Source organism: Arthrobacter flavus (genome assembly GCF_039526005.1).
Lineage (GTDB): Bacteria > Actinomycetota > Actinomycetes > Actinomycetales > Micrococcaceae > Arthrobacter_D > Arthrobacter_D flavus.
Genome location: NZ_BAAAIJ010000059.1, coordinates 197,113 through 311,099 on the forward strand (window position 1 = coordinate 197,113; position 113,987 = coordinate 311,099).

The following is a 113,987-nucleotide window of genomic DNA, read 5'->3' on the forward strand; positions in this document are numbered from 1 at the left end:
CGGCGTTCTAGGGACCGCTGGCGGTGGGGGTGTATCCAGTGGTGCTGGTGGGGTGGATTTGGCGGCAGTGCTGGGGGTGCACCCGGTGGTGTTCGTGACCGTACCCGTGATGACCCTGCTCGGCGGCGACGCACCAGCAGACCTCGCCGGGTACGGGCCGATCGACCCGGACACCGCCCGGAACCTCGCCGCCCACGCCAAAGGATTCACCCGGATCCTCACCCACCCCGAGACCGGTGCTGTCCTGAGCGTCGGCCGGGACCGGTATACGGTCCCGGAAAGTCTCCGACGGACCATACTCGTCAGAGATAAAACGTGCCGACACCCCGGCTGCAACCGGCCAGCCCCGGCCTGCGACCTCGACCACACCATCCCCTGGCACCAGGGCGGGACCACCAGCTACGACAACCTCGCAGCACTCTGCCGCAAACACCACAAACTCAAAACCGACGGCTACTGGCACTACCAACAACCCGAACCCGGCACCCTCACCGCCACCTCACTCACCGGCAAAACCTACACCACCAACCCCGACCCACCACCCTTCTAAAAAGAGCGACCACCCGCCCCGGAGGGCAGAGGTAGGACACGAATTAGTCAGGAGTCAGGAGTCAGGAGTCAGGGCAGGGCGGACGAAGCGCGCCAGCAGGACCCAACCCGGGGTCGGCAACGATTTACCTAGCCCGGAAGAACTACCTGCCCCTTGCTAAGGATGGTCAGCCCGGACTCCGTCACGGTGTACCCGCGGCTCAGGTCCAGTTCGCGGTCAACCCCGATCCTTGCACCGGCCGGCACTCTGACGTTCTTGTCGATGATCGCCCGCCGGACAATAGCTCCCGGACCGATGGACACCTTGTCCATCAGGACCGATCCCGACACAGATGCACCTTCGTCAACAAACACATCGGTGGCAAGGATGGACCCCTGCACCTGGCCGCCGGAGACCACCGAACCGTTCGAGACGATCGAGTCGTGGGCCACACCGGAGCCGCCCGACGCGCTGCGGACAAACTTGGCCGGGGGAGAGACACTTTGCCGCGTGTAGATCGGCCATTCCAGGTTGTACAGATTGAACAGTGGCAGCGGAGAGATCAGGTCCATGTTGGCGTCGTAGTACGAGTCGAGCGTTCCGACGTCGCGCCAGTACTGACGGTCCCTGTCCATGGAGCCGGCAATGTCGTTGGAGGTGAAGTCATAGACTGCTGCGTCCCCTCGTTCGACGAAATACGGAATGATGTCGCCACCCATGTCGTGCTTGGTGTTCAGCCGGGCAGCATCTTCTTCGAGTGCCGCGACCAGAGCATCAGCAGTGAACACATAGTTACCCATTGATGCCAGAAAGCTATTCGGGTCGTCGGGCAACCCGGGTGTGCTTTCCGGCTTCTCGACGAACCCGGAAATCCGGCCTGAGCCGTCGGTCTGGATGACGCCGAACTGGTCAACCAGATTCATTGGCTGCCGGACCGCCGCGACACTGGCCGACGCACCGCTGGCAATGTGAGCAGCAACCATCTGCTCGAAGTCCATCCGGTAAACGTGGTCGGCCCCGATTACCACCACAATGTCAGGGTTGGCATCGTGGATCAGGTTGAGGGATTGGTAGATGGCGTTGGCACTGCCCAGAAACCAGCTTTTCCCCCGCCGTTGCTGCGCCGGGACTGACGCCACATACTGCTGCAGCTGGGTCGACATGCGCCAAGTCTCGGAAATGTGGCGGTCCAGGCTGTGGGACTTGTACTGGGTAAGCACCACAATTTCCAGGTACCCCGAGTTGACGAGGTTCGAGAGAGCGAAATCGATCAGCCGGTAGATGCCACCAAACGGCACTGCAGGCTTCGCACGATCGGCCGTGAGCGGCATGAGTCGTTTTCCTTCGCCCCCGGCTAGGACGATCGCCAGTACTTTTTTCAATGCCACGAATGGCCCCCTGCCCTACTGTTGCTCTTCATTGAGTTATTACCTCTTGAGTGAATCACACTAGATGAGATGGCCGCGCTGCACTACGTTTGGAAACGTGCGTATAGACATTGTGACAAAAGAGTTCCCACCCGAGATCTACGGCGGCGCCGGAGTGCACGTTGCTGAGCTGAGCCGAGTGCTGGCCAGCCAAGTTGATTTGCGGGTTCATTGCTTCGGCGCGGAGCGGAGCCCCGATTATCACGGAGCGACCGTGAGCACCTATCGGCCCCCGGCCGAGTTGAACCGTTCGAACGCAGCGGTGCAGACCTTCGGCACCGACCTGGCCATGCTGGACGGGCTGGCGGGCGCGGATGTGGTGCACTCCCACACCTGGTACGCGAACATGGCGGGGCATCTAGCGTCCCTCCTGTACGGAGTGCCGCATGTCCTCAGTGCCCACAGCCTAGAGCCGCTGCGCCCGTGGAAGGCTGAACAGCTCGGCGGCGGCTACGCGCTGTCGTCGTGGGCCGAACGGACCTCCTATGAGGCCGCCGCAGCGGTCATCGCCGTCTCGCATGGGATGCGCGCGGATATCCTGCGCAGCTACCCCGATGTTGACCCCGACAAGGTGCAGGTCGTGCACAACGGCATCGACGTGAGCCTCTGGGAACGGGATGCCAACCACGACGCCGTCCGGAGACTCGGCATCGACCCAGACCGACCCAGCGTGGTGTTCGTGGGACGGAACACGCGTCAGAAAGGCGTTCCCTACCTCCTCCGTGCAGCAGCGCTGCTGGAGCCCGGTGTGCAGCTGGTGCTCTGCCTCGGTGCCGCCGACACTCCCGAGCTGGCAGCAGAAACCGCCCAGTTGATTGCCGAATTGGAAGCCAAGCGCGGATCGGTGGTGCTGATCGAACGCATGTTGCCCCGGAACGAGCTCATCCAGGTTCTGAGCACAGCCACCGTCTTCGCCTGCCCCTCTATCTACGAGCCCCTCGGCATCGTGAACCTTGAGGCGATGGCGTGCGGCGCGGCAGTCGTAGCCAGCGCCACCGGAGGCATCCCGGAGGTGGTCGACGACGGCGTGACCGGCACCCTGGTCCCGCTGGACCAGGTGACCGACGGTACAGGTATTCCCTTGGATCCGGAACGGTTCGTCGCCGACTTTGCGGCCGCCGTCAACGCCCTGGTTGCAGACCCGGACCGGGCCCGCCGGATGGGTGGGGCGGGCCGCCGTCGTGCAGAAGAGCATTTCTCCTGGGACTCGATCGCTGAGTCCACCCTGGAGGTCTACCGTTCAGTGATCCACCGGACCTGAGCACACCGGCAACCCAATAGTTCCAGACACCGTCCAGTGTAGGGCGGCGTACCACCATCAATCACGGAGGACTCATCAGTGACCGAACACCCCAGCCCAGTGTCACCGGACTCACCCGATTCGCCGGACTCACCGGACTCACCCGATTCGCCGGACTCGGCAGCTTCGGCGCCGTCGCCCGATGAGGCGAATGTTCCCCAGTTGAATGAGACGGAGGTCGACGAGGCAGTGATGGATGAGTCTGCGGAGAACCCAGCGCTCGACGAAGGGCGGGTCACCACCCCCGTCGATGAAGAGAACGAGGATGACGACCCGCGTCAGGTGTAGGCGCGTCCTTAGCGCTTTGCTTTAGCCTTCGCTGTGCGGGCCAGCACCGTTTTCTCGTCGATGGGGAACGTTCCGCTGGCCCGCTGCTGCCGCGCATAGGCCATCGCCTCGTCCTGGCGTTCCTTCTCCGCGCCGGTGGCAATCGCTGACCGCAGATGTTCAGGGCCGTATCCAAAGGCGTCAACAAGATCGACGGCGTGGGGCCGGATCTTCGCAAGGAGCCGGTTGATGTACGGCGAGAGCGTCCGGGCCCGCTGGGTGGAAAGCCGTCCGTTCATCAGATACCAGGCGAGGTTGCGCTCAATCAGGCACAGCCCAAACAGGTCCCGCACCCAGGTGAGCACCTGTTTGGTTCCCGCGTCATCGACCTGGTGAACTGCAGCGGTGAACGCCTCCCACTGCAGCAGTTCCGCGTGTGCCTTGGCCGTCTCGATCAGTTCGTGCTGATGTTCATTGAACTTCTCAGCGGCGGCCTCCTGTGACAGCTTCCGGACCCCGCGTAGCTCGCCGGCCAGTTCAGCGACCATGGCCTCGACCCGGTCGGATAGCAACTCGTGCTGGGTGTGCTCATCCCGGAGCGCAATTGCGGATTTCCGCTCGGATCCGCCGTCGACGACGGTCTGCACTACGCGCCGCAGCCCCGAACGGTGCAGGGTCTTCTCAGCACGCTGCGTGACCACGTAGCGTGCGAGCACGCCGAAGTCGACGCCGCTGAACTCCTTGGCGTAGTCCGCGAGGAGCCGCTTGGCCACCAGCTGAAGCAGAACGTTGTTGTCCCCCTCAAACGTGGCGTAGACATCCATGTCCGCTCGCAGGGAGGTAAACCTGTTCTCGGTCAGGAACCCTGCCCCACCACAGGCCTCGCGGCATTCCTGCAGCGTGTCGAGGGCATGCCAGGTCGACAACGGCTTGAGGGCGGCTGCGAGGGTTTCGAGATCCTGACGATCTTCGTCAGTGTCGTGGGCGCCGGAGAAGACGTCGTCGAACTTCGCCAGCAGTTCCTCATGGGCGAATGACGCCGCATAGGTGGCGGCAATCAGGGGGAGAAGCCTGCGCTGGTGCTGCTGGTAGTCGAGGAGCACCTCTTCCTTGAGGTCCGACCCCGCGTTGAACTGCCGCCGCTCCACTGAATACTGCACAGCGGTCTTCAGCGCCAGCTTGGTGACAGCCACCGCCGCTCCGTCCAGTGAGACGCGGCCCTGCACCAGCGTGCCGAGCATGGTGAAGAAGCGACGCCCCGGGGAGGCAATCGGCGAGGTGTACACGCCTTCACTGTCGACGTTGCCGTAGCGGTTGAGGAGGTTGGTGCGGGGGATCCGCACCTTGGTGAAGTGGAGCCGACCGTTGTCGATGCCGTTGAGTCCGCCCTTCAGCCCGTCGTCTTCGCCACCGATTCCCGGCCTGAAGTTCCCATCAGCATCGCGCAGCTCAACGTAGAACCCGTGAACCCCATGGTTCACCCCGCCCGTGATGAGTTGTGCAAACAGGACTGCGGCCCGGCCGTCGATCGCTGCGTTGCCGATGTAGTCCTTCCAGGCCGCCCTGAACGGGGTGTGAAGCTCGAATTCGTCAGTTTCAGGCTGGTAAACCGCGGTGGTGGCGATACTGGCCACATCTGACCCGTGTCCGGTTTCGGTCATCGCGAAACAACCCGGGATGTCCATGTTCATGATGCCCGGAATCCACGCCCGGTGATGGTCCTCCGTGCCCAAGTGAAGCACCGCGCTGCCGAAGAGGCCCCACTGCACCCCCGCCTTGATCTGCAACGATGGGTCAGCGACAACCAGCTCCTCGAAGCCCGCAATATTGGCTCCGTGATCGTCTTCACCGCCAAGTTCAGCAGGAAACGCCCGGTGCACAGCCTTGTTCTCCACCAGGTAGTGCAGTTGATCAAAGCAGCGGCTCCGCTGGTCTGCGTGGGACTGCCCCTCGATTCGGTGGACTTCCGGGCGACCCGCCAGCTCGCGCGCAACCCGGCGGGTGGCTGCCCACCGGCCCAGCAGCAACTCGCCCAGCGCTTCGACGTCGACGACGGCGCGGTCGTCGTCGTGGATGGCCGCGGTGGCGGGAACTTTGAGCTCGGATCGCGTGGCTGTCTGTGTCATGGGGTGTCCTCCAGAACTGAAATGGTGCTAGTGGGTGTTGGAACGTGGTTGGCGATGCCCTCGAAGAGCCAGGTGGTGAGTTGCTCGCTGAGCTCGGCCTCGGTGGGCTTGGTGGGGCCGTCGGGAGTGGCGAGCCACAACTCGCCAGCAGCACGGACCATGCCGATCGCTGCCTGCGGCCAGAGAGTCAGCGCCGGGCCGCCGAACTGCCTGGCCCGTGGGTCAGACGAGAGGAACGGTTTCATCGGGCTGGCGAGCATGGTCGTGACCGCCTCGAAGAAGTGACTCAGCAACTCGGACGTCTGGGGGTCAGCAGGATTGGTGAGAGCGTCCGCGGCGCCCAGGCGGGTGACAAAGGCATACACATTCGGTGACGTCTGGGCCATCTGCAGGTACGCCGACACCATCGCGTGGAGCCCCTCGCGCGGTGAGGCCGCCTGCCGTGCCGCATCGAGCACCTTGTCCTGCATCTGGGCGATAACCACCTCGCCCATGGCCTGCTGCAGTCCGGCCTTATCACCGAAATAGCGGTAGTACACGGATTTGGACGTGCCAGCGGCCGTAGCGATGTCTTCCATGGATGCGCTGTAGCCGAGCGAATGCACTGCGCGACGGGCGGTTTTCACCAGTGCACGACGCCGTTTGTCCCGGTGGGCCTGCCATCGACTCGAGCGACCATCGCCGGCTGCCGCGGCGGGACGTGCTGCTGGTCTTGGCGCGAGGGCCTGCTTGTTCACGATACTCAGCGTATCAGGTACGCTGAGTATCGGTAACTCACCGTTTTGGCGAAGGAGAATCACAGCATGGTCGACCAGTCATCAGGGCAGCGCAGCACGCAGCCCTCCACCTCCGTCCGTAACGCGGTCGTCATTGGCGGGAACCGGATCCCCTTCGCGCGTTCCGGCGGGCCCTACGCGTATTCCTCCAACAAGGACATGCTGACCGCCGCACTTGACGGCCTCGTGGCACGGTTCGGCCTGCAGGGGGAGCGGATCGGTGAAGTTGCCGCCGGAGCCGTCCTGAAGCACTCGCGCGACTTCAACCTCACCCGAGAAGCAGTACTGGGCTCAGCCCTGGCCGCCGACACCCCCGCCTACGATGTGCAGCAAGCCTGCGCCACCGGGCTTGAGACCGTCATCGGCCTGGCCAACAAAATCAAGCTCGGGCAGATCGAATCAGGCATTGCTGGCGGTGTTGACTCAGCCTCCGATGCGCCGATTGCCGTCAGCGAAGGGCTACGTCGTGTCCTCCTTGATCTGTCCCGCGCGAAGACCACCCCTCAGAAGCTCTCAGTCCTCAGCCGCCTCCGGCCCCGGGACCTCGCACCCAATGCCCCGACGACCGGCGAGCCGCGCACCGGCCTGTCCATGGGCGAGCATCAGGCCATCACCACCGCCAAGTGGGAGATCACCCGCGAGGCACAGGACCAGTTGGCGCTGAACAGCCACCACAACCTCGCCGCAGCCTACGACCGGGGATTCTTTTCCGACCTGGTCACCCCGTACCGCGGCGTCACCCGTGACGCCAATCTCCGGGCCGATACCTCGCTGGAGAAACTGGCCAAGCTGAAGCCTGTCTTCGGAAAGGGCGCAGCCGGGGCCACGATGACGGCTGGCAACTCCACCCCTTTGACCGACGGTGCGGCGACGGTCCTGCTCGGGTCCGAAGAGTTCGCCCGCCAGCACAACCTGCCCATGCTCGCCAACGTGGTGGACGCCGAGGCTGCAGCAGTGGACTTCGTGCACGGCGCCGAAGGCCTCCTCATGGCACCGGTTTACGCGATGCCCCGGATGTTGCGGCGTAACGGGCTGACCTTCGATGATTTTGACTTCTTCGAAATCCACGAAGCTTTCGCCGGCACAGTGCTCAGTTCCCTCGCAGCATGGGAGAACGAAGACTTCTGCCGGAACACGCTCGGACTCGACGGCGCCCTCGGCACCGTCGACCGCAGCAAACTCAACGTCAATGGCTCATCGCTGGCTGCGGGCCATCCCTTCGCCGCGACCGGTGGCCGGATCGTTGCGTCGCTCGCCAAGGCACTGGCCGAGAAGGGATCGGGTAGGGGACTGATCTCCGTGTGCGCCGCGGGCGGCATGGGCGTCGTCGCCATTCTGGAGGCACGCGAACAGTGACTGACAACTATCTGAACCTGGTCAACTCCGGTCCTGCCGGAAAGCTTGCGAAGAAACTGGGGCTGCCACGCCCGGCGGTGCTCCGTCGGCACCATCAGGGCGCAGCCCTGGTCCCCGGCCCGCTGCTGGTGCTCGGAGCTGGAGCTGGGGCGGATTCGCTCGCCTGCGAATTGCTCGGATGGAACCTGGATGTCCGCCGTCATGCCCGGCCCGGTGAGAAGCTCGGCGCCGTCGTTGTCGTGCTGGAAAACGTCACGGCACCCGGTGACCTCGGTGCCCCCATCCTGGAACTCGGTCAGGCGGTGCGCCAGCTTGCGCGTGGCGGCCGGATCGTCACGGTCTCCCGCCCGGTGCAGGAAACCACCGACCCCGCCGAGGCGGCAGCCCGGCAGGGAATCGACGGGATTGTCAGGTCGGTCGGCCGGGAACTGCGTGCCGGTGCCACCGCAAACGGCATTCTGCTCCGCGACGGTGCTCCAGTGCAGGCCGCCAGCGGTGCCCTCAGGTTCCTGTTGTCCGGTAAAAGCGCCTTCGTGAGTGGGCAGTTCATCACCGTCCACACCAGCGGACAGGACAGCAGGCAGGACGAGGAACGCCCGCTGACCGGCCAGACCGCCGTCGTGACCGGTGCTGCCCGCGGGATCGGCGCCGAAATCGCTGCGGTGCTGAGTCGCGACGGGGCGCGGGTGGTCGTCGTGGACGTGCCGGCTGCAGGAGAGCAGCTCGCCACAGTGGCCAACCGGATTGGCGGGACCGCCCTGCAACTGGACATCACCACTGCTGACGCTGGGGCGAGGATACTCGAGCATGTGCAGCAACGGTACGGTTCGCTGGACCTGCTGGTGCACAACGCGGGAATCACCCGCGACAAGCTGCTCGCGAATATGGACGCCGCCCGGTGGGACTCGGTACTGGCAGTGAATCTTGAGTCGCAGTTGCGCGTCAACGAAGCGTTGCTTGCCTCCGAGGTGTTTGCTGCAACCGGCCGGATTGTCTGCCTCGCTTCCACCAGCGGCATCGCAGGCAACCGTGGTCAGTCCAACTACGCTGCATCCAAGGCCGGCGTGATCGGCATGGTACGCAGCACCGGCGTGGTTCTGGACGGCACCGATCGCACGATCAACGCCGTCGCGCCCGGATTTATCGAAACCGAGATGACAGCCAAGATGCCCTTCGCCACCCGTGAAGTGGCGCGTCGCCTGAGCAGCCTGCAGCAGGGCGGACTGCCCATCGATGTGGCTGAGACCATTGCCTTTCTCGCGTCGCCGGGCGCTGCTGGCGTCAACGGACAGGTGCTCCGCGTGTGTGGACAGTCCCTGGTGGGCGCGTGAGTGAGCTGGTCCTGGACTCGCTTCCGGGACTGCCGTCGCTGTACCGCAGCGCCTTGATCAGCAGTGTTCCACTGCCGTGGGTCCGCGGGCGGTCGGCCACGACCTCAGGCATCCCAGAATTGCCAACCGTGCACCATAGCGTGGCGGGGGTTCAGGCGTCGGTTGCCGACCTGACCAGGTTCCAGCACCTCATCGGGGCGCCTGCCCACGACCTGCTGCCTTCTGGGTTCGTCCACACCATTGCGTTCCCGGTGGCCATGAGCGTCATGGCACGGACGGATTTCCCGCTGCCGCTGCTCGGAATGATCCACCTCCGAAATTCGGTTGAGCACCGGAGGGCGATTCACTTCAGTGAGAAACTCGACGTTTCCGCCTGGGCTGAGGACCTGCGCCCCCACCCATCCGGCGCCCAGGTGGATCTGGTCACGGAGGTGACCGTGGCAAACGAAGCCGTATGGACCGGCCGCTCCACCTATCTGGCGAAAGGGTCGCGGCTGGCGGGGCCAGCTGTCGCACCCAAAGAGGAGCGGACCACCTTCATCCCACCCCAGCTCACCACGCTGTGGGACCTCCCGGGGAGCACCGGGCGCAGCTATGCGGCGGTGTCGGGGGATTACAACCCGATCCACCTCAACGCCTTGGCGGCCAAGGCACTCGGGATGAAGCGGACGATCGCTCACGGCATGTATCTCGCGTCGCGCATGGTTCAGGAGAGTAAACCGGCCGGGGTGGAATCCTTCGCCTGGAGCATCGACTTCCGGTCACCGGTGCTGCTGCCCGCCCGGGTAGCTCTGGCCATCTCGACGCATCGGGAAGCCGGTCTCTGGCGAGGAACCGAGATCGCGGCCTGGAATCCCCGTCGCGCACGCGAGCACTTTACGGGTACTCTCGCCCCGCTGGCCCTGACGGACTAGCCGAGCAGGTCCCGCCCTGCGGCACCGGCTGCCTTCCCGCCCACAGGCGGGAGGGCAGCTGGCGTTGGGCGTCTGTCGTTCGGGCCTAAACTGTGATGATGAGCGAGAATGTACCCCTGCTTACCCGTGCCCGCACCCTCGATGCTGCGGACCCCCTGTCCAGTTACCGGTCCAGGTTCGAAGGTCATGACGATCCCGACATTGTTGCCTATCTGGACGGCAACTCCTTGGGACGGCCGCTGACCGACACGCTGGGTCGGCTTGAGTCGTTTGTCCGCGAGCAGTGGGCCGGCCGGCTGATCCGGGGCTGGGATGAAGGCTGGCTGGACCTGCCGGAGCAGGTTGGTGACCTGATCGGACGGGTGGCGCTCGGCGCCGCGGCAGGCCAGTGTACGGTCGCCGATTCGACCAGTGTGTTGCTGTACAAGCTTGCCCGCGCGGCGGTTGCCGCACGGCCAGAACGCACCGAGATCGTCATTGACCGGGACAATTTTCCGACTGACCGTTTCATCATGGAGGGCATCGCCGCCGAGCGTGGACTCCAGCTGCGCTGGGTGGAACTCCAGTACGACGGCGGGGCCACCGCCGCCGACGTCGCGGCAGCCGTGGGCCCACAAACAGCGTTGGTGGTGCTCAGCCACGTGGCGTACCGCTCGGGGCATCTGGCCGACGTCCCCGCCATCACCGAGGTGGTGCACGACGCCGGCGCACTGGTCCTGTGGGATCTGAGCCACTCAGTGGGCTCGGTGCCCGCCGAGCTCGACCAATGGAATGTGGACTACGCGACGGGGTGCAGCTACAAGTACCTCAACGGCGGTCCCGGCGCTCCCGCCTGGGCTTATGTAGCTCAGCGGCATCTGGAGGATTTTCAGCAGCCTATCCAGGGGTGGCTCGGCAGCGCCGACCCTTTCGGCATGGGGTCGGACTTCGAACCCGCCGCGGGGATCAGGCGGATCATCTCGGGCACGCCGCCGATCATCGGGATGCTGGCCATGCAGGACATGCTCGAGCTGATCGCGGAGGTGGGCATGGACGCGGTCCGGGCCAAATCGGTGTTGCTGACCTCGTTTGCGGTGGAAGCGGTGGACGCACTGATGGGAGAGCACGGCGTCGTCGTCACCTCTCCACGCGACCCGGATCAGCGCGGTAGCCACATCACCATTGACCACCCGGCCTTCAAGGACCTGATCCCCGAGCTGTGGGCAAAAGGGGTCATTCCGGACTACCGGAATCCCTCAGGTATCCGGCTGGGACTTTCGCCGTTGTCGACGTCGTTCGAGGAGACCCTCCTCGGAATTCAGCGGATCGCCGAAAGCCTGCCCCCCGCCTAAACCCAGGCGAAGAAGCTGGCTTCTCGGCATTCCGTTTCCGGCTTCACCCAGAAACGGCCCCCGCAGCAAGGTTTGTCGGGTGCAGGCGGCGGTTCTGAGCCTATCGGCCGCTTCTCTGTCGGCTAACCCTCACACTCGGCGCAGAACTTGTTGCCGTTCTTTTCGCGTGCGAGCTGGGTGCGGTGCTTCACCAGGAAGCAGGACATGCAGGTGAATTCGTCTTCCCGTTCGGGGATCACCGAGATAAGGAGTTCTTCTTCGAGGACGGCACCTGGAAGATCGAAGCCCTCAGCGGTATCGCTTTCATCGGTGTCGATCGTGGACGACTGGGTGGTGGCGCTGCGCTGAGCCTGAATCGCCTCAAGCGATTCATTGACAGGCTGGTCTTCGGGCCTGACGCGTGGTTCGTCGTAGTCAGTTGCCATGCGGGCGGTGCTTCTCCTTCAGTTGTGTGATCAATCAGAGTACAGGGAGCGCCAGCGGAAAGTGGCGGCTTACGCTAACAGCGTGTGGGATGCAGGTTAAGTTCCCCAATTGTCAAGGGACAAGGTAGCAGGGACGACCCCGAGTAGCGCAATCGCCCGGGTCATAGTCGGGCCCGCTGCACCCTTACCGTCCCGCAAAAGCTGCCCTCCGGCACAGAACCGCCGGGAGGAACCGGCAAGGCTGTGCCGGACGGCCGTTCCTGGGCGCGGAATGCACCACTGCGTTCGTTACGCTAAAGACATGGCCACAGTTATCCTCGTGCGGCACGGCCGCACCACAGCGAATGCTACCGGGCTACTAGCCGGGCGGACCGCCGGCGTCAGCCTGGACCAGGTCGGACGTGACCAGGCAGCCCTGACGGGTGACCGCCTGGCGGCCGTCCCAGTGGTCGGCGTGGTGTCCAGCCCACTCGAGCGGTGTCGGCAGACCGCCCAGTTCATCCTCGATCGTCAATTAGGCACCCCGCTCACGCCCATCGACCCCGATTTGACCGAGTGCGACTACGGCGACTGGCAGGGACGCACCCTCAGCGATCTTGCGGCCGAGGACCTGTGGACCGTTGTGCAAGCCCAGCCGTCCGCGGTGACCTTTCCCGGCGGCGAGTCCATGGCAGGAATGCAGGCTCGGTCCGTGGCAGCGATTCGGCGCCACGATGCGGCTTTCGAAGCCGAGCACGGGGCAGGTGCCGTGTGGGTGGCGGTGAGCCACGGTGACATTATCAAGTCGGTCCTCGCTGACGCACTCGGCATGCACCTGGACCTGTTCCAGCGCATCAATGTTGGGCCAGCCTCCGTATCGATTGTGCGGTACGGCACAAGCCGGCCGAGCGTCTATGCCACCAACACCGATGCCGGTGATCTGTCTTGGTTGTCGACAACGATCCACGCGGCTGACGCACCGGTCGGCGGCGGCGCGGGGCAGCAGCCTCCACGAAGCTCAATCACCTAAAATAGCTGTATGCCTACTAAAGTTCATGAGTTCACCTGGCCTGATCGAGTTGTTGTCGGAACTATCGGGGCTCCGGGGTCCCGCACGTTCTATCTCCAGGTACGTGCCGGGACGCAGATCGTCAGTATCGCCCTGGAAAAGCAGCAGTCGGCCCAGCTCGCCGAGAAGATCGACGAGATTCTTGACCAGCTCATCACCCTGGAGGGCAATCCGTTCAGCATTCCCTCGAGCACTCCCATTGAACTGGTCGACAATGATCAGCTCGAACCAGTGGAGGAGCAGTTCCGCACCGGTGCCCTGACCCTCGGTTGGGACCCATCGACAGTTCAGCTCGTCATCGAGGCCTACCCGATCACCGAGATTGACACTGAAGACGACGACGACCCCGTTGATGGGTCGATCGGTGCGGAAGGCGTTGAGGTGTCCGAAATGCTGCTGGTGCGAATGCCGGTTGGTACCGCCCGCGCATTCGCGAAACGCACCCGGGAGATTGTCGACGCCGGTCGCCCCACCTGTCCGCTGTGCGGGGAGCCGGTCGACATCGATGGGCATACCTGCACCCTTCCCAACGCCTGATGTCCACGCCTGATCTGGCGACAGCCGAGCTGACGCTCACCGGCCGCATCACGACGGCGTCGAACGCCACCTTCCTGGGCAATATCGGCACCGAGGCGGTCGTCTACAAACCCATCGCGGGGGAGCATCCGCTTTGGGATTTTCCCAGCGGAACCCTCGCACACCGGGAGGTCGCCGCCTACCTGGTCTCCCAGTCGTTCGGTTGGAACGTCGTACCCTTCACCTGGCTGCGTGAGGGCCCACTGGGCGAAGGTATGGTGCAACTCTGGCAAGAGCAGGACCCGGAGCAGAACCCCGTGGACCTCATCCCTTCCCACCTGGTGCCCGAGACGGGCTGGAAACAGGTGCTGGAGGGTCAGGACGAAAACGGTCGGATGGTCGCCCTCCTGCACGAGGACAGCCCCGCCTTGCGGCGGATGGCCGTGTTCGACGTCGTCGTCAACAACGCCGATCGCAAAGGTGACCACATCCTCGCGATGGGCGACGGGCACCGGCACGGGGTCGACCATGGGCTCACTTTCCACAGCGACCACAAGCTGCGCACGGTGCTGTGGGGATGGCTGGGCGACCCCCTGACCGCGAATGAGCTCGACGGTGTTGACCGGGTCAGTGTGGGGCTGACCGGTGATCTTGGGCGCGCCCTGGCGGACCTGCTCAGCGCGGAGGAGATCGCTTCGCTGGCCGCACGCTGCGACAAGCTGCGCGCGGACGGACGCTTTCCGGCGCCGAGCGGACAGATGTCGGCGGTACCCTGGCCACTATTTTAGGAATGTGCCGCAATGGACCTTGAAGTGTCAGCGGAGCTCGTCATTCCCGAGCGTGAACTCGGCTGGCGCTTTTCCAGGTCCTCCGGGCCGGGCGGGCAGCACGTGAATACCTCCGACAGCCGGGTCGAGTTGTTCTGGAACATCGCGGACTCGACGGTCCTCTCCGACGAGCAACGCGCCATGCTCCTGCATCGGCTCAGCCGCAACATCGTTGCCGGAACGGTCACCGTCGCCGCCTCCGAGCAGCGTTCCCAGTTGCGCAACCGCGACACGGCACTGCGCAAACTCGCCGATCTGGTCAGCGTGGGACTGGCTCCCGACGCGAAACCTCGGCGTCCGACCAGACCCACTCGCGGCTCCACCCGGCGACACCTTGCCGCAAAGCAACAGCGGTCGGCCACGAAACGCAACCGGCAGCGTCCGACCGCCGACTAGGTTGAAGGTCGCCCCTGGATGGTCGTGGGCCCTGGTGAATCACCTGGCCCGCGGCGGGGGAGTCGCCCACAGCCGTAGAGTGGACCCACCGATTGCATCACTTCCTGGGGGAACAAATGACTGCACCTACTCCGGCCCTAGCTGTGCCCGACCCGCCGCTGTCTCTGCCGCACTACGGCGCATCACCAAGGGTTGCAGTGCAGCGCTTCTTCAAAAAGTACGCCACGACATCGGGGCGGGCCAGCCGCAGCGAATTTTGGTGGTGGGTTCTCGTCTCAGGAATTGTGTGCAGCCTCCTGAACATATTGATGACCTCTGGCGGCCGTGTTTATCCATCACTCGGGCACCTCACTGCCGAACAAGTTGTTGCCATCGGGTACGCGTTATTCCTGCTCTGGGTAGTGGTCACAGCCATCCCAAGCATTGCCCTGGGTGTCCGTCGACTTCATGACGCCAACGAAAGTGGGTGGCTACTGTTGACGATCGCAATACCGGTTGTTGGTCAGCTGGTGCTGCTTTTTCTGCTGATTCTCGGCCCGAACGCGGAAGGTCGTCGGTACGATGAAGCGCCCTCAGATGATGGAGCGATCCGCTCCTAGCCTGGCTTGAGCAGTCCTGCGTCCGCCTTGATGACACCCGCGGTGACAGAAGGATGACGCGATGCCAGAGTCGCCGCTACAGACTGAATTCATGAACCCCACGGAGGTCGCTGTGCGTCTCTCGGTCATACCCTCTGGTGTGCGGCAGCGGGGCGCAGCGCCCAGCCATGTGACCAGTTCAGGGCCGGCAACCGTCTCCCGGGCTCTATCGCCGCTGCGACCAGCAACGTAGGGTCAGATGATGAGGGAAAACACGACTCCACTGTCAGGTGCGTTCTTTAAGATGGTGCTCGCCGGCGGAGTCATAGGAGCCGTAATTGTGCTCACCTTCGCTGTAGCGGGGTGGCTCAACCCGTCTCCGCTGGCAGTCACAGCTTCCATCTGGGCGCCAGTGTCCGGGTTCTTCATCGGCCTGGTGGTGGCAGCTTCGGCAGCTGCGCCGGCCATCGGACTGCACGCCCTGGCTGCAGCCAAAGCCCCTAAGCTTCGTGCCGCGGCGGCGGCCTTCGGCGGTGCGGCCGGACCGGTAGCAGCATTCAGCCTGGTCATGGGGGTGTCTTTGGCCGACGCACGTGTGGCGGCAATCTGGTGGATGCTACTACTACTACCGGTCGCGTCCCTTGCCGCTGTCTATTTCACGAGGCCGCTCCGGGAGCCGGAACAGCAAGGGATCGCCCTAGATAGCTCGCAGCCCTAGGCAGCCCCAACGCTATTCCCTGGCGCTCTGGAGAATGAATCCGGCGACGGCGAAATCCTCGGGCAACATCAACGCTGTGGTCATTATTTGACGGATGCTTTGCCCGTCCTAAGCGGCGCCACCATGGACCAGCTGCATGACCCGCCTGAATAAGCGGGTAGGGCATCGAATGCCGTTGTGACTGTGGGTTTGTAGACATTGAGATGGACCGCTGCAGACATGTACATGGTCGAGGCGCCCAGGGATTCCGCGGGCACGTCTGACTGATGACTGCTTCACCTGAAGGGATAGCGTTGAGCGAGGCGAAGGCGATGCCGAGACGCTCAACCGGATCGGGTGGGAGGGCACCGAGCTTCCTGTTGGTGAGTACACTGCCCACCTCCAGTGTCGTGGCACGAAGGATGTCACTTTTACCTACCATCCCGTTGATAGTGGGGGTGTGCTGCAGAACTTCAGTTGCGGCGCCCCACAACAAATTAAGGTCTCAGTGCCTGAACCCGGGTATTTCCTGGGATTCAACGCACGGGCTGACGCGACCGAAGGCATCGAATACATCTTCGCGGTCACCGCTTTGGACTACCAAGACAGCCAGTAACGCACGGTCGCACTATCAGCGCATGGAAAACGGTATGACCCGCCATGTACTTTCACCGCTTCGCTCTGCCTCGGTTCTGTCTCGGCTCCGCCTCATCGTCCGGCCTAGCTGGGACCAGCCCCAACCAGCCCCCCGCTAACGCTGCCGATCGGTTCTTATCAACTAGCTCATCGGGGCGGGTTTGATTAGTGATCGGGCTACCTCCGGTGATCAGACGAAAGCTCGGTTCATCACCACGGCAGTGTCTGAAACGCCCTCCGGCAACAGGTGAGAGTAACGGTCGATGGTAGTGCTTGCGTGCGCTTGCCGGTCTTTTGGGCATAAAAAAACCCCGGAAATCCGGGGTTTTTTTACTGTGCGCGGAGGGGGACTTGAACCCCCACCCTCGTTAGAGGACTAGCACCTCAAGCTAGCGCGTCTGCCATTCCGCCACCCGCGCAGGTGATGTTTTCCGTAGCTCTAAACCTCGGAAGCAGCGAAAAAAACTCTAACACGATCAAGGCCCAAGAGTTTAATCCGCTGCTCGCGGGACCCTCCAGACAAAGTGGTTAGGCTGGTGACACAGCTCATTCGCCACCAGGAGGCCCACACGATGAACATCTTGCCCGAAGACGAAGTTGTCCGCATCTGCCAGGAACTCATCCGCATCGACACCTCCAACTACGGTGACAATGTGGGACCCGGCGAACGAGCGGCCGCTGAGTACACGGCGGGCCTGATTGAGGAAGTGGGCCTGGGCACCCAGATTTTCGAGTCCGAACCGGGCCGCGCCTCGGTGATCGCCCGGATGCCGGGCTCTGATCCCTCCCTGCCCGCACTGGTGGTGCATGGCCACCTCGACGTCGTCCCGGCCCAGAAAGAGGACTGGACAGTCGATCCGTTCAGCGGCGAGGAAAAGGATGGCCTGATCTGGGGCCGCGGCGCAGTGGACATGAAAGACATGGACGCCATGATTCTCTCGGTCCTCCGCAGTATGCAGCGCGAGAAAATCCAGCCCAAGCGCGATCTGATCTTCGGCTTCTTCGCCGACGAGGAAGCCGGCGGCAAATACGGGGCATCCTGGCTGGTCGACACCCAGCCGGGGCTCTTCGAGGGAGCCACCGAAGCCATCTCCGAGGTTGGCGGCTTCTCAGCGAACATCGGCGGTCAGCGCACCTACCTCCTGCAGACTGCGGAAAAGGGTATCTCGTGGCTCCGCTTGGTGGCCCACGGCCGCGCCGGTCACGGCTCGCAGATCAACACGGACAACGCCGTCACGCGACTGGCCCGTGCCGTCACGAGGGTGGGGGAGTACCAGTGGCCCATCGAGCTCACCCCCACCACCCGCCAGTTCCTTGACGGCGTGACCGAACTCACCGGCGTCGAGTTCGATCCGGACAACCCCGAGACGCTCCTCGCCGAACTCGGCACCGTGGCCCGCTTCGTCGGAGCCACCCTGCAGAACACCTCCAACCCCACAATGCTCAAGAGTGGCTACAAGCACAACGTCATACCGGGCACCGCCGAAGCCCTGATCGACGTGCGCACCCTGCCCGGCCAGGAGGAACAGGTCCTCGCCACCATCAAGGAGCTCGCGGGCGACGGCGTCGACGTCACCTACGACCACAAGGACGTGTCGCTTGAAGTGCCGTTCGCCGGCAACCTGGTGGACTCCATGATCGACGCCTTGCATAGCCAGGACCCCGGCGCGAAGGTCCTGCCGTACACGTTGTCCGGTGGCACCGACAACAAGTCGCTGAGCCGTCTCGGCATCACCGGCTACGGGTTCGCCCCGCTGCAACTGCCCGACGAGCTGGACTTCACCGGCATGTTCCACGGCGTCGACGAGCGGGTGCCCACCGAGTCGCTCAAGTTTGGTTCCAAGGTGCTCCACCGCCTGCTCACCACCTACTAGGTCACCCTATGGACACCCCCGAGGACATCCTTCCCGACCGCCTCCTGGACACGTTCCGGGAGCGGGCCGCCGGCTACGACGCACGGAACGAGTTCTTCCACGCGGATCTGGCCGACCTCACAGCCATCGGCTATCTTGCGTTGATGACACCCGTAGCCGACGGCGGCCGGGGGTTGGGCGTCGCAGCGGTTGCCGCGTGTCAACGGCGGCTGGCGTCCGCGGCACCCGCCACCGCCCTGGCCATCAACATGCACCTGGTCTGGACCGGGGTGGCCCTGATGCTGCAACGCCTGGGGGACTACTCCCTGGGTTTTGTCCTGCAGGAGGCCGCCCAGGGGGAGCTGTACGCCTTCGGGTTGTCCGAGCCGGGCAACGACGCTGTCCTGTTCGATTCCCTCACCACCGCCACACCACAGGCCGACGGCGGGTACTCGTTCACCGGAACGAAGATCTTCACCAGCCTGGCACCCGCATGGACGCGGCTCGGGATTTTCGGCAAGGTCACCGCGTCCGACGGCACCGAGGAGCTGGTGCACGGAATCGTGACCCGGGGGACCGCCGGGGTCCACACGGTCGAGGACTGGAACACCATGGGTATGCGGGCCAGCCAGTCACACACCACCCGGCTGGACGACGTCGTCGTCCCCGCCGAACGGATCTTCCGGCACCTCCCGGTCGGCCCCAACGCCGACCCCCTCGTCTTCGCCATCTTCGGGGTCTTCGAGACGCTGCTGTCAGCGGTGTATACGGGGATTGGCGACCGGTCGCTGACCCTTGCCATCGACTCGGTCCGGCAGCGCACCACCGGTCGCGACGGCGTGGCCCGTTCGCAGACGCCCGAGGTGCGCTGGCAGATTGCGGACGCCGCCATGGCCATCGACTCACTCGATGCCCAGCTACGCTCGGTGGCGCGTGACCTCGACGCGGGTGCCGATCATGGGAGCCAGTGGTTCGCCAAGCTGGTGGGCCTGAAGCTGCGGGCCACGACCGTGGCCCGACAGGTCAACGACGTGGCGATGCACCTTTCCGGCGGACGCGGCTACCAGGCCGCCAGCGAAATCGGCAGACTCCACCGCGACGTCCTTGCCGGCCAGTACCATCCGTCGTCCAGCGAGTCGGCCCACCGTACGGTTGCGACCGCCTGGCTGGGTCCGCTGGAGGACAGTTAGGGCCTCCGGCCCTACGCCGTGCGTTCCACCCGGAGGACCTTGCGCCGCATCCAGTACCGGCGTCCGCCGCCGATGTAGATGCAACTGCGTTCCAGTTCCCATTTGCCGTACTCGGCGTGTTCGGTGAGCGCCTGGCGGGCGGCATTTACCGGCTCACCTGCGTTAACGGTCAGCACCAGATACTCGTACCGGCGTTCGACGTCGCGCCGGGGCGCCGTCGTCGCGTTCAGAAATTGTTCTCGCATTTCCCTCCAATTTTGACCACTTTACCGATAACGTCTACCCATGAGTATTGATCCGCGTGTCGCGCTCCAAACCCTGGTTTCGGCGCTTGAGGAGCATCTTAACGCTGCCGCATCCCGGCGCGGGGACGAGGATCCGGCGGTTGAGGCCGCCTATCTGGCCATCGCCGACGCCTTCGACACCTATGAGGAAGTCCTCTACGACACCCATGGGGAAGTGACGCCGCTGGTCATTTATGAAGACGGTGACGACGACGAGTCCGACGACTCCTAGAACTGGGCCGACACTTCGTCGAGTACCGCGGAGATCTGCGGGGGAAGCGGGCTCTGCGCCGCTGACAGAACGTCCTTGAGCTGGTGGCTGGTCCGCGCGCCCGTCATCGCGGCGGCCACCGTGGGGCGGTGCAGTACCCACCGGAGCGCGACTTCCAGCGGGGCGAGGTCCAGGCCCTTGGCGGCGGTGACCAGCGCCTCGGTGATCCGGTGTGGCCGTCCCCCGAGATACGGCTCCACATACGGCGCCCACAGGTCCGATGCCGCCCGCGAATCCGACGGAGTCTGACCCCGGTACTTTCCAGTCAGCACCCCCCGACCCAGTGGTGCCCACGCCACCAGTCCTACCCCGAGGGCCTGGGCAGCAGGAGTCGCTTCCCGCTCCACGGTACGGTTCAGCAGCGAGTATTCAGCCTCGTGCGCCGTCAACGGGAAACCGGCTGTGGCCGACGCGAGGGCTAATTCCCAGCCCGCATGGTTGGAGACGCCCACGTAGCGTGCCCGCCCCGTCCGGTAGGCGAGTTCCAGCGCCCCGAGGGTCTCATCCAACGGCACGGCATCAAGGCGGGCCGGTGCCAGCCACAGGTCCACGTGGTCGGTTCCCAGCCGGGCCAGGGAAGCATCAAGGGAATCGAGGAGTCCCTTCCGGGACCCGTCAGCGCGCCGCACCCCACCGTGGTGGCGTGCTGACCCACCCTGGACGGCCAGGACCAGTTCGGACCGGGCGACGGTATCGCCGATCAGGTCCCCGAGGATCGCCTCCGCCCGCCCATCCGAGTAGCGGGCGGCCGTACCCACCAGGGTGCCGCCAGCCTCGGTGAACAGCCGGAGCTGTTCCCGTGCCGTCTCCTCGTCCGCGTCCTGACCCCAGGTCATAGTGCCCAATCCCACACGGGATACCGTCAGACCGCTGCTGCCCACGTTTTGCCACTCCATACGGTAAGCCTAAAGCCTCGGCGAGGGCGGTCGCCTACCGGAGGTTGACGGCTGAATACTCTAGGGTCTTACTTGTGAATTGGATCGAAGCTGCCATCCTGGGCCTGGTGCAGGGCCTGACGGAATTCCTGCCCATCTCCTCAAGCGCCCACCTCCGAATTGTCGGCGAGTTCCTCCCGAACGCCCAGGACCCGGGCGCCGCCTTCACGGCGATCACCCAACTTGGCACTGAAACAGCAGTGGTGGTGTTTTTCTGGCGCGACATTGTCAGGATCATTCGCGCCTGGAGTCGGTCACTCGTCGGCAAAGTACCCACCAGCGACCCGGATGTGAAGATGGGGTGGCTCGTGATCCTCGGCAGCCTTCCGATCGGTGTACTGGGGCTGCTCTTCCAGGACCAGATCGAGAGCACCCTGCGCAGCATGTGGTTGACCGCCACCATGTTGATCGTGTTCGGGCTCATCCTGGCGGTGGCAGACGCCGTCGGGAAACAGGACCGGTCCCTGGACCAGCTGACGTACCGCCACGGCATTTTCTACGGCTTCGCCCAGGCTCTGGCCCTCATTCCCGGCGTCTCCCGCTCGGGCGGCACCATCACCGCGGGCCTCTTCATGGGGTACAACCGCGAAGCCGCGGCACGCTATTCTTTCCTGCTCGCCATTCCGGCGGTGTTCGCCAGTGGTTTCTTCCAGTTGTTCAAGAGCATCGGCGAACCTGGGCCCTACGGGCTGGGGGAGACGGCTCTTGCCACCGGTATCGCCTTCGTGGTCGGTTTCATCATCATTGGCTGGTTTCTGAAGTTCGTCTCCACCCGCAGCTACGGTCTCTTCGTCTGGTACCGCATCCTGCTGGGCCTGGCCTTGTTCCTGCTCCTCGGATTCGGCATCATCAACCCCTGATTCCCCTGTCAGCGGAACGTTTGGGGCGGATCCCTGGTCCGGTCACCGCTGCAAGGAACGTATTGTAGAAGGGTGATTGCGTGGAACTCTCGACCTATTCCTGTCCTGCCCGGCGGAAGCGCCGACATCGGCCTGTACGACACCAAGCAGCAGCAGTTCGTTGCGCTGCCGACGGACTCCCGTCATGGCCTCTACGTCTGCGGGATCACCCCCTACGACGCCACCCATATGGGCCACGCCGCGACGTATGTGGCATTTGATCTCCTGAACCGCCTCTGGCGCGACTCGGGCGCCGTCGTGAACTATGTCCAGAACGTCACCGACATCGACGACCCGCTGCTGGAACGCGCGGCCGCCACCGGGGTGGACTGGACTGATCTCGCCACGCAACAGACGGATCTGTTCCGCGAGGACATGTACGAGCTCAACGTGATCCCCCCGGACCACTACATCGGGGCGGTCGAGTCGATCGAGTGGATTGTCCCGGTGATTGAATCGCTGCTGGAACGCGGTATCGCGTACCCGGTTGCCGGCGACGGGGCGGAGCCCGACGGCGACATTTACTTCTCGGTGGACGCAGCGTCAGCGTCGCTCACGGGGCCAGAGGCGTGGTTCCTGGGCGCCGTGTCCCACCTCGGCCAGGATGAGATGACGGGGCTCTTCGCCGAACGCGGTGGGGACCCCGCACGCCCCGGGAAGAAGCATCCGATGGACCCCCTGCTGTGGCGGGTGGCACGGGCGGGCGAACCTGACTGGGACGGTAACACCCTGGGTCGGGGCCGGCCCGGCTGGCATATCGAATGCGCAGTGATTGCCCAGAAGTTCCTCGACCTGCCGTTCACTGTGCAGGCGGGCGGCTCTGACCTGGTTTTCCCCCACCACGAGATGAGTGCAGCCCACGCTGAAGCTGCAACCGGCACGCCATTGGCCAGGCATTACTCGCACGCCGGGATGGTTGGCCTGGACGGCGAGAAAATGAGCAAGTCCCGCGGCAACCTGGTACTGGTGTCGTCCCTGCGCAGGGACGGCGTGGATCCGGCCGCGATCAGGCTGGCCATCCTCAACCACCACTACAGGTCGGACTGGTCATGGACCGACAAGCTTATTCCCCGCGCCCAGGACCAGCTGTCCAGCTGGCGGCTTGCCCTGGGATCGGCCACTGAGGAATCGGCCGCCGCGCTGACCGCTGAACTCCGTGCGGCACTGTCCAATGACCTCGACGCCCCCGCAGGGGTGGCTGCCGTGGACAGCTGGGCCGCGGAGGCGCCCACCTCGGGCGGGACAGCTGACGGAGCCGCCCGCGTCGTCGACGCGCTTGATGCGCTGCTCGGGGTCAGGTTGACCCGCTAGGACAGGCCTGTTCGACCGGGCAGCAGCTCAGTGCCAACGACAAGTCACTCCTGACAACAGCTCAGTCCTTGCGACGCTTTTTCAGATACCGCTCGAACTCCCGGGCAATCGATTCCCCGCTCGCCTCGGGCAGGTCTGCGGTGTCCTTGGCTTCTTCCAATTGCCGCACATAAGCGGCGACCTCGGGGTCCTCGATAGCCAACTCGTCGACACCGCGCTCCCACGCCTCCGACTCCTCGACCAGGACGTGCATGTCCAGTGACAGATGCAGCATCTCTTCGAGCCGGTTGAGCAGGGCAAGCTGCGCCTTGGGGGAGGGTGACTGCCCCACATAGTGCGGTACGGCCGCCCACAGGGACAGCGTCGGAATGTCGGCCAACGACCCCACCTCACTGAGCACTCCAACAATCCCGATGGGACCCTCATAGGTGGACGGCTCAATGTCGAGGTTCTCGCGCATCAAATCATCATCCGAGGTGACCGTGACCGGTATGGGCCGGGTGTGCGGCACATCCGCGAGGAGCGCCCCCACCAGGATGATGCAGTCGACATTGAGTTCTTTGGCCGAGGCAATCAGTTCCGCTGTGTACGCACGCCACTTATAGGACGGTTCCACGCCGTGCACCAGGATGAGGTCCACGTTCGTGTCGGGGACCGAGGCCTTGCTGATCCGGGTGGTGGGCCACTTGATTTTGCGCTGCCCCTGGGCATTCCGGGTCACCACCGGGCGGGTGAACTGGAAGTCGTAGAACTCATCAGCATCGATGGTGGCAACCTTCTCGCTGCCCCAGTATCTCCCCATGAATTTCAGGGCGTCGCTGGCCGCCTCGCCAGCGTCATTCCACCCCTCGAAGGCGGCAAGCATGACGGTCACCCGCTGGTCGGGGGAACCACTGTCCTGAAAAAGGCCACGCAGTCCGGGCTGGACGCTCTCGTCAAAGGTACTCACCACTTCACCCTAAACCTCCCCACGCGGTGTTGGCAGCTATTGACTACACCTTCGCGCAGAGCCAAAGCGGCTACCGGGCACCGGCCTCCCCGTAGACTGGGGGCATGGCTAATTCCGATCCCAGCTCAGCTGTGTCAATTTCCAGGCACGCAACCCGCGACGACGTCGAGGGCCTCCAGGCAGTCCTCTGGGACATGGACGGGACCATTGTCGATACCGAGCCGTACTGGATCCAGGCCGAAAAGGATCTGGTCGGGAAACACGGCGGCACCTGGTCCACCGCCGACGCCGAAGCCCTGGTGGGGCAGGCCCTGTCCTTCTCGGCGGGAGTCCTCCAACAGGCCGGCGTCGACATGACTATCCGCGACATCATTGATCACCTGACCACCGAGGTCCAGACCCGGGTCGCCGAAGCCGCGCCCTGGCGGCCAGGCGCCGTCGAGTTGCTGGCTGAGCTGAAGGAGCAGCAGATCCCCTGCGCCATGGTCACCATGTCCGAGGGGCCCCTCGCCGCTGAGGTGGCACGTCAGCTCCCGGCAGGGACGTTCGAGTTTCTGGTCACCGGTGACATGGTCCGGCGGGGAAAGCCCGACCCGGAGGCTTACCAGTTGGCGTTTGACTCCCTCGGCGGATCGACGGGCACGTTAACCAAGCACCGGGTCGTCGCGATAGAGGATTCACTTCCCGGCGCGACCTCGGCCGGATCCGCCGGTCTGGTGACGCTGACGGTCCCCCACATGATGCCGCTCCCGACCGATCGGGGCTGGTATCAGTGGCCTACCCTGAGACAGAAATCGGTGGCTGATCTCAACCAACTGGTCCTCGCCCACCGGTCGTCGCTCACCGAGCGGGCGGTCCCGGCCGAGAAGGCTTCGCGGTGACCTCACCCGAGGCTCCTGGGCTGCAGCGGCGGGAGGGTATCTCCCTGGGACGGCTCTGGGGAATCCCCATCGTGCTCGCCTGGTCCTGGTTCGTCATCGCCCTGTTCGTGGTGGTGGTCTTCGGCCCGCAGGTGGCCCGTGCCTTTCCCGGGATCGGGGCCGGAGCCTACGGCATGGCCCTCGGGTACGCGCTGCTGCTCGCCGCGTCAGTGCTGGTCCACGAACTCGCCCATGCGTTGTCAGCCCGGGTGTTCGGCTGGCCGACCGCGCGGATTGTGCTCAACCTCTGGGGCGGCCACACCCAGTTCGAAAACTTCAACGCCAGCCCGGGCCGCTCACTGATCGTGGCGCTGGCCGGCCCGGCAGCTAACTTTCTCCTCGCCCTCGCCGGCTGGTGGGCGGTCCCGCTCTTTGAACCCCAGTCGGTAGGCCGCCTGCTCGCTGACATCTTCGTGTGGGCAAACCTGTTGGTGGCCGTGTTCAATGTGCTGCCGGGCCTGCCCCTCGATGGCGGACGAATTGTTGAATCTGCTGTCTGGAAGGCCACCGGCAACCAGGACAAGGGCACCGTGGCGGCGGGCTGGGCCGGCCGCGTCATTGTGATCCTGCTGGTGGTTGCCGTCCTCGGACTTCCTTTGCTCGCCGGAGGGACGCCCGACCTGACGGTGGTCATCATCGCAGCGGTGATGGGCGCGTTCCTCTGGATGGGCGCAACGGCGGCTATCAACAACGCCCAGATGCGGCTCCGCCTCCCGGCGATCAGTGCTGGCCGATTGAAGCAGCCAGCCTTCAGCATCCCGGCCGGAACCACCGTGCTGACGGTCAGGAAACTCGTCCGGGACAACCCGGGGGCAGCGATCGTCCTGACCGGTGCGGGCGGGCAACCCGAAGCAGTAGTCGATACCGGCGCCCTGCTCAGCGTCCCGGACGACGCGGCCGAGACCACCCTGATCAATGCGGTTGCCCGGGCACTCTCTCCCGGCGCCTATGTGCCGGAAGCAGCTGTCGGCCAGGAACTGGTGCAGTTCCTCGCCAAGTTGCCCGGCAGCGAATACGCGGTCATCGACCGGATGGGACGCGTCACCGGCCTGCTCCACCAGTCGACGGTGGTGTCCGCGATTACCGGCAAACCCTACCCCGGCCAGAATTCCTGACCTGCCGCCACCGATGTGTGCGTGCACGACCCCAATAGCTAAGGACAATCGTTGATGAACACCCCCGGAAGCACCCCCGCGGAACACCCTCCCCATGGTGCAGCCGTCCGCCGAGGCCCTTTCCGGGCAGGTGAACGTGTGCAACTCACGGATGAGAAGGGCCGCATGAACACCATCACGCTGACCCCCGGCGGCGCCTTTCACACTCACAAGGGTTTCCTGCTCCACGACGGGCTGATCGGTTCCCTCGAAGGAACTGTGCTCACCAATACCAGCGGCCAGCTGTATCAGGCCTTGCGCCCGCTCCTGTCCGACTTCGTTCTCTCCATGCCCCGCGGCGCGGCAGTGGTCTATCCCAAGGACGCCGGCCAGATCATCACCATGGCCGATATCTATCCGGGTGCGCGAGTGGTGGAAGCCGGGGTGGGCTCCGGCGCCCTCTCGATCTCTCTGCTTCGCGCCGTCGGCGACTCCGGCTACCTGCATTCCTTTGAGCGGCGGGCTGAATTCGCTGACATTGCACAGGGGAACGTCGAGACCATCTTCGGGGGGCCTCATCCGGCGTGGAAAATCACCCTGGGCGATTTCCAGGAGCAGGTGGTCGAGCAGGAGGAACCCGGCAGCGTCGACCGGGTGGTGCTCGACATGCTCGCCCCCTGGGAATGCCTCGACGCGGTAGCCACCGTCCTCGCGCCGGGCGGGGTGTGGATCAACTATGTTGCAACGGTGACGCAGCTGTCCCGCACCGCCGAAGCAATCCGGGCTGATGGGCGTTTCACCGAACCGGATGCCTGGGAATCGATGGTCCGCGGCTGGCACCTCGAAGGGCTCGCCGTCCGACCCGACCACCGCATGGTTGCGCACACCGGCTTCCTCCTGATCACCCGTCGGCTGGCGCACGGGGTCACCGGTCTGACGACCAAGCGGCGCCCCTCGAAAACTGACTTCAGCGCAGAGGATCTGAATGCGTGGACACCCCAGGCAGTGGGTGAGCGTGAAGTGTCGGACAAGCGGCTACGCCGGGTGGCCCGCGATGCCAGCTCCACGATCCAACGCGGCGCGCTGCCCGCCGACGAGGCACAGGCCCGCCGCGACCAGATCGCTGACGCCGCCCGTGAGGTGGACGGGCCGACAGAAAGCTAGGACCAAGTGCTACCCGGAGCGGCGGCTATCAGGAATAACCCGGCTCACTGCGCTATGGTCGAATGAGAGCATTAGTCGAGCACTGAAGGTGGGCGATCCGCATGGCTGACTTCGAGAACGTAGACCCTCCGGAACGGTCCGCTGCCGAGCACCCCGAGGCCGGGGCGAGCCAGCTTGCTGCGGCCCAGCGGCAACTGAACGTCCTGCGGGACCGGCTGCGTAACATTGACCGGCAGCTCTCCTCAGCGGCCCAGAACAACACCAAGCTGGTTGCCGCCCTCGAGGCGGCGCGTGCCGAAATTGTCAGACTCAAGGGGGCCCTCGAGAACGAAGGTGCCACCCCGTTCAGTTTCGGCACCATCATCCAGCTGAACGCGCAGCGGCCCGTCGACCCGGGTACTGTGGCGTCCACCGCGTCTCAGGACAGTGCTGACATCCTGCAGTCCGGCAGGAAGCTGCGGGTCGCGATCAGCCCGCTGGTCAGTCTGGCTCAACTGATGCCCGGCCAGGAAGTGCTGCTCAACGAATCCCTGACCATCGTCGCGGGACTGGCGTTTGAACGCTCCGGCGAGCTGGTGACCGTGAAGGAACTCCTGGGCTCCGACCGTGCCCTGGTCATCGGGCGGGCGGACGAGGAGCGGGTGGTCAGGCTCAACGGCCCGCTGCAGTCCGAGCGGATCCGCGTCGGTGATGCGCTCTCGGTTGACAACCGGTCCGGCTACGCACTGGAGAAGGTCCCGCGGAGCGAGGTTGAGAACCTGGTGCTCGAAGAGGTCCCGGACATCGCGTACGAGGACATTGGCGGGCTTGGTCCGCAGATCGAGCAGATTCGTGACGCCGTGGAGCTGCCGTTCCTCCACCCTGACCTCTACCGGGAACATGGTCTGAAGGCGCCCAAGGGCATTCTGCTCTACGGCCCGCCCGGTTGCGGCAAGACCCTGATCGCGAAGGCCGTCGCGAATTCGCTCGCGGCACGAGCCATTGAACGCACCGGGTCCACCGAGACGCGGAGCTACTTCCTCAACATCAAGGGCCCCGAGCTGCTGGATAAGTATGTGGGGGAGACCGAACGCCACATCCGGCTGATCTTCGCCCGGGCCCGCGAGAAGGCATCGGACGGCAGTCCGGTGGTGGTGTTCTTCGATGAGATGGATTCCCTGTTCCGGACGCGGGGTACCGGCGTCTCTTCGGACGTCGAAACGACTATCGTTCCCCAGCTTCTCAGCGAGATCGACGGCGTCGAGAAGCTCGAGAACGTCATCGTAATTGGTGCCTCCAACCGGGAGGACATGATCGACCCAGCCATCCTCAGGCCCGGCCGGCTGGACGTGAAGATCAAGATCCACCGCCCCGACGCCGAGGGTGCGGCCGAGATTTTCGGCAAGTACATCACCGAGAACCTGCCACTGCACGACGACGACCTCAACGAGTACAACGGTAGCCGTGCAGCAACCGTGCAGGCGATCATCCGGCGCACGGTCGAAAAAATGTACTCCACTGAGAAGTCCAACGAGTACCTCGAAGTCACCTATGCGAACGGTGATACCGAGATGCTCTACTTCAAGGACTTCAATTCCGGTGCTGTCATCCAGAATGTGGTGGACCGGGCCAAGAAGTATGCCATCAAGGATCTGCTCCTCGACGGCCAGAAAGGCCTGCGCATCGAGCATTTCCTCCGGGCCGTCGTCGACGAGTTCCGTGAACATGAGGATCTCCCCAACACCACCAACCCCGATGACTGGGCCCGGATCTCCGGCAAGAAGGGGGAGCGGATCACCTACATCCGCACCATCGTGCAGGGCAAGGCCGGGCAGGAGCCAGGAAAGACCATCGAAACCACGCCCAATACCGGACAGTATCTGTGACACCAGCCGGACCCCACGCCGATCCGTCAGTCCTCGACCCCGAACGGTTCTCCGCCCACCGCGTGATGGGCACCGAAACCGAGTACGGAATCATCGCGCCGTCGATTCCTGACGCCAACGCCACAGTCCTGTCGTCACAGGTGGTGAACGCCTACGCAGCGACCCTGAGGGAGGGCCTCGGCAACCTCGCGGGAACCCGCTGGGACTACACGGATGAAGCGCCCCTGGCTGACGCCCGCGGGTGGCAACAGGCCAGGCACGCAGCCGATCCGTCCCAGCTGACCGACAGCCCACCGATCCTCACCGCCGAGCAGGTTGCCCTGGTCGATGCCGCACTTGACGACGTCGGCCCGCTGGATTCGGGGGTCCTGATGAACCTGGTCCTCAACAACGGGGCACGGCTGTACGTCGACCACGCGCATCCCGAATACTCCTCGCCCGAGGTGACCAACCCGCTGGACGCCGTCCTGTGGGACCGGGCCGGCGACTCTGTCGCGCTGGCAGCGATGCGCCGGATCGCCGCCACCCCTGGCTTCGCTCCCGTCAACCTGTACAAAAACAACACCGATAACAAAAGCGTGTCCTACGGGTCGCACGAGAACTATCTGGTGCCGCGCAGCGTCCCCTTCAACCACGTCGCGGCCGTGCTGATTCCGTTCTTCGTCTCCCGCCAGACCATCTGTGGCTCGGGCCGGGTAGGAATCGGCGCTTCCCAGCAGGCACCCGGTTTCCAACTCAGCCAACGCGCCGACTTCTTCGAGAACGAGATCGGCCTGGAAACGACCGTTCGCAGACCCATCATCAACACCCGGGACGAGCCTCATGCGGTCGCCGAGAAGTACCGGCGGCTCCATGTCATTATCGGCGACGCAAATCTGAGCGAGATCTCGAACTACCTGAAGATGGGGACCACCTCCCTGGTGTTATCCCTGATCGACAGGGACAAAGCGCCGATTCCCGAGGTCCAGGACCCGGTACGGGAACTGCAGGCGGTCAGCCACGATCCGACGCTGAGGCACCGCATCAGGCTGGCGGACGGCCGAATGGTGACCGCCCTGGACCTGCAGGAAATCTACCTCGACGCCTGTTTGGCGGAATCGGACCGGCAGGGTGGAACCGATCCACAGAGCGCTGACGTGTTGCAGCGCTGGGGCACCCTCATCGATACACTGCGCCGGGACCCTTTCGACGCCGCGCATCACCTTGACTGGGTGGCCAAGCTCAAGGTGCTTGAGGCGTATCGCAGCCGCGACGGAATGGCCTGGGATGACCCCCGTCTGGCCCTCGTGGACCTGCAGTACTCAGACCTCCGGCCAGAAAAGAGCATCTACCACCGGCTCAGCGCCCGCGGCCAGATGGACCGGCTGGTCACCGATGAGCAGGTGCACGCCGCCGTGTCTCATCCGCCCGAAGACACCCGAGCCTACTTCCGTGGCCGCTGCATCAGCAGTTTTCCCCGCGAAGTGGTGGGCGCCAGCTGGGATTCAATCATCTTCGAGCTGCCGTCCCAACGCCGGTTGCAACGAATTCAGACCCGTGAGCCCCTTAGGGGAACGGCCGCCCTCACCAGAGAGTTGTTTGCTGCGTCGGCGGACGCCGAAGAATTTGTTGCCCGGCTTCTGAGCAGGCCCCAATCCAACATGGCACCATAGACATCACTAGGTTTTGCGTATCACACCCGCAGCAATGAAAGGTGCCAGCCATGGCGACACAGGACCGCAGGAACACCGGGTCACGGCCCGAGCAGCAGGACGAACAGCAGGACACTCCGGTTCCCGACACCGGAGCGCCTGAGGGCGGCGCCCCGACGGCGCAGACCCAGGGGGTTGAAGACCTGCTGGACGAAATCGATGGTGTGCTCGAATCCAACGCTGAAGAATTTGTCCGCGGCTTTGTCCAGAAGGGCGGCCAGTAGCCTCAATGATTCCGGAAGACGCCACCGCGTCGATTGGCCGTGCAGCCTCCACGTCGTTCAGCGGGTATCTGGGGGCGAACCACCCCGATCTGCTGCCCTCCAGCCGCTCTGCCGGCGGGTTGACACCGGCCAGCGCCGCAACGGTGGCGCCGCACGCCACCACCATCGTGTCCATGACCTATGCTGGCGGCGTCCTGATGGCCGGTGACCGGCGGGCAACGATGGGCAACATCATCGCGAGCCGGCACATCGAAAAGGTCTTCCCCGCCGATATGTTTTCGGTCCTCGGCATTGCGGGTAGCGCCGGGATAGCCCTCGACATCATGCGGCTCTTCCAGGTGGAATTGGAGCACTACGAGAAGATCGAGGGCACCCTGATGAGCCTCGACGGCAAAGCCAACCGGCTGGCAGCGATGATTCGGGCCAACCTTCCCCTTGCGCTGCAGGGGCTGGCGGTCGTCCCCCTTTTCGCTGGCTTCGACACCGTCCAGCGGGTCGGTAGGCTCTTCTCCTACGATGTAACGGGCGGTCGTTATGAGGAGCAGGAACACCATAGCGTCGGTTCCGGGGCCGCTTTCGCCCGGGGCGCCCTGAAGAAGCTGTGGAAACCGAATCTCGACGAGGACCGCGCGGTCCGGGTCGCCGTCGAATCCCTCTACGACGCGGCCGATGACGATTCGGCGACCGGTGGCCCCGACGTCGTCCGCCAGCTGTGGCCGGTGGTGTACACGGTCAACAGTGCTGGCGCCCGCCGGATTCCGGAGCGGGAGCTGGCGTTGGCCGCCGCGCAGGTCATCGATTCGCGCTCGGTGGCTGGACGGGAGGCATGAGCATGACACAACAGTTCTACGTTTCGCCTGAGCAGCTGACGAAGGATCGGGCCGATTTTGCCCGGAAGGGGATCGCCCGCGGGCGATCGGTGGTGGTACTCAGCTGCCGCGACGGGATCGCGCTGGTCGCCGAAAACCCGTCACCGTCCCTGCACAAGGTGGGCGAAATCTATGACCGCATCGCTTTCGCCGCCGTCGGGAAGTACAACGAGTTCGAGAGCCTTCGTCAGGCGGGGGTCCGTTACGCCGACGTGCGGGGGTATTCCTACGATCGGGAAGACGTCACTGCCCGCGGGCTGGCCAGTGTCTACGCCCAAAGTCTTGGCGCGGTGTTCACGGCCGACAGCAAACCCTTCGAAGTGGAATTGGCCGTTGCCGAGGTAGGTCCCCGGACCGATGCTGATCATCTGTACCGCCTCACGTTCGACGGCTCGATCGCCGACGAACAACGGTTCATCGTGATGGGCGGGCAGGCGGATGCCGTCGGTGACGCCCTGACCGGGCAGTGGGACGCCGAGCACAGTTTCGCGGAAGCGGTCAGGACCGCGGTGGATGCCCTCCGGCACGACGGCGGGGCGACCGGCGTTCCCCGGGCCCGCCTCAACCCCAACACCCTTGAGGTTGCCGTCCTGGATAGGGACCCGCTGACCACCCGCGGGGCCCGCCGGGCGTTCCGGCGGATCCTTCCCGACGAAGTGGGAGACATGCTGGGCTTCGGGAAGGACGGCGCCTGATGGACCGCCGGATTTTCGGCATCGAAACGGAGTTCGGCATTGCCTACTCAGGGCCCAACTCCCGCCCGCTGTCACCCGAGGAGGTGGCCCGGTATCTGTTCCGCAAGGTGGTGAGCTGGGGACGCTCCTCCAACGTGTTCCTCACCAACGGGTCCCGGTTGTACCTGGATGTTGGTTCCCACCCCGAGTACGCCACGGCAGAGTGCGACGACGTCGCCCAGCTCATCGCCCACGACCGGGCCGGCGAGCTGATTCTGGAGGATCTGGTGGCCGAGGCGCAGCGCAGGCTCGTGCAGGAAGGCTATGACGGACGGGTGTATCTGTTCAAGAACAACACCGACTCGGCGGGCAACTCCTACGGCAGCCACGAAAACTACCTCATTCCCCGGAAGCTTGAGTTCAGCCGGCTGGCCGACATCCTGATCCCGTTCCTCGTTACCCGGCAGCTCCTGGTCGGCGCCGGTAAGGTCCTTAAAACCCAGACCGGCGCTCTCTACGCGTTCTCCCAGCGCGCCGACCATATTTGGGAAGGCGTGTCGTCAGCCACCACCCGGTCGCGGCCCATCATCAACACGCGGGACGAGCCGCACGCCGATGCCGAGTATTACCGCAGGCTCCACGTCATCGCCGGAGATTCCAACATGTCCGAGACGACGGCCCTCCTGAAAGTGGGATCGGTTGACCTGATCCTGCGAATGATCGAGGCGGGCGTCATCATGAAGGACTTCCGGCTGGAAAACCCGATCCGCAGCATCAGGGAAATCTCCCACGATCTCACCGGGCGTCAGCCGTTGAAGCTCGCTAATGGCCGCACCATGTCCGCGCTCGACATGCAGCAGGAATATCTGGCGCGGGTACGCCAGTTCGTGGACACGAACGGGGCCCACACCCCCCACGTTGAACGGATCCTTGAGCTGTGGGGGAGGACCCTGCAGGCAATCGGCACCGGCGACCACAGTCCCATCGACCGTGAGATTGACTGGGCTATCAAGAAGAAACTGATTGACAGCTACCGGGACCGTCACGCTCTCGGCCTGGAATCCGCGAGAGTGGCACAACTGGACCTCACCTATCACGACATTTCCCGTGAACGCGGCCTCTATTTTCTGCTCCAGCAGCGGGGTGAGACCGAGCGCGTGGTCACCGACGTCGACATCAAGAATGCCGTGGACATCCCACCACAGACCACCCGCGCGCGGCTTCGGGGGGAATTCGTTCGACGCGCGAAGGACGCCAACCGGGATTTCACCGTCGACTGGGTGCATCTGAAGCTCAACGACCGCGCCCAGCAGACCATCCTGTGCAAAGACCCGTTCCAGTCGGTCGACGAACGGGTCGACGCGCTGCTCGCCCAGCTGTGAATCCCCGGTGAAACTGGTCGACAGGAGAAACCAGCGGCCGTAAACCGTTACGCTGGATAGGTTCATTCACGACAATGGCCAGCTTTCTGCGGCCCCCACGGCACGCGCCACCGATCACCTGCGAAAGAAGCACCGTGCGAAAAGCTCTCACCCTTGCTCTACCCCTCCTCTTAGTGTTGTCCGCCTGCGGCGGTGATACCGGCGACGCTGAACTGAAGACCTCCGGCGACGCCGCAATCCTTGAGTCCGTCCGGGTTGAGGGCGGCTCCGATGTGGAAGCCCCCGAGGTGACCTTCGAATCACCACTGGACGTAACCGGCCCCGCTGCTGCCACAATTACCGCCGGCGACGGCGAGGCAATCGCCGACGGGGACCGGGTCTCCTTCCACCTGGTGGGCCTGAACGCCGAAGACGGCACAGTCCTCGGCGACACCTATTCCGCCGAGCCGCAGACCCTCGACCTGATCGAGAAACTGCAGGAAGACGACCCAGAGCTCTACGAAGTGCTGGTGGGGACCACCATCGGGTCACAGATCGCCTACACCAACGTGATCGAAGGCCAGGAGCCCCAGCAGCTGATCGTGATGCAGGTACTCAGCGCTGAGGCTGCGCCTCCGGTGCCGCCGGAGCCCGAGGTGCTCAGCCCCGAAGCCGTTGAAGAGCTCGACGCCGACGGCCAGCTTCCCACCTTCACGTTTGACAACGACGACGCACCTGTCATCGAGATTCCCGACAACGAACCCTCAGATGACCTGGTCATCAAGGTCCTGGAAGCCGGCGACGGTGAAGTGATCACCGAAGAAGACACCATCGCTGCCAACTATGCCGGGTGGCGCTGGGAAGACGGAGAGCAGTTCGACTCCAGCTACCCCGGTGGCGAGCCGATCGAGTTCCCGCTTTCCGGTGTCATCGAGGGGTGGACCAAGGGCCTGGCCGGCCAGACGGTCGGCAGCAAAGTCCTGCTCGTCATCCCGTCGCCCATGGCCTACGGCGACCCAGCCGCCGAAGGACGCCCCTCGGGGACCTTGGCGTTCTACGTAGAAATCGTCGAAAAGGTTGCCGCCGAGTAAACCGAGCTGCACCCTCACACCACCACCACCACCACAAGGAGAAATATGTCTATCGGATCCAACGACGCCGCCCGCACCAAGCCGGAAATTGAGTTTCCCGGCACCGACGTACCGACCGAGCTGGTCATCTCTGACCTCATCGAAGGCTCCGGCGACGAAGCCAAGGCGGGCGACACCGTGTCAGCCCACTACGTCGGTGTCGCTTTTTCCACCGGCGAGGAATTCGATTCGTCCTGGAACCGCGGTGCGCCACTCGACTTCAAGGTCGGCATTGGCCAGGTCATCCAGGGCTGGGATCAGGGCCTCCTCGGGATGAAGGTCGGCGGCCGCCGCCGGCTGGAAATCCCCGCCAACCTGGCCTATGGGGACCGTGGTGCCGGTGGAGCGATCGCCCCCGGCGAGTCCCTGATCTTCGTCGTGGACCTGATGGGACTGCGCTAACCAGGACCCACCTGTACTGGGACGGGCTGGGGCGCAGTGTGCCCCGGCCCGTCCCGGGCGGGTACTCTTTCCAACGTGTCAGCTAAACGAACCGAACGCCTGCTCTCCCTGGTCATGCTGCTGCTCTCCACCCAGCGCGGCTATTCCAAAGAGGAGCTGTTCCAGAAAATCGAGCTCTACGGTGGTGCGCCCACCCCCGCCGCCCGAGAGAAGCTCTTCGACCGGGACAAGGCCATGCTGCGTGAGCAGGGCATCCCCGTCCAGTCGTTCAGCGACGACCCGGCGTTCGACCACGACAACTCGATTCGGCGCTACCGGATCGACGCCGCCGAATACCGTCTCCCGGCGGTGACCTTCACCGCGGAAGAGTCTGCCGCGCTGACCCTCGCCGCAGGAATGTGGGATGTTGCCACCCTCGACTCGGCGGCCGCCCGGGCGCTGCGGAAGCTCCAGGGTCGCGGCGCCGCCCGCGACGACGACGCTGCCATTCTTGTGGAACCGCGTATCCGCACCAATGAACCGCACTGGGATGAGGTGTGGCGCGCCACGACCTCCCGCCGACCCATCACCTTCGGCTACCGCGCCGCGAGTACCGGCAGGGAGGAACAGCGGCAACTTCAGCCCTGGGGCATGGGAAGCCGCTACGGGCACTGGTATGTGGTCGGCCGTGACCTTGATCGGGGCGAGGAACGGTATTTCAGGCTCTCCCGCATCACCAGCGCGCCAGTCCTGCTCGAAGGGTCCTTCGACGTCCCCGACGGTTTTACGATGCTTTCCTCCCTGGCCTCCCTCGACCGGGCCCACGAGCCATTCGCAGCGGTGGTCGCTGTCCAACCCGACACCTGCCATCTGTTGCGCACCCGACGCGGAGCGCAGAGCGACGCTGCCGGTGACGGGTGGGACCTCCTCCGGTTCCCGTACGGCGACACCGGGGGAACCGCAGCCGACATTGCCGCCTTCGGCCCTCGCGCCCGGGTCATCGCACCCCCAGAACTGGTGGCGATGACGAAGGAGCTGCTCACCCGGGCCGCCGCTACCCAGGACGGGCCGCTCCCTGAGGTTGAGTTCACCACGTCAGCACGCCGATCGGCTCGCCCGAAGACCTCAGCCGATGCTCATCTGCGGCGCCTCCTCGACCTGGTGCCGTACCTCCTCGATCATCCTGGCGCGGACCTGGATGAGACGGCTGCCCACTTTGGTGTCACCCGCACCCACCTGGCCGCCGACCTCGAGCTCCTGTTTGTCAGCGGCCCACGCTACTACCCGGATGGGCTGATCGAAGTCAGCCTCGACGAAGACAGGATCTTTCTCAGCAATGCCGATAACCTGGCCGAGCCGCTCCGCCTGAACCTTGATGAGGCCTGCACCCTCATCGTCGGCCTGGATACCCTCCGGCGGCTACCAGGCCAGGACCCGGACTCAGCGGCAGCCACCGCCCACGCCAAGCTCACCCAGGCGGCCGGGGACGCTGGCCGGGTGGGCAGTGCCATCGCCGCCACCTTGACAGAGGAAACAGTCGGGTCAACCCTGGAAACCATCCAGGAAGCCCTCCGGTCCCGGGTCCGTCTGGAACTGACCTATCTCGTGGATACCCGGGACGAGGTCACTGAGCGCACTGTGGAACCCATCCGGGCCTTTTCCCGGCACGACAGCTGGTACCTCGAGGCGTGGTGTACCAGCGCCCGGTCGGTCCGGAACTTCCGACTCGACCGGATGCAGGCCGTCCGGCTCACCGCTGATCCGGTGGACACCGCACGGGAGCCTGAAGCCGACGGCGACGACGTCCTGTTCCGTCCAACGCCCGGCGATGAGCTTGTCACCTTGTTGCTGCACCCGCCGGCCCGATGGGTGGCTGAACACTATGCCGCCGAGCGAACCCAGGACCTCCCTGATGGCCGCCTTGCTGCAGAAATCAGGGTGGCCACCACCGGGTGGATCCCGGGTCTGATCAGCAGGTTGGGGGGAGACGCCGCCGTCGCCGGTCCCGAGGCCCTGCGACACGAGTGCTCGGTCTGGTTGGCTGCGGCCCTGGCGAAGCGTTCCTGACCCGGGGTGGGGCAGTTCCCGTTGTCGCCGCTGCAGTTCTGGCTCCCTTAGACTTGGGGTATGCCTTGGTGGACGTGGATTGTGATTTGGGTGGCCCTGTTGGCGCTGACCCTGGTGGTACTGGCCGCGCTCGGTTACTTCCTGTTTCGGAAGGTTAAGGCACTCCTCAAAGAGGTTGGGCACGCCAGCGAGGTGCTGGACCGGACGACCAGCCCGACCACCAGCACAGAGGGCGCCGTGAGGGAGCCCAACATCGCCGTCTTCAGGGATCCGGGAACGGTCCGGGACGAAGGCACCGAGGCCAAGGCACTGCGGGTCGCCTACCGACGGGAACGCAGGATTCGGCGCAGGGTTGGCCGCGGACAGCCGGTAAGCCTTCGAGACCTCCCCCACGTGTGACTCCCGACCGGGGAGCACCCACCAGCGTTACCCCGGTTGAGAACTATGAAAGGATTTCATCATGAGACCTGAAGGTTGGGCACTAGTTGCCATCATCGTCGTCGCCCTGCTGCTCTTCGGCGCCCCGAAACTGCCCGGGCTGGCCCGCAGCGTCGGCCAGTCCCTGCGGATTTTCAAGTCCGAGGTAAAGCAGATGAAGGACGACAGCCCGGACAATGCCTCCGAGCCGGATTCCCCGGTCGAAGGACGCATTGTTCCGCCGGCGCGCACCGCCACCGATCAGCCGGATCAGACCGGGACGGCCGCGCCTGGACAGCACAATCCACCAGGGTCAGCCGATCCGACCTCCCGCACACCGTAGGGTTTGCGGGCGGTGCCAAAGGTGAGCGGCAGGAGCCGCAAATCCAACCCTGAGGGTCGGATGGCCCTCAGGGAGCACCTGAAAGAGGCTCGAAACCGGCTGATCAAATCGGGCATAGCGCTGGTTTTGGCCACAGTTGTTGGGTTTTTCATCTACAACCCGGTCCTGACAGCGCTCTCCGAACCCATCCTGGACCTCAACGCCAGGGAGGGCAGGGAAGCCGTCCTGAACTTCGACGGGGTCGCCTCACCATTCGACCTCCTGGTGCAGGTCTCGGTCTTCATCGGCATCATCCTGGCGAGCCCCGTCTGGCTCTACCAGTTCTGGGCTTTCATCACTCCCGGGCTGAAGACCAAGGAGCGCCGTGTGGCGCTCTCCTTCATCGCCGTCGCGGTTCCCCTGTTCCTGGCCGGCATCTACCTCTCCTGGCTGGTCTTGCCGAACGCGGTGCGGGTCCTCACCGACTTCACCCCCAGCGGGTTCTCGAACATCATCCTGGTAACTGCCTACATCACGTTCGTGTTGCGCCTGATGCTGGCGTTCGGTATCGCCTTCCTCCTGCCGGTGGTGCTGTTCGGCTTGAATCTGGTCGGAATCCTCACCGGTAAACAGATCCTCAAGGCCTGGCGGATCACCGTCTTCCTGATCTGCGTCTTCGCGGCGATGGCCGCACCGGGCGGTGACGCCCTCGGCATGCTCTACCTGGCGGCACCCATGCTGGTGTTGTTCTTCATTGCCATCATGCTCTGCCTGCTCAACGACAAACGTCGTGATCGGCGGCGAGCCGCCCTGGACGCCAAAGTCGAGGCCAGCGCCGACACAGCATCCGACCTGGACGGACTCTGACGCCTGCCTCCACTGGTTGCCAGCCGACGGGCCGGGAGAGATTAGGCTGGTTCGTATGACCTCCCCCGCCGAGCGGTACCAGCTAGCACGGGCGCGTACCGCACACACCACCACGTCACTGTTTCAGTTCGAGCAGACCCTGGGGTTCGACCTCGACCCCTTCCAGCGGGACGCCTGCGTCTGTCTCGAGGCCGGTCGGGGGGTTCTCGTGGCCGCTCCCACGGGCGCTGGGAAAACTGTGGTGGGCGAGTTCGCCGTCTACCTGGCCCTCGAGAAGGGCCTGAAGGCGTTCTACACCACCCCGATCAAGGCGCTGAGCAACCAGAAATACTCTGAGCTCTGCGCGGTGTATGGCTCCGACCGGGTGGGGCTACTCACCGGCGACACCTCAATCAATCCCGACGCCGCAGTGGTGGTGATGACCACAGAGGTGTTGCGGAACATGCTGTATGCGAACTCGAACACCCTCGACGACCTCGGCTACGTGGTGATGGACGAGGTGCACTACCTCGCCGACCGGTTCAGGGGCGCCGTCTGGGAGGAAGTGATTATCCACCTGCCCTCGGAGGTGCGCCTGGTGTCCCTCAGCGCGACTGTTTCGAATGCCGAAGAGTTTGGCGCGTGGCTGGATACGGTGCGCGGCCAGACCGATGTAGTGGTCTCGGAGCACCGACCGGTTCCACTCTGGCAGCACGTCATGGTTGGACAGCACCTCCTGGACCTCTTCGCCGGCGACGTGGCTTTTGACGAAGCCGCACCCGCTGGTCCGGATGCGGGGGCCGAGGACCGTTACGAGGTCAACCCTGAACTCCTTGAACTCGCCAGTTCGGAGTCACGTCTGAACCAGCGTGCCGGCTGGGGAGCGGGCGGCGGTTCGCGGCGGGGCCGGGGTCCGGCGAAGCGGCCGCCAGCGGCAGCGTCACGGGTCAGGCGTGCCACCCGGCCGCAGGTGATCAGTGCCCTGGACCGGGACGGTCTCCTGCCAGCGATCACCTTCATCTTCTCCCGCAACGGGTGTGAGGCAGCGGTCAGCCAGTGCCTCGACGCCGGCCTGTGGCTGACCACCGAACCGGAACGCGAGATCATCAGCCAGCGGGTGGACGAAGCGGCGGTGGACCTGCCGCCCGAGGACCTGGCCGTCCTCGGGTTCTGGGAGTGGCGGGAGGGCCTGATCAGGGGCTTCTCGGCCCACCACGCCGGGATGCTTCCCACCTTCAAGGAAGTGGTGGAGAAACTCTTTGCGCTGGGACTGGTGAAGGCCGTGTTCGCGACCGAGACCCTGGCACTCGGCGTCAACATGCCAGCCCGTTCGGTGGTGCTGGAAAAGTTGGACAAATTCAACGGTGAAGCGCACGTCAACGTCACAGCGGGGGAGTACACCCAGCTGACGGGACGCGCTGGCCGCCGGGGCATTGACGTGGAGGGGCACGCCGTCGTGCTGTGGCAGCCGGGGACCGACCCGGGAGCCGTGGCGGGTCTCGCCTCCCGGCGGACCTACCCGCTGAACTCGAGCTTCAGGCCCACCTACAACATGAGCATCAACCTCGTCGCCCAATTTGGCCAGGACCGGTCCCGGGAGATCCTTGAGACCTCCTTCGCCCAGTTCCAGGCCGACCGGTCAGTGGTGGGACTCGCGAAACAGGTGCGGACCCGCGAGGAGTCGCTGCGGGGCTATGAGCAGTCCATGACCTGCCACCTCGGGGACTTCACCGAGTATTCGAGGCTTCGCCGTGAGATTTCCGATCTGGAGGATCGCGCAGCGAAAACCAACTCACGGAGCCGGCGGTCTGCCGCGGCCTCCTCGCTCGAAATGCTGCGGCCCGGCGACGTCGTCGACGTGCCGGCAGGACGCATCCAGGGCTATGCGGTGGTCCTCAGCTCCGACACCTCACGGGAGCCCCGCCCCACAGTCCTCACCGAAGACAAGCAGCTCCGACGGCTGGGGGTGCAGGATCTCAGCGGCCCCCTTGAGGTTCTCTCCCACATCAGGATCCCCAAAAACTTCAACGCCCGCAGCCCCAAAGACCGCAGGGACCTGAGTTCGTCGCTCCGGAACGCGCTCCATGACAAGCGTCCACCCCGCCGCGGGGCCAGCCAGGACGGTTTCAACTCCAGCGCCACCGAGCGCCAGGAAGCCGCTATCGCCGAGTTACGACGCAAGCTGCGTTCGCACCCCTGCCACGGATGCAGCGACCGGGAACAGCACGCCCGGTGGTCTGAGCGCTGGTGGAAACTGCGCCGCGAGACTGATCGGCTGTCCGGACAGATCAGGGGCCGCACCAACACCATCGCCAAAACCTTCGACCGGGTGTCGGACGTTCTCCTTCGCTACGGGTATCTGCAGGACACCCCGTCCGGGACCACCATCACCGCTGCCGGCCGTAAGCTGCGCCGGGTCTATGGGGAGAAGGACCTGCTGATCGCCCTCTCCCTCGAGCATGGTGCTTTCGAGGGGCTGGACGCCGCTGAGACTGCCGCGTTGGCATCGGTGTTGGTCTACCAGGCGAAACGGGAAGAACGCGGTCTGCGCCCGAAAATGCCCGGCGTCGCACTCGACCCGTCGATTGACGTCGTCGTCCGCCAATGGTCGGCGCTGACCGATCTGGAGGAGCAGTTCAAGCTTCCGGTCACCGGGGAACCCGAGCTGGGTCTCGTCTGGCCCATGCACAAGTGGGCCAGGGGCAAGGCCCTCCAGGCTGCGCTGAGCGGAACCGAACTGGCGGCCGGCGACTTCGTGAGATGGACCAAACAGGTTGTGGACCTGCTGGATCAACTCGCCAAAATTGACGATCTGCCTCCCGGCCAACGCCGTCTGTTTATCGACGCGATTGGCCTGATCCGTCGCGGTGTGGTGGCCTACTCGGCCATCAGCGACTAAATGCTTACGCCCACCACCTGTCTGGAGCACGCATGACCCCGACCCGCCCAATTCTGTACCGCAACGGCTCCGTGTATAGCGCCGCTGACCCGTTCGCGACCGCGATGCTTGTCGACGGCGACACGGTTGCCTGGATCGGCTCCGAGCATGCCGCCGAGTCGCTGGCGGATGCCACCATGACTGTGGTTGACCTGGCTGGCGCGCTCATCACCCCAGGCTTCGTGGACTCCCACGTCCACACCACCGAAACAGGACTGGCCCTGGAGTCCATCGACCTTTCCTCCTGCACCGGCATCACTGACCTGTTGGACCGGGTCTCCGCGGCGGCGCGCAGCGGCGTCAGCACCGTGCTGGGACACGGCTGGGATGAGTCACAGTGGCCGGAGCGCGTGGTCCCCACCGCCGGACAACTGGACGCAGCAGGCGGAGGAAAGCACGTCTATCTGGCCCGCGCCGATGTCCATTCGGCGGTGGTCTCCGGGTCCCTCGCGGCTGCGCTGGACCTGGCGAACCTCGACGGGTGGGACAACGGCTTCGTGGTACGTGACGCCCACGTCACAGCGCGGCTGGCCTCCCGGAACCTCGACGACGGCCAACGTTCCGCCTATCAGCGCGCTGCGCTCCGCCGCGCCGCGGCCAACGGGATCGTGGCGGTCGCAGAGATGGGTGCACCCCATATCTCACCAGCGGCCGATCTTCAGGCCTTGCTCCGGATCGGCCAGGACCCGCTGGGGGAGCAGCTCCCGGAGATCCTGCCGTACTGGGGACAGCCTGTCACCTCGGCCACCGAGCTTCAGGAGGTGCTGGCGCTGTTCGATGGCCGTCTGGCGGGCCTGGGCGGCGATCTGAACGTGGACGGCTCCATTGGGTCCCGGACCGCGGCGCTCCGGCAACCCTATGCTGATGACACCCATCGGGGTTCGGTCTTTCTCCAGGCCGACGCGGTCGCCGCGCACCTGGGTGCCGCCACCAGCGTGGGAATGCAGGCAGGTTTCCACGTTATTGGGGACGCCGGCCTGGACGTGGTCCTGCAGGGTCTCGCGCTGGCAGCCGATGCGCACGGTATCGAGGCGGTCCGGAAAGCACGCCACCGACTGGAACACGTTGAACTCGCCGACGCTGAAGCTATCGACCGCCTGGTGTATTTTGGGATCACCGTCAGCGCCCAGCCGGTCTTCGATGCGCGTTGGGGTGCTGCCGACGGGTTGTACAGCCAGCGGCTTGGAGCTGCGAGGATGACCGGGATGAACCCATTCGCGAGCTTCCTGGCGGCAGGGGTCCCCCTCTGCTTCGGTTCCGACAGCCCTGTGACGTCCCCCAACCCGTGGGCGGCAGTCCGGGCGAGCGTGATGCACCACAACCCCGCCCAACGGATTTCCGCTCGGGCAGCCTTTATCGCCCACACCCGGGCCGGTTGGCGGGCCGTTGGCACGGGTCACCCGTTATTGGGCCAGCTGGTCCCTGGCGCTCCGGCGTCGTACGCCGTGTGGGAGGTGGAGGAGCTGATGGTGCAGACGGCTGACAGCAGAGTGCAGTCGTGGAGCACCGATCCCAGGGCGGGGACACCGCTCCTGCCTGCCCTCGATACCGGAGCGGATCCAGTGTGTCTTGAGACGGTCCACCGGGGCCGACAGTTGTTCCAGGCCGAGGGTTTCAACGAAAAATCATCGCCCCTGCGGTCAGTGTCCTGACCTGCGCAAACAGCTGTTTGTGCAGGTCAGGAGGCTGTTGACAGCCGCTCCACAGCACGTAAGCTGTGGAGTCAACGGGTCAGGAATTCAGAGAATATCTACTGACCCGATCGGGCCGATGAAACGCAGATCTATGGCAGCCACCGTTTTGCAGTGGCTTACCCGCGCGTTACGGCATCGGTACACCGGAAACGGGTAGATTCGCGCGTCAGTAGAAAACAGCTGTGATCCTTGGATCCGTGCTGGCCCGAAGGCGTGCGGATCTACCCGGCCATCCGCGGCACCCCGACTCGAGCGGTCTGGTGGTTCTTTTCTGTCCCACGCGGGCATCCAATATACTGGGCGTTTGGTTCCGGGCCCCGGGATCCGTGCGCCACGGCGTATCAGCTACGTGATCAGAGGTTGCCTGAGTGCGAGTCGTCACCATCATTCCCACCTACAACGAGATCGAGTCACTTCCGCTGACGGTCGAACGACTGCGCCGGGCAGTACCTCACTCAGACGTCCTGGTGGTGGACGACAACAGCCCCGACGGTACCGGCGGGCTCGCCGACACGCTGGCCAGCGCCGACCCGCAGATTCATGTCCTGCACCGCACGGGCAAGGCAGGCCTGGGAGCCGCTTACATCGCGGGATTCACCTGGGGACTGGACGCTGGCTACGACGTCCTGGTTGAGATGGATGCTGACGGCTCCCACCGGCCCGAGCAGCTACAGTCCCTGCTCGACAAGGTAGCGGACGCCGACCTGGTCATTGGGTCGCGTTGGGTCCCCGGCGGCAGCGTGGTGAACTGGCCGCGACGCAGGAAATTGCTCTCCCGGGCCGGCAGCACCTATTCAAGACTTATGCTCGGCATCAATGTCCGGGATATTACCGCGGGCTACAGAGCGTTCCGCCGCGAGACCCTCGAAAAGGTTGAGCTGACAACCGTCGACTCGGTGGGGTACGGGTTCCAGGTGGACATGACCTTCCGGGTGGCGACGCTCGGCCTGAAAATCGTTGAGGTTCCGATTACCTTCGTGGAACGGGAGTTCGGGGCATCAAAGATGAGCGGCGGAATAGTCCTGGAGGCCATTGCCAACGTCACCAAATGGGGACTCGCCGCGCGGTGGCGTGCAATGACCTCGCGCAGCAAAGCCTGAGTTTCTCGACTCCCGCGACAGAGACGGCCCTCAGCTCCATTGTTGCCGGTTCCTTCCGGCAACCCTTGCTGCCAGGGCCGTTTCTGGGCTCGCCGGGCACGAAAAAGCCGGGCTGACCCTGATAGGTCAGCCCGGCTCGTCCAATGTCCTGCGCTGCTAGGCGGACTGGCGCTCTCCGCGGCGTTCCCGCAGAATGGTCAACCGGTCCTGGAGGATCTGCTCCAGCTCGTCCATGCTGCGGCGCTCCAGCAGCATGTCCCAATGAGTACGCACGGGCTTGTCACCTGAGGTGTCGGGGCGCTCCCCGTCTACCAGCAACGCTTCCTTACCGGTTTTGGAAACCCAGACCGGCGGGACGTCAGCTTCCGCCGCGAAAGTGACGAATACCCGCTCACCGTCTCCGCAACGGTATTCAACCCGCTGACGTGGAGCTGGCTCAACACCGGATTCAGTCTCCATGCTTTGCGCTCCGAGGCGCATTCCGCGCAAGCTACGATCACTCATGTAATCTCCTACTCAACAATTTGGCATCCGTGACAGCGGATGATGGTGCGGTAGTGGCTACCGCAACCTGCCCCTTACATAACGCTGCGGTCGTGGCGTCTGTTCCCGATCTGACCAGCGAAAGTACGGCAAACACCCAATTATACTCTGGGTCAGGGCACAAAAAGAAACCGGACGGCTGATCTGAGTCAGCCGTCCGGTTTCTTACAGTGCCCGGTCCTTGCAGTGCCCGGTCCTTGCAGTGCCCGGTTCTTACAGTGCCCGGTTCCAGGTGCCCGACTCTCCGTGTCAGCCGCTGTGGGTACGGGAGTGACTATCGCCGTCGGGCGCATCAGCGGTCGCGTTGCCCAGAACGTTGCCGATACCCTTGAGCGCTTCGCCCACCTCGCTGGGAATAATCCACAGCTTGTTGGAGGATCCTTCGGCCAGCTTGGGAAGGGTCTGCAGGTATTGATAGGCGAGCAGCTTCTGGGTCGGGTTGCCCTTATGGATGGCATCGAACACCTTCTGGATGGCCTGCGACTCGCCGTCGGCGCGGAGAATGGCCGCTTTGGCGTCACCTTCAGCGGCGAGGATTGCGGCCTGCCGCTGGCCCTCAGCCGTGAGGATCTGCGACTGCTTCGTTCCCTCTGCCGTCAAAATGGCTGCGCGGCGGTCCCGCTCGGCTCGCATCTGCTTCTCCATCGAGTCCTGGATGGACAGGGGAGGGTCGATAGCCTTCAGCTCCACCCGGGATACCCGGATGCCCCAGCGACCGGTGGCCTCATCAAGCACTCCACGCAGTTGCCCGTTGATCTGGTCGCGAGAGGTCAGAGCCTCTTCGAGATTCAACCCACCGACCACGTTGCGCAATGTGGTGGTGGTGAGCTGTTCCACGGCCTGGATGTAGTTGGCGATCTCATAGGTAGCGGCCCGAGGATCAGTCACCTGGAAGTAGACCACCGTGTCGATTGAGACCACCAGGTTGTCTTCGGTGATGACAGGCTGGGGCGGGAACGACACCACCTGTTCGCGCAGGTCCAGCAAGGGCAGCAGCCGGTCCACAAATGGGATCAGGATGGTCAACCCCGGTTGGAGGGTTCGCTGGTACTTTCCGAGCCGTTCCACCACACCGGCGCGTGCCTGCGGGACAATTCGCACCGACTTCACCAGGACGACCAGGACGAAAATGATCAGGGCAATCAGGACGACTGTCAGTCCGATTGCCCCTGCGTCGGTAGGCATATATTCCCCTTTAAGTTGTTAGCGCGATCAATGGGTAAGTCTGGGCAACCGGATCTAGACTGCTCCGGAATCGGCGGCCTGCGGGCGGGCGGGGGCGCTGATCAGGGCGGTCGCACCGTCAATTCTGGTGACGGCGACCCGTTCGCCGGCGGGAATCAACGACCCATCAAGTGTGCGGGCGGACCAAGTATCGCCGCCGATCTTCACGGTGCCGGATTCGCCGGTCACAATATCAAGGGTGAGAGCCGACTCCCCGATGAGACGGTCCACGTTGCTTAGCTGATCGGGGGAGCCACGCTTCAGGTGTTTCAACGCCACCGGGCGGACCACCAGCACCATCAGGAGGGACACTACGCAGAAAATGATGACCTGCAGGAAGAAAGCCGCGCCGAGGAAGGTGCTGATCATGGCTGCGAGGGCCCCCATCGCCATCATGACGAAAAACAGGTCAAGAGTCAGGGTTTCCACTGCGGCAAGACCAAGGAAAAGAACCAGCCACAGTATCCAGCCGTTCTCCAAAAGCCACTCAAACATGTCGTCCCCTCTGGCTAAGGCGCCGTGAGCGCTTGTACTGCGTTCTTCCATCATGCCAAAGCGGAGTGGGGAAACCTAGGGGTCCAGGCCTCAGCGGCGTGGTTGTTATCGATCCGCAAGCCTCAGCGGGCCTGGTGCTTACGGAAAACCTGGATGGTGAATCGTGCACTGGCTACTGTGCGTGCGGGGAGTACCGCCACATCTGCCCACAGGTCTACCGGAACCAGGTGGTGTCCAGCCGGCCCCATGAGCGCGACATGGTAGATATCGGCGCGGGACAACTGCAGGGAGAGCTCAACGGTTACCGAATCGGCCTCGTCAAATAGTCCGGTCAGGCTGGTTGCCACGCCCCTGGCCTTATCCGGGCGCACCTCAAGCAGGCCGGCGTCGTCAGCGATTTCGGCAAGATGCCCCGGCAGAGGCGTCACAACCACCAGCACACCGTCGGGACCCAGCACGCGATGGAACTCCTCGGGGTTGCGGGGCGCAAAAACGTTGAGGACGACGTCAACCCCTGCATCCCGCACCGGCAATCGCCGCCACACATCCCAAACCATGCACACGCCGTCCCGCAGGGCGCCGGCGGCACGGCGCAGGGCGAACTTCGAAATGTCGAGGGCGAGCACTGCTGCCGCGGGATGTCGGCGCTCCAGCTCGGCCAGGTAATACCCGGTTCCGGCTCCGGCGTCGAGGATTGCCCGGGGCTCGGCGACGTGCCGCTGCGCCAGATCAGCCACAACCGTCCGGAGGTGGTCGTAGTGGCCTGCTCCGAGAAAGTCAGTGCGTGCCTGAACCATCACCGCAGTGTCCGACTGGAATTCCGTGCCCCTGCCGGTGAGCAGGTTGAAATAGCCCTGCTTTGCCGCATCGAACCGGTGCCCCACCCCACACACCAGAGCACCGGCGCCGTCCAAGAGTTCCAGCGGCGCTGCGCACACGGGGCAGCACAGCAGGTTTTCGGGAAGGCGGCGCATAGGTTCATCCTAGGGCCGGAATTGGGAAGACCCAGCGACTGATCTAGTCTCGGACTTGTGAAACCACATGAGCTGAATCACCTCCAGTCCGTAAGTTCACCGTCGATCTCACCTGATGCACAGCGTTGCGTTGTGTCGGTGACCCGACCCGATTTCGATGCCGACAGCTATGTAGGGCAGTTGTGGGACATTGCGGTCCCGGGGGGCGCCGCGCGGCGGTTGACCCGCGGTTTCCGCGACACCGCACCCCAGTACTCACCGGACGGCACCGCCATCGCCTTCCTCAGGGCAGAGCCGGGCGGCAAGTCACAGTTGATGATCGTCGATAGCCGTGGCGGCGAACCCCAGCGTCTGACGGACCAGAAAATGGGGGTTGGCGCGTTCAGCTTCTCGCCCGATTCGTCGAAGCTCACCTTCACCTCCCGGGTTCCGGAGCACGGCCGCTACGGGACCGTCGACGGCGTCGGCCCCGGGCTAGAGGATCCCCGCCTGATCAGTACGTTCAAGTACCGCATGAACGGGCTGGGCTACTCGCTGGACAAACGAACCCAGATTTTTGTGCTCGATGTTCCGAGCCTCGACGCCGAGCCCTTCGTGGAACCGGTCGGCAGGGCGAAGGAAGCAGCGGCGGACCAGGCTGGCGGTGAGAAGCCGACCACCAGTGGGAAGGGAACCGGCAAGGGGCTTCCGGAAGCCGTGCAGCTGACCATGGCAGACGCGGACCACAACGAGCCGGTTTTCACCCGCGACGGGCGTCGCATCCTCTTCACCGCGGCACTTCATGCCGACGCCGACACCACCCTGTACACCGACGTCCACTCGATGGCCGTGGATGGGTCCGACGTCGTGCAGCTCACCAACCGCGGCTCCGGTACTCGTGTGGGGTGCAGCCGACCGGTCGAAAGCCTCGATGGACGCTGGCTGTTTTTCCTGGGCAGCGACCTCTCCGAGGACGGACTGGACTTCCTGGCGCGCAACACCGCGCTCTACGTTGCTCCAGCCGCTGCACCCGGCGAAGCCCGGGCTATTACCGATGCCGAGACCGTGGACCTGGGCGAGGTGGGGGACATCGTGCCCCAAGGCGCTGATTCGGTGCTCGTCTTCAACCGGACCCGGGGCCGCGGCACGCTCCTGGAAGCCTCGGCCGACGGAACCATCAGCACTCTACTCGACAGCGAACTCATCGTCACAGGTGCAGCTGCGAAGGGCGACCTGGTGGTAGCCGCCTATACCGATCCCACCACCATGGGGGATCTGGGGGTAGTGTCCGGGGGCTCCCTGAAGCCGCTCACAGACCTCTCCAGTGACCTCCGGATGCAAACCTCAGTGGTGGTTCCCCGGGAAGAAACCTTCACGGCCAGTGATGGCCACAGCGTCCATGGCTGGGTGCTTGAACCCGAGGGGGAGGGGCCGCATCCGGTCCTGCTCAACATTCACGGTGGCCCGTTCGCCCAGTATGGCTGGGGATACTTCGATGAGGCGCAGGTCTATGTTGCTGCCGGGTACGCCGTCGTGCTGTGCAACCCGCGGGGTGCGGCCGGGTACGGGCAGGAGCACGGCCGCGTGATCAAGGGGGCGATGGGTACCGTTGACCTCCTCGATGTCCTGGGGTTCCTGGACGGCGCACTGGATAAATACCCGTCGTTTGACCGGGACCGGCTGGGCGTCATGGGCGGATCCTATGGGGGCTACCTGACCGCATGGACCATCTCCCAGGACCACCGGTTCACGGCGGCTGTGGTCGAACGCGGTTACCTGGATCCGCCGTCGTTCGTCGGCTCATCGGACATTGGCTGGTTCTTCTCCGACGCCTACACGGGCAACGATCCTGACCAGGTGAAGGCGCAGAATCCGTTTGCACACGTCGACAAGGTGCAGACCCCCACCTTCGTGGTCCACTCGGAGGAGGATCTGCGCTGCCCGCTGGAGCAGGCTCAACGCTATTACACCGCGTTGAAGCTGCGCGGTGTGCCCACAGAGCTTCTGGTGTTTCCCGGCGAGACCCACGAATTGTCCCGCGCCGGATCACCGTGGCATCGTCGGCAGCGGTTTGAACACATTCTCAACTGGTGGGCCAGGTACCTGCCGACGGCGAAGAACCAGCAGCCGTAAGCGGCTAGCCTATGGCGGCAGGCGGCGGCGCAGCGCGGCGGGGGAGCAGGATCTCAAAGGAGGCACCCCAGCCCGGTCGGGAGACCAGCGTTGCGCTGCCGCCGTGGGCTTCGGCAATGGCCGCCACAATCGACAGGCCCAGGCCAGCCCCGCCAACCCTCGCGCTGTCCCGCCCTGAGCCCCGCGCAAACCGGGCGAAAATGTGCTCCGCATCCCCGGGCTGGATTCCGGGGCCCGAATCCCTCACCCACAGGCGCAGGGCGTCAGCCTCCATCTGAGCGCCGAGTTCGATCGTGGCACCCTCGGGAGTGAACTTCACCGCGTTATCGGCGAGCTGCAGGAGCGCCTGGGTGACGCGGTGCCGATCCGCCTGGATGACAGCTGGCTCGGGGACCGCCACTTGCCAATCCCGGTCGGCGAGCGCCGTCATCTTGCGGTACACACTCTGCACCAGGTCCCGCACCTCCACCAGGTCAAGAGCCAGGAAGTCGGGGCGTTCCGCGCGGGCCAGCACAAACAGGTCCGAGACGATCTGGTTCATGCGGTCCACTTCGTCGGTCACGAGGGCGACGGTTGCGGCACGTTCCTCGGGTGTCTCATCCAGATCGATCAGTTCCATCTGCCCCCTGATGACGGTCAGGGGTGTCCTCAGCTCGTGGCTGGTGTCTTCAAGAAACCGCCGCTGGGTGGTGAAGGTCTGTTCGAGCCTGGTAAGCATGTCGTTGAAGGCGTCGGCGATCTGTGATGCCTCATCGTTTCCGGTGGTGGTGATCCGCCGGCTGAGGTCGGTATCCGAGATGTTCCTGGCTGTTTCAGCGAGAGCCTTCAGTGGCCTGAGTACCCTCCCGGCCAGGGCGAGACTGAGGAGGGCTGCGAGGATTGTGGTACCTAGTTGCACTATCAGCTGGGTCTGGACTGCACGGTCGATTTCGTTCTGTTCGTTGGCGGGGAAGTTTGCCACCACAAACAACCCGTCGAACGGTTCGCCGGAGTACGGCACTGCCACGTAGGTTGTCTTGCCTGCCGGCGTGTCGAGGGTTCCTTGTTCCATCTCCTCAAGCCCCAGCCAGTAGTCGACGGTGCTCTGGTAGTCCTCAGGATCGGGGACCTGCGGAGCTCTCCGGGATTCGTAGAGTTCACCGTCGAGGAACGCGAGCAGGGTCTCTCCCTCATCGGCGATCTCGCGGGAAAAGTACACATCGAAAATGGCTGAGAGGTCCTCGCCAAACGGATCTCCGGTGCGTGGGTCAACACCGCCGGCCAGGAGTCTGAACTCCTCAGCCTCACGGTCCAGTCCGGTGCTGATCTCTTCATTGAGCCGCTCGAACAGGACCAGCCGCAGTAAAAGGACTGATCCGACGGAGGACAGCACCAGCAGGATGACCACCACTGCGACAATCCGGACGCGGATACTCGACGTCCACCGCCACGCACCAGCACCTCTCATACCGCAAGAATAGGCGGTGTTGCCGGCTGCCGGGCAGGGCTTGGCAGCCAGGTTTCGGGCGGCGCCGTGTCTGGCGGTGCTGTTTCGGGCGGCGCGGTGGAGCAGGCCGCCGGTGCAAAGGACGGTTGCATGGTGCCGTCGCCTGCAGCAGAATCAGACGGTATCAAACGTCCTGGTGGATCCTGGTGAGCATGAGGCCAACGACGCCGTTGAGAGCCGCTACGGCGACCCGGCAGTAGGAGAAACGATGAGTACGTCGACGATGACCGACCCACCCGGGCTACCCTCGCACACCGCTGACCAACACGATCTGATCCGGGTTCAGGGTGCCCGCGAGAACAACCTCAAGGACATTTCAGTCGACATTCCGAAACGTCGTCTGACGGTCTTCACTGGCGTGTCAGGATCGGGCAAGAGCTCCCTGGTGTTCGCCACCATCGCTGCCGAGTCGCAGCGGATGATCAACGAGACCTACAGCGCATTTGTCCAGGGATTCATGCCCACCCTGGCGCGCCCCGACGTCGACCGCCTGGAAGGCCTGACGACGGCGATCATCGTCGACCAGGAGCGGATGGGCGCCAATCCACGCTCGACGGTCGGCACCGCCACCGACGCCAACGCGATGCTCCGGATCCTCTTCAGCCGGTGTGGGTCACCCTATGTGGGTCCGCCGACCGCGTTCTCCTTTAACGTCCCCACCCGCAAGGCCAGCGGAGTGATGAGTACCGACAAGGGTGGTCGGGTGCAGAAAAGCGTGGTCAAGGATGCCGTCTACCTGGGTGGCATGTGTCCACGCTGTGAGGGGATGGGATCGGTCTCCGATTTCGACCTGACAGCGCTCTTCGACGAGACCAGGTCCTTGGGGGAGGGAGCACTCACCATACCCGGGTACAGCATGGACGGCTGGTACGGCCGGATCTTCAGCGGTGCAGGTTTCGACATCGACAAGCCGCTGGCCAGATTCACCAAGAAGGAACTCGACGACCTCCTCTACAAGGAGCCGACGAAGGTGAAGGTCGAGGGCATCAACCTCACCTTTGAGGGGATCATCCCGAAGATCCAGAAATCGATGCTGTCCAAGGATGTTGAGGCGATGCAACCTCACATCCGGGCGTTCGTGGAGCGGGCTATCACCTTCCAGCCGTGCCCCGAGTGCCACGGCACCCGACTCAGCCCGGAAGCAAGGTCCTCGACGATTCGGGGCAAGAACATCGCCGAGCTGTGCATCATGCAGATCGACGAGCTGGCGGCCTGGGTGCGTGCGTTGGAGGAACCCTCCGTGGCGCCCCTGGTGAAGGGCCTGCAACACCTGCTGGATTCCTTCGCGGAGATCGGGCTCGGCTATCTATCGCTCGACCGGCCGGCCGGCACCCTGTCCGGGGGAGAGGCTCAGCGGACCAAGATGATCCGCCACCTCGGTTCCTCCCTGACCGACATCACCTATGTTTTTGATGAGCCGACCATTGGTCTGCACCCACACGACATTCAGCGGATGAACGGGCTGCTGATCCAGTTGCGTGACAAGGGCAATACGGTGCTCGTGGTGGAGCACAAGCCCGAGACCATCGCCATCGCTGATCATGTGATCGATCTGGGTCCTGGCGCAGGCGCCCAGGGCGGCAGCGTCTGCTTCGAGGGCAGTGTCGACGGTCTGCGTGCCAGTGACACCATCACCGGCCGCCACCTCGACGACCGGGCAGCGGTTAAAGCATCGGTACGTCGGCCCACGGGCATCCTGGAGGTGCACGACGCAGCAACCCACAATCTTCAGGACGTGGATGTTGACGTGCCGCTGGGTGTGCTCTGCGTTGTCACGGGAGTAGCTGGTTCAGGTAAGAGCTCGCTCATCCACGGGTCGATCGCCGGACGCGAGGGTGTGGTGGTGATCGACCAGGGCGCGATCAAGGGGTCACGCCGCAGCAATCCTGCCACCTACACGGGCCTCCTTGAACCGATCCGGAAGGCCTTCGCCAAAGCGAACGGCGTCAAGCCCGCACTGTTCAGTTCCAATTCGGAGGGTGCCTGCCCCACCTGTAACGGGGCTGGCATCATCTTCACCGAACTTGGGGTCATGGCCACTGTCGAATCCACCTGCGAGGACTGCGAGGGGAGGAGGTTCCAGGCGTCAGTCCTTGAGTACACCCTGGGGGGCCGCAACATTGCCGAGGTGCTCGCCATGTCGATGACCGAGGCTGAACACTTCTTCAGCGAGGGCGACGCCCGCACCCCGGCCGCCCACAAAATCCTTGACCGTCTGGTGGATGTGGGCCTCGGCTACCTGACCCTCGGCCAGCCGCTCACCACCCTCTCGGGGGGTGAGCGGCAGCGCGTCAAGCTGGCGACGCAGATGGCCGAAAAAGGCGACGTGTATGTGCTTGATGAGCCGACCACCGGCTTGCACCTGGCCGACGTCGAGAACCTGCTCGGGCTCCTCGACCGGCTCGTCGATTCCGGCAAGTCGGTCCTGGTGATCGAACACCACCAGGCGGTGATGGCTCACGCCGACTGGCTGATCGACCTTGGACCGGGTGCGGGTAACGACGGCGGCCGGGTGGTTTTCGAGGGAACGCCCGCCGATCTCGTCGCCAGCAAGACGACGCTGACTGGCGAGCACCTGGCGGCCTACGTCGGCAGCTGACCCCGCCTAACCCGCTGTCTGGAGTGCGGTGTCCCCGGCATATGCTCCCCGGTGGCTGGCCGCCCGATGCCGGTCAGGGAGGTGCGCTCCGTCACCGAAGAACTTCTCCCGAAGGGTCCCGGGCCGATATTCAGACTGCGCCAGACCGCGCTGCCGCAGTTCGGGCAGTACCCCCTCGATGAAGTCCTGGTAGGAGCCGGGGATGGTCTGGTTAATGATGTTGATCCCGTCGATTCCCGCGTCCTGCCAGGATTCGAGCTGATCGACGATCTGTTCGGGGGTACCAGCAATCTGCTGGTTGTACGCCCAGTAACGCGCAACATCGGCGATCGTCGGATTACCGCCGGGGACTGAGGCGAACAGGGCTTCAAGCACGCCGCGGGCGCCGTCGGTCCGCAGTTCGCCAAGAGTGGTGTCGAGGGGGAGCCCGCCGAGGTCCACCCCGATCCCGCCGCCGATATGCGCCACGATAGTATCCAGGTCCAGATAGCCGTCGAGCTCGGCCCGCTTCCGCGACACCTCGGCTTCAGTGGACCCGACCACAAAGGAAAGTCCGGCGAAAAACTTGATGTCCTCGTCGCGGCGGCCCACTTCGCGGGCCAGGGCGCGTACCGATGCTGTGGTCTTCCGGGCATAGTCCACATTGGGTGCGAAGAGGAAGGCTGCTTCAGCGTTGGCGGCGGCGAAGTGCTGTCCCCGTCCCGAGGAGCCGGCCTGGAACAATAGCGGAGTGCGCTGCGGCGACGGAGCCACCAGATGGGGGCCTTCCACGGAGTAGCGCGCCCCGTGGTGATTGATCTTGTGGACCTTCGACGGGTCAGCGTGGCGACCCGTCCGCTTGTCCTGGATGAGGGCGCCGTCGTCCCAGGATCCCTCCCAAAGCTTGTAGCAGACCTCCAGGTACTCATCGGCCCAGTCGTAGCGGCTGTCGTGTTCGACGAGCCCGTTGTGGCCGAAGTTCTTGAACGAGTTCTCCAGCACGCTGGTGACAATGTTCCAGGCGACCCGCCCCTCGCTGAGGTGGTCGAGGGTGGACATCTGGCGGGCAAACTGGAATGGATGAGACTGAACAACTGAACTGGTCAGGGCCAATCCGAGGTGTTCGGTGGTTGCCGCCAGCGCCGACTGCAGGACCAGCGGATCATTCGCGGGAACCTGGAGGCCCCGCTCGATGTGGGACGTCCAGCCGCCCCCATGGTTCCCGTACAGCCCGACGACGTCGGCGAGGAAGAGCGCATCGAATTTCGCTTCCTCAAGCGTCCGCGCCAGGTCGGTCCACAGCCGCAGGTCGTTGAACCGGTGTTGCTGGGCTTCGGGGTGGCGCCACTGACCCCCGAGGATGTGGCTGGTGGTGTTCATCGCGAAGGCGCTGAGGAGAAGACGTGGGCGTTCAGTAAAGACTGACATCAGGGGGTACCTCCGGTGGTGGATGATGGGCGAGCGGTGGCGTCGCCGATGCTGTTCAGGCCAGTCGGGGTGGTGCCATTGACCAGATAGTCACCGACTGAGCGCGCTTTGAAGAGCGCCGGGTTGTGGGTGGCGACCGTCCTCGCGTTGCGCCAGTGACGGTCCAGCGCCTTGTTCTTGCCGACTGCCGAAGCCCCGGCGACGTCGAACAGTTCGCTGGTTACCGCCAGCACCAGCGGCGGAATCGAGACGTGAGCCTGGTCGACAGCCAGTTCGGCTCGGAGAAACGCTGCCTCGGGGGATAGCGCCAGCGCGGAGTCGACGGCGGCGTCAAGGTCCCGGGCCGCCGCCGTCACGACGGCTGCGGCGGTGTACGCCTTCGATGCCAGGACACCGACATGTTCCTGGATCTGGGGGTCATCGCGGAACAGGCCACCCGATCCCGTGTTGAAGGTCCGGATCCGGGCTTGAACGAGGTTCACCGCGTCACGGCAGGCAGCGCGGCCGATCCCAGCCAGCACCGCCAGCAGGAAAAGCTGGAAGAACGCTGGTTCGAGCGTACTGGTCACCTTCCGCTGCAGGATGTCCCCGGGCTCAACCGGTACCCGGTCAAAGTGCGCGGTGCCGGTCCCCGTCAACGGTTGACCAAAACCATCCCAGTCGTCCACGATCGTCACCTGCGGGTCGTCAGCCCTCACCAGCGCGTATTGTCTCCCGTCAAGCCCTTCGGTGCTCGCCATGACTACTACCCAGTCGGCGAATATACTGCCGGTCGTGTAAAACTTCTCGCCGGTGAGAAACCATTGCCCCTCCTCCTGGTGGAGCCGGGTCTGGGTGGTGCCTAACGCGTTGCCTGAGCGCTCAGTGGCAGCGTTGCCGAAAATGTGGCCAGCGGCGATCCGGGGGAACCAACGGTCCTGAAACTCGACGGACTGCAGCGCGGCGGTCTCGACAAACGAAAAATGGGACCGCAACAGGTGGGAGACATTCGAGTCCGCCTCAGCCAGTTCAATCACGAGCCGGAAGAGGTGTTCATGGCTCACCGGATTGCCGCCGAACCGGGCGGGCACCCGAAGGGTGGTAAATCCTGCGTCCCTGAGCCACCCCACCTGGGCGAAGGGCAGGGTCCGGTCCGCTTCACGGGCCAGGGCACCGTCGGCGATGCGCCTGAACACCGGACGGAAACGCGCGGCGAGTTCCTCGTAGTGGGCCTCGCCCGAGGCCGGACTGTGCTGGGGTCCGCTGTGCTGGGCGCTGGTCGTGGTGGTCATGGAGTTGTCCTTACGTGGTTGCGAGGGCGGCGACGCCGCTACGGGTGGAGGCGTGGGCGCGAAGCCGGTGGCCCGGGTTGGAGTTGAGCAGCAGTTGGGTGTAATCACTGGTGGGATTGCCGAAGACCTCATTAGTGGGGCCCGTCTCTACGAGTTTTCCCCGATGCATGACGCCAACGGTCGAGGAGATCCGTTCGACCACGTGAAGGTCATGGGAGATGAAGAGGTAGGTCAACCCGAGGTCCCGTTGCAGGTGTGCCAAGAGGTCGAGGATCTGGGCCTGTGTCAGGACGTCGAGAGCTGACAATGCCTCGTCCAGCACCAGGGTGCGCGCCCCGAGCGCGAGCGCACGTGCAATGGCGACGCGTTGACGCTGGCCACCGGAGAGCGCCGGCGGGCGCTCGTCCGCGAGGTGCGACGGGATATTCACCTGATCCAGGAGCTCGGCCACCCGTCTGGCACGGGTTGCCCTGGAACCGATTCGGTGGTTCCGGAGGGGCTCGCCGATGATGTCGCGGATTGGTAGGCGAGGATCGAGTGCGGAATCGGGGTTCTGATAAACCAGTTGCAGGTGCTTCCACAGTTCCCTCTTCTCCCGTCGGGATGCGGAGGTGACGTCCTGTCCGTGGATGAGGACCTTCCCGGCCCCTGGATCAAGCAAACGGAGAATCATGCGTGCCGTGGTCGATTTCCCGGACCCCGATTCACCGACCAGGGCGAAGGTGGTGCCTCGCGCAATGCTGAACGACACGCCGTCGACGGCCCGGTGCTGCTCACCGGCCCTGGTGAAATCCCTGACAAGCCCCCTCACCTCGACGGCCAGTGGCCCATCGGGTGCCGTGGTGCCGACGGCTCTGGTCGCGGTGGGGCTGCTGTGAGGAGCGGCCTCCTCCAGCAGCCGGACAGTGTACTCATGCTCTGGCGCGGCCAGGATATCGGCGACCAACCGGTCCTCCAGGATGCGGCCTCGCCGCATCACGACGATCCGGACGGCGTGGTCGGTCGCTACCGCCAGGTCGTGGGTCACGAAGATGACCGCCGTGCCAAATTCGGTGGCCAGACGCTCAAAGACCTCAAGAATCTTCGCCTGGACGGTCACGTCAAGAGCCGAGGTCGGCTCATCTGCAATGAGCAGCTCGGGCCGGAGACTGAAGGCTATCGCGATGAGAACACGCTGTTTCAGCCCACCCGATAGCTGGTGCGGATACTGTTTCAGCCGCTTCTCAGGTTCGTCGATCCCCACCAGATCGAGGAGCCGGATCACCTCAGACCGGATTGACTCACGGGACCGCCGGGGACCGCTGGAGTGCAACCGGAAAACCTCGGCCAGCTGCGAGCCGATAGTTTTGACGGGATCAAGCGAGGCGCCGGGGTCCTGCGGTACCAGTGAGATCCGTACCCCCCTAATTTTTTCCAGGTCCTTTTCGCGCGCGTTCGTGAGGGTGAGGTTTCCCAGGGAGATCGAGCCCGCACCCCGGTGGGCAGCTGCCGGGAGTAGCCCAATAATCGATTTGGCCAGGGTGGATTTGCCCGAGCCTGATTCACCGACCAGTGCCACGATCTCACCGCGGCGGATGGTGAGATCCACGCCGTCGACGGCGGTCTTCGCCTCAGCTCCGCGGCCATAGTCGATCCGCAGTCCCTGGATGGTCAACAGTGATTCGTCGGTCCAGCGAGGGGTTCGTGCTGTTGGTATGGCGGGGGTGGGCCCGGGTCGTGCGTGTGTAACGTCCACTGGGTGCTCCTGACTAGATTCGGAAGGTTTTGAGTAACTGTCGGCCGAGGGTCGCCAGCAGGAGGACCGTCAGGACGATGACGAGACCCGGCAGCGTGGTCAACCACCAGGCGCTGCCGAGATATTGCCGTCCCTCGGCGATCAGCAGGCCCCACTCAGGAGTGGGCGGCGGGGCGCCGAAGCCGAGGAAGCCCAGCCCGGAGATGGCGAGGATTGCCGCACCCAGGTCGACCGCCAGCAACGCGAGGACGGGGCCGCTGGCGTTCGGCAGGATGTGGCGGGTAATAACTGACCACGAGGTTCCACCGTTGAGGAAAGCGGCCTCGATGAAGTCAAGATTCCGCACCCTCAGCACCTCGGACCGGACCACCCGGGCGAAGGAGGCGACCGATGCGATGCCGATGCCGACACCCAGCGAGATTGGGCCGGGGGAGAAGGCTGTGACGATGACGAGCGAGATAAGAAAGCCGGGGACGGCCAGCAACACGTCCACCAGCCGCATCGCTGTGGCGTCGGCGGCCCGTCCTGCGGTTGCGGCAATGATCCCCACGATTGTGCCCACCACCAGACCGATGAGGACCGCGAGCCCGGCGGTGAGGAGGGTCTGGCGCGTACCGAACACCACCCGGGTGAAGACGTCCCGCCCGAGATGATCGGTTCCGAAAAGGTGCTCGGCGTCGGGTGCACGAAAGTTGTCGCCCGGCACCCCGTCGAGTGGGGAGAACGGGGTGAACAGGTCGGGGGTGAGCGCCCAGGCCGCGACGACGGTCAGGGGCACAGCCGTCAACCAGAGGGACGGGTTATGAAGCGGTCCACGCCGTCGTCGGGCTGGCACCACAGACGATCCCGGCAGTACGGCGGCCCCGCGTCCGGGATCGTCCGGCATCACTGGACCTGGAGCTGCAGGAAATACTTGAGGGGGAAGACCATTGGTTGTTGGCACGGGGATACCTCTATCGAAGGGAGGGCATCAAGCGGCAAGGGCCCGGGGGGCGCCATGTCGGCTGCTGGTGAGGATGCGGGGATCAAGGAGCGGATACAGGAGGTCAACCACCAGGTTGACCACCACAAAGACCGACGCCGTCAGGAGTACCAGTCCCTGCACCAACGGCACATCCTGGGTGGTGACTGCCGTCAGGACCACTGACCCGAGGCCCGAGCGGGCGAAGACGGTTTCAGTGATCACCGACCCGGCGAAGAGCGTGCCAACGGTGATGCCCATGATTGTCAGGGCGGGACCCGCTGCGTTCTTCAGCGCGTGACGGAAGAAGATCCAGGACCGCGAGGCACCCTTCGCCCGGAGCACATCGATGAAGGGCTGGTCGTAGACGTGGTTGATGCTCTTGAGCAACACCTGGGCGAGGGGAGCGGACACGACAGTGGCCAGTACCAGCACCGGGATCGCGAGGGACAGGAAGGAACCATCCGGGAACAACGACATGACTCCCCAGCGGATGGAGAGCAGATCGAGCAACACGAGGCCGAGCCAGAAGGCTGGTATGGCCGCGAACAGGGGAGGCACGTTCACCACAACCCGACGGATCACCGTCGAACGGGTGAGTGTGGCGGCGCCGACCAGGGAAACGGCGATGAGTACCGCAGTGAGGAAGGCCGCGCCGGCCAGGGCGACGGTCGACCCGGCGACCCCGCTGATCCGGTCCCACACTGATTGTCCGGAAGCCAGCGAATACCCGAAATCACCGGAGAAGAGCCCTACCAGCTGGTTCAGGTATTGCGTCAGCAACGGCTGATCATAGCCGTACTGACTTTTCATGGCGTCGATCGCTTGTTGATCGACCGCTGAGTCAGCGGTCAGGAAAATTGTTACCGGGTCGCTGGGCAGAAGCTGTACGGCGAGAAAAACGAGCGTGTAGGCGAGCCACACCACCAGCACTGCCTGGCCTACCCGTTGCGTGAGATAGCGGGTCATGGGCGCTACCCGCCGGTTTTCCAGGCGCCCTGGAATACCGGGGCGGTGCCGGACGTGAAGTCAATCTGGGTCCCGCTGTGGGCGCCATAAACCTGGACCTCGTCCCAGAGCACCAGGGAATACGCCTTATCCACCACCAGGGCATGCTGCTCGTCGGCCAGCAGTTCATCGCGCTCCTCAACTGATGTTGCCGCACGCTCGGCCGCGAAAATTGTGTTGAGGTCATCATCGCTGGTGTGTGTCATGGTGTTGTTTTCTGGCTCGAAGATCGGGCCAAGCCCGCCGTAGATGAACTGTCGGGTGCCGAAAAACTCCACCTCTGGGTCAGGCATTGCTGAGGCGAGAAAGCTGTTGTCGCCGGCCCGGTTGTTGAGCTTGACACCGATTTCACGCCACTGCTGTTCAATCAGCTCGAAGGCCGGTTTGATGACAACCGAATTGTTGGAACTGGTGACGGTCACTTCGAGGTCTGTTCCGTCTTTGGCCCGGATACCGTTGGCCCCCACCTTCCATCCGGCGTCGTCGAGCAATTGCCGTGCTTCCTCGGGCTGGTAGCCGAGCTCTTCGGACAGGTCGATGAAGCCTGGTGCCTGGTGGTTCAGGACGGAGGCCGCCAGTTCGTAGCTGTCCGACAGGACGGTGTTCTTGAGGCTTTCCCGGTCAATCCCAATCTGCAGGGCCCGGCGGACGTTCTCGTCGGCAAGCTTCCCGCTGCCGATCCGGACCGCAGCCATGTTCACTGTCAGGTCCACGCCCGGTGCGGGGAGGACCTGATGACCGGTCGCGGCGAGGGCCTCCTCGTCTACTGGCTGGAGGCCCCTCGCCAGGTCAACCTGCCCCGACTGGACCGCTCCGGCACGATGGGCGACCTCCGGCAGGTATTTGATGACGACCCTATCGAGGTAGGCATCGCCCTGGTTGTCAGCAGTTTCTGGGGCCCAGGCATAGTCCGGGCGCTTGGCCAGGACTACTTCCTCATCCGGTTTCTCGGACTCGAAGGTGAAGGGTCCGGACCCGGAGATCTGGGCGATGGCCGATTGTCCGGCGGCATCCAGCTCAAGTGTTGCGGGGGACACCAACCCGGCAGTGACCGAGGTGGTGGCCCGCAGGAAGTTCGCGTTGGGGGAGGACAGCGTCACCAGCACCTGGTCAGCACCGATTACCTCGGCCGACTCGTATCCGGCGAAGTCCACATTCGGTTGAATCTGGGCCGCCTCAATCCCGAAGCCCTGGGCGTCGAGGTTCAGTTTGACTGCCTCGGCGTCTACCGGGGTGCCATCGCTGAACGTCACATCCGGCCGAATGGTGAAGGTGAACTCGGTGGAGTCTGCGTTGCCGGAGAACTCGGAGGCTATCCAGGGCACAACCTCACCCTGATCGGCGTCGAAATACGTCAGGCGGTCCAGGACGCTGTTGAGGACATTGGACTTCTCGTAGAACCTCGCGGACTGGGTCTGCCAGTTATTGATGGGGGTCACTTCGGCATAGACCAGGGTGCCGCCTTCGACCGGTTCTCCACTTGCCACCCCTGCTCCCGGAGAGGTACTGGCGGCCGAACCGCACGCGGTGAGCGCCAGTACCGTAAGGCCCAAGAGCGCCGTTACCCGCAGAGGCCGCTGGCGCGGACCGGCGTCGGGCAGGAGGGTGTTGTGGTGTGAGACGGTGCGGGAAATCATATCGATCCTCTCAGTCGTGATCGAGGTGCCCTACCCGCGCACGCTGAAGCATCTGACCGCCAGGAATGGGGTCGACACCAACGGGGGATAAAACTTTCTCCATCGGTCCTGGCAGTAGCACCGGCCCCGAGGGGTGGTTGCTGCGGCTTCAACGAGCCAGGTCTCTCAGCCGCTCTGGATGGTTGTTCAGCCCGGGGGAGCGATACCCGGCGGACTACGGCGATCTAATCGCATAATGACGGGGCGATCAAAAAAGTCCTGATGTATGTGACTTTCGACGCAACATTCGCCTGTCGGCTGCCGGTATGCCTGCCGGGCTTGACGTACCGTCCGACGTTGCACTGACGCGCCCCGCCACAAGCGTCGCAGCTGGTGGCAGGCTTCTTGACGAATCCAAGGATGGCTGGCGGGTCACCGACCCGGAGGGCAACGAGTTGGTGATCGTCGGCAGTTCATAATTTCGCGTGAGCCGGGCTGTCGTGGGAGCTCCTGTGACCGCTCCTGGCCCCTTCCTGCTAACGCCGATAATCTACATTATGTCAACTAGTACTCTGCGTATCTCATCTGATGAATCATCCAACCCCTCTCCCGCGGTGCTGCGCGCCTTGGCTCCGGCCACGTCTAGCAGCTCTCGCGGAACCTGAAGTTCGACACGATCGACCAGCGCGCCCGGTATGTCCGCAGGTTCATGGAGCACGTGAACGAATACCCCTGGCATTGGACGCCGACCCACGTCGAGGAGTATTTCGGGGACCTGCGCTCGATCCGGCACCTGAGCCATTCGACGCTGCGCGCCCACCAGTCCGCGCTGCGGCACTTCACCTCCTACGTCTCCAACCCCGACTACGGCTGGGACCGGGTCTGCGAGGCGCGCTTCGGCACCCATCCGTCCCAGGTCTTCTACGAATGGAACACCGCCACGCACGTGCAGGAGTTCGAGGGCAGGCCCGCCAAGCGTCCCTTCACCAGGCAGGAGCTCCAGAGGCTCTTCGACCATGCCGACGACGAGGTCGAACTCATCGAGGCCTCCGGAAAGAAGGGCTGGCAGGCCGCCTACCGTGACGCGGTCATGCTCAAGGTCGCCTACTCCTACGGGCTGCGGTTCAACGAGCTGCGGCACCTGCAGACCGTCGACTTCGCGACCAACCCGCACGCGCGCCGGTTCGGGAAGTTCGGTGTCTGCAAGATCCGGTTCGGCAAGTCCCGCAAGGCCTCCCCTCCCAAGCCGCGCAGCGTTTTGACCGTCTTCGACTGGACCGCCGGGGTCCTGGAGGACTGGCTGGCCAACGGGCGCGGAACACTACACACCCCCGACCTCTTCCCCAGCGAACGCGGCGGCCTGATCGTCGAATCCACCCTCCTGCGCCGTCTCCGGCGCTACCTGGACGAACTGGGCATGCCCTCGGACGGGCTGGACCTGCATTCGCTGCGCCGCTCGTACGCGACGCATCTGCTGGAGGCCGGATGGGATCCTAGATTCGTGCAATACCAAATGGGCCACGAACACGCCTCCACGACCGGCATCTACCAATTCGTCAGCGACGACTTCCGCAACACCACCCTGCGGGCCTCCCTGGACCGCACCCTCGGCGAGGCACTCGACCGGCCAACGGGAGGAGAACGATGAAGCGCCAGGTCGAATACACGTGGCGGCTGTCCGAGCTCATGGCGGCCCGGGGCCTTCACAACACCACCGACTTGATCCCGCTGCTGGCCGAGCGCGGAATCACCCTCTCACGGCCCCAGGTCTATCGCATCGTCAACCAGAAGCCCGAACGCGTCGCCCTGCAGGTCATCGCGGCAATCTGCGACATCTTCTCCTGCGGCCCCGAAGACCTCATCACCGTCACCGCCGCCGATGTGCGGGCGCGCAAGAGCGGAACCACCAACTCCCCCAACGTCGTGGACCTCAACCGGACCGCCCGCCCTCGCCGCGCCCGCATCATCGACCATGACCACTGAACCGCCCGCAGGGCTCACCCCGCGCAACACCGTCCGGGGGCGTCCCCGCACGAGCGGATCCGTCCGGTGCGACCGCTGCGGCCGCACCGCCGGCAAAGCCAGGGAGACCTGGCCCGAAGGCAAGGTCTGCGGTCCCTGCTTCACCCTCGCGACCCGAACCCACGGCACCTGCCCCGACTGCGGGCACCACCGACTCCTCCCCGGTCCACCCCAACTCGAGGGAGGACCGCGGTGCGCTCCCTGCGCCGGCATCCTCCACGACTTCCACTGCACCCGCTGCGGCCACGAGGCAGAGTTCTACCGCCGCGGCATTTGCGCCCGCTGCGCACTCAGGGACGACCTCACCGCCCTGCTGCCTGCCGACCCGGCCGACCCCGAAACCGCAACCCGGCTAACCGACGCCCTCTGCGCGGCGGAGCGCCCCGAAAGCGTCATCACCTGGAAACGCTCCTCCAAGGTCCAAGCCCTCCTGGCGTCGGTCTCAAGCGGGCAAACTCCCCTGACCCACGAAGGCCTCGATCGCCACCGCGAGACGGCAGGACGGGCCGCCGAGCACCTCCGGGCCCTGCTCGTGCACCACGGACTCCTCCCCCACCAAGACCCGTACCTGAACCGCTTCGAGACGTGGATCGACGACAAGCTCCGCCCCCTGCCGGCCGAGGTCGCCAAACCCGTCGAACACTTCGCCAAATGGCACCACCTCAGACGCATTCGGGCCAAGGCAACGCCGGACTCCACCGCCCGAGGCCCGGTGCACGCGGCCAAGCAGGAAATCACCGAAACCATCAAGTTCCTCGACTGGCTTTGGCAGGCCCACGGCCGCACCGCCGCCACCTGCACCCAGCAGGACGTGGACACTTGGCTCGCGACCGGCCCCACGACCAGGAAGGCCATCAGGACCTTCTTCGTCATCGCGAAGAAGGTCGGCACGAACAGACGCGTCGACATCGGCCACTACACGACCAAGGGCCGGCCCGCCATCCCGCCGGAGCAGCGCCTAGCGTGGCTGCGGGAACTGCTCAACGGCACCAGCGAGTCCCTGCCCTACAGGGTCGCCGGAACCCTGCTGCTCCTCTATGCCCAACCACTGGTCCGGGTGGCCGCGCTCCGCACCGACGCAGTCGACGTCAACGACGGCACCGGCACGGTGAGCATCACTTTGGGCACGCATCCCGCGCCCGTCCCCCAGCCCTTCGCGGAACTGCTCACCCAACACCTCTGGAACCGCCCCAACCTCCGAACCGGAGCAGGAACGGAAAGCCCGTGGCTCTTCCCCGGGTCCCGGGCAGGCCGGCACCTCCACCCGAACACCATCATGGACAGGCTCCGCGCCCTCGGCATCGACCTGCGCGGCGCGCGAAACACGGCTCTGGACGAGCACCTCTCCGCCGCGGCGCCGCCCCTGGTCGCCGACGCGCTCGGCTACAGCCATCAGGTCGCGTTCCTCCACGCCGACGCCGCGGGTGAACCATGGACCCGCTACACCGACCTGAAATCGAACCACAGCGCCCGCCAGCCCTAGGCGCAGCCCGCCTAAGCCGTGCGGCCGCTGCCGGGAGCCCGTGGGCGATAGCCTTTGTGAGTGCACACTGACAAGCCAGCCACCCCTCGTTCCAACCGACGATTCGGGCTGGTGCGCCTGACCCCTCGCCAAGCGCTGATGGCGCTGGTCCCTGCCGCCCTTGCGTGCGCGGCCGTCGCTGCCGGCGGTGGCTTTCTGCCCCCGGGCATCCTCCTGGTGCTGGCAGCCGCAGGTATAATTCCCGCGGTACTGGTCGTGGCCTGGGGGACCTTGAAGTTCCGCAGCTACTACGAGGTCAAGCGGTCCAAGGCGGACCTGCTGACCATGGTCTACGCCACCCTCATCCAGTTGTTGGCCCTGGCCCCAGCCGCCTACCTGTATGTCACTATGCTGAGCAGCTACGACGTGCTGGTGGGCCAGACACCGTAGCCATCCACCAACCGCAGCCCGGAAAACAACGGACGGACCGAAATGGTCGCGTACGAGTCTCAGAGCGACCGACTCCTTGCCCTTTGCACCATTACTTACCTGCCGCCTCGATTCACGAACACGCCCGAGTGAGATACGCAGAGGTGCCAGTAACCGATATCTGGTGGTCAGAAACACGAGTCTCTCGTCAGGGTCATTCTGATCCGCGCATCCGAGACGTTGGTGTTCGGCCACTCCTCAGAGCGCACCTCAAATCCCGATGCGGTTCCTTGACGGACGTCGGCGGCGATTGATACTGCGGTCACCACATTAACTTGCTCGCCCGGGCCGATGATGTAGCCCTCCGCCGGTTCGGCCTGATCCAACAGGGCTTGAACCTCGGGGTCCTTGGTCAGCGTCGAGCCCCCGCTGAGGGCAGTGCCCGGGCCAGACTGCATCGGGATCATGAAGGCGTCCTCCACCACCATGTCTTTGGCGTCCAGCAGCTTCACTTCGGTGACGATCACCGGCCGTTCACCGGTGTTGGTGATCACTTCACCAACCAGGGTCTTCCCCTCGCTGGGCGGCACCTCAACGAAGCACATTTCGTCGGTGCCCCCATCCGTCAGCACGCTGGAGTATCCAGGGCCGACGGAGCAGCCGGCCCCCGCCATCAGGAAGGCCAGTGCGAAAAGGGTGGTCGCACTATTCCGCTTCGAATGCATTCTGTCCTCGGTTCGGTGAGTGTTGCGGGGATTCAGCACGGCAAAACCCTGAGGTGACGACGCTGACCCCACCCGGGCCCGGGCGCGTCGCACTCGAAGCTAAGCACTCGGCAGTCGCTTCTGCAAGAGGTCCATTGGCTCCGCCACGCGATCCTCAAGGCACAGCATCCAGAGTGCGAACCGGTGACCGGCTCCGTCGTGGCTCAGTACGACAGTTTTGGCGCAGTCTCAGCCGATCGTTGTAGTCGTCCCGTCGGCGCTCTCCCGGACATAGACCACCTCGGCGGCGTCCGGCCACTCAGTGAGTAGGCCTTCACCATCATCGGCGCCTTCCTGGTTCGTTACTTCCGCTGTGATGTGGTCAAGCAGGCCGTCGAAGACTTGCACGAGCACCTGGTGCGACGCACCGTCCGGCCCAATGAATCGGGCACGCACCGGGTATACCTGATGATGTGGCACAGCGCGGGGCAACCCTTCCGGGACCTTGAAGTACGCGGTGCCCGTGAACTCGTCGGCCCAGTAGCCCTCCTCTGCGGCATCCAGCTGGGCGCGAAGTTCCTGGGCCCCTGCTTCCTCGCTGGCACTGAGGATGCCTTCAACCAGGCGTCGAACTGTGGTGTCCAGCGGCCGTACCTGTTCAGGCTGATCCTCGACCATGGCCAGGAACTGCCGCCGTTTGGCTGCAGCACGGTCACCAAAGAATCCCGCGATGATGAACGCTGCCGTGCCGGCGGCCATCCATGGTCGCGGGTGCTGGATCCCAACCCGGCGCAGCTTGTTCTCCAGCCGCAGATCGAGTGCCTCGCTGGTGTCGGCGAAGCGAAGTGTGGCAGCTCCAGCAACGACCCCGGCCAGAACGTTCAGCGGTAGACGCCTGCCGCCGATCGTCACGCCAGCGTAGAGCCCGGACACGACGGCGGAGCCCACTCGCAAGACGCGGCGCTGCCGGTCGTCCAGCTTGGCGGGATCGACGAGCGCGACCGCGCCCAGGACGGCGGCCGACGCAACACCAAACGCTGGTGACGCCGGGTCGTCGAGTGAATAGCGTTTCCCTTGGGTCATGGGTGGTCCTCTCAGTGCGGGTTCTTCACGGCATCGAACACAACCCACGATGACGTCCCCTACCGCCGGCCCGCTCCGATGGCCCGAGCTGTATGAAACGATCTCACCATGTGGTTTGAATCGTGGGATCAGATTATCCGAGTACTCATCATTGGATTGGTGTCGTACGCCGCACTGGTGGCGCTTCTGCGGGCAACAGGCAAACGTACGCTAAGCCAGCTCAATGCTTTTGACTTCATCGTCACCGTTGCCCTGGGATCTACACTTGCCACCATCTTGCTCAGTACTGATGTCTCCTTCGCCCAGGGACTGACTGCACTGGTGCTGCTGGCGTCGCTCCAGTTGGTGGTCGCGGTGATGTCGGCACGTTGGCCCCGAATACGTTCTCTGGTCACGGCCAAGCCGGTCGCCCTGGTCCTGGGAGGTCAGTTACAGACTGACGAACTGCGCAGAAACCGACTGACGGAGGCCGAGGTACGTCAGGCGATTCGCACCACTGGCTCCGGAGACCTAGCCAACATTGGGGCCGTGATACTCGAAACCAACGGCACCCTCAGTGTCATTCCTACGGACCAGATCGGTAGCGGATCCGCGCTCGACGAAGTCACCAATTGGCCGGGTGCCGGTAGGCCATGACCAAACCCGATGACGGAGTAGGCTCCTCTTCACCACTGGGGGTACGCCTGCGGTCGGCCGAAGAACTGGCGCTGCGGCTCGACAAACCGATGGGCATCCTGGGCATCATTTTCCTCTTCATTGTGCTCGGACAGGTCCTGGCTGAAGAACCGACACTTGTACTGGTGTTCAGTATCATCGGCTGGCTGTTCTGGGGTGTTTTCGTGGCTGAATTTCTTCTGCGCGCCTACATCGCCCGTTTCAGTGCCGCGTTCTGGCGAAAGAACTGGTGGCAGGTCGTTTTCCTGCTTGTCCCGTTCCTCAGATTTTTCAGGGCATTGCAGGCGTTCAGGATGGTGCGGGCGGCTCGCTTCGCGCGGTTCGGCGGAATCCTTTCAGCCAGCGTACGAGGCTCAAGATCAGCTGGCAGACTGCTTTCTGGCAGGATCGGCTGGCTTGCGGCAGTGACAGCGGTAGTGATTCTTGCGGCTAGCCAGTTGCTCTACGCCACAGGGTCCCACCAGTCCTACACCGATGCCCTGTTCGAAGCCTCGATGGCAACAATCACCGGTACCGGGATCACTCCGACAGACCTTTTCGCCCGCGTGCTCCAGGTGCTGCTGGCCATCTACTCTGTGGCGGTTTTCGCGACCCTCGCCGGTTCCCTTGGAGCGTTTTTCCTCAGGGATCAGTCGCCCACGGAGGAATCCGCACAGCCGACCGACGGCGCTCCCCCGCATCCAGAAGATCTTGCCCAGAAAAGTGGCTCACCCTCGCCTAAGTGGTTGCGCGACCACTAGTGTGCTGGCGCGCCACTTTTGTGTGGCCGGTCGGCTATGAGTGGTCCAGGCGGTCCAGGGGCCTTCCGTGGCCCGTCACTGAGCACGCGCCCGGACTGCCCACGCCGTCGCGTCGATCATAAACGGCGGCGCCGGAAGTAGCTCGGCGCAGGCCTTCCGGAGGTGCTCCCGACCCGTGGGGTCCAGCCCGTTCACATAATCACCGGCCGGCCCGACGCCTTGAGTGAAGGGCTCCCACCAGCCGGCGAATGAGTCGAACTCCACCCGCACGCTGAGACTCCCCTGCTCAATCTCGTTCAAACCCGCGGCCTCGAACAATTCGGCCAGGTGCCCCTCGGCGGTCCCCGCACGCCGAGCCTCTGATACCGCGGGTCCGCCGACCTCCTCGACGGCCCGCCAGAAGGTGGCCAGCGGTCCGCGGCCGCCAGCGTTATCCCAGACACACGCTGCCACTACCCCACCGTTGCGGGTCACCCGGCCCATTTCCCGCAGGCCCGCCACCGGATCGCTCATGAAGTGAACCACCAGCTGCGCCAACGCGATATCGAACACGCTGTCAGGAAAGGGCAGCTCCTCGGCTGTGCCGGGACGGATGTCGACTCCGGGGAGTCGGGTCCGCGCCGCAGCGACGAACGGCTCCGACGGGTCGACCGCCGCAACCAGGCCTGCGCCCACCCTAGATACCAGCCGGGCCGTCAGAGCTCCGGGGCCGCATCCCACGTCGAGGCACCGGAGGCCAGCTCCGACGTCGACCAGCCGGATAAACTCTCCAGCCAGAGGCACTGAGTACTGGCCCATGAACCGGTCATAGGCGTCAGCTGCTACGGTGAAACTCACCCTCCCAACCTACTCCGACGGCCGTTACGCCGGTAGGGGCGAAGCGGCTCCGGTTCCGGGCGTCAATGGTTGCCGGGAACCCCCACCGGGCGTAAAGTCCCGTCATGGACATCATTCTGGTTCCCGGGTTCTGGCTTGACGCGTCGTCCTGGGATGGGGTGACTCCCCCGCTCACGGCTGCTGGACACCACGTCCATCCCCTGACACTTCCCGGTCTGGAAGCCAAGGATGCACCCCGGGCCGGTATCGGTCTCCGCCAGCACATCGACGCCGTCGTAGCCGCCATCGACGCAGTGGACCGGCCTGTGGTACTGGTCGGACACTCGGCGGGCGGTGCAATCATCTACGGCGCCACCGACCAGCGGCCCAACCATGTGCTCCGGGCGATCTACGTGGATAGCGGGCCGCTGGGTGAGGGCGCTGTGATCAACGACGAGCTGCCCGCAGTCGGCGACGAAATCCCGCTCCCGCCCTGGGACGTCTTCGACGCTGAGGACCTCGTTGACCTCGACGACGACATCCGGCAAGACTTTATCCGCCGTGCTATCCCGCAGCCCCTGGGAGTGGCAACCGATCCCCAGAGGCTGGTCGACGAAGGCCGGTTCAGGGTGCCAGCGACGGTTATCTGCTGCGAGTTCACCCCTGAACAACTCAGGCACTGGATGGATGCCGGCGATCCAAACGTCGCCGAACTGACCCATATCCACAGCGTCGAGTATGTCGACCTGCCCACCGGTCACTGGCCCCAATTCACCCGGCCGGCGGACCTCAGCGCGGCGATCCTCGCCGCCGTCGAGCGCTAGAAGTATCCACGGCCGCCACCCCACGGCCAGAAAAGTGGGGGGCCTGCAGGTGAGTGGTGGCGCCACCACTCATCTGCAGGTCCACCACTTTTCTGCGTAGCTGGCAAGGACCTAACGGCGGACAGGGGCTTAGGATCCGCTGATATTGACCAGCCAGTCCACCCCATACCCGTCTGTGCACATGCCGAAACTGTCACCCCACGGTGCCCGCTCCATCGGGACAGTCACCGTGCCGCTGCCTGATAATTTGTCCCAGTAGCCGCGCAGTTCCGCCTCATCCTCGCCGCTCAGGGACACCGAGAAAGTGTTCCCTTGCGTGTGCTCCATGCCGGTCGGGATATCGGCGCCCATCAGCATCAGGCCGCCTTCGGTCTCGAGCTGCCCATGCATGATCTTTTCCGCATCAACCGGATCCTGGGCCGCCTGGAAATCATCAAAAGTGCTCATGGTCAACTCACCAGCGAACACCGACTGGTAGAAGGTCATGGCCTCCCGGGCGTTGCCATTGAAATTGAGGTACGGACTGAGGCGAGTAGCCATGGTCATCTCCTTCGATTCTGGCGGAGCTATTGGTGCAGACCCAGGGCCTGCGCGGCATTGCTGACCACCCGGCAGGAGTCACCCGGTGGCAGCAAACCGTTTGGCAGACCGCGCCCTGTGCTTCTCGGCTTCAACCTCACGGTCCTTGGGCGGCGCGGTGGTGACGAGATCGGCCAGCAGGTGTGCTGTCACATGGGCTATGCGCTCGACGGCGGCGTCGAACGCCTCCTGATTTGGCTTCGTCGGTCTGGTGGAACCACTGACTTTGCGGACGTACTGCAGCGCCGCCGCGTGAATCTCGTCCTCGGTGGCTGACGGTTCAAAATTGGACAGAGTTCTGATGTTTCTGCACATATTCCATAGCGTAGGCCTAGTTCACCCCTGGGGGTAATAGCCCCCTGGGTTTCCAGATTGCGCCCTGGTCAAGCCTAGAGTTGAAGCACTCCCCCAGCGAAGGATCATGATGCATTTCGAACGACACGGCAGCGGCACCCCCCTCCTCCTGGTGCACGGACTGGGCTCGAGCCTTCGCACCTGGGACCCGATCATGCCGGCATTGACCGCCGAGCGTGAAGTGACCGCCGTGGACCTGCCAGGGTTCGGTAACTCGCCGCCGCTTATTGGGACGGTTTCGGTCGGCACGCTGACCGATACCGTTGAACGTTACATCGAAAGCGAGGGCCTCCAGGACATAGCCCTGGTGGGTAGTTCGATGGGCGCTCGCATCGTCCTTGAGCTGGCGCGGCGCGGTCATGCGGGCAGCACCGTTTCGCTCGATCCCGGAGGATTCTGGACCGACCGTCAACGACTGGTCTTCGGAACCAGCATCACGGCCTCGGTCGCCCTGGTACGGGCAATCCAGCCCGCGCTCCCCTTCCTGACCGGCACAGCCCTTGGTCGCACCGCGTTGCTGGCGCAGTTCTCGGCCAAACCTTGGCAGCTCGATCCGGGTCTGGTCCTCACTGAGCTGCGCGGCTTCGCGGCTTCGCCGAGCCTCGACGAGGCACGGCGGTCCCTGCTCGAAGGGCCCAGCCAGCAGGGTGCACCCGCAGGATCCCTCGCCAGCGACGTGGTCATTGGATGGGGCCGACGGGACCGGGTGACCGTCCCCAGTCAGGCGGCCACCGCCCAGCAGCGCTTCCCTGATGCGACGGTGCACTGGTTCGAGGAGAGCGGACACTTCCCCCACTGGGATCAGCCGGAGGAAACCGCCCGGTTGATTCTCGACAGCACCCCGTGAACGCGCCGCGCCTCAGCAAACCGGCCCCCCTCGCAGGGCAGACCCCGCGCACCGGCCAAGTCGCAGCGGGCTGGCTCGTTGCTGATCTGGTACTGATCATCGGCTTCGCGGCAACCGGCCGGTCCACCCATGAATCGGGCCTGGCGGTCCTCGGCGTCCTGGGCACTGCCACGCCCTTCCTCGCCGCCTGTCTCCTCACCTGGGGCGCGGCCAGGGCCTGGCGCGCGCCGTCGGCACCGTGGCCAATGGGAGTGCTGATCTGGCTGGGGACCGCCGTCGGCGGTTTGGCGATCCGGGCGGCGTTGGGCGGCGGAATGGCCCTCAGCTTCCAGGTGGTTGCCGTCCTGGTGCTCGGTGCAGTGCTGCTCATCCCCCGCGCTGTCGCCGCCGTGGTCCTGCGATGGCGTGGCACTTCACGATAAGTTAGCCGAACAGTCTGTTCCCCAGCCCCCACCACTGCTCAGGAGACCCCAATGATCACCGCCTTTGTTTTGATCCAGACCGATGCCTCCCGGATTCCGGAGTGCGCCCAGGAAATCTCCGAAATTGACGGCATCAGCGAGGTCTACTCGGTGACCGGCGAATGGGACCTCATCGCCATTGCCCGGGTCAGCCGCCACGAGGACCTGGCCGACGTCATCGCCGACCGTCTGTCCAAGATCGAGGGGGTTGAGTCGACCACCACCCAGATCGCATTCCGTTCCTACTCGAAGAACGATCTGGACACGGCCTTCTCGCTGGGCTTCGAAGGCTAGGATGCGCGTCGAGATCGCGGTTCAGGACACCGCCGGGGCGGCGATTGCCTACGACGCCGGTGCGGTGCGGTCCGAACTCTGTGTTGCCCTGCCGTTGGGCGGTCTGACGCCCTCGATCGGTGTGATCCGGCAGATCAGGTCAACAGTCCCCGGGCTGTCGCTGCATGTGCTGATCCGTCCGCGTCCCGGGGGGTTCGTTTACTCCCCCGCGGAACTGGAGCTGATGGCCAACGATATTTCGGCGGCCGCTGACGAAGGCGTGGCCGGCATCGTGGTGGGGGTCCTGACAGGGACTGGTGGGGTGGACGGTGGCGCTGTCGAGACTCTGCGGCAGGCCGCCCCCCAACTTGAATACACCTTCCACCGGGCCATCGACCATACTCCTTCGCCGCTCGCCGCCCTCGACGCGATCGCTGCTGCCGGTTTCACACGGGTCCTGACCTCCGGCGGGGCACCGACCGCGGGGCAGGGCGTCGCAACCCTTCAATCGATGGTGGCCACTGGCAGCGGACTGACGATCCTGGCCGGTGGCGGGGTGACCATCGATGATCTGCCAGCGCTCGCTGCGGCGGGGATTTCCGAAGTTCACCTTTCGGCCAAGTCGATTCATCGCCCTAGCGGCTCCGGGGTGCCTCTTGGCGCGTCAGACACGGAAGGCACCAGCTATCAGGTCACCGACCCCGTGCAGGTCGCCGCAGTTATTGATCAGGCCAACCGCCTGGGCTAGCCCACACCACCGGTAACCCGCACCCACTTCGCGAGTGCGCCCTGTGCCGCCCCCGAGTCAAGCGACTGCTCCGCACGCAGCATTGCCGCTCTGATCCGGTCGATCAGCGGCGCGTCGTGTTCGACGTCGAACGCCACCAGGCCTGCCGCAGCATTGAGCACGACCGCGTCCCGGACCGGCCCCCGCTCCCCCGTCAACAATGCCCGCACCACTCGCGCGTTGCTGGCACCGTCAGCTCCGCGGAGGGCCTCGACCGGCGACACCGGCAGCCCGAAGTCGGCCGGGTGGACCTGCTGCTCCGTCACCGTCCCGCCGCGGACCTCCCAGATGGTCGAGGAGCCGCTGGTCGTCAGCTTGTCCCGGCCGTCGCTGCCCCGGAACACCAGGGCACGGATCCCCCGCGCCGCCAGTACTCCCGCCATTAGTGGAGCCATCCGCTCGCTGGCGCATCCCATGGCCTGAGCGTCGACCCCCGCCGGGTTGCTCAGCGGCCCCAGGAAGTTGAAGGTGGTGGGCACACCCAGCTCACGCCGGGGGACGGCGACGTGGCGCATCGATGGGTGGAACACCTGCGCGAAACAAAAGGTGATTCCCGCTTCCTCCGCCGAACGGGCGACGTCGTCAATCGAGAGATCCAACCGGACCCCCAGCGCCTCGATCACGTCAGCTGCGCCGGCCGACGATGACGCGCTGCGGTTGCCGTGCTTCACCACTTTCGCTCCGGCGCCCACGGCGACCAGTGAGGACATGGTCGAAATGTTGAGCGTGTTGAGCCCGTCCCCGCCGGTGCCCACAATGTCCAGGGTGGGTCCAGGCACGTCGATGCGGTGGGCCCGGGCGAGCATTGCTTCGACGAGCCCGACCAGCTCCCCGACCGTCTCCCCCTTGCTTCTCAACCCGACGAGGAATCCTGCGATCTGGGCATGCGAGGCCTCGCCCTCCATGATCTGGTCCATCGCCCAGCGCGTCTGATCGGAGGTGAGATCATCCCCTCGAATCAGCGCAGAGATGAGTGCGGGCCAGGTCGGGGATCCGCTGTCGGGGCTTGAAATCGTCGTCACACCACAAGGTTATCTACGAATTGTAGAAAGTCATCTGTTCACTACTTCCGCGCCGTTACTGGGATACCGAGTCCTTCGTGGCGCCGGAGACGCGCCGGGGCATCCCCAGCATTGGTGAACTGGCCCTTTTTAGAGACATAATGGCTCTGTGACATCTGCGACTCAAGCCCCCAGCACCACGGCGCATCCAACGCTGAACCGCCCCAACATGGTCTCCGTAGGAACCGTCGTTTGGTTGTCCAGTGAATTGATGTTTTTCGCCGGACTATTCGCCATGTACTTCACCCTGCGTTCCACCTCGAGTGAGATGTGGGCAATGGAGACTGAAAAGCTGAACGTACCGTTCGCCTTGGTCAACACGATTATTCTCGTGCTGAGCTCGGTGACCTGCCAGTTCGGTGTATTCGCAGCCGAGCGGCTGCAGGCACGCCGCACCGGCAGCGTCTTCTCCCCGCTCAAGTGGGGAATGATCGAGTGGTTCCTCCTGACCTTCCTCATGGGGTCCATCTTCGTTGCGGTTCAGGGCTACGAGTACGCGGTGCTGGTCTCGGAAGGCGTCTCCCTTTCGTCCAACGCCTACGGCTCGTCCTTTTACCTGACCACCGGGTTCCATGGTCTCCACGTGCTGGGCGGGCTGATCGCCTTCCTCTTCATTATTGGACGCGGATTCGCAGCAAAACGTTTCGGTCATTTCGAGGCCACCTCAGCAATTGTCGTGTCGTACTACTGGCACTTTGTTGACGTTGTCTGGATTGCGCTGTTCATCATCATCTATTTCCTGAAGTAACCCTTAGTTGAACACTCTTCTACTAGGTGTAGAATTCCATCAAGCGGTACCGGCAGTGATTGCACGACAGAAGGCAGGAACCAGCAAGTGAAGGCACTTTCGCAAAGGCGACGTCATCCCCTGGCAGCGGTAGCTTTGTTGCTCATCGGATTACTCTTCACGGGCGGCGTCTATGCCCTGGCGAGCAGCACCAATGACGCCCAGGCCCAGTCCTTCTCGTCCGACCAGGTCGACGAGGGAGAAAAGCTCTTCATCGCCAACTGCGCCACCTGCCACGGCATGGGCGCAGTCGGATCCGAAAATGGCCCGTCGCTGGTTGGCGTCGGTGCCGCATCGGTGGACTTCCAGGTAGGCACCGGGCGGATGCCGATGCAGATGCAGGGCCCCCAGGCGCAGGTCAAGCCACCACAGTTCGACGACGAGCAGACCATGCAGATGGCCGCTTACGTCGCCTCACTGGGTGCCGGACCGGCCATTCCGAGCGAGGACATGCTCGACACGTCCGACGCCGACCCAGCGAACGGTGGAGTGGTCTTCCGGGTCAACTGCGCAATGTGCCACAACGCGGCAGCTGCCGGCGGCGCCCTGACCCGCGGCAAGTACGCTCCAGCGCTGTCCGGCTCGACGGCGAAGCACACCTACGAGGCGATGGTCACTGGCCCACAGAACATGCCGGTGTTCAGCGACGCGAACATCACCCCCGAAGACAAGCGCGATGTCATCGCGTTCCTCGAGACCATCGACGAGCAGGGTTCCCCCGGTGGAGCCGACCTCGGTTCACTCGGTCCGGTCTCTGAGGGTCTGTTCATCTGGGTTGCAGGGCTAGGCGTCATTATCGCGTTCACTGTCTGGCTCACGGCCCGGTCGTCCTAGACCACATGACGCTCCACCAGCTGCCTCCCGGCAGCACCACCAAACTTAACAACAGACCACAAGCGAAGTTTCATCAGAAGGATGCGAGGGATCATGGCCGATCATAGTCACGGCAGTCCAGAGAGTACTGGCGTCGTTGCTAGGCCCGGTCAGGGCGATGTGCAGAAGTTCCAGAATCCTGGTCTGCCTCCACACCGTCCCCGCCTGGCTGACCGGGATCCGCGCGCAGAGAAGCGTGCGGAGCGGCAGGTAGCGATTCTCTTCCTGGTGTCGATCATCGGCACCGTCCTGTTCTTCGTTGGGTACTTCCTCATCCCGCTGGACGAGACCATCGAGACGCTCCGCTTGCAGAACCTGACGCTCGGCCTCGGCACGGCGTTCGCGATGCTCGGCATCGGCGTCGGAATCGTCCACTGGGCCAAGACACTGATGCCTGACCATGAGGTGTCCGAGGACCGGCACGAGATCCGCACCGAAGCAGACCGGGCCGATGCAGAAAAGATCATCAACGACATCGTTGAGGAAACCGGCATCAAGCGTCGTCCGCTGATCCGCAACACCCTCCTTGGTGCGATGCTCCTGGCGCCACTACCGGCCGTTTTCATCTTCCGCGATCTGGGCCCCTTGCCCGGGGACGTGCTGCGGCAGACCTACTGGGAATCCGGAACCCGCCTTGCACGGGACCCGAGCGGCACCCCGATCAAGGCGTCGGACGTCACGATCGGGTCAGCCTTCCACGTCATCCCTGAGGGGCTTTCGGACTCCGAGCACTACCTGGAGGAAAAGGCCAAGGCGGTTGTTCTGCTGATGCGCCTGAACCCCGAATCGCTGAACCCCTCCCCTGGCCGTGAGGACTGGGGCTACGAAGGCATCGTTGCCTACTCCAAGATTTGCACGCATGTGGGCTGCCCTGTTGCTCTGTACGAACAGCAGACCCACCACCTGCTCTGCCCGTGCCACCAGTCGACGTTCGACCTCACGCAGGAATGCAAGGTCATCTTCGGACCGGCGACACGACCGCTACCGCAGCTGCCCATCGCCGTTGATGACGAGGGCTACCTCATCGCTACCAGCGATTTTCAAGAGCCAGTAGGACCAAGTTTCTGGGAGCGTGGCTGACATGAGCAGCACGACATCGCAAAGTACCTACCAACCGAAGACCAACGTTGGCAAAATCACCAACTACGTTGACTCGCGAGTCGGCGGTTCCGGGATGGTCAAGGAGTTCGGACGGAAGATCTTCCCCGATCACTGGACGTTCATGTTCGGTGAGGTGGCGCTCTACTCCTTCGTGATCCTGCTCCTCTCGGGAACCTTCCTTACCTTCTTCTTCGATCCGTCGATGGCAGAAACCCACTATGACGGTAGCTATGTGCCGCTGCGTGGGGTCGAAATGTCCGAGGCCTACGCCACGGCGCTGAACATCTCCTTCGATGTCCGCGGCGGGCTGTTCATGAGGCAGGTGCACCACTGGTCTGCGCTGCTCTTTGTCGCAGCAGTCTCGGTGCACATGCTCCGCGTCTTCTTCACCGGCGCCTTCCGTCGCCCCCGTGAACTGAACTGGGTCGTCGGTTGCGTCCTGTTGATCCTGGCCATGGCTGCCGGCTTCACCGGATACTCACTCCCCGATGACCTGCTGTCCGGTAATGGCCTGCGCATCATCGACGGCGTTATCAAAGCCGTCCCGGTTGTTGGTACCTACATCAGCTTCTTCCTCTTCGGCGGCGAGTTCCCCGGCACGGTGGTCATTCCACGGCTTTACGTGCTGCATATTCTGTTGATCCCCGCGATCATCCTGTTGATGATCGTCATCCACCTCTTTATGGTGGTGACCCACAAGCACACCCAGTTCCCCGGCCCAGGCCGGACGAACGACAACGTGGTCGGCTTCCCCGTCGGCCCGGTCTACGCGGCGAAAGCTGGCGGGTTCTTCTTCATCGTGTTTGGCATCATCGCAGCGATCTCGGCAGCGTTCACGATCAACCCGATCTGGAACTACGGCCCCTACGATCCCTCGCCCGTGTCGGCTGGTACCCAGCCCGACTGGTATATCGGCTGGGTTGACGGCGCGTTGCGCCTCATGCCGGGGTGGCTCGCAGGGATTCCGCTGGAGTGGAACATCCCGATGCCGTGGGGTGTCAATACCCTGTCGCTGAACGTGTTGCTTCCGGCGCTGGTTCCAGCCGGAATCGTCTTCGGCCTGATGTTCGCCTGGCCGTGGATCGAGTCCTGGCTGACGAAGGACAAGCGGGAACACCACCTGCTCGATCGCCCGCGCAACGCACCGTTCCGCACTGCAGTCGGCGTGTCCGGCGTCGTGTTCTACTGCGTCATGTGGGCAGCAGCCAGCTCGGACCTCATCGCCACCCACTTCTTCGTCTCCCTCAACGATGTGACCTATTGGCTGCGGGTGCTGTTCTTCGTCGGCCCGATCATCGGCTTCATGGTGGCTCAGCGGATTGCCCTGGCCCTCCAGCGCAAGGATCGCGAGATCGCCCTGCACGGGCGGGAAACCGGCCGGATTGTTCGGCTTCCGCACGGTGAGTTCATCGAGGTCCATGAGCCACTCGACGAGTACAAGCGCTACAACCTGGTCAACTACGAGTCCCACGGGGTGTTGCCGGCCGAGGCGGATGCCAATGGGCACGTCACCCGGACCGAGAAGGCCCGCGGCTGGTTGTCTCGCTTCTTCTTCGAAGACAGGGTGGCACCGGTGACGCCTGCGGAGCTGGAGGCTGCGCATTCTCACGCACACCACGACGAGATCGCCGAGCAGCACGACAAGGCCGCTATCTCCAAGTAGCACGACACGACAAGGAACCCGGTTCAGCGACTAGCTGGACCGGGTTCTTTCGTTGGGGTCCGGCCGACGGTGCAGACAGATCCGGCCCGGAGGCCAAGGATGGCCGCCAGGAACCGGCAGATCTGACGCTGGGGGCCGTTCCTGGAGGGCCGGCCTACAGTTCTGAGACCCTATCTAGGGGCTGTTCAGCCGTTTTGCCGTATAGGCGCGAGGAGACCGTACTCCCGGACGTTGGAGGGGCACCCAGAGCTTGTACCGGTCCGCCCGGTAATAGGACACCGAGTAGTCAATCATTGACCGGGCCACGTAGGCGTGCCGCTGGATTTTCAGGAGCGGCGCCCCCAGATCCACGTTGAGCAGCCTGGCGATCGAGGCTGAAGCCGCGGTCGCCTCAATGGTGTCCTCGCCCCATTCCATCAGGAGGCCGAACCGTTCACTCAAGACGTTGTACAACGACGTCGGTGCCGGCTCGTCGAGAATCCCCGGAACCCGGTGGGCTGGGATGAAGTTCTCGTCGACGCTCATCGGCTCCCCATCCGCGAGCAGCTGGCGTCTGAACCGGACCACAGCCTGGCCTTGCTCGAGTTGCAACTCACGGGCAATGAGCGGCGTGGCCCCGATCTGTTCGAAGCTGAGCACCCGCGCATCCGGAACCATACCCCGCCGGTGCATCTCCTCGCTGTAGGAGGTGAGCTTCATCTGCAGGTCCAGTTTGGTATGCGCGACGAACGTCCCCAGTCCCACAATGCGCTCCAGGACCTCCTCGGCCACCAGGGCATCGATCGCGTGACGCACGGTCATACGGGCCACCCCGAAATATCTGGTCAGCTCACGTTCAGAGGGAATAGCAGTACCAGGCTCGGCATGGTCCACGATCAGCTGCCGGAGGATTTCGCGGAGCTGCACATGTTTCGGCGTGGTGGACTCAGGATCCAGTCCTCCCTCCAAGGAGAGCAATAGGGTACTCGACAACGGGAATGCCTTTCAGGAGCCTGGGAAGAACGTGGCTGCTTTCAGTCTAAAGGGCTCCCCCGCACCGTTGATCTAGCCGCGAGATCGAGGGTATCGTTGAGTATCGCTATATATCGTTAGACGAGTAAGAGGAGAGCGCAATGCGGAATTCATACCCAGCAGGCGGGTTTGGCGGCAACAACATTGACGGCATGTGGCAGGCGGTCGAAGAGCTGCGGTCACGGTTTGATAAGCGCACCGGCACCCGGGCGGGACGGGGCGAGGTACGGTCGGCAATACTTGCCCTGCTCGCGGAACGGCCCATGCACGGTTACCAGATCATCCACGAAATCGAGGAGCGCAGTGGTGGCAGCTGGAAACCAAGCGCCGGGTCGGTTTATCCGACCCTGCAGCTCCTGTCCGATGAGGGGTTTATCAGCGCCGAGGAGTCCAACGGCCGGAAGATCTATTCGTTGACCGAGGCGGGCCGGGAAGAAGTAGCCGGCGCGGGCGGCTCAGCGCCCTGGGCGATGGGCCACGATGCCGGCTCCGGTTTCGGCGCGCTACCGAAGGCAGGGGTTGAACTCGCCCAGGCGGCAACCCAAGTGGGACGTACCGGAACACCTGAACAGGTCCATGAAGCCGTCAAGGTGCTCAATGAAGCCCGACGCCGGCTGTACTCAATCCTTGCCCAGGACTGACGGGCGTGACATCGGGTCGCCGGGAGCGGACAGATCAGCTACCCGGCGTTGGGGCGACCCGTGCCCGGTATCGACGTATCGTCCGCTTCGCCGCGTGGCATCTAGCGGTCACCTGGTGGTTTGAACTATTCCTTCCGCGTATCGGCCTCGGCAAAGTGGCAGAGCGCACCCGGACGAAGAGGATGCTGCGCTTCGCCCAGCGTTTCCGTGTCCTGGCAGTCGACCTTGGTGGGCTGATGATCAAGGTGGGGCAGTTCCTCTCGTCAAGGCTTGACGTGCTGCCCCCTGAGATCACCGCCGAGCTGGAAGGTTTGCAGGACGAGGTTCCGCCGGTCCCTTTCCCAGCGATCCGCGGTCTGGCCGAGACCGAGCTTGGTGCTCCCCTGGACCGGGTGTTCGCGTCCGTAGAGGAGGTTCCTATTGCTGCCGCGTCCTTCGGCCAGGCGCACCGGGCCCAGCTTCAGTCAACTGATTCGGCGGACACCGGATTGACCAGCGTGGTCCTGAAAGTCCAGCGGCCGGGCATTGACGCGATCATCGACATTGATCTGGCCGCTTTGCGAAAGGTAGGCGGTTGGCTCAGCCGTATCCGCCTGGTGTCCAGTCGCGCGGACGTTCCGGCACTGGTGGAGGAGTTCGCTCAGATCAGCCTGTTGGAGATCGATTACCAGCACGAGGCGACGAACCTTGAACGGTTTGCTGCTGACTTTGCTGGGGACACCAGGGTGAGAGTCCCGGACGTCGTGTGGGAGCGCAGTACGCGCCGCGTGCTGACCCTTGAGGATGTCACCGCAATCAAGGTGACCGACACGGCGGCCCTCGTGGCAGCCGGCATCGACCCCGCCAGAGTCGCTCCAGTGTTCGCCTCGGTCATGTTCGACCAGATGTTCACCAATGGCTACTTCCATGCGGATCCGCACCCGGGCAACATCTTCGTGACCCCCGCCAGGCGCCCCGCAGCGGACGACCAGTGGACACTGACCTTCATCGATTTCGGGATGATGGGCGAAGTCACGCTCAGTACCCGCAACGGGCTTCGGAAGCTCCTGATTGCGGCCGCATCCCGCGACGGGAAAGGGCTGGTAGCAGCCATCAGGGACGTTGGTGTGTTGGTGCCCTCGGCCGACACCACCGAGCTGGAACGGGCGATGACTCACCTCTTCGCCCGGTTCGGCGGCCTGGGCTTCGCTGAACTTCGTGAGGTCGACCCCCGGGAGTTCCTCGATTTTGCTGTCGAGTTCGGGGACCTGGTTCGTTCCTTGCCGTTCCAGCTCCCCGAGAACTTCCTGTTGATTATCCGGGCGATGTCCCTCACGTCGGGAGTGGCGAGTTCACTGGACGCCCGGTTCAACCTGTGGGATTCGGTGGAGCCGTATGCCGCGCAATTGCTGCGGGACGAGCGGGGTAACCTTGTGCAGGATGTCGCCCAGCAAGCGCTCGACGCCGCTGGGGTGGCCCTGCGTCTGCCACGGCGCCTGGATAGCCTCGTGACCCGCATCGAGGATGGCGGGATAGCTGTTGCCACGCCACGCCTGGAGCGGCGCGTGGCCCAGCTCGACCGGTCATTCAAACGAACGGCGTCGGCCCTGGTGTTCGGTGCCCTGCTGATCGCGGGTGCACTGGTCCGGCCCGATGATCTGGTGTTGGGGAGCGTGCTGATGGTCTCCTCAGCTGTTCCCCTGCTTCACGGTCTGTGGGCAGGCCGCAGCGGACTGTGAGCGCGGAGAACAGCGCTTAACGTCAAAAAGGCCCCCACCGTTGTGAACGGTGGGGGCCTCTTTGACGTTAAGCGTGGATCTGGTTAGTGTGCGTGATCTCCGCGGCTGTACTCGAAGACCCAGCCGACGAGTGCGATCACGACCATGCCGAGGCTGATGTAGAGGATCCAGAAGCCGGCTGCCAGACCGAGGAACCCAGTTGCGGCGGACAGACCCAGCGCCAGTGGCCACCAGCTCCAGGGACTGAAGTGTCCCTGTTCGCCGGAGCCTTCATGGATCTCGGCGTCGAGCCGGTCCTCGGGCCGCATTCCAACTCTGCGTCCGGTGAAGCCCAGGTAGAACGCGATCATCGCCGCCAGACCGCCTACGAGCAGAATGCCCAGGAAGCCGACGTATTCATCCCAGCCGGTGAGGTATCCATAGACAACCCCTACGACGAGGAAGAAAGGCACACCCCACAAGAAGAGTCCGGTTTCAACCTTCATGGTTTAGGCATCCTTCCGGTCAGCTGCGCCAAGGGCCTGGCCGACGGCCGAGCTAGGCGTATGCTGCTGTTGCAGCTCGGGGTGGTGGAGGTCCAGTGCTGGTCGCTCTGAGCGGATCCGTGGCAGGGACGTGAAGTTGTGGCGCGGTGGTGGGCATGAGGTAGCCCACTCGAGTGACGCACCGAAGCCCCAGGGGTCATCGACCTCTACCTTCTTGCCACTGCGCCAGGTGATGTACACATTCCAGAAGAAGGGAATCAGTGAAGCACCAAGAACGAAGGACGCGATCGTTGAGAACTGGTTCATTGCAGTGAACCCGTCTTCAGGCAGATAATCGGCGTACCGGCGAGGCATCCCAATGACGCCCAGCCAGTGCTGGATGAGGAAGGTGCCGTGGAAGCCGAGGAACAGCATCCAGAAATGGATTTTCCCCAGCCGTTCGTTGAGCATCTTGCCGGTGAACTTGGGCCACCAGAAGTAGAAGCCAGCGAACATCGCGAACACCACGGTTCCGAAGACCACGTAGTGGAAGTGAGCCACCACGAAGTAGGTATCGGAGACATGGAAATCGAGCGGTGGTGAGGCGAGGATGATGCCGGTGAGCCCGCCGAAGAGGAAGGTCACCAGGAACCCGAGGCTCCACAGCATGGGCGTCTCGAAGGTAATCGAGCCCCGCCACATGGTGCCGATCCAGTTGAAGAACTTTACCCCGGTCGGTACCGCGATCAGCATCGTCATGAAGGCGAAGAACGGCAGCAGGACCGCTCCCGTGACGTACATGTGGTGCGCCCAGACGGTGACCGACAGCGCAGCGATCGCGATGGTGGCGTAGACCAGGCCCTTGTAGCCGAAGATGGGCTTGCGGCTGAACACCGGGAAGATCTCGGACACGATGCCGAAGAACGGCAGCGCGATGATGTACACCTCGGGGTGGCCGAAGAACCAGAACAGGTGCTGCCAGAGGATCGCTCCCCCGTTGTCCGGGTCGAAGATGTGGGCACCAAACCGTCGGTCGGCTCCCAGCGCGAAGAGTGCGGCGGCCAAGGGTGGGAAGGCCATCAGAACGAGGATCGCGGTGACCAGCGTGTTCCAGGTGAAGATGGGCATCCGCCACATGGTCATGCCGGGGGCGCGCATACAGATGATCGTGGTGATGAAGTTGACCGCGCCGAGGATGGTGCCGAAACCGGACAGCGCCAGCCCAAAGACCCACAGATCACCACCGAGCCCCGGGGAGAACGTGGTATTCGATAACGGTGCGTAGGCGAACCAGCCAAACGATGCAGCGCCCTGAGGGGTGATGAAACCGGAGACGGCGATCGTGCTGCCGAAGAGGAAGAACCAGAAAGCCAAGGCGTTCAGGCGGGGGAACGCCACATCGGGTGCCCCAATCTGGAGCGGCATGATCACGTTGGCAAACCCGGCGAACAGCGGGGTGGCGAACATCAGGAGCATGACGGTGCCGTGCATGGTGAAGAGCTGGTTGTACTGCTCTTTGGTCTGCAGGATCTGCATGCCGGGCTCAAACAGTTCAGCGCGGATGACCAGTGCCATCACTCCTGCGAAGCAGAAGAAGATGAACGAGGCAATCAGGTACATGTACCCGATGGTCTTGTGGTCGGTGGAAGTAATCCAACTGACTACCACGCGCCCCTTGGACCTCGGCACTACCCGTGGTGCGACCAGGGTACCGGTATCTTCAGCCGTGTATTCGTAGGTGGACATCAGCCGTTACTCCCTGCTGTTTCGGATTCGGAGTCCGGGTAGGCATTGCGATCGTATTCTTCCCCGAGCTGGCCGTCTTCAAGGGTGGCCATGTGCGCGTCGAACTCTTGCTGCGAAACAACCGCAACGTTGAAGAGCATCTCCGAGTGGTACTCACCACACAGTTCGGCGCACTTGCCGTCGAACGTGCCTTCCCGGGTCGGGGTCAGGGTGATGTAGTTGGTGCGACCTGGAATCATGTCGCGCTTCTGCAGGAACGCTGGCACCCAGAAAGAGTGGATGACGTCGCGGGCATTGAGCTGTAGCTCGACCGTCTGGTTGACCGGCAGGTACAGGGTCGGAAGGGTCTCGGGAATGCCTTCCTCGCCGGTAAGGTTCGCCTGGACGCCGCTGAAGTACTTGTCCTCATTGACGTAGTTGAAGTCCCAGGACCACTGCTTGCCGCGGACATCGACGATGACATCGGGGTTGTCGACGCGGGCGTCGATCGCCTGCTGGTCGCGGTCGGTGAAGTAGAAGAACACCAGGACCATGAACAGAGGAATGGTCAAGTAGAACACTTCGAGTGGAAGGTTGTAGCTGACCTGGCGTGGGAATCCGGTCTCATTCCGGCGCCGGCGATAAGCAACGATGCACCAGATGATGAGACCCCAGGTGATGATGCCGACTATCAGTGCGGCGATCCAGGAGTTCACCCACAGATCGATGATTCGGCCGGTGTGGTTGGTGTTGTCGCGCTCGGCGGGCAACCAACCCCTTTGGACTTCAGCTGAACAGCCCGACAGAAACAACGCGCCAATCAGCATCATGCTGGAGATCTTGACGACCCTTGCGCGCCGGGTGCCGGTTCGGTGCTGCGAACTCACAGACGGCCCTTCCTTTTCTTACGTGTCTGCCACCCGTGGCGGCGTTACCCCGTGTGCGCAAAAAGCACACATTTAGTTTTACTACTCACTGTAGAGCTTACCTGTTACCGCCGCCATTGGATGACACAAAGACGGCCTGCCGCGGAACTTTTGGCAGGACATCTTCGTGTTTGTTTGGGCAGCTGACACGTGCTAGTGGAACGAATCGCCACACGCGCAGGAACCGCCGGCGTTGGGGTTGTCGATGGTGAAGCCCTGCTTGGAAATGGTGTCTTCGAAATCGATCGAGGCGCCCGCAAGATAAGGAACGCTCATCTTGTCGACGATGACCTCGACGCCATCGAAGTCCCTGACGGCGTCGCCGTCGAGGGTCCGCTCGTCGAAGTACAGCTGGTAGATCAAACCAGAGCAGCCGCCGGGCTGCACGGCGACGCGCAGGCGGAGGTCGGTGCGGCCCTCCTGCTCGAGAAGGCTGCGTACCTTGTCGGCAGCTACATCAGATAGTGCCACCTCGTGTGCGGCCAACGCGGCCTCGGTGGTTTCTGTGGTGGTTTCGCTGGTGGAAGTACTCATTACTGGTTTCTCCTCGCTGTGGACACGTGTCGCGGTTTTGCGTCCTACCCAATGGTACGTCGGCAGTCCCGTTCGGGACCAACCCCCGGCTTTTCACAACCCGTCGGTGTTAATCCGGGACAGCATGAGCGCCTCGGCGAGGACCGCTTTCTGGAACTCGGCCAGGTGCAATGATTCGTTGGCACTGTGGGCCCTCGAGTCCGGATCCTCCACCCCGGTGATCAGGATCTGCGCCGAGGGGTAGATCTCGGTGAGATCGGCGATGAACGGGATCGACCCGCCCATGCCGGCCTCAACCGCCGGGACCCCCCACGATTCTTCCAGCGCCCACAGCGCGGTCTTTGCGGCGGGCGCGGTGGTGTCGGCGGCGAAGGCGTTGCCCGTCTCCCCCGCGGCGAACGTGACCCTCGCGCCAAAGGGAGCGTGACGTTCCACATGGTCCTGCACGGCGGCCATGGCCGCCGCCGGGTCCTGGCCGGGGGCGAGCCGCAGGCTGAACTTGGCCCGGGCCCGGGGCAGCAGGGTGTTGGAGGAGAGCGCAACTGTTGGCGCGTCGATCCCGATGATGGAGAGGGCAGGTTTCGTCCACAGCCGTGAGGCGATCGATCCGGTGCCGGCAAGACGCACGCCGTCGAGCACTGACGCGTCGGCCCGGTAATCTGCCTCGGGGTAGTCGACCGTTGCGTCGTCGCCGCCGGCCAGACCGGCAATCGCGACGTCGCCGGCGTCGTCGTGGAAGGTAGCGATCAACCGGGACAGCAGGGTCGGCGCGTCGAGCACCGGCCCGCCGAACATTCCCGAATGAACTGCATGGTCGAGGACCTGCACCTCGACAGTCCCGTCGACGAGGCCACGCAGACTGGTGGTCAAGGCCGGAACCCCGACCTTCCAGTTGCTGGAATCTGCCACCACTATGACGTCTGCCTGCAGCAGTTCACGGTGGGTTTCGAGGAAGGTCCTGAAGGTTGGCGAGCCTGCCTCTTCCTCACCCTCGATGAACAAGGTGACGCCGACGCCGAAGTCCTCCCCCAGCACCTCATCGAGTGCCCGCAATGCCCCCAGGTGCGCCATGATGCCCGCCTTGTCATCGGCGGCTCCCCTGCCGTAGAGCCGGCCGTCGCGTTCGACGGCGGAAAACGGCTCGCTCTCCCACAGGTCCGGATCGCCGGGGGGCTGCACGTCGTGGTGAGCGTACAGCAGCACTGTCGGTTTGCCTGGGGCTGCGGGGCGACGTGCCACAACCGCCGGGCCGCCCGGCACCCCGTCAGTGCTGACCCGCAGCACCTGTACGTCGCTGATGCCTGCGGCGCTGATGAGCTCGGCGACGGCGGCGGCGCTGCGATCCAGCTGCGCGGGGTCGAAGGCTTCCCAGGCGATCCCCGGAATGGCCACCAGGCTGACGAGCTGGCTGACCGTCTGGTCGAACCCGGCGGCTACCGCCGCCCGAAGGCCCTGTACTGAATAGTCGGTGCTGGACGAAGGATGTTCGGGAGTCATGATGTCGACCTTACACAGTGACCGGGACCACGGGTCCGATCAGGCCGGGTATCCTTGGAGGGTGTTTGGACGAAAAAAAGAGGCCCCTGAGGCTCCCGTAGACCAGTTACCCGTAGAGCGCCCAGTAGGTAAGGGAGCACCGACGCCGCGCCGTAGCTCGCAGGAGGCTGCGCGGAAACGGCCGTTGGTGCCTGACGACCGGAAGGCGGCACGGGCCGCAAGCCGGGACGCACAGCGGGCAGAACGGCTCAAAACGCGCCAGGCCCTCGACACCGGGGATGAACGGTACCTACCGTTGCGCGACAAGGGCCCGGCCCGTCGTTACATCAGGGATCTCGTCGATGCCCGCTGGAACCTCGGAGAGTTCCTGATGGTAGCCGCCCTCGTGTTCGTGATTCTGAGCTTTGTGCAGAACATTCAGGTACAAGCGATCGTGTTGAACGCCTTCTGGATCCTGATCCTCGCTGTCGTCCTGGATTGCTTCCTGCTGCGGCGGTCCCTCAAGTCGAAGCTGACCGCAAAGTTCGGGGAACCTGCCCGGGGTGACCTCTGGTATGGAGTCACCCGTGGGCTGCAGCTCCGCCGGCTGCGTCTGCCCAAGCCGCTCGTGAAGCGCGGCCAGTACCCCGCCTAGCTATCTTTCGACAATAACCCCGGGACGCCCAGCGGCCCGGGGTTATTTTCTTGGGCTCACTGTCGCGGAGTTACAGTTCCGGGATTATTGCCGTGCTGCGAGCAGGGCTTCCAGGCGCCGGTTGATGCGCCGGGCCCAGAATGGTCCTTCGTAGAGGAACGCCGTGTAACCCTGCACCAGGGTAGCGCCGGCATCAAGGCGTTCGAGGACATCTTCCGCGGACTCGACCCCGCCCACCGACACGATCGTCAGGTTCTCACCGGCCGCGGCACGGAGACGGCGGAGCACCTCGAGCGAACGCTGCTTCAACGGCGCCCCGCTGAGTCCACCGACCCCACACTTCATGACCGTCGCGTTGTCGGTCACCAGCCCCGACCGGGTGATGGTGGTGTTCGTCGCGATCACGCCGTCCAGTCCAAGGTCGACGGCGAGTGCCGCCACATCGTCAATGTCCTGGTCCTCAAGATCGGGTGCAATCTTGACCAGCAGCGGTACCGGCCGCCCGGCGGCCTCATCTGCGGCTGCCCGGACGGCAATCAGCAGGGGCCGGAGGGATTCGATGTTCTGCAGGAGGCGCAGGCCGGGGGTGTTTGGCGAGCTGACGTTGACCACCAGATAGTCGGCGGCAGGCGCCAGCTCGCGGGTACTGACCAGATAGTCCTCGACGGCGTCGCGGAGGTTGACCGACTTCGTCTTCCCGATGTTGACCCCGATCATCGGCCGGTTGGCAACGTACCGCCGTTCGAGTCTGGTGCGCGCCGCCCTGAGCCGCGGGGCAACGGCCGCGGCACCGTCGTTGTTGAACCCCATCCGGTTGATCACGGCCCGGTCGGCGATCAGCCTGAACAGCCTGGGGGTGGGGTTGCCCGGTTGCGCCTGCCCGGTGATGGTTCCCACCTCAATGTGCCCGAATCCCAGGCTGGTGAGTGAGGTGATGCCGTGACCCTCCTTGTCGAATCCAGCCGCCAGGCCGAACGGGGACGGGAAGGTGAGCCCAAAGGCTGAGGTCTGCAGGCCGGGGTGAGGTTTGGTCAGGTGCCGCAGCACCAGGCCGGCCGGCGTCCGCTCCGCCACACGAATCAACCGGAACCCAATGCGATGAGCCTTTTCGGCGTCCATGCGGGCAAAGACCAGTTGAAAAAGGGCAGGGTAGATTCGCATGCTCTAAAACTCCCATGCCGGGGCAGTCAACAACAACTTGCGTTTCGCCCTCCGACCGGCGGATCTGCCGGGCCGGTGGAAAGACCGGTTACAGTTTTCGAATGGCGATGACCTGGAAACCGGACTATCTGGGCGACGGATTCACCGCCGCCGACCTCACACTGGCCGCTGATGATGAGGGGCCCTGCGTCGCAACACTGGTGACCTACACGCCGCAAGTCATCGCTGACCAGCCCCCGCCCCCGGATGCCGCCCCCGGCCTGCAGCACTTGGCACGTTGGTGGTCCCGCCTGACGGATCGGCTGGCCCCCGCTCCGGAGCCCCCGGCCGTCGCCACTCCCCCAGTTACCGCTGTCCTGTACATCCACGGCTGGAGCGACTACTTCCAGCACCGTGGCCTGGCCGCCTTCTTTGCCAGCCGCGGAGCTGAGTTCTATGCACTGGATCTGAGGAAGTACGGGCGCAGTCTCCGCGACGGTCAAACCCCCGGCTATGTGGCGAACCTCGACGAGTATGACGAGGATATTGATGGTGCGATGCGGGCGATTGAGTCCCGGGTCAGGGCGCGGCACGGTGTGGGAACCGAGGTGAGGATTCACCTGATGGCCCACTCGATGGGCGGACTGATCGCTTCGCTGTGGGCCCACCGCAACCCTGGCAGGATCCAGAGCCTGATCCTTAACAGTCCCTGGCTGGATGTGCAGAGCAACCCGATCCTGCGTGGCGCAACCCAGGGTCTGATCGATCCCATCATCCGGTTCAAGCCGAAGGCAAAGCTGATCCTGCCGGAGTTTGGTTTTTACTGGCGCAGCATCAGCAACGCCGCCGACGGCGAGTGGGAGATTCACCCACAGTGGCGACCCGAGTTCGGCTTCCCGATTCGGGCCGGCTGGGTTGCAGCAGTATTGGCGGGTCACGGCCAGGTGCGGAGGGGCCTGGCTATTGACGTTCCCGTCCTGGTTCTGGCCTCGGCCCGTTCGTCGGTCAGCCCGGTCTGGAATGACTCAATGCTGTCCTCGGATAGCGTCCTTGATGTCACCCTGATGACCCAGCGGGCGCTCCAGCTCGGTCCCAACGTCACGGTCTGCCGGTTTGAGGGTGCCTTGCACGATGTCCTGCTCTCCCGGGAACCTGTCCGCCGCGAGGTATACCGATCCCTGGCTGGGTGGCTCCGCTGCCAGCAACAGCCTGAACCTGCCGGGCTGAACCTGCCGGGCTGAACCTGCCGGGCTGAACCTGCCGGGCTGAACCTGCCGGGCTGAACCTGCCGGGGCGACGCTACCGGGCCGCTGGCGCCGACTGGTCCACTGCGCCACCGAACCGTCGGTCCCGGCCCGCGTATTCCCCGATCGCCCGCCACAAGACCCGACGGTCGACGTCGGGCCACAGGACGTCCATGAACACCATCTCCGCGTAGGCGGACTGCCACAGCATGAAGTTGGAGAACCGCTGCTCCCCAGAGGTCCGCAGGAACAAATCCACGTCCGGGAGGTCGGGTTCGTCGAGATACTTCTGGATGGTTTTCTCGGACACGGCCGACGCCCGGAGCCTGCCGGCCTCCACCTGCTCGGCGATCGCCTTGGCGGCGTCGGCGATTTCGGCGCGGCCACCATAGTTGACGCACATGGTCAGGGTGCAGGTGGTGTTGCCCAGGGTCTGCTGTTCGGCTATTTCGAGTTCCTTGACCACGGACTGCCACAATCGCGGTCTCCTGCCGGACCAGCGGATCCGCACCCCCCATGCATCGAGTTGATCCCGTTGCCGGCGCAGCACGTCCCTGCTGAACCCCATCAGGAACCGCACTTCCTCGGGTGACCGTTTCCAATTCTCGGTGGAGAAGGCGTACACGGACACGTGCTTCACCCCGATCTCGATGGCCCCGGCCATTACATCCAGGAGCGCTGCCTCACCCGCCCGGTGTCCCTCGGTTCGGGGCAGCCCGCGTTCGTTCGCCCATCGGCCGTTCCCGTCCATCACGATCGCCACGTGTTGTGGCACGAACTGCGCCGGAATCGCCGGCGCCACCTCACCCGAGGGGTGGGGCCATGGCCGTACGGGGCCGGTACCTGGTCGGTCCTGGTTCACTGACGCTCCACTAGTTTGAGAGATTTGACGACGCGTTCGAGGTGCCACTGTAGATAGCTTGCCACCAATCCCGCCGCCTCCCGGCGGGATTGCGGACTGGAGGCATCAGCTGTTCCCCAGTTTCCGGACAGGAGGGCGGCGAGTAGTTCCATGGACTCCGGCGCTGGGGACGCCGCACCAGGTGGCCGGCAGTCAGGGCAGACCCCGCCACCGAGCGGCGCCGAGAAGGCGGTATGTGGGCCGGGGGTACCACAGCGGGCGCAGTCGGTGAAGCTGGGCGCCCACCCCGCGGTGGCAAGTGCCCGCAGCAGGTAGGAGTCGAGGATCAGCTCCGGCGCATGCAGCCCCCTGCTCAGGGCGGACAGGGCGCCCACGATCAGGTTGTACTGCGCGCCGGAGGACTCGCCGTCGGCGTCGGTCAGCCGCTCAGCGGTCTCAGCGATCGCCGCAGCGGCGGTGTACCGTCCGTAGTCGGCAGCGATACCGTGCCCGTAGGCTCCCTTGGTCTGCGCCTGCGTAACGACGTCGAGGTTGCGACCAGCCACCAGCTGCAGATCGACAGTCATATAGGGTTCCAGCCGGGACCCGAACTTGCTGCTGGTCCGCCGCACGCCTTTGGCTACCGCCCGGACCTGCCCATGGTCGCGGGTCAGGAAGACGATAATCCGGTCGGCTTCGCCCAACTTGTAGGTGCGCAGCACCACGCCCTCGGCGCGGTAGGTGCGGGAAGCGAAGGACGAAGACACAGACCTATTTTCGCACCCCTTGGAGCGCATGTGTGCATCCGTCGACGGTGAGCCTCAGCCGATGGATGCACACGTGGCTGCCGCAGCTAGTTGGGCTGCTGCTGGTCGCGGATCGCCCGGTTTACGGCAGAAATGACCGCCTTCAGCGCGGCCATAGTGGTGTTGGCATCGATGCCGATACCCCACAGCACGCGTTCACCGATGGTGCATTCGACATAGGCGGCGGCGCGGGCGTTGCCTCCTGCGGACAGTGCGTGCTCGGTGTAATCGAGGACGCGCACATCCACTCCGTCTTCACCGAGAATGGCGAGCAGCGCAGCGATCGGGCCGTTCGCCTGGGAGGAGCGTCGCTGCTGGACACCGTTCACGAGCAGCGAGGCGGTCAGCTTGAAAGAGTCATCCTCAGCGGTCGCAGTGTTGACGCTGGTGAGCGCGTAGTGGCCCCAGGTGCCCGCTCCGCCAGCGCGACTGGGCAGGTACTCGTCCTGGAACACCTTCCAGAGGTCGGCTCCGCTGATCTCCCCGCCGACGGTGTCAGTGCGGCGCTGGATGACCCCCGAGAACTCGATCTGCGCGCGGCGGGGCAAATCGAGGCTGTGCTCGTTTTTCAGCAGGTACGCCACTCCTCCCTTGCCGGACTGTGAGTTCACCCGAATCACTGCCTCATAGCTGCGCCCGATGTCCTTCGGGTCGATGGGCAGGTAGGGGACTGCCCAGGGGATGTCCTCGACTGTTGTTCCAGCCTCGGCGGCGTCGCTCTCCATCCGCTCAAAGCCTTTCTTGATCGCGTCCTGGTGTGAGCCGGAGAAGGCTGTGAACACCAGGTCGCCACCATAGGGCGAGCGTTCGGGGACGGGGAGCTGGTTGCAGTATTCAGCGGTCCGCCTGATGTGATCGATGTCGGAGAAGTCGATCATCGGGTCGATACCCTGCCCGTAAAGGTTCATTCCGAGGGTGACCAGGTCCACGTTTCCGGTGCGTTCACCATTGCCGAACAGGCATCCCTCGATCCGATCGGCCCCCGCCAGATAGCCGAGCTCTGCGGCAGCCACCCCGGTGCCTCGATCGTTGTGCGGGTGGAGCGACAGGATGATGTTCTCGCGGTTGTCCAGGTTCCGGCACATCCACTCGATGGAGTCGGCGTAGACGTTGGGGGTGGCCATTTCGACGGTTGCGGGGAGGTTCAGGATCATCTGGCGGTCGGAACTCGCCTCAAGCACAGACGCCACCTCATTGCTGATCCGTGCCGCGAATTCCAGTTCCGTGCCGGTGAAGGACTCGGGAGAATACTCGTAGGTGACCTCGGTGTTCCGCAGGGTCTCCTCAAACTTCTTGCACAGCCGCGCGCCGGTCAGCGCGATGTCGATGATCCCGTCCATGTCCTGGTTGAAAACGACCCGGCGCTGCAGCACTGACGTCGAGTTGTAGAGGTGGACGATGGCCCGGTCTGCCCCCTCGATGGACTGGTACGTGCGCTCGATCAGGTGCTCCCTGGCCTGGGTGAGGACCTGGATGGTGACGTCGTCGGGAATCCGGTCGGTCTCAATCAGCTGGCGGACGAAATCGAAATCGGTCTGCGATGCCGACGGAAAACCGACCTCGATCTCCTTGTATCCCATGTGAACGAGCAGGTCGAACATCTTGTGCTTGCGTTCGGGGCTCATTGGGTCGATCAGCGCCTGGTTGCCGTCCCTCAGGTCGACAGCACACCAGCGGGGCGCCTGGGTGATGACCTTGTCAGGCCAGGTGCGGTCGGGCAGCTGAACCGTGATCTGATCCTGGAAGGGCGTGTATTTGTGGAACGGCATTCCGGAGGATTTTTGTGCGTTGCGCATGGGGTGTGGCCTGTTCTGTGAGGGTTCGCGGGGCAGACTCTTCAGCAGTCCAAGGGTCGGGACTAAGACCGGATATCTGGACTGGGCCGGGCATTACAGACTCCGCAGCGGGGAATCGGCCTTGACCGTGTCGTGGTGACTACCTGGTCGTTGTGGCCCCGCCGCGGCAGCTAAGAAGGAGCAGTTCTGCGCGCACAAGCCAACCCTAGCACGGAGCATAGGATGGGCTTCGGACTGATTCCACTCATACCAGTTAGGAAAACCCATGGCATTGGCAGCGACCACCACGGCGGCGACAGGCACCGACGCGAGGGTGCAGGACGACCTGTTCCGGCACGTCAACGGGACCTGGCTGAACTCCACGGACATTCCCTCGGACCGCCCCCTCGAAGGAGCATTCACCCAGCTGCGGGACGCCGCTGAACTGGCCGTACGCCAGATCATCGAGGACGCCGCGGCCACCGCTGATCCGGCTGGCGATAACTTCAGGATCAAGGCCCTCTACGGCTCCTTCATGGCTGAGGAGCGGATTGAGCAGCTGGGCGTCGAACCGGTGGCGCCGATCCTCCAACGGATCAACGCTGTAGCCTCGACCGCCGAACTGGTCGCCTTGGATGGCGAACTCACGCGGTCCGGCATTGCCGGCCTGGCGCTGCCCTACGTCAGTAACGACGCCGGGAACCCCGAGCGCTACCTGCTGCACCTCTACCAGTCCGGGCTCGGCATGCCCGACGAATCGTATTACCGCGAGGATAAGTTCAGTCAGACCCGCGACGAATACCTAACCCTGCTCATCGCCCTGCTCACGGCTGCGGGTGATCCTGAGGCTCAGACTCGTGCGAAGGCCGTCGTCAAGTTGGAGACCCAGCTTGCGGCCTCTCACATGGACGCCGTCACCCGGCGCGATCCGCAGGCCACCTACAACCTATTGGCCCGCGGCGCCCTTGACGATCTCGCCCCGTTCAGCAGCTCCTGGCTGGAGCAGCTCACCCAGGGGCGTGAGGGACCCGACGAAGTAATCATCAATCAGCCGGAGTACCTGGCCGCGGTGGACCGGCTGTTGGCGGCGGAGGACCTGACCATCTGGAAGAGCTGGCTGACTACTCGGGTCCTGCTGCACGCGGCAAGCTATCTGAGCAGTTCCTTCGTCGACCCGGCGTTTGCCTTTTACGGCACCCACCTCAGTGGCACGCCCGACATCAAGGAGCGCTGGAAGCGTGGAGTGGCGCTGGTTGAGGGTGCCGTCGGCGAAGCGGTAGGACGTGAATACGTCGCGAGGCACTTCCCTCCCACCCACAAGGCCATCATGCTCGACCTGGTCGGGAACCTTCTCGCGGCGTACCGGGAGAGCATCACCTCGCTCGACTGGATGACCGACGAGACGAAGGCCCGGGCCCTCGCCAAACTGGACCGGTTCGACACCAAGATCGGCTTCCCGGACCAGTGGATCGACTACTCGTCGCTGGAGATTGTCGACGGCGACACCTACGGTAACGTGCAGCGCTCCACTGCATTCGAACTGGACCGCCAGCTCTCGCGACTGGGTGGTCCGATCGACAGGGGCAACTGGCTGATGACCCCGCAGACCGTGAACGCCTACTACATGCCGACGATGAACGAGATTGTCTTCCCAGCCGCGATCCTGCAGCCACCGTTCTTTGACGTCGACGCCGACCCGGCAGTGAACTACGGGGCAATCGGGGCGGTCATCGGTCACGAAATCGGTCACGGCTTCGACGATAAGGGCTCCCAGTACGACGGTAGCGGGCGCCTCGAGAACTGGTGGAGCGACCAGGACCGTGCCGCCTTCGACTCCCTGACCCAGCGGCTGGTGGACCAGTATGACGTGCTCTCCCCTGCCGAGGCGCCAGGAAGCACAGTCAACGGCAGCCTCACGCTCGGAGAAAATATCGGGGATCTGGGCGGTCTGTCGATCGGCTACCGCGCCTATCTGCTAAGCCTGGACGGCGTCGAGCCGCCAGTCGTGGACGGACTGACCTCGGCCCAGCGCTTCTTTTTCTCCTGGGCCAGCTGCTGGCGTCAGAAGATCCGCGCCGAGGAAGCGCTCCGGCGCCTGACCGTTGACCCGCACTCCCCCAACGAGTTCCGCTGCAACCAGGTGGTGCGGAACCTTGACCAGTTCCATGACGCCTTCTCGGTGACAACCACCGATGATCTGTGGCTGGACCCGGCTGAGCGGGTCCGGATCTGGTAGCGCTGTCGGCTGTCCTAGGACTGGCAGGTCACCTGATCGGCGGTCTGGCCCGTCAGCGCGGGTGGGAGCCCGTCGGTGTCCACAGTCGAGCCAGCAGTGAAGTCGGTGCCCACGTTTAACGCCAGACCCACGGTGGCCGGACTGGACAGGACCTGCACCTCATCGAGTCCAAACAGTTCGGCCACGACGGCGCCGATTGCCTCATAACCGGTTCCGACGAAGAGCTGGGTCGCCGGAGTTGCCACGTCATCGGTGACAACTGCCTGAGTGTAGCCCTCTGCCACGAGAAGGTCCTGGATCTCCTCGCCCCGATCGGTCGCTCCCGAGGAGTCGATAATGGTGAACGGGACGGCTGCGGGATCAAAGTCGGGTACCGGCTCGTCGGTCGGCTCCGCGTCGGGCGATGCGAAAGCACCGGTAGTCCCCGACGGGTCGCCTGCCTCCGACGGCTCAGGCTCTGGTTCGCCCACGATGCTGCGATCGGCGACCAGCGCCTCGAACAGCTCCTCGGCGGGTTCCGCATCGGGGACCAGCCGGTTCAGGTCAGGCTCGTAAGGCAGGACCGGCATGGTGACGAAAGCCACCTTGGCGAGGTCGACGTCCTTGAGGCGGTCAGCCAATCGCAGTAGATCGGGAATCTGGCTCAGGCCGTCGTCGACCGTCAGGTTCCTGGTGATGGTCTCAGCGATTGCGTACATCCGGGGCAGGTTGGTGAGGGTGCCCTCGTTCTGAATCTTGCGTGCCATCGACGCCATAAACGACTGCTGAGCGCGGATCCTGCCTTCGTCCCCACCGTCGCCGAAAGCATGCCGGGTCCGCAGGAAGGCCAGGGCCTGCTCGCCCTCAACCTCGGAGGTGCCAGCGGGAAGGCTCAGCCCGGAGTAGGCGTCTTCCACGGCGTCGTTGACACAGACTTCGACCCCGCCCAAGGTCGACGAGAGTTCCTTCACCGCGTTGAAATCAGCCATCATGAAGTGGTCAATTTTCAACCCCGTGAGCTCGTTAATCGCCGCCACCGTGCACCCCGGCCCACCGTTACCGAGCGCCCCGTTGAGCATCGCGAGGTCCTGGGAGGGGGTCAATGTCCCGGTCTCTGGGTTGAGGCAGGCGGGCAGCGGGACCAGCAGATCACGGGGGAAACTGACCATTGTGACATTTTCACGGTCAGCCGAGAGATGCATCAGCATCATCACGTCGGAATTGCCGGTTTCGGTGGTGAATTCGGCTCCACCGTAGGCTGCGTTGTCGGCGCCCGCGCGGGTGTCGGTTCCAAGGACGAGAATCTGGACCGGATCCCGGTCAATATCCGCCGTGTCGGCCTCGTTTTGGTCCGTCGAAAGGTTCAGCGGCTGGGTGGCCACATTGCCCTGCAGCCGGAGCAGCTGCACTGAAGCGAACCCGACTCCAGCAACGAGGACGGTGGTCAGGGCTACCGCGATGATCTGCAGGATCCGCTGTGGCGCCCGGCGGCCCAGGTGGCGTCCCGCGGGGGCGCCCACCGAATCCTCAGCGTTCCGGCCAGCATCGGCGCGTCGACGACTCATGCGTTGCAGCCCTTTCGAAGAATACGGTTGATAGTCGCTGGCGTGGGTGCCAGCCGAGCAGACAGCTCCCAGCCACTACCAGACAACGTCCGTCGCGGCCGGGTAGTGCCCGGTCAGAAGCCCAGGCGCACCAGCTGCTTGGGATCGCGCTGCCAGTCCTTGGCAATCTTGACGTGCAAATCGAGGTAGATTCGGGTGCCCAGCAAGGCTTCGATGCTCTGGCGCGCGTTGGTACCCACCTCGCGGAGCCGCGCACCGCCCTTCCCAATGATGATCGCCTTCTGGGAGGAACGTTCGACGAACAGGTTCACCCTAACGTCGAGGAGCTGATTGTCGGCACTGCGACCCTCCCGCGGGACGATTTCGTCCACCACCACGGCGAGCGAGTGCGGCATTTCGTCCCGGACACCCTCCAGGGCGGCCTCGCGCACCAATTCAGCGACCATCACGGCTTCCGGCTCGTCGGTGAGCGCGCCGTCCGGGTACAGGGCTGGCGATTCCGGCATGTGCGAAACGAATACGTCGCCGACCGTTTCGACTTGGAACCCGTCGGCAGCCGATACGGGGACGACGTCGGCCCAGCCCTGTTCCCCCAATACTTCCTCGCCCAGGGCGACAACTGCCATCAGCTGGCGGGTCAGGGCGGCCCGGTCGACCAGGTCGGTTTTGGTGACGACGGCGATCAGCGGTTTCCGCTGCAGCCGGGAAAGCTGCGAGGTGATGAACTTGTCACCCGGGCCGATCGGCTCGTTGGCGGGAATGCAGAATCCGATGGCATCCACCTCGGCCAGGGTGTCCGCGACCAGGTCGTTCAGCCGCTGACCCAGGAGAGTGCGGGGCCGGTGCAGGCCCGGCGTGTCGACGAGGATCAGCTGGGAGTTCTCGCGGTGCACGATCCCCCTGATGGTGTGACGGGTGGTTTGGGGTTTCGACGAGGTGATGGCCACCTTTTGGCCGACCAGCGCGTTCGTCAACGTCGATTTGCCTGCATTGGGCCGGCCGACCAGGGAAACAAACCCGGCCCGGTGCTTCTGTTCGCTCATGATATTCCGCCGTGTCCTTGAAGTTGTGCGGGATTCCGGTCCCTGCCGTCGTCGTCAAATACTGGTTCCCGTTTCCACACAATAATGTGCGAGACCCGGTTGCGGCGCCCCTCGACACGTTCGGCGCGGAGGCCGATACTGCCGACAGCTACCTCGCTGCCCACGATCGGGACCCGCCCCAGTGTCTTGGCGAGCAGTCCACCAACCGTGTCCACCTCGTCGTCTTCAAGATCTACGTGGAAGACCTCGCCCAGGTCGTCGATTCCCATTCGTGAACTGATCCGGTACTCGCCGTTGCCCAGTTGTTCGAGTTCCGGGACCTCCGAGTCATACTCATCGACAATCTCCCCGACGATTTCCTCGATCAGGTCCTCGAGAGTGACCAGCCCTGCCGTTCCGCCGTATTCGTCAATCACAATGGCGACGTGGGTGGATTCCCGCTGCAACTCCTGCAGGAAATCGCTGACCGGTTTCGACTCGGGGACGTAGCGCACGCCGCGACAGGTAGCGTCCACCAGGTCCTCGTCACGACCCTCGGAGCCGTGGAGCTGTGCCACGACATCCTTCAGATAGAGGATCCCGATGATGTCATCCGCGCTGTCGCCTATTACGGGGATCCGTGAATAGCCGGAGCGGAGGAAAAGTGACATGGCCTGTTTCAGGGTGGAGCCGGTTTCGATCGAGACCATGTCGGTGCGCGGCACCATCACGGCCCGCACCTTGGTGTCACCCAGCTCGAAGACCGAGTGAATCAATTCGGCTTCGCTGTCCTCGATCATCTCGGCATCGTTGGCGCGGGACAGCAGTTCGCGGAACTCCTCCTCGGTGAAGAAGGCAGCCTCGGCCCGGGCCGCACCGGGGGTGATGGCGCTACCCAGCGACACCAGCCACCGCGGTATCGGGCCCAGTATCCCGCACAGGAATCTCACCAGCCCCGCAGTCGCCGGAACCACCCTGCTGGCGTGGGTCCGACCGAGCTGGCGTGGCGAGACGCCAACCAGCACGAACCCGACGGCGGCCATGGTGGCGGTCGCGAGCAGCCCGGCGATCCAGACGTTGTCGAGCAGGTCGTGGAAAAGGATCGCGACAGCGACTGCCGCGGCCATCTCGAACCACACCCGCCAAAACCGTAGCGCGTGCATGTGGGCGATCGGTGAGGCGAGGATACCTTCCAGCGCCCGGCCCGATTTGCCGGCCAGCAGTTCCTCGCCCTCCTGGCGCGGCAGGTAACTGAAGGCCGCCTCGGCGGCAGTGACCAACGCTGCGACCAGAACAAACGCCAGGGCCATGAGGGCCAGTAGCCAAATGATCAACTGACTGTCTCCTCGGGCGCTTTTCCGCCCAGGTAATCGGCCAGCAGTCGCCGCTGCAGGCCAAACATTTCGGCTTCATCTTCGGGCTCGGCGTGGTCGTACCCGAGCAGGTGCAGCAAACCGTGGGTGGTCAGGAGCAGCAGCTCTTCCTGGGTTGAATGCCCGGCCTTCACGGCCTGGGCTTGCGCCACCTCGGGGCACAGGACGACGTCGCCCAGCACACCTGCGGGCGTCAGTCTCCCGGCCGTGCCCGGGCGGAGCTCGTCCATGGGGAAGGACAGAACGTCGGTGGGACCCGGCTCGTCCATCCATTCAATGTGCAGTTTCTCCATGGCGGTGGTGTCGACCAGGATGATCGAGAGTTCAGCTTCGGGGTGCACGAAAAGACTGTCCAGCAGGAACCGGCCGAGGCGGATCAGGTTCTCCTCGTCTGCCGGCAGCCCAGACTCGTTGTTGACCTCGATACTCACGGTGTGCCTCCGGCTGGTTTGGCTCCGGCATGGCCGCGTGGCCCCCGGTGATCCCGGGCAGCTGAGGCCCGCTGGTTTTCGTCCCAGACACTGTAGGCGGTGACGATATCGCCCACCAGCCGGTGCCTGACGACGTCGGAGGCGTCGAGGGTGCGGAAGCTGACGTCCTGCACACCCTGAAGTATTTCGCTGACCACCCGCAGCCCGGAGTTGGTCCCGCCGGGCAGGTCCACCTGGGTGACATCGCCGGTGACCACCATCTTCGAACCGAACCCCAGGCGGGTGAGGAACATCTTCATCTGCTCGGGGGTGGTGTTTTGGGCCTCGTCGAGGATGATGAACGCATCGTTGAGGGTGCGGCCACGCATGTAGGCGAGTGGTGCCACCTCAATGGTGCCTGCCGCCATCAGACGGGGAATGCTGTCCGGATCCATCATGTCGTGCAGCGCGTCGTAGAGCGGGCGCAAATACGGGTCGATCTTGTCGCTGAGGGTGCCGGGCAGGAATCCGAGCCGCTCCCCCGCTTCGACCGCCGGGCGGGTGAGGATAATCCGGTTGACTTCTTTATGCTGCAACGCCTGAACGGCTTTGGCCATGGCGAGGTAGGTCTTCCCGGTGCCCGCAGGACCGATGCCGAACACCACCGTGTGACGGTCGATCGCCTCGACATAGTCACGCTGGTTCAGGGTTTTGGGCCTGATGGTCCTGCCACGCGAGGAGAGGATGTTCATGGTGAGGACATCCGCCGGGCTGCTGACCGACTGATCCTTCAACATGGACACCAACTGTTTAAGAACCTGAGGGTTGACGGTGGTGTTGTTCGCGGCGAGGGTGCGGATCTCGGAGATGAGACGTTCAGTGCGCGCGACGTCGACGGCTGGGCCCGTGATCGACAACTCATCACCCCGGACGTGAAGACTGACCCCGACGAAAGTACTCTCGATCAGCCTGAGCGCCTCATCGTTGGTTCCGAGCGCTTGAACCATCTGTTCCGTCGAATCGAAGTGGACCACCTTCGTGTCCAAGCCCACTGCGCTGATGCCAACTGAAGAATCGGTCATATAATCGGCCCTCGCGGCCTTCCATCTCTCCTTGAATCGGTTAGTGACGGCAAACCGCCCATCTCTCATGTTACGTCACGCGCCTAGCCGCCTCCTGTCCCGGCCGAGTGATTCCGCCATCGACGGAACGGGGGCTTTTGCCGTGTCGCCGAGCGCCCAGGAAGCAGATGATCTCATCTGGGCAACGGCCCGGTTTCAATACTGTCTCAGTCCGGCGACGACTTGGCTAAACCCCGGTCGGAGCCTGCTGCCCTATGCGAAGCTGGAAATGTGGCTTGAGTGCACTACTCGGCGGCGCACGAATCCGGCCGAGTGGCACGGCGAAAGGACAGGACGCGAATGGAGTGGTCTTTCCCACGCGATGCTGCCCGGCGCCGATCCGGACGCGCACTCTCGATCACCGCGCTGATCGCCCTGGCTGGGCTGGGATTGGCTGGGTGCACGCCGGCCCCTGGCGGTGATGCGGCGGCCTCGCTGTCTGGAGAGGCAAACACGTCAGCTGGCCCGTCGACGGCGGAGCACTCAGTAGTGACGGAGTCCACCACCCTGCGCAATCTGCTCCCCGTCTATTGGCTGGGAGACAATGACGGAAGCATCCAGCTGTACCGGGAGTTCCTGGACGGCGGGAAGGGTGGTGACCCGATCGCGGCCGCAGTCCAGGCGATGACCGCCAACTCACCCACCGACCCCGACTACTTCGGGTCGTGGTCCCCTGCCGAGTCTGTCAGCGCGTCGATCTCCCCGGACAACGTCATCACGGTCGACATCTCGGCCGACGCCTTCAACACCCCGCTCGACCAGGGGGCCGCCTACCGTGCCATCCAGCAGCTCGTGTACACAGCCACGGCTGCTGCGTCCAACGCGGGACTAGTCTCGGGCGGTGACCCCAGCCGTGTCGTAGTGCTGGTGGACGGCGCGGCAGGGTACACCGCTTTCGGCCACATCGAACTTGGGGGCCAGCTGCAGCGCGACGCGACGCTGATGGCACCGATCTGGATCATTGAGCCCCAGCAGGGGGCGGTCCGTGACCAGCCGACGATTACCGTGTCCGGCAGCGGCAGAACAGAGAACGCGGTCCTGCACTGGCGGATCGACGAGGTGACCGGCGACGAGTTGGAATCGTACCGGAGTGGAACGGTGGGGCTGGAAGCGAGCACCAGTTCCCCCGGACTATTTGAGTTCACTATCGCGCTGGTACCCGGTGAGTACGAGATCAGCGTTTTCGACCGTCCGCAGGCCGGCCAAGAGAACCGTGAACTCGATACCGATACCAAGCGCGTCGTGGTGCAGTAGGCAGCTCGGTCTCCAGCGACCCGTCCCCTGACTCGTCGTCCCGCGTGAGCGCGGAACCTAACTGGCTACCAGCGGCCCAGCAACTGGCTGAGGACCGAGAGGGCAGCGGGGCCTGCGGTGGAAGAGCGTAGCACCTGGTCGCCGAGTCTGACAGGGTGTGCCCCCTTCGACACGAACAGCTCCAGTTCCCGCCCGCTGATACCGCCCTCGGGGCCAACGACCACCGCAATGCTGGTGGGCGGCGTCCCGGCCTGCGGTCCGACCAGCGCCCCGAGACCAGTCTCAGCGTCCTCGTGAAGGACCAGAGCGAGGTCGACCCCGGTAAGCCGGGCTGCCAGGGACCCGCTGTCGTGCAGTGGTAGCACCTCAGGGAGGGTGGCACGCCGTGACTGTTTGGCGGCGCCCCACACCGTGGATTCCCACTTTCGCTGCCCCTTGAGCGCCTTATCGGCGCGCCAACGGACGATGCTTCGATCAGCCTGCCAGGGAATAACCGCATCGACGCCTAGTTCGGTGGCCGCCTCGACCGCCAGTTCGTCCCGGTCGCCCTTGGCCAATGCCTGCACCAGGATGAGACGGCAGGCGGGGGCCGGCTCATCGATCACCGTTCGTACCTCGAGGGTAACTTCCTGCCCGGCGCTGGCCGTGACGACGCCGACGATCCTGCGCCCGCGGCCGTCGGCGACGTCAATCGTTTCACCGGCTGCCAACCTTTTGACGGTCGCCGCGTGCCGGGCCTCGGCCCCGGTAAGGGTGAAACTGGCTCCGGGAAGGACAGCAGCCAGCGTCTCGGGGTCACCGAAGTAGAGTGCGTTGCTCACTCCTAGAGATTACCCAACCGCTCCCGCAACTTCGCGAACACCCCTGAACCGTTGCTGGCCAGCTGACCTTCGACGAATTCCTCGCCCCGGAGTTCGGCGAGCTTACGCAGCAGCTCTTCCTGCGCCTGGTCGACGTTGCGCGGGGTCTCGACGTTCAGGTGCACCTTGAGATCACCGCGCCCGTAGCCGCGCAGATGGGTCACGCCCAGCCCGCGAAGAGTCACGATCTCCCCCGACTGGGTGCCTGCTTTGATACCCAGTTCCTGGTCGCCGTCGAACGAGGCGAGGTTCAAGGTGGTGCCCAGGGCGGCTGCTGTCATCGGCACACTCAGGGTGACGTGGAGATCGTCACCCTCGCGGAGGAAGGATGGGTCCGGGTTGACCCGGATCTCCACGTAGAGGTCGCCCTGCGGCCCGCCACCCATGCCCGCTTCACCCTGGCCCCCCAGCTGGATCCGGGTGCCGGTCGACACGCCTGCGGGCACCTTGATGGTGAGGCTCCGACGGCTACGCACCCGACCGTCACCGTTGCACTCGTTGCACGGGCTCGGGATGACTGTGCCGAAACCCTGGCAGGTGCCACACGTGGCACTGGTCATGACCTGGCCCAGGATGGACCGCACTGCACGCTGCACCTGACCCGATCCCCCGCAAATGTCGCAGGTTCGGGGTGAGGTACCGGGCTGGCAGCAGGACCCGTCGCAGGTGGGACACACTGCTGCAGTGTCGACGTCGATCTTCTTGTTGATCCCGAAGACGGCGTCGACCAGGTCGATCCTCACGGCGATCAGGGCATCCTGGCCGCGACGGGTGCGTGACGGCGGACCGCTGGCCCCACCACCGCCGAAGAACGTTTCGAAAATGTCCTGGAAGGCGAAGCCCGGACCGGCGTGTCCGCCGCCGAATCCGTTGTCGGTCCCGTTCTCGTTGCCGGTCGTGTCGTACACGCGCCGTTTCTGCGGGTCCGAGAGCACCTCGTAGGCACGGGTCACCAATTTGAATTCTTCGGAGGCGTCCGGCCCGGAATTGACGTCCGGGTGCAGCTTTCGCGCGAGCTTGCGGTAGGCCTTCTTGATTTCCTCGCCGGTCGCATCGCGGTTCACACCGAGGACTTCATAGTGATTACTCACTCCTGCACTTCACTTCCTATGTCACTGACCGTTGCAGGGCGTGGTGCCCTGCCGGTATGGGGTCGACTGTTTCTTCAACAAGTTCGTTGCTGCGGCTACGTCAGGGCTAGTCCGTCAGGATCCGCGATAGGTACCGGGCTACCGCCCGCACCGCCGACATCGACGTCGGGTAGTCCATTCGGGTTGGTCCAAGGACTCCTACCTTGGCCAACGAGTCGGGACCGTATCCGGTGGCAATCACCGAGGCTTCAGCGAGGCCGCCGTGCGGGTTCTCCCGACCGATTCGTACCGAGACCCCAAATGCATCCTGCTTCATCTCGGAGAGCAGACGAAGCATGACCACCTGCTCCTCAAGGGCCTCAAGCACCGGCCCGATGCTCAGAGGAAAGTCTACGGTGGATCGGGCCAGGTTGGCTGTACCAGCCATCACAATCCGGTCATCCCGGTTGATGCCGGCCAGCTGCTCGAGCGTACGTGCCAGCACGGTGCCCACCCTGCGCTGCTGGAACGACAGAGCCGCCACGGCTAGTGCGAGTTCCTGCGGGAGGGACGTCAGCTTGGTGCCAGCGACGGAACCAAGAAAGTGCTGTCGAACCTCAGCGAGAGTCGACTCAGGCACCGGTTCTGGCAGCGGAACAACCCGCTGCTGGACGGCCCCGTTGGTCGCTATGAGCACCACCAGTACCTGGTTGGGCGCGAGCAAAACGAACTCCAGGTGCCGGACTGCTGCGCTGCCCAGATGAGGGTATTGCACCACCGCCACCTGGTTGGTCAGGTGGGAGAGCAGCCGCACCGTCCGGTCCATGACGTCGTCGAGGTCCTCCGCTTCCTCCAGCAGGGCCTGGATCGCACGCTTTTCAGCCGCGGACAGCGGCTTGACCTCGGAAATCTGGTCGACGAACAGTCGGTAGCCCTTGTCGGTGGGGATGCGGCCCGAACTGGTGTGGGGCGCAGTGATCAGCCCCTCTTCCTCAAGGACAGCCATATCGTTACGGATGGTGGCCGATGAAACCCCCAGCTGGTGCCGCTCCACGAGGGCTTTCGAGCCCACAGGCTCGCGGGAATGCACATAGTCCTCGACGATGGCACGCAATACTTCAAGTCTGCGTGGTTCGCTCACTTTTCACCTCCGCACACGGTTACTGTCTCTTTCGGCAGATCTGGCACTCGACACGCCCAAGTGCCAAGTCTAGTACGTTCGAAGGGATTGTTAGCATTGAAAATCCCTGGCCGGACCGTCCAGCGGCGAGTCGGGAAGCGAGCAACAATCTTGTCCAGTTATGAATGGGGCGCCCAGGACATCTCAGCCCCCCGCCAGGTTCCCCTGCCGAAAGTTCCCGTCAGCCGGGGCCTGGTGCTGGAGGACGTACAGAGCGGTTATGTTGGCGCAGTGGTCCGGGTGGAGAAATCTGGTGGCATGCACGTCATGGTGCTCGAGGACCGGCGCGGGAGGCTCAAGACCTTCCCGCTCGGATTCGGCTTCCACGTCGACGGCGGGCCCGTTGAGGTGGTGGCACCCGCACTGGCGCCCGCAGCGCCAGCCCGCAAGGTTACGGCGTCGGGGTCGGTCAAAGTGGAGGGCTCCCGCGCAAGGACCGCACGGGCCAGCAGGATCTGGGTAGAGGGACAACACGATGCTGAGCTGATCGAAAAGGTGTGGGGTGATGACCTGCGTCTTGAGGGAATCGTCGTCGAGCCGCTGCACGGCGTCGATGACCTTGCCGGGATGATCCGAGCCTTTGGTCCAGGACCGAACCGCCGGCTCGGTATCCTCGTCGACCACCTGGTAGCGGGGTCGAAGGAACAGCGCATCGCCCAGGAAGCGATGAAGGTTCCGGGAGCCGCCGCCAACGTGCTGGTCGTGGGACACCCGTATGTCGATGTGTGGCAGGCCATCAAGCCTGCATCCGTCGGGCTCACCGCGTGGCCGGTGGTACCACGGGGCCAGGACTGGAAGACCGGAATACTCGCCGGCCTCGGCTGGCCGAATGCCGACAAGGCAGCGGTGGCGCAGGGCTGGAAACGGTTGCTGGGGTGCGTCACCAGCTACTCCGACCTCGAGCCGTCACTGCTCGGGAGGGTCGAGGAAGTCATCGATTTCTTGACCCCTCCCGGAGATTTCGACGGGCCCACCTGATCCGCAGTGCACGTTTGCTGGGTGACGAAGTATCCTAGATCGGAAGGCTCCTGATTAAGGCTGCCCCGAAGCAATAGAGGATGTTCAGTTGTCTAACCCCGCCGACCAGCACGGACAGCACGGATCCGAGGAGGGCCACGGCCAGCCCGAATCCGCATTTGAGGGCGCCCCGGCAAATGCCCTGCCGCTGACCGCCACGGAAGACCGGCAGTGGGCAACCCTGTCGCACTTCGGCGGAATCCTCGGTTTCATCCCGTCGCTGCTCATCCTGCTGATATTCAAAAACCGGGGACCGTTCACCGCCCAGGAAGCGCGGGAGGCGTTCAACTTCACCTTCCCGCCGACGGTGGTGGCGTTCGTGGCCTGGCTACTGTCCCTTTTGCCTGTGGTCGGCGGCGTGTTCGCCGTCGTCAACGCCCTGATCTGGGTCACCATCGCCGTCTTCTCGGTCATTGCCGGGATTCAGGTCAACCGCGGTCGCCCCTACCGGTACGCGTTTAACCTGCGGCTCTTCCGCTAGGGACTCAGTCGGGCAATAGCCTGCGGACCACCGCGTCGGCGAGTAGCCGGCCCCTGCCGGTGAGTGTGATCGTCCCGGCGAAGGCTTCTGCGGCAACGATCAATTCATCGGCAATCAGGCCGGCGACGGCGAGCCGTCCAGCGGGGCGCAGCACCCGGGTTGGCAGGCCCTCGCGCAGCCTGGCGCGAAGCATCACGTCCTCGGTGTAGCGGGTGTCCGCGTCCAGGATTTCTCGGCCCGCGGCCGGTGAGACCCCGGTTGAGAGGCGCTGAGCGTACGCGGTGGGGTGCTTCACGTTCCACCACCGCACCCCACCCAGATGCGAGTGCGCACCGGGGCCAGCTCCCCACCAGTCGTCGCCACGCCAGTAGGCCAGATTGTGCCTGCACTCGTCAGCTGGTGTGCGGGCCCAGTTGCTCACCTCGTACCAACCCAGTCCTGCGGCTGCCATCGCGTGTTCGGCCAAGGCGTACTTCTCGGCGTGATCGTCGTCGTCGATGTCGGGCACCTCGCCACGGCGGATCTGGGCCGCAAGCTTGGTGCCGTCCTCGATGATCAGCGCGTAGGCAGAAACGTGGTCCGGACCATAGGACAGCGCCGCGTCGAGGGTCTGCTGCCAGTCCGCAGCTGACTCCCCCGGGGTGCCGTAGATCAGGTCGAGACTGACGTGCAGACCGGCTTCGCGCGCCCAATGGACGGCCAGGGGGACCCGTTCGGGCGCATGGGTGCGGTCCAGTACCTTCAACACGTGCGGAACAGCCGACTGCATCCCGAACGACACCCGGGTGAAACCCGCCTCCGCGAGCACCGCGAGTGACTCGGGCGTCACCGAATCGGGGTTGGCTTCAGTGGTGACTTCAGCACCGGGTGCGAGCCCCCAGTGGCCGACGGCGGTGCGCAGCACCGTCGCCAGATCGGCAGCGGGGAGGAGAGTGGGCGTGCCGCCCCCGAAGAACACTGTCGAGAGCTGGCGCGGCGCGGCCCCGGAAGCGGTCAGGACACCGGCTGCGAGGTCCAGTTCCGCGCTGACCGTTGCGGCATAGCGGTCTTGCGACGCACCCCCACCCAGCTCGGTGGCCGTGTAGGTGTTGAAGTCGCAGTAGCCGCAGCGGACGGCGCAGAAGGGGATATGGACGTAGAGCCCCAGCTTCCGGCCGGCGCTGCCGACGGCGGCCTGCTCCGGCAGCAGACCGCTCTCCGGCGCTGGCAAGCCAAGAGGGAGGGCACCTGGCATTGCTACTTCTTGACCTTGTCCTTGGACTCGTCGGTGGTGAGGGCCGCGATGAAGGCTTCCTGCGGAACTTCGACGCGTCCCACCATCTTCATCCGCTTCTTACCTTCCTTCTGTTTCTCCAGAAGTTTGCGCTTACGGGTGATGTCACCGCCGTAGCACTTGGCTAGGACGTCCTTGCGGATGGCCCTGATGCTTTCCCGGGCAATGATCCGTGACCCGATGGCCGCCTGGATGGGGACCTCGAACTGCTGCCGTGGGATGAGTTCACGCAGCTTGCCGGTCATCATAACGCCATAGGCGTACGCCTTGTCTCGGTGGGTGATGGCAGAGAACGCGTCGACCTGTTCGCCCTGCAGCATGATGTCGACCTTGACCAGGTCGGCGACCTGGTCGCCGTCGCTCTTCCAGTCCAGCGAGCCGTACCCGCGGGTCCGGGATTTGAGGATGTCGAAGAAGTCGAAAACGATCTCGGCCAGGGGCAGCCGGTACCGGATCTCCACCCGATCCTCGGAGAGGTAGTCCATTCCGCCCATCACCCCGCGCCGGCTCTGGCACAGCTCCATGATGGCACCGACGAACTCGGTGGGTGCCAGGATGGTCGCCGAAACCATTGGCTCGCGGACCTCGGCGATCTTCCCGGTGGGGTACTCGCTGGGGTTGGTCACATGGACCATCTTTTTGTCCTCGAGCGTGACCAGGTACTCCACGTTGGGCGCCGTGGAGATCAGGTTGAGGTTGTGCTCGCGTTCCAGCCGCTCCCTGGTGATCTCCAGGTGGAGGAGCCCGAGAAAGCCCACCCGGAACCCAAAGCCCAGCGCCGCGGAGGTCTCGGGCTCGTAGACGAGCGCAGCGTCGTTGAGCATCAGCTTTTCGAGCGCGTCGCGGAGCACCGGGTAGTCGGTACCGTCCAGTGGGTACAGCCCGGAGAAGACCATGGGCTTCGCATCGGCATACCCGGGAAGTGATGCCTGGGCGGGCTTGGCCAGGTTGGTGACCGTGTCGCCCACCTTGGACAGCCGCACGTCCTTCACGCCGGTGATGAGGTAGCCGACTTCTCCCACGCCAAGCCCCTTGGACGGGGTGGGCTCCGGGGAGCTGACCCCAATCTCGAGGAGCTCGTGACTGGCACGGGTGGACATCATCTGGATCCGCTCACGGGGATGCAGCATGCCGTCCACCACGCGGACATAGGTGACCACACCACGGTAGGTGTCGTACACGGAGTCGAAGATCATCGCCCGTGCAGGTGCGTTGGGGTCACCAACAGGAGGCGGCAGGTCCCTGACAATCTTGTCCAGCAGCGCCTCGACCCCCATGCCGGTCTTCCCGGAGACCCTGAGGACGTCGTCGGGATCGCCACCGATCAGATTCGCGAGCTCGGCCGCATACTTCTCGGGCTGGGCCGCTGGAAGGTCAATTTTATTCAGGACTGGGATGATGGTGAGGTTGTTTTCCATCGCCAGGTAGAGGTTGGCCAGTGTCTGGGCTTCGATCCCCTGGGCGGCATCGACCAGCAGGATTGCCCCCTCGCAGGCGGCGAGTGACCGGGAAACCTCGTAGGTGAAGTCCACGTGGCCGGGGGTGTCGATCATGTTCAGTGCGTGGCTGACGCCGTCGAGTTCCCAGGGCAGTCGCACTGCCTGCGATTTGATGGTGATGCCACGTTCCCGCTCAATGTCCATCCGGTCCAGGTACTGGGCCTTCATGTCACGCTGCTCGACGACGCCGGTGAGCTGCAGCATCCTGTCCGCCAGGGTGGACTTCCCATGATCGATGTGCGCGATGATGCAGAAGTTTCTGATGATCGCCGGATCAGTGGCGGCGGGCACCGGTGAGGTGCGGGCCTTGGGTGACACTGGACATTCCTTACTGTTGCGAGGGCTGCTGCGCGGCAACCGCTTCAACTACAACGACAGGGTTGGGAGCGAGGTGAACCCACCTCTCGGGCGGGTTGTGTTAAACCAGCCTCGGTTAACAGTCTCCCACGAGCTGGCGGGTGATCTGGAATTGCCGGGACTGGCCGAACTGTATCCTGTACCGCATGCCCTTCGATTCCCGTTCCTTCCTGCGCCTGGCACGCACCGTCGTTCGGGCACTGCAGCCGCCGAAGCGGCGGTCCGGACCTGCCCGCGCGCCCGCCGCCTACCCCGGTGATTTCACTGGTACACCGAAGGTCAGCTATTCACCCCGCGCTGATGAGGTCCCGGATGCAGGAGAGATTGTCTGGGCCTGGGTGCCCTATGAAGAGGACCACCGGCAGGGCAAGGATCGCCCGGTCCTGCTGATCGGTAACCATCGGGGCAGGCTGCTGGGACTGATGCTGACCAGCCGCGACCGGAACGGAACCGGCCTATCGGATCCGGCCTACGTCGATATCGGATCCGGCTCGTGGGATGTCAAGGGCCGACCGAGCGAGGTGAAGACCGACCGGATCATTCAACTGGCACCGGCGGATGTCCGGCGGATCGGCGCTGTACTCCCCCGGGCGCAGTTTGATCGTGTCGCCGCGCGGCTTGGCTGAATTATGGTGACTGCCGATTTCTTCACGCGCGACGCCGCGCTCGAACAGACCAGCTGCCGGGACTAATCCGTGCATCTCTGGTAATCTAGACAGCTGTGTGTCCGAGCAGGTCGACGGGCACTTTAGTCCAATCGTCCACGGTATCCCCACGCCGCTCAGTCATTGGTTGAACTGAATTACCCTCACGACCAGTCCGCAATACAAAGAGAGTTCTAAATACGTGGCAAATATCAAGTCCCAGAAAAAGCGCATTCTCACCAACGAGAAGGCGCGCCAGCGCAACAACTCGGTTAAGTCCGAGCTGAAAACGGCCATCCGCGCCGTAAACACTGCGATCGGCTCAGCTGACAAGGAAGCTGCTACCAGCCTTCTTCAGTCGGCAAGCCGCAAGCTGGACAAGGCTGTCAGCAAGGGTGTCGTGCACAAGAACAACGCAGCGAACCACAAGTCTGCGATTTCGAAGAAGGTCAACGCTCTCTAACCAGAGCCTGATCGTTCGACGATTTCCAGATGGCTGGCCTTCGGGCCGGCCATCTGTCGTTTAACCGGTGGGTCCCTTCGCCTGACGCACCGTCAGTCGAAGGGCTGTCCAGCCGTAGCGGCCAGTCGGGCCGTGATGACCCGCTAGCCGCGGCCGGCGAGGGCAATGGTGGTGACCGCGCGTTCGACGGCGTACACCGGGTCCCGGGAGGCGCCCTTCACCTGGGCATCGGCTTCCGCGAGCACCTGAATGCACTCCACCAGACCTTCGGAACTGAAGCGCTGGGCGTCGCGTCGGGCCTGGTCTACCTGCCAGGGCGCCATCCCGAGCTCTTTTGCTAGCTGACCGGAGCTCCCCCGCACCTGATGGACCTTCGCAACGGCCCGGACCTTCATCGCGAGTGCCGCCGTCAGGAGTACAGGGTCAGCACCGGTCGCCAAAGCATGCCGGAGCATTGAGAGCGCCTGACCTCCACGGCCAGCCAATGCCGCGTCCGCCACCTTGAACCCGGTGACTTCGACCCGGCCGCCGTAGTACTTCTCCACGGTCTCCTCGGTGATCTCACCGGCCGTATCAGAAATCAGTTGTTGACAGGCTGCCGCCAGTTCGGCGAGCTGGGACCCGACCGCCGCGACCAGCGAGCGAAGGGCTCCCCCACCGATCCGCCGGCCCGCTGCCCTGAACTCTTCGACAACGAAGTCGGTTTTGTCAGAGTCCTTCTTCAGCGGCTGGCAGTCAACGACTGTTGCCCCCGACGCCTTAAGGGCATCGAGGAGTTTTTTGCCCCGGTTACCGCCGCTGTGATGCATCGCCAGCACGACATCGGGGGCAGGATCAGCCAGGTAGCGCAGCGTGTCCTGAAGAAAGTCGTCATTCATCTGGGCGAGACCGCTCACCTCGATCAGTTTGGCCTCCCCGAACAGGGATGGGCTCCCATGGATGGTGAGATCGCCCGCCTCATACCTGCCGGCGTCCAGCTTCACGTCCTCAAGGTCTGGACGCGCATCCCGCAGGCTGCGACGAATACGCTCGACTGCCTGGCCGGCGGCATACTCCTCGGGGCCACTGAGCAGCACCACGGGTGCGGGCACAACGGTTCGCCAATGCAGCCCTGGGCTTCCAGCTGATTCCCTGCGGGATGCGGCGGGCCTGGCAGTCACGTAGTGGCTCCTGATGGTTGGTGGATGGAACGAATCCTCAGCGTCAACTGTGCCACGGGCCGGACCTGCGGCAAAGCGGACAACCGGGTCAACGGTGGACGCGGAGCGAGTTGTCCTCAATGGAGACCAGAAACGTTCCCAGCTCGTCGGTTCTGGCCACGGTAAT

Annotated in this window: 111 protein-coding genes, 1 tRNA gene and 1 riboswitch (1 of these 113 running past the window's edge); of the genes, 65 read left to right on the forward strand and 47 right to left on the reverse strand. The window is 64.2% G+C overall.

Features of this window, described 5'->3' with window-relative positions; all coding sequences use genetic code 11:
• The coding region (locus ABD059_RS15910) for an HNH endonuclease (protein WP_343881815.1) at positions 1-550 on the forward strand (550 nt) is incomplete at its 5' end.
• A gap of 128 nt (positions 551-678) precedes the next feature.
• On the opposite strand, the gene glgC is transcribed toward ABD059_RS15910, so the two are convergent.
• Positions 679-1,917: a glucose-1-phosphate adenylyltransferase gene (gene glgC, locus ABD059_RS15915; RefSeq protein ID WP_343881817.1), complete on the reverse strand. Its 1,239-nt coding sequence runs from the start codon at positions 1,915-1,917 to the stop codon at positions 679-681.
• Positions 1,918-2,014: 97 nt separating this feature from the next.
• Between glgC and glgA the strand changes: the two genes are divergently transcribed.
• Together glgA and ABD059_RS15925 are read left to right on the forward strand one after the other, a co-directional pair.
• Positions 2,015-3,217 carry a glycogen synthase gene (glgA, locus tag ABD059_RS15920; RefSeq protein ID WP_343881819.1) on the forward strand — a complete coding sequence of 401 codons (1,203 nt, stop codon included), beginning with the start codon at positions 2,015-2,017 and terminating at the stop codon, positions 3,215-3,217.
• A gap of 78 nt (positions 3,218-3,295) precedes the next feature.
• Positions 3,296-3,544, forward strand: a complete 249-nt coding sequence (locus ABD059_RS15925; protein ID WP_343881821.1) for a hypothetical protein — start codon at positions 3,296-3,298, stop codon at positions 3,542-3,544.
• An 8-nt stretch (positions 3,545-3,552) separates the two neighbouring features.
• Here ABD059_RS15925 and ABD059_RS15930 read toward each other — a convergent pair whose 3' ends face one another.
• Together ABD059_RS15930 and ABD059_RS15935 are read right to left on the reverse strand one after the other, a co-directional pair.
• Entirely contained in the window at positions 3,553-5,649 is a 2,097-nt protein-coding gene (locus ABD059_RS15930; RefSeq protein WP_343881823.1) for an acyl-CoA dehydrogenase family protein, read from the reverse strand.
• The gene (locus tag ABD059_RS15935) at positions 5,646-6,386 is read right to left on the reverse strand and encodes a TetR/AcrR family transcriptional regulator (RefSeq protein WP_343881825.1); all 741 of its coding nucleotides are present in this window, start codon (positions 6,384-6,386) and stop codon (positions 5,646-5,648) included. The genes ABD059_RS15930 and ABD059_RS15935 overlap by 4 nt, the downstream gene beginning before the upstream one ends.
• Before the next feature lie 66 nt (positions 6,387-6,452).
• Here ABD059_RS15935 and ABD059_RS15940 point away from each other — a divergent pair, with 66 nt between their 5' ends.
• From ABD059_RS15940 to kynU, 4 genes are all read left to right on the forward strand, one after another.
• The gene (locus ABD059_RS15940; protein ID WP_343881827.1) at positions 6,453-7,781 is read left to right on the forward strand and encodes an acetyl-CoA C-acetyltransferase; all 1,329 of its coding nucleotides are present in this window, start codon (positions 6,453-6,455) and stop codon (positions 7,779-7,781) included.
• Positions 7,778-9,112, forward strand: a complete 1,335-nt coding sequence (locus ABD059_RS15945) for a 3-oxoacyl-ACP reductase (protein WP_343881829.1) — start codon at positions 7,778-7,780, stop codon at positions 9,110-9,112. Before ABD059_RS15940 ends, ABD059_RS15945 begins: the two co-directional genes overlap by 4 nt.
• Entirely contained in the window at positions 9,109-10,026 is a 918-nt protein-coding gene (locus ABD059_RS15950) for a MaoC family dehydratase (protein WP_343881831.1), read from the forward strand. Before ABD059_RS15945 ends, ABD059_RS15950 begins: the two co-directional genes overlap by 4 nt.
• A gap of 98 nt (positions 10,027-10,124) precedes the next feature.
• The gene (gene kynU, locus ABD059_RS15955) at positions 10,125-11,357 is read left to right on the forward strand and encodes a kynureninase (protein WP_343881833.1); all 1,233 of its coding nucleotides are present in this window, start codon (positions 10,125-10,127) and stop codon (positions 11,355-11,357) included.
• Between the two features lie 122 nt (positions 11,358-11,479).
• Here kynU and ABD059_RS15960 read toward each other — a convergent pair whose 3' ends face one another.
• Entirely contained in the window at positions 11,480-11,782 is a 303-nt protein-coding gene (locus tag ABD059_RS15960) for a DUF4193 domain-containing protein (protein ID WP_343881835.1), read from the reverse strand.
• A gap of 301 nt (positions 11,783-12,083) precedes the next feature.
• On the opposite strand from ABD059_RS15960, the gene ABD059_RS15965 reads away from it, so the two are divergent.
• The 7 genes from ABD059_RS15965 (at position 12,084) to ABD059_RS15995 (ending at position 16,460) form a co-directional block, all read left to right on the forward strand.
• Entirely contained in the window at positions 12,084-12,791 is a 708-nt protein-coding gene (locus ABD059_RS15965) for a histidine phosphatase family protein (protein WP_343881837.1), read from the forward strand.
• A gap of 9 nt (positions 12,792-12,800) precedes the next feature.
• Positions 12,801-13,367 carry a DUF3090 domain-containing protein gene (locus ABD059_RS15970; RefSeq protein WP_343881839.1) on the forward strand — a complete coding sequence of 189 codons (567 nt, stop codon included), beginning with the start codon at positions 12,801-12,803 and terminating at the stop codon, positions 13,365-13,367.
• Positions 13,367-14,134, forward strand: a complete 768-nt coding sequence (locus tag ABD059_RS15975; protein WP_343881841.1) for an SCO1664 family protein — start codon at positions 13,367-13,369, stop codon at positions 14,132-14,134. The genes ABD059_RS15970 and ABD059_RS15975 overlap by 1 nt, the downstream gene beginning before the upstream one ends.
• 12 nt (positions 14,135-14,146) lie before the next feature.
• Positions 14,147-14,569, forward strand: coding sequence for an alternative ribosome rescue aminoacyl-tRNA hydrolase ArfB (arfB, locus tag ABD059_RS15980; RefSeq protein ID WP_343881843.1), 423 nt, complete (start codon positions 14,147-14,149; stop codon positions 14,567-14,569).
• A gap of 116 nt (positions 14,570-14,685) precedes the next feature.
• A complete protein-coding gene (locus ABD059_RS15985; RefSeq protein ID WP_343881845.1) occupies positions 14,686-15,168 on the forward strand; it encodes a DUF805 domain-containing protein in 483 nt (160 codons plus the stop codon).
• A gap of 241 nt (positions 15,169-15,409) precedes the next feature.
• Complete coding sequence (locus tag ABD059_RS15990; RefSeq protein ID WP_343881847.1) at positions 15,410-15,865, forward strand: hypothetical protein; 456 nt, start codon at positions 15,410-15,412, stop codon at positions 15,863-15,865.
• Between the two features lie 439 nt (positions 15,866-16,304).
• Positions 16,305-16,460 carry a hypothetical protein gene (locus ABD059_RS15995; RefSeq protein WP_343881849.1) on the forward strand — a complete coding sequence of 52 codons (156 nt, stop codon included), beginning with the start codon at positions 16,305-16,307 and terminating at the stop codon, positions 16,458-16,460.
• Between the two features lie 356 nt (positions 16,461-16,816).
• Here the strand turns inward: ABD059_RS15995 and ABD059_RS16000 are convergent.
• A tRNA-Leu gene (locus ABD059_RS16000) sits at positions 16,817-16,899 on the reverse strand.
• 153 nt (positions 16,900-17,052) lie between these two features.
• Here ABD059_RS16000 and ABD059_RS16005 point away from each other — a divergent pair.
• On the forward strand, positions 17,053-18,354 hold the full coding sequence (locus ABD059_RS16005; protein ID WP_343882165.1) for a M20/M25/M40 family metallo-hydrolase: 1,302 nt from the start codon (positions 17,053-17,055) through the stop codon (positions 18,352-18,354).
• 8 nt (positions 18,355-18,362) lie between these two features.
• Positions 18,363-19,523, forward strand: coding sequence for an acyl-CoA dehydrogenase family protein (locus tag ABD059_RS16010; protein WP_343881851.1), 1,161 nt, complete (start codon positions 18,363-18,365; stop codon positions 19,521-19,523).
• 11 nt (positions 19,524-19,534) lie between these two features.
• Here ABD059_RS16010 and ABD059_RS16015 read toward each other — a convergent pair whose 3' ends face one another.
• Positions 19,535-19,768: a DUF5703 family protein gene (locus ABD059_RS16015; protein ID WP_019482699.1), complete on the reverse strand. Its 234-nt coding sequence runs from the start codon at positions 19,766-19,768 to the stop codon at positions 19,535-19,537.
• A 40-nt stretch (positions 19,769-19,808) separates the two neighbouring features.
• Between ABD059_RS16015 and ABD059_RS16020 the strand changes: the two genes are divergently transcribed.
• Positions 19,809-20,039 (forward strand): hypothetical protein, encoded by a 231-nt coding sequence (locus tag ABD059_RS16020; RefSeq protein WP_343881853.1) that lies wholly within the window; start codon positions 19,809-19,811, stop codon positions 20,037-20,039.
• Here the strand turns inward: ABD059_RS16020 and ABD059_RS16025 are convergent.
• Complete coding sequence (locus ABD059_RS16025) at positions 20,036-20,974, reverse strand: aldo/keto reductase (protein ID WP_343881855.1); 939 nt, start codon at positions 20,972-20,974, stop codon at positions 20,036-20,038. The two genes, ABD059_RS16020 and ABD059_RS16025, sit on opposite strands and share 4 nt — an antisense overlap.
• A 74-nt stretch (positions 20,975-21,048) precedes the next feature.
• Between ABD059_RS16025 and ABD059_RS16030 the strand changes: the two genes are divergently transcribed.
• Together ABD059_RS16030 and mshC are read left to right on the forward strand one after the other, a co-directional pair.
• Positions 21,049-21,873, forward strand: a complete 825-nt coding sequence (locus tag ABD059_RS16030) for an undecaprenyl-diphosphate phosphatase (protein ID WP_343881856.1) — start codon at positions 21,049-21,051, stop codon at positions 21,871-21,873.
• A gap of 72 nt (positions 21,874-21,945) precedes the next feature.
• The gene (mshC, locus tag ABD059_RS16035) at positions 21,946-23,223 is read left to right on the forward strand and encodes a cysteine--1-D-myo-inosityl 2-amino-2-deoxy-alpha-D-glucopyranoside ligase (protein WP_343881858.1); all 1,278 of its coding nucleotides are present in this window, start codon (positions 21,946-21,948) and stop codon (positions 23,221-23,223) included.
• Positions 23,224-23,284: 61 nt separating this feature from the next.
• Here mshC and ABD059_RS16040 read toward each other — a convergent pair whose 3' ends face one another.
• Positions 23,285-24,139, reverse strand: coding sequence for a PAC2 family protein (locus ABD059_RS16040; RefSeq protein WP_343882167.1), 855 nt, complete (start codon positions 24,137-24,139; stop codon positions 23,285-23,287).
• A gap of 137 nt (positions 24,140-24,276) precedes the next feature.
• On the opposite strand from ABD059_RS16040, the gene ABD059_RS16045 reads away from it, so the two are divergent.
• The 18 genes from ABD059_RS16045 (at position 24,277) to ABD059_RS16130 (ending at position 44,929) form a co-directional block, all read left to right on the forward strand.
• Positions 24,277-25,053 carry an HAD family hydrolase gene (locus ABD059_RS16045; protein ID WP_343881860.1) on the forward strand — a complete coding sequence of 259 codons (777 nt, stop codon included), beginning with the start codon at positions 24,277-24,279 and terminating at the stop codon, positions 25,051-25,053.
• The gene (locus tag ABD059_RS16050; RefSeq protein ID WP_343881861.1) at positions 25,050-26,207 is read left to right on the forward strand and encodes a site-2 protease family protein; all 1,158 of its coding nucleotides are present in this window, start codon (positions 25,050-25,052) and stop codon (positions 26,205-26,207) included. The genes ABD059_RS16045 and ABD059_RS16050 overlap by 4 nt, the downstream gene beginning before the upstream one ends.
• Positions 26,208-26,261: 54 nt before the next feature.
• Positions 26,262-27,350, forward strand: coding sequence for a tRNA (adenine-N1)-methyltransferase (locus tag ABD059_RS16055; protein WP_343881863.1), 1,089 nt, complete (start codon positions 26,262-26,264; stop codon positions 27,348-27,350).
• Positions 27,351-27,451: 101 nt separating this feature from the next.
• The gene (gene arc, locus ABD059_RS16060) at positions 27,452-29,215 is read left to right on the forward strand and encodes a proteasome ATPase (protein ID WP_343881865.1); all 1,764 of its coding nucleotides are present in this window, start codon (positions 27,452-27,454) and stop codon (positions 29,213-29,215) included.
• Positions 29,216-29,280: 65 nt separating this feature from the next.
• Complete coding sequence (gene dop, locus ABD059_RS16065; protein ID WP_343882169.1) at positions 29,281-30,867, forward strand: depupylase/deamidase Dop; 1,587 nt, start codon at positions 29,281-29,283, stop codon at positions 30,865-30,867.
• A gap of 50 nt (positions 30,868-30,917) precedes the next feature.
• Positions 30,918-31,130, forward strand: coding sequence for a ubiquitin-like protein Pup (locus ABD059_RS16070; protein WP_343881867.1), 213 nt, complete (start codon positions 30,918-30,920; stop codon positions 31,128-31,130).
• Between the two features lie 5 nt (positions 31,131-31,135).
• A complete protein-coding gene (gene prcB, locus ABD059_RS16075) occupies positions 31,136-31,960 on the forward strand; it encodes a proteasome subunit beta (RefSeq protein ID WP_343881869.1) in 825 nt (274 codons plus the stop codon).
• A gap of 2 nt (positions 31,961-31,962) precedes the next feature.
• Positions 31,963-32,694, forward strand: a complete 732-nt coding sequence (prcA, locus tag ABD059_RS16080; RefSeq protein ID WP_343881871.1) for a proteasome subunit alpha — start codon at positions 31,963-31,965, stop codon at positions 32,692-32,694.
• Positions 32,694-34,055, forward strand: coding sequence for a Pup--protein ligase (pafA, locus tag ABD059_RS16085; RefSeq protein WP_343881873.1), 1,362 nt, complete (start codon positions 32,694-32,696; stop codon positions 34,053-34,055). Before prcA ends, pafA begins: the two co-directional genes overlap by 1 nt.
• Before the next feature lie 134 nt (positions 34,056-34,189).
• Positions 34,190-35,125 (forward strand): FKBP-type peptidyl-prolyl cis-trans isomerase, encoded by a 936-nt coding sequence (locus tag ABD059_RS16090; protein WP_343881875.1) that lies wholly within the window; start codon positions 34,190-34,192, stop codon positions 35,123-35,125.
• A 45-nt stretch (positions 35,126-35,170) separates the two neighbouring features.
• Positions 35,171-35,566, forward strand: a complete 396-nt coding sequence (locus ABD059_RS16095; RefSeq protein WP_343881878.1) for an FKBP-type peptidyl-prolyl cis-trans isomerase — start codon at positions 35,171-35,173, stop codon at positions 35,564-35,566.
• A gap of 75 nt (positions 35,567-35,641) precedes the next feature.
• Positions 35,642-37,612 (forward strand): helix-turn-helix transcriptional regulator, encoded by a 1,971-nt coding sequence (locus tag ABD059_RS16100; protein ID WP_343881879.1) that lies wholly within the window; start codon positions 35,642-35,644, stop codon positions 37,610-37,612.
• 60 nt (positions 37,613-37,672) lie between these two features.
• A complete protein-coding gene (locus ABD059_RS16105) occupies positions 37,673-38,011 on the forward strand; it encodes a hypothetical protein (RefSeq protein WP_343881880.1) in 339 nt (112 codons plus the stop codon).
• A gap of 61 nt (positions 38,012-38,072) precedes the next feature.
• A complete protein-coding gene (gene tatA, locus ABD059_RS16110; protein ID WP_343881882.1) occupies positions 38,073-38,372 on the forward strand; it encodes a Sec-independent protein translocase subunit TatA in 300 nt (99 codons plus the stop codon).
• A gap of 60 nt (positions 38,373-38,432) precedes the next feature.
• Positions 38,433-39,218, forward strand: a complete 786-nt coding sequence (gene tatC, locus ABD059_RS16115) for a twin-arginine translocase subunit TatC (RefSeq protein ID WP_343882171.1) — start codon at positions 38,433-38,435, stop codon at positions 39,216-39,218.
• Positions 39,219-39,273: 55 nt separating this feature from the next.
• Entirely contained in the window at positions 39,274-42,096 is a 2,823-nt protein-coding gene (locus ABD059_RS16120; protein WP_343881884.1) for a DEAD/DEAH box helicase, read from the forward strand.
• 32 nt (positions 42,097-42,128) lie between these two features.
• On the forward strand, positions 42,129-43,787 hold the full coding sequence (locus tag ABD059_RS16125) for an amidohydrolase (protein WP_343881886.1): 1,659 nt from the start codon (positions 42,129-42,131) through the stop codon (positions 43,785-43,787).
• A 410-nt stretch (positions 43,788-44,197) separates the two neighbouring features.
• Entirely contained in the window at positions 44,198-44,929 is a 732-nt protein-coding gene (locus ABD059_RS16130) for a polyprenol monophosphomannose synthase (protein WP_343881888.1), read from the forward strand.
• A gap of 156 nt (positions 44,930-45,085) precedes the next feature.
• On the opposite strand, the gene ABD059_RS16135 is transcribed toward ABD059_RS16130, so the two are convergent.
• The 4 genes from ABD059_RS16135 to ABD059_RS16150 form a co-directional block, all read right to left on the reverse strand.
• Positions 45,086-45,433 (reverse strand): RNA polymerase-binding protein RbpA, encoded by a 348-nt coding sequence (locus tag ABD059_RS16135; protein WP_024477045.1) that lies wholly within the window; start codon positions 45,431-45,433, stop codon positions 45,086-45,088.
• 288 nt (positions 45,434-45,721) lie between these two features.
• A complete protein-coding gene (locus ABD059_RS16140) occupies positions 45,722-46,657 on the reverse strand; it encodes an SPFH domain-containing protein (protein WP_343881891.1) in 936 nt (311 codons plus the stop codon).
• Positions 46,658-46,711: 54 nt separating this feature from the next.
• The gene (locus ABD059_RS16145) at positions 46,712-47,191 is read right to left on the reverse strand and encodes an NfeD family protein (protein ID WP_343881893.1); all 480 of its coding nucleotides are present in this window, start codon (positions 47,189-47,191) and stop codon (positions 46,712-46,714) included.
• 122 nt (positions 47,192-47,313) lie between these two features.
• Entirely contained in the window at positions 47,314-48,165 is an 852-nt protein-coding gene (locus ABD059_RS16150) for a putative RNA methyltransferase (protein ID WP_343881895.1), read from the reverse strand.
• Between the two features lie 132 nt (positions 48,166-48,297).
• On the opposite strand from ABD059_RS16150, the gene ABD059_RS16155 reads away from it, so the two are divergent.
• Positions 48,298-50,277, forward strand: a complete 1,980-nt coding sequence (locus ABD059_RS16155; RefSeq protein WP_343881897.1) for a S9 family peptidase — start codon at positions 48,298-48,300, stop codon at positions 50,275-50,277.
• A gap of 4 nt (positions 50,278-50,281) precedes the next feature.
• Here the strand turns inward: ABD059_RS16155 and ABD059_RS16160 are convergent, their stop codons facing one another.
• Positions 50,282-51,724: a sensor histidine kinase gene (locus ABD059_RS16160; RefSeq protein WP_343881899.1), complete on the reverse strand. Its 1,443-nt coding sequence runs from the start codon at positions 51,722-51,724 to the stop codon at positions 50,282-50,284.
• 247 nt (positions 51,725-51,971) lie between these two features.
• Between ABD059_RS16160 and ABD059_RS16165 the strand changes: the two genes are divergently transcribed.
• Positions 51,972-54,362 carry an ATP-binding cassette domain-containing protein gene (locus tag ABD059_RS16165; RefSeq protein WP_343881901.1) on the forward strand — a complete coding sequence of 797 codons (2,391 nt, stop codon included), beginning with the start codon at positions 51,972-51,974 and terminating at the stop codon, positions 54,360-54,362.
• A 6-nt stretch (positions 54,363-54,368) separates the two neighbouring features.
• Here the strand turns inward: ABD059_RS16165 and ABD059_RS16170 are convergent, their stop codons facing one another.
• The 6 genes from ABD059_RS16170 to ABD059_RS16195 form a co-directional block, all read right to left on the reverse strand.
• The gene (locus ABD059_RS16170; protein ID WP_343881903.1) at positions 54,369-55,769 is read right to left on the reverse strand and encodes an NtaA/DmoA family FMN-dependent monooxygenase; all 1,401 of its coding nucleotides are present in this window, start codon (positions 55,767-55,769) and stop codon (positions 54,369-54,371) included.
• Positions 55,769-57,040: an acyl-CoA dehydrogenase family protein gene (locus ABD059_RS16175; RefSeq protein ID WP_343881905.1), complete on the reverse strand. Its 1,272-nt coding sequence runs from the start codon at positions 57,038-57,040 to the stop codon at positions 55,769-55,771. The genes ABD059_RS16170 and ABD059_RS16175 overlap by 1 nt, the downstream gene beginning before the upstream one ends.
• A gap of 10 nt (positions 57,041-57,050) precedes the next feature.
• Positions 57,051-58,775, reverse strand: coding sequence for a dipeptide ABC transporter ATP-binding protein (locus tag ABD059_RS16180; protein WP_343881907.1), 1,725 nt, complete (start codon positions 58,773-58,775; stop codon positions 57,051-57,053).
• Between the two features lie 13 nt (positions 58,776-58,788).
• A complete protein-coding gene (locus tag ABD059_RS16185) occupies positions 58,789-59,661 on the reverse strand; it encodes an ABC transporter permease (RefSeq protein ID WP_377959690.1) in 873 nt (290 codons plus the stop codon).
• Between the two features lie 84 nt (positions 59,662-59,745).
• Positions 59,746-60,705 (reverse strand): ABC transporter permease, encoded by a 960-nt coding sequence (locus tag ABD059_RS16190; protein WP_343881911.1) that lies wholly within the window; start codon positions 60,703-60,705, stop codon positions 59,746-59,748.
• A 5-nt stretch (positions 60,706-60,710) separates the two neighbouring features.
• Entirely contained in the window at positions 60,711-62,381 is a 1,671-nt protein-coding gene (locus tag ABD059_RS16195) for an ABC transporter substrate-binding protein (protein WP_343881913.1), read from the reverse strand.
• A 96-nt stretch (positions 62,382-62,477) separates the two neighbouring features.
• Positions 62,478-62,566: riboswitch (SAM riboswitch) on the reverse strand.
• Positions 62,567-62,686: 120 nt separating this feature from the next.
• Between ABD059_RS16195 and ABD059_RS16200 the strand changes: the two genes are divergently transcribed.
• The 5 genes from ABD059_RS16200 (at position 62,687) to ABD059_RS16220 (ending at position 66,294) form a co-directional block, all read left to right on the forward strand.
• Entirely contained in the window at positions 62,687-62,839 is a 153-nt protein-coding gene (locus ABD059_RS16200; RefSeq protein WP_343881915.1) for a hypothetical protein, read from the forward strand.
• A gap of 182 nt (positions 62,840-63,021) precedes the next feature.
• Positions 63,022-64,008, forward strand: a complete 987-nt coding sequence (locus ABD059_RS16205; protein ID WP_343882173.1) for a tyrosine-type recombinase/integrase — start codon at positions 63,022-63,024, stop codon at positions 64,006-64,008.
• Positions 64,005-64,343 carry a helix-turn-helix domain-containing protein gene (locus tag ABD059_RS16210; RefSeq protein ID WP_343881917.1) on the forward strand — a complete coding sequence of 113 codons (339 nt, stop codon included), beginning with the start codon at positions 64,005-64,007 and terminating at the stop codon, positions 64,341-64,343. The genes ABD059_RS16205 and ABD059_RS16210 overlap by 4 nt, the downstream gene beginning before the upstream one ends.
• Positions 64,333-65,865, forward strand: coding sequence for a recombinase XerD (locus ABD059_RS16215; protein ID WP_343881919.1), 1,533 nt, complete (start codon positions 64,333-64,335; stop codon positions 65,863-65,865). The genes ABD059_RS16210 and ABD059_RS16215 overlap by 11 nt, the downstream gene beginning before the upstream one ends.
• 60 nt (positions 65,866-65,925) lie before the next feature.
• Complete coding sequence (locus tag ABD059_RS16220) at positions 65,926-66,294, forward strand: hypothetical protein (RefSeq protein ID WP_343881921.1); 369 nt, start codon at positions 65,926-65,928, stop codon at positions 66,292-66,294.
• Positions 66,295-66,461: 167 nt separating this feature from the next.
• Here the strand turns inward: ABD059_RS16220 and ABD059_RS16225 are convergent, their stop codons facing one another.
• Together ABD059_RS16225 and ABD059_RS16230 are read right to left on the reverse strand one after the other, a co-directional pair.
• Complete coding sequence (locus tag ABD059_RS16225; protein WP_343881923.1) at positions 66,462-66,998, reverse strand: hypothetical protein; 537 nt, start codon at positions 66,996-66,998, stop codon at positions 66,462-66,464.
• A gap of 228 nt (positions 66,999-67,226) precedes the next feature.
• On the reverse strand, positions 67,227-68,060 hold the full coding sequence (locus ABD059_RS16230) for a hypothetical protein (protein WP_343881925.1): 834 nt from the start codon (positions 68,058-68,060) through the stop codon (positions 67,227-67,229).
• Between the two features lie 108 nt (positions 68,061-68,168).
• On the opposite strand from ABD059_RS16230, the gene ABD059_RS16235 reads away from it, so the two are divergent.
• The gene (locus ABD059_RS16235; protein WP_343881927.1) at positions 68,169-68,696 is read left to right on the forward strand and encodes a DUF421 domain-containing protein; all 528 of its coding nucleotides are present in this window, start codon (positions 68,169-68,171) and stop codon (positions 68,694-68,696) included.
• Positions 68,693-69,475 carry a hypothetical protein gene (locus ABD059_RS16240; RefSeq protein ID WP_343881929.1) on the forward strand — a complete coding sequence of 261 codons (783 nt, stop codon included), beginning with the start codon at positions 68,693-68,695 and terminating at the stop codon, positions 69,473-69,475. The genes ABD059_RS16235 and ABD059_RS16240 overlap by 4 nt, the downstream gene beginning before the upstream one ends.
• Positions 69,476-69,550: 75 nt before the next feature.
• On the opposite strand, the gene ABD059_RS16245 is transcribed toward ABD059_RS16240, so the two are convergent.
• On the reverse strand, positions 69,551-70,312 hold the full coding sequence (locus tag ABD059_RS16245; protein WP_343881931.1) for a class I SAM-dependent methyltransferase: 762 nt from the start codon (positions 70,310-70,312) through the stop codon (positions 69,551-69,553).
• 104 nt (positions 70,313-70,416) lie between these two features.
• Here ABD059_RS16245 and ABD059_RS16250 point away from each other — a divergent pair, with 104 nt between their 5' ends.
• Complete coding sequence (locus ABD059_RS16250; protein WP_343881933.1) at positions 70,417-71,115, forward strand: alpha/beta fold hydrolase; 699 nt, start codon at positions 70,417-70,419, stop codon at positions 71,113-71,115.
• A 129-nt stretch (positions 71,116-71,244) separates the two neighbouring features.
• Here the strand turns inward: ABD059_RS16250 and ABD059_RS16255 are convergent, their stop codons facing one another.
• Positions 71,245-71,655: a VOC family protein gene (locus ABD059_RS16255; RefSeq protein ID WP_343881935.1), complete on the reverse strand. Its 411-nt coding sequence runs from the start codon at positions 71,653-71,655 to the stop codon at positions 71,245-71,247.
• Between the two features lie 78 nt (positions 71,656-71,733).
• Positions 71,734-72,009 carry a DUF2277 domain-containing protein gene (locus tag ABD059_RS16260; RefSeq protein WP_343881936.1) on the reverse strand — a complete coding sequence of 92 codons (276 nt, stop codon included), beginning with the start codon at positions 72,007-72,009 and terminating at the stop codon, positions 71,734-71,736.
• 109 nt (positions 72,010-72,118) lie between these two features.
• Here ABD059_RS16260 and ABD059_RS16265 point away from each other — a divergent pair, with 109 nt between their 5' ends.
• From ABD059_RS16265 to ABD059_RS16280, 4 genes are read left to right on the forward strand one after another with little or no spacing between them, the layout of a single operon-like run.
• Entirely contained in the window at positions 72,119-72,895 is a 777-nt protein-coding gene (locus ABD059_RS16265; RefSeq protein WP_343881937.1) for an alpha/beta fold hydrolase, read from the forward strand.
• Positions 72,892-73,317 (forward strand): DUF3054 domain-containing protein, encoded by a 426-nt coding sequence (locus tag ABD059_RS16270; RefSeq protein ID WP_343881939.1) that lies wholly within the window; start codon positions 72,892-72,894, stop codon positions 73,315-73,317. Before ABD059_RS16265 ends, ABD059_RS16270 begins: the two co-directional genes overlap by 4 nt.
• A 51-nt stretch (positions 73,318-73,368) precedes the next feature.
• Positions 73,369-73,650: an Lrp/AsnC family transcriptional regulator gene (locus ABD059_RS16275; RefSeq protein ID WP_343881941.1), complete on the forward strand. Its 282-nt coding sequence runs from the start codon at positions 73,369-73,371 to the stop codon at positions 73,648-73,650.
• A 1-nt stretch (position 73,651) separates the two neighbouring features.
• Positions 73,652-74,377, forward strand: coding sequence for a copper homeostasis protein CutC (locus tag ABD059_RS16280; protein ID WP_343881943.1), 726 nt, complete (start codon positions 73,652-73,654; stop codon positions 74,375-74,377).
• On the opposite strand, the gene trpD is transcribed toward ABD059_RS16280, so the two are convergent.
• Complete coding sequence (gene trpD / locus ABD059_RS16285; protein ID WP_343881945.1) at positions 74,374-75,438, reverse strand: anthranilate phosphoribosyltransferase; 1,065 nt, start codon at positions 75,436-75,438, stop codon at positions 74,374-74,376. The genes ABD059_RS16280 and trpD overlap by 4 nt on opposite strands.
• Before the next feature lie 148 nt (positions 75,439-75,586).
• Between trpD and ctaE the strand changes: the two genes are divergently transcribed.
• The 4 genes from ctaE to qcrB all read left to right on the forward strand — a co-directional run bounded on the left by ctaE (position 75,587) and on the right by qcrB (position 79,901).
• Positions 75,587-76,225 carry an aa3-type cytochrome oxidase subunit III gene (gene ctaE / locus ABD059_RS16290; RefSeq protein WP_343881947.1) on the forward strand — a complete coding sequence of 213 codons (639 nt, stop codon included), beginning with the start codon at positions 75,587-75,589 and terminating at the stop codon, positions 76,223-76,225.
• A gap of 87 nt (positions 76,226-76,312) precedes the next feature.
• Positions 76,313-77,098 (forward strand): cytochrome bc1 complex diheme cytochrome c subunit, encoded by a 786-nt coding sequence (gene qcrC / locus ABD059_RS16295; protein WP_343881949.1) that lies wholly within the window; start codon positions 76,313-76,315, stop codon positions 77,096-77,098.
• Positions 77,099-77,191: 93 nt separating this feature from the next.
• The gene (gene qcrA, locus ABD059_RS16300) at positions 77,192-78,217 is read left to right on the forward strand and encodes a cytochrome bc1 complex Rieske iron-sulfur subunit (RefSeq protein ID WP_343881951.1); all 1,026 of its coding nucleotides are present in this window, start codon (positions 77,192-77,194) and stop codon (positions 78,215-78,217) included.
• 1 nt (position 78,218) lies between these two features.
• Positions 78,219-79,901, forward strand: a complete 1,683-nt coding sequence (qcrB, locus tag ABD059_RS16305; RefSeq protein WP_343881953.1) for a cytochrome bc1 complex cytochrome b subunit — start codon at positions 78,219-78,221, stop codon at positions 79,899-79,901.
• A 174-nt stretch (positions 79,902-80,075) separates the two neighbouring features.
• Here the strand turns inward: qcrB and ABD059_RS16310 are convergent, their stop codons facing one another.
• Entirely contained in the window at positions 80,076-80,858 is a 783-nt protein-coding gene (locus tag ABD059_RS16310; RefSeq protein WP_377959700.1) for a GntR family transcriptional regulator, read from the reverse strand.
• A 155-nt stretch (positions 80,859-81,013) separates the two neighbouring features.
• On the opposite strand from ABD059_RS16310, the gene ABD059_RS16315 reads away from it, so the two are divergent.
• The gene (locus ABD059_RS16315; protein ID WP_343881957.1) at positions 81,014-81,553 is read left to right on the forward strand and encodes a PadR family transcriptional regulator; all 540 of its coding nucleotides are present in this window, start codon (positions 81,014-81,016) and stop codon (positions 81,551-81,553) included.
• Between the two features lie 5 nt (positions 81,554-81,558).
• Positions 81,559-83,271: an ABC1 kinase family protein gene (locus ABD059_RS16320; RefSeq protein ID WP_343881959.1), complete on the forward strand. Its 1,713-nt coding sequence runs from the start codon at positions 81,559-81,561 to the stop codon at positions 83,269-83,271.
• A gap of 83 nt (positions 83,272-83,354) precedes the next feature.
• Here the strand turns inward: ABD059_RS16320 and ABD059_RS16325 are convergent, their stop codons facing one another.
• The 5 genes from ABD059_RS16325 to ABD059_RS16345 form a co-directional block, all read right to left on the reverse strand.
• Complete coding sequence (locus tag ABD059_RS16325; RefSeq protein ID WP_343881961.1) at positions 83,355-83,756, reverse strand: cytochrome c oxidase subunit 4; 402 nt, start codon at positions 83,754-83,756, stop codon at positions 83,355-83,357.
• Positions 83,757-83,759: 3 nt separating this feature from the next.
• Positions 83,760-85,481, reverse strand: a complete 1,722-nt coding sequence (ctaD, locus tag ABD059_RS16330) for an aa3-type cytochrome oxidase subunit I (RefSeq protein WP_019482757.1) — start codon at positions 85,479-85,481, stop codon at positions 83,760-83,762.
• Entirely contained in the window at positions 85,481-86,347 is an 867-nt protein-coding gene (gene ctaC, locus ABD059_RS16335; protein ID WP_343881964.1) for an aa3-type cytochrome oxidase subunit II, read from the reverse strand. Before ctaC ends, ctaD begins: the two co-directional genes overlap by 1 nt.
• 192 nt (positions 86,348-86,539) lie before the next feature.
• The gene (locus ABD059_RS16340; RefSeq protein ID WP_343881966.1) at positions 86,540-86,920 is read right to left on the reverse strand and encodes a HesB/IscA family protein; all 381 of its coding nucleotides are present in this window, start codon (positions 86,918-86,920) and stop codon (positions 86,540-86,542) included.
• A 93-nt stretch (positions 86,921-87,013) separates the two neighbouring features.
• Positions 87,014-88,417, reverse strand: coding sequence for a dipeptidase (locus ABD059_RS16345; protein WP_343881968.1), 1,404 nt, complete (start codon positions 88,415-88,417; stop codon positions 87,014-87,016).
• Positions 88,418-88,478: 61 nt separating this feature from the next.
• On the opposite strand from ABD059_RS16345, the gene ABD059_RS16350 reads away from it, so the two are divergent.
• Positions 88,479-89,051 carry a DUF3043 domain-containing protein gene (locus tag ABD059_RS16350; RefSeq protein WP_343881970.1) on the forward strand — a complete coding sequence of 191 codons (573 nt, stop codon included), beginning with the start codon at positions 88,479-88,481 and terminating at the stop codon, positions 89,049-89,051.
• Between the two features lie 84 nt (positions 89,052-89,135).
• On the opposite strand, the gene ABD059_RS16355 is transcribed toward ABD059_RS16350, so the two are convergent.
• Positions 89,136-90,212, reverse strand: coding sequence for a quinone-dependent dihydroorotate dehydrogenase (locus tag ABD059_RS16355; RefSeq protein ID WP_343881972.1), 1,077 nt, complete (start codon positions 90,210-90,212; stop codon positions 89,136-89,138).
• Between the two features lie 101 nt (positions 90,213-90,313).
• Here ABD059_RS16355 and ABD059_RS16360 point away from each other — a divergent pair, with 101 nt between their 5' ends.
• The gene (locus tag ABD059_RS16360; RefSeq protein ID WP_343881974.1) at positions 90,314-91,432 is read left to right on the forward strand and encodes an alpha/beta hydrolase; all 1,119 of its coding nucleotides are present in this window, start codon (positions 90,314-90,316) and stop codon (positions 91,430-91,432) included.
• A gap of 58 nt (positions 91,433-91,490) precedes the next feature.
• On the opposite strand, the gene ABD059_RS16365 is transcribed toward ABD059_RS16360, so the two are convergent.
• The 3 genes from ABD059_RS16365 to leuA are packed head-to-tail and all read right to left on the reverse strand — an operon-like array spanning position 91,491 to position 94,878.
• Complete coding sequence (locus ABD059_RS16365) at positions 91,491-92,297, reverse strand: isoprenyl transferase (RefSeq protein WP_343881976.1); 807 nt, start codon at positions 92,295-92,297, stop codon at positions 91,491-91,493.
• The gene (gene recO / locus ABD059_RS16370) at positions 92,294-93,073 is read right to left on the reverse strand and encodes a DNA repair protein RecO (protein ID WP_343881978.1); all 780 of its coding nucleotides are present in this window, start codon (positions 93,071-93,073) and stop codon (positions 92,294-92,296) included. Before recO ends, ABD059_RS16365 begins: the two co-directional genes overlap by 4 nt.
• Before the next feature lie 56 nt (positions 93,074-93,129).
• On the reverse strand, positions 93,130-94,878 hold the full coding sequence (leuA, locus tag ABD059_RS16375) for a 2-isopropylmalate synthase (protein ID WP_343881980.1): 1,749 nt from the start codon (positions 94,876-94,878) through the stop codon (positions 93,130-93,132).
• Between the two features lie 265 nt (positions 94,879-95,143).
• Here leuA and ABD059_RS16380 point away from each other — a divergent pair, with 265 nt between their 5' ends.
• The gene (locus ABD059_RS16380) at positions 95,144-97,093 is read left to right on the forward strand and encodes a M13 family metallopeptidase (protein WP_343881982.1); all 1,950 of its coding nucleotides are present in this window, start codon (positions 95,144-95,146) and stop codon (positions 97,091-97,093) included.
• A gap of 14 nt (positions 97,094-97,107) precedes the next feature.
• Here the strand turns inward: ABD059_RS16380 and ABD059_RS16385 are convergent, their stop codons facing one another.
• From ABD059_RS16385 to ABD059_RS16405, 5 genes are all read right to left on the reverse strand, one after another.
• Positions 97,108-98,637 carry an LCP family protein gene (locus ABD059_RS16385; protein WP_343881984.1) on the reverse strand — a complete coding sequence of 510 codons (1,530 nt, stop codon included), beginning with the start codon at positions 98,635-98,637 and terminating at the stop codon, positions 97,108-97,110.
• A gap of 113 nt (positions 98,638-98,750) precedes the next feature.
• Positions 98,751-99,680, reverse strand: a complete 930-nt coding sequence (era, locus tag ABD059_RS16390) for a GTPase Era (protein ID WP_019482768.1) — start codon at positions 99,678-99,680, stop codon at positions 98,751-98,753.
• A complete protein-coding gene (locus tag ABD059_RS16395) occupies positions 99,677-100,969 on the reverse strand; it encodes a hemolysin family protein (RefSeq protein ID WP_377959701.1) in 1,293 nt (430 codons plus the stop codon). The genes era and ABD059_RS16395 overlap by 4 nt, the downstream gene beginning before the upstream one ends.
• 20 nt (positions 100,970-100,989) lie before the next feature.
• A complete protein-coding gene (gene ybeY / locus ABD059_RS16400; RefSeq protein ID WP_343881989.1) occupies positions 100,990-101,463 on the reverse strand; it encodes an rRNA maturation RNase YbeY in 474 nt (157 codons plus the stop codon).
• Positions 101,460-102,524, reverse strand: coding sequence for a PhoH family protein (locus ABD059_RS16405; protein WP_343881991.1), 1,065 nt, complete (start codon positions 102,522-102,524; stop codon positions 101,460-101,462). The genes ybeY and ABD059_RS16405 overlap by 4 nt, the downstream gene beginning before the upstream one ends.
• A gap of 339 nt (positions 102,525-102,863) precedes the next feature.
• On the opposite strand from ABD059_RS16405, the gene ABD059_RS16410 reads away from it, so the two are divergent.
• A complete protein-coding gene (locus ABD059_RS16410) occupies positions 102,864-103,817 on the forward strand; it encodes a GerMN domain-containing protein (RefSeq protein WP_343881993.1) in 954 nt (317 codons plus the stop codon).
• Between the two features lie 65 nt (positions 103,818-103,882).
• Here the strand turns inward: ABD059_RS16410 and ABD059_RS16415 are convergent, their stop codons facing one another.
• The 3 genes from ABD059_RS16415 to hrcA form a co-directional block, all read right to left on the reverse strand.
• The gene (locus tag ABD059_RS16415; protein WP_343881995.1) at positions 103,883-104,638 is read right to left on the reverse strand and encodes a 16S rRNA (uracil(1498)-N(3))-methyltransferase; all 756 of its coding nucleotides are present in this window, start codon (positions 104,636-104,638) and stop codon (positions 103,883-103,885) included.
• A 2-nt stretch (positions 104,639-104,640) separates the two neighbouring features.
• Positions 104,641-105,768: a molecular chaperone DnaJ gene (gene dnaJ, locus ABD059_RS16420; protein WP_343881997.1), complete on the reverse strand. Its 1,128-nt coding sequence runs from the start codon at positions 105,766-105,768 to the stop codon at positions 104,641-104,643.
• A 106-nt stretch (positions 105,769-105,874) separates the two neighbouring features.
• Entirely contained in the window at positions 105,875-106,888 is a 1,014-nt protein-coding gene (hrcA, locus tag ABD059_RS16425; protein ID WP_343881999.1) for a heat-inducible transcriptional repressor HrcA, read from the reverse strand.
• A gap of 150 nt (positions 106,889-107,038) precedes the next feature.
• Between hrcA and ABD059_RS16430 the strand changes: the two genes are divergently transcribed.
• Together ABD059_RS16430 and ABD059_RS16435 are read left to right on the forward strand one after the other, a co-directional pair.
• Complete coding sequence (locus ABD059_RS16430; RefSeq protein ID WP_343882001.1) at positions 107,039-107,905, forward strand: DUF3097 family protein; 867 nt, start codon at positions 107,039-107,041, stop codon at positions 107,903-107,905.
• 88 nt (positions 107,906-107,993) lie between these two features.
• Positions 107,994-108,425, forward strand: a complete 432-nt coding sequence (locus ABD059_RS16435; protein WP_343882003.1) for a DUF4870 domain-containing protein — start codon at positions 107,994-107,996, stop codon at positions 108,423-108,425.
• A 4-nt stretch (positions 108,426-108,429) separates the two neighbouring features.
• Here the strand turns inward: ABD059_RS16435 and hemW are convergent, their stop codons facing one another.
• Both hemW and lepA read right to left on the reverse strand, forming a co-directional pair.
• On the reverse strand, positions 108,430-109,659 hold the full coding sequence (gene hemW, locus ABD059_RS16440; protein WP_343882005.1) for a radical SAM family heme chaperone HemW: 1,230 nt from the start codon (positions 109,657-109,659) through the stop codon (positions 108,430-108,432).
• 2 nt (positions 109,660-109,661) lie between these two features.
• Positions 109,662-111,515, reverse strand: a complete 1,854-nt coding sequence (gene lepA, locus ABD059_RS16445; RefSeq protein ID WP_116777831.1) for a translation elongation factor 4 — start codon at positions 111,513-111,515, stop codon at positions 109,662-109,664.
• 185 nt (positions 111,516-111,700) lie between these two features.
• On the opposite strand from lepA, the gene ABD059_RS16450 reads away from it, so the two are divergent.
• Both ABD059_RS16450 and rpsT read left to right on the forward strand, forming a co-directional pair.
• Entirely contained in the window at positions 111,701-112,180 is a 480-nt protein-coding gene (locus tag ABD059_RS16450; protein WP_343882009.1) for a type II toxin-antitoxin system PemK/MazF family toxin, read from the forward strand.
• 220 nt (positions 112,181-112,400) lie between these two features.
• The gene (rpsT, locus tag ABD059_RS16455; RefSeq protein WP_019482781.1) at positions 112,401-112,661 is read left to right on the forward strand and encodes a 30S ribosomal protein S20; all 261 of its coding nucleotides are present in this window, start codon (positions 112,401-112,403) and stop codon (positions 112,659-112,661) included.
• A gap of 143 nt (positions 112,662-112,804) precedes the next feature.
• On the opposite strand, the gene holA is transcribed toward rpsT, so the two are convergent.
• Together holA and ABD059_RS16465 are read right to left on the reverse strand one after the other, a co-directional pair.
• The gene (holA, locus tag ABD059_RS16460; protein ID WP_377959691.1) at positions 112,805-113,821 is read right to left on the reverse strand and encodes a DNA polymerase III subunit delta; all 1,017 of its coding nucleotides are present in this window, start codon (positions 113,819-113,821) and stop codon (positions 112,805-112,807) included.
• 88 nt (positions 113,822-113,909) lie between these two features.
• Positions 113,910-113,987, reverse strand: the 3' end of a protein-coding gene (locus ABD059_RS16465; RefSeq protein WP_343882011.1) for a ComEC/Rec2 family competence protein. Its footprint extends 2,610 nt past the window's final position; 78 of the gene's 2,688 nt are visible here — the last part of the coding sequence; its start codon lies beyond the right edge, outside the window; it ends in the stop codon at positions 113,910-113,912.

Excerpts from the sequence above, each read along its gene's own strand:
- ABD059_RS15930 (WP_343881823.1), bottom strand. The coding sequence starts at position 5,649 with ATGACACAGACAGCCACGCGATCCGAGCTCAAAGTTCCCGCCACCGCG.
- ABD059_RS15940 (WP_343881827.1), top strand. The coding sequence starts at position 6,453 with ATGGTCGACCAGTCATCAGGGCAGCGCAGCACGCAGCCCTCCACCTCC.
- kynU (WP_343881833.1), top strand. The coding sequence starts at position 10,125 with ATGAGCGAGAATGTACCCCTGCTTACCCGTGCCCGCACCCTCGATGCT.
- ABD059_RS15960 (WP_343881835.1), bottom strand. The coding sequence starts at position 11,782 with ATGGCAACTGACTACGACGAACCACGCGTCAGGCCCGAAGACCAGCCT.
- ABD059_RS15965 (WP_343881837.1), top strand. The coding sequence starts at position 12,084 with ATGGCCACAGTTATCCTCGTGCGGCACGGCCGCACCACAGCGAATGCT.
- ABD059_RS15970 (WP_343881839.1), top strand. The coding sequence starts at position 12,801 with ATGCCTACTAAAGTTCATGAGTTCACCTGGCCTGATCGAGTTGTTGTC.
- ABD059_RS15975 (WP_343881841.1), top strand. The coding sequence starts at position 13,367 with ATGTCCACGCCTGATCTGGCGACAGCCGAGCTGACGCTCACCGGCCGC.
- arfB (WP_343881843.1), top strand. The coding sequence starts at position 14,147 with ATGGACCTTGAAGTGTCAGCGGAGCTCGTCATTCCCGAGCGTGAACTC.
- ABD059_RS15985 (WP_343881845.1), top strand. The coding sequence starts at position 14,686 with ATGACTGCACCTACTCCGGCCCTAGCTGTGCCCGACCCGCCGCTGTCT.
- ABD059_RS15990 (WP_343881847.1), top strand. The coding sequence starts at position 15,410 with ATGAGGGAAAACACGACTCCACTGTCAGGTGCGTTCTTTAAGATGGTG.
- ABD059_RS16005 (WP_343882165.1), top strand. The coding sequence starts at position 17,053 with ATGAACATCTTGCCCGAAGACGAAGTTGTCCGCATCTGCCAGGAACTC.
- ABD059_RS16010 (WP_343881851.1), top strand. The coding sequence starts at position 18,363 with ATGGACACCCCCGAGGACATCCTTCCCGACCGCCTCCTGGACACGTTC.
- ABD059_RS16015 (WP_019482699.1), bottom strand. The coding sequence starts at position 19,768 with ATGCGAGAACAATTTCTGAACGCGACGACGGCGCCCCGGCGCGACGTC.
- ABD059_RS16020 (WP_343881853.1), top strand. The coding sequence starts at position 19,809 with ATGAGTATTGATCCGCGTGTCGCGCTCCAAACCCTGGTTTCGGCGCTT.
- ABD059_RS16025 (WP_343881855.1), bottom strand. The coding sequence starts at position 20,974 with ATGGAGTGGCAAAACGTGGGCAGCAGCGGTCTGACGGTATCCCGTGTG.
- ABD059_RS16045 (WP_343881860.1), top strand. The coding sequence starts at position 24,277 with ATGGCTAATTCCGATCCCAGCTCAGCTGTGTCAATTTCCAGGCACGCA.
- ABD059_RS16055 (WP_343881863.1), top strand. The coding sequence starts at position 26,262 with ATGAACACCCCCGGAAGCACCCCCGCGGAACACCCTCCCCATGGTGCA.
- arc (WP_343881865.1), top strand. The coding sequence starts at position 27,452 with ATGGCTGACTTCGAGAACGTAGACCCTCCGGAACGGTCCGCTGCCGAG.
- dop (WP_343882169.1), top strand. The coding sequence starts at position 29,281 with ATGGGCACCGAAACCGAGTACGGAATCATCGCGCCGTCGATTCCTGAC.
- ABD059_RS16070 (WP_343881867.1), top strand. The coding sequence starts at position 30,918 with ATGGCGACACAGGACCGCAGGAACACCGGGTCACGGCCCGAGCAGCAG.
- prcB (WP_343881869.1), top strand. The coding sequence starts at position 31,136 with ATGATTCCGGAAGACGCCACCGCGTCGATTGGCCGTGCAGCCTCCACG.
- prcA (WP_343881871.1), top strand. The coding sequence starts at position 31,963 with ATGACACAACAGTTCTACGTTTCGCCTGAGCAGCTGACGAAGGATCGG.
- pafA (WP_343881873.1), top strand. The coding sequence starts at position 32,694 with ATGGACCGCCGGATTTTCGGCATCGAAACGGAGTTCGGCATTGCCTAC.
- ABD059_RS16095 (WP_343881878.1), top strand. The coding sequence starts at position 35,171 with ATGTCTATCGGATCCAACGACGCCGCCCGCACCAAGCCGGAAATTGAG.
- ABD059_RS16105 (WP_343881880.1), top strand. The coding sequence starts at position 37,673 with ATGCCTTGGTGGACGTGGATTGTGATTTGGGTGGCCCTGTTGGCGCTG.
- tatA (WP_343881882.1), top strand. The coding sequence starts at position 38,073 with ATGAGACCTGAAGGTTGGGCACTAGTTGCCATCATCGTCGTCGCCCTG.
- tatC (WP_343882171.1), top strand. The coding sequence starts at position 38,433 with ATGGCCCTCAGGGAGCACCTGAAAGAGGCTCGAAACCGGCTGATCAAA.
- ABD059_RS16120 (WP_343881884.1), top strand. The coding sequence starts at position 39,274 with ATGACCTCCCCCGCCGAGCGGTACCAGCTAGCACGGGCGCGTACCGCA.
- ABD059_RS16125 (WP_343881886.1), top strand. The coding sequence starts at position 42,129 with ATGACCCCGACCCGCCCAATTCTGTACCGCAACGGCTCCGTGTATAGC.
- ABD059_RS16135 (WP_024477045.1), bottom strand. The coding sequence starts at position 45,433 with ATGAGTGATCGTAGCTTGCGCGGAATGCGCCTCGGAGCGCAAAGCATG.
- ABD059_RS16140 (WP_343881891.1), bottom strand. The coding sequence starts at position 46,657 with ATGCCTACCGACGCAGGGGCAATCGGACTGACAGTCGTCCTGATTGCC.
- ABD059_RS16145 (WP_343881893.1), bottom strand. The coding sequence starts at position 47,191 with ATGTTTGAGTGGCTTTTGGAGAACGGCTGGATACTGTGGCTGGTTCTT.
- ABD059_RS16150 (WP_343881895.1), bottom strand. The coding sequence starts at position 48,165 with ATGCGCCGCCTTCCCGAAAACCTGCTGTGCTGCCCCGTGTGCGCAGCG.
- ABD059_RS16160 (WP_343881899.1), bottom strand. The coding sequence starts at position 51,724 with ATGAGAGGTGCTGGTGCGTGGCGGTGGACGTCGAGTATCCGCGTCCGG.
- ABD059_RS16165 (WP_343881901.1), top strand. The coding sequence starts at position 51,972 with ATGAGTACGTCGACGATGACCGACCCACCCGGGCTACCCTCGCACACC.
- ABD059_RS16170 (WP_343881903.1), bottom strand. The coding sequence starts at position 55,769 with ATGTCAGTCTTTACTGAACGCCCACGTCTTCTCCTCAGCGCCTTCGCG.
- ABD059_RS16175 (WP_343881905.1), bottom strand. The coding sequence starts at position 57,040 with ATGACCACCACGACCAGCGCCCAGCACAGCGGACCCCAGCACAGTCCG.
- ABD059_RS16185 (WP_377959690.1), bottom strand. The coding sequence starts at position 59,661 with ATGCCGGACGATCCCGGACGCGGGGCCGCCGTACTGCCGGGATCGTCT.
- ABD059_RS16190 (WP_343881911.1), bottom strand. The coding sequence starts at position 60,705 with ATGACCCGCTATCTCACGCAACGGGTAGGCCAGGCAGTGCTGGTGGTG.
- ABD059_RS16195 (WP_343881913.1), bottom strand. The coding sequence starts at position 62,381 with ATGATTTCCCGCACCGTCTCACACCACAACACCCTCCTGCCCGACGCC.
- ABD059_RS16200 (WP_343881915.1), top strand. The coding sequence starts at position 62,687 with ATGCCTGCCGGGCTTGACGTACCGTCCGACGTTGCACTGACGCGCCCC.
- ABD059_RS16210 (WP_343881917.1), top strand. The coding sequence starts at position 64,005 with ATGAAGCGCCAGGTCGAATACACGTGGCGGCTGTCCGAGCTCATGGCG.
- ABD059_RS16215 (WP_343881919.1), top strand. The coding sequence starts at position 64,333 with ATGACCACTGAACCGCCCGCAGGGCTCACCCCGCGCAACACCGTCCGG.
- ABD059_RS16225 (WP_343881923.1), bottom strand. The coding sequence starts at position 66,998 with ATGCATTCGAAGCGGAATAGTGCGACCACCCTTTTCGCACTGGCCTTC.
- ABD059_RS16230 (WP_343881925.1), bottom strand. The coding sequence starts at position 68,060 with ATGACCCAAGGGAAACGCTATTCACTCGACGACCCGGCGTCACCAGCG.
- ABD059_RS16235 (WP_343881927.1), top strand. The coding sequence starts at position 68,169 with ATGTGGTTTGAATCGTGGGATCAGATTATCCGAGTACTCATCATTGGA.
- ABD059_RS16240 (WP_343881929.1), top strand. The coding sequence starts at position 68,693 with ATGACCAAACCCGATGACGGAGTAGGCTCCTCTTCACCACTGGGGGTA.
- ABD059_RS16250 (WP_343881933.1), top strand. The coding sequence starts at position 70,417 with ATGGACATCATTCTGGTTCCCGGGTTCTGGCTTGACGCGTCGTCCTGG.
- ABD059_RS16255 (WP_343881935.1), bottom strand. The coding sequence starts at position 71,655 with ATGGCTACTCGCCTCAGTCCGTACCTCAATTTCAATGGCAACGCCCGG.
- ABD059_RS16260 (WP_343881936.1), bottom strand. The coding sequence starts at position 72,009 with ATGTGCAGAAACATCAGAACTCTGTCCAATTTTGAACCGTCAGCCACC.
- ABD059_RS16265 (WP_343881937.1), top strand. The coding sequence starts at position 72,119 with ATGCATTTCGAACGACACGGCAGCGGCACCCCCCTCCTCCTGGTGCAC.
- ABD059_RS16275 (WP_343881941.1), top strand. The coding sequence starts at position 73,369 with ATGATCACCGCCTTTGTTTTGATCCAGACCGATGCCTCCCGGATTCCG.
- ABD059_RS16280 (WP_343881943.1), top strand. The coding sequence starts at position 73,652 with ATGCGCGTCGAGATCGCGGTTCAGGACACCGCCGGGGCGGCGATTGCC.
- qcrA (WP_343881951.1), top strand. The coding sequence starts at position 77,192 with ATGGCCGATCATAGTCACGGCAGTCCAGAGAGTACTGGCGTCGTTGCT.
- qcrB (WP_343881953.1), top strand. The coding sequence starts at position 78,219 with ATGAGCAGCACGACATCGCAAAGTACCTACCAACCGAAGACCAACGTT.
- ABD059_RS16315 (WP_343881957.1), top strand. The coding sequence starts at position 81,014 with ATGCGGAATTCATACCCAGCAGGCGGGTTTGGCGGCAACAACATTGAC.
- ABD059_RS16325 (WP_343881961.1), bottom strand. The coding sequence starts at position 83,756 with ATGAAGGTTGAAACCGGACTCTTCTTGTGGGGTGTGCCTTTCTTCCTC.
- ctaD (WP_019482757.1), bottom strand. The coding sequence starts at position 85,481 with ATGTCCACCTACGAATACACGGCTGAAGATACCGGTACCCTGGTCGCA.
- ABD059_RS16340 (WP_343881966.1), bottom strand. The coding sequence starts at position 86,920 with ATGAGTACTTCCACCAGCGAAACCACCACAGAAACCACCGAGGCCGCG.
- ABD059_RS16345 (WP_343881968.1), bottom strand. The coding sequence starts at position 88,417 with ATGACTCCCGAACATCCTTCGTCCAGCACCGACTATTCAGTACAGGGC.
- ABD059_RS16355 (WP_343881972.1), bottom strand. The coding sequence starts at position 90,212 with ATGCGAATCTACCCTGCCCTTTTTCAACTGGTCTTTGCCCGCATGGAC.
- ABD059_RS16360 (WP_343881974.1), top strand. The coding sequence starts at position 90,314 with ATGGCGATGACCTGGAAACCGGACTATCTGGGCGACGGATTCACCGCC.
- recO (WP_343881978.1), bottom strand. The coding sequence starts at position 93,073 with ATGCGCTCCAAGGGGTGCGAAAATAGGTCTGTGTCTTCGTCCTTCGCT.
- leuA (WP_343881980.1), bottom strand. The coding sequence starts at position 94,878 with ATGCGCAACGCACAAAAATCCTCCGGAATGCCGTTCCACAAATACACG.
- ABD059_RS16380 (WP_343881982.1), top strand. The coding sequence starts at position 95,144 with ATGGCATTGGCAGCGACCACCACGGCGGCGACAGGCACCGACGCGAGG.
- ABD059_RS16385 (WP_343881984.1), bottom strand. The coding sequence starts at position 98,637 with ATGAGTCGTCGACGCGCCGATGCTGGCCGGAACGCTGAGGATTCGGTG.
- era (WP_019482768.1), bottom strand. The coding sequence starts at position 99,680 with ATGAGCGAACAGAAGCACCGGGCCGGGTTTGTTTCCCTGGTCGGCCGG.
- ABD059_RS16395 (WP_377959701.1), bottom strand. The coding sequence starts at position 100,969 with ATGGCCCTGGCGTTTGTTCTGGTCGCAGCGTTGGTCACTGCCGCCGAG.
- ABD059_RS16405 (WP_343881991.1), bottom strand. The coding sequence starts at position 102,524 with ATGACCGATTCTTCAGTTGGCATCAGCGCAGTGGGCTTGGACACGAAG.
- ABD059_RS16410 (WP_343881993.1), top strand. The coding sequence starts at position 102,864 with ATGGAGTGGTCTTTCCCACGCGATGCTGCCCGGCGCCGATCCGGACGC.
- hemW (WP_343882005.1), bottom strand. The coding sequence starts at position 109,659 with ATGCCAGGTGCCCTCCCTCTTGGCTTGCCAGCGCCGGAGAGCGGTCTG.
- ABD059_RS16450 (WP_343882009.1), top strand. The coding sequence starts at position 111,701 with ATGCCCTTCGATTCCCGTTCCTTCCTGCGCCTGGCACGCACCGTCGTT.